The organism is Paenibacillus swuensis, assembly GCF_001644605.1.
GTDB classification, from domain to species: Bacteria; Bacillota; Bacilli; order Paenibacillales; family DY6; genus Paenibacillus_N; species Paenibacillus_N swuensis.
Genome location: NZ_CP011388.1, coordinates 2,398,035 through 2,513,377 on the forward strand (window position 1 = coordinate 2,398,035; position 115,343 = coordinate 2,513,377).

The following is a 115,343-nucleotide window of genomic DNA, read 5'->3' on the forward strand; positions in this document are numbered from 1 at the left end:
TGAAGCTGGCGGTGCGGAAGCTGCAAGCGTTGGAGCGTCAACAGAAGCAATTTATCGGTAACATCAGCCATGAGTTCAAGACGCCGCTAACCTCCATACGGGCCTATACCGACTTGATGAGCATGTATAAGGATGACCCGAAGCTAACAAATGAAGCTGTAGAGAACATCGATAAGGAAAGCTTGCGGCTGTTGGAGATGGTGGAAAAAGCGCTGCACTTGAGCGCGCTGGAGAAATATGATTTTGAGGAACAGGCGGAATCGGTGGATCTTGCCTACTTGGTGAAGGATGTGGCCGGGCGTATGCGGGGAAAAGCCGAGAAGTTCGGATTAACCTTGGAGTTGGACTTGCACCCCGCGCTCGTATGGGCGGATCGCGAAAGTCTGATGCATATCGTCGTCAACTTACTGGATAATGCGATTAAATACAATCAACCAAAGGGAAGGATTACAATTCGAATTCGGATTGTGGATGGGGAGCGTGTCGAACTGGATGTATACAACACTGGACAACCCATACCCGAAGCTTCCCGTGACTTAATATTCGAGGCCTTCTACACCGTGAATAAGGATCGGGCCCGACAGTCGGGGGGGACGGGGCTGGGGCTCTCGATTACCAAGCAGTTGGTTGAGAAACAGAACGGAACCCTTGCGCTGGTTAGCTCCTCGAGCGAAGGGACATTGTTCCGGATCGGGTTGTCTTGCGGATAGATGCTGAGTGCTAAGCCGGTTCTCCGTGTAAGTCAGAACAATACGGTAAAAGAAACCGTACGTGTATTAAACAGGTAACTTCCAAGCAGGAGGCATAGGTTATGACCAGACCAAGACCAAGACCAATTAGGGTTCAATCCATGGTATATGCGGCGGGTATCGTGAGTTTCTTAGGGCTTTCCGGCTGTAACAGCTTTGCGGATAACGCCGGGCAAGTCCGGGAACAGAAGCCGGTTCGGCAAATTGTCGAGCATGAAGGCAAGAAAATCACAGTCATTGATCAAACTGGGCGTACAACCGCTACAGGAGTGGCATTGGAGAAAATAGATGTAGTTAAGGATCGAAGAAGTATGGATTGGCTGGATGAGACCCATGTACTGATTCTCAAGCCCAATACAGCGCTTCCGCCCGTGGAGATCGAAGGGGAGAAGCGTTATTATCATAACTTGTATAGCCACAATTTGGAGGACGGTACCGAAACGATTTTGCATCAGGAAAAAGCGCAACAGGACGGCGCCGCGGTATCTCCGGACGGAAAATACGTGTTTTTTAGGAATTCAAAAGAAGATGTGGGTTTGGGCCATATCATGAACCTCGAGACGAAGCAAAGCGTTCAAACCGGTAAGAGTGAGCTTTTTTACACTGCTGGAGCTTGGATTGATCGGGAGCATGTTATATTCAGTTCATTGGAAGGTGTCATTCAACAAGCCGACCTTACAGGAAAGACGGAAACATTATTGAACACCGGTGCTGAATTCGGTTCGATCTTCAATGTATCCAGACGGGGAGACACCGTGTACTACTCTGCTTCAGAGCGGGTGTTATATGCGTATGACTTGGTTCGGAAGCAAAAAGAAGCGCTTATGGACAACGTAGTCTGGGCCATCCCTTCTCCGGACGGAAGCAGACTCGCGGTTGTGCGTCGAACGGGACAAAGCATCATGGAACTCAGTTTCTCGAACACCCAGGGAACGACGTCTAAATCGTTGGCCAAAGGCATGCAGATTTTCGGATCCAGCTGGTCTCCCGACGGGACGAAGCTCGCGTTCACAATTACCGACGAAACGGGTGAGAATAGCGGTCTTTATGTCGCTGAGGCGGATACGGGTAAGGTGACCCGGTTGGCGTTAGATGTGAAATATATCGCGGATCCGATCCAATGGAGCCCTTCCGGGAAGAGGCTGCTGGTCTCCAATTCATCCTTTCAAGAGAACCGGAATACGTTTGAAACGTATATTGTCACCTTGAAATAAGGGAGGTGCGGAGATGGCGGATATGTGCAAAATAGAGCGGTTACGACAATTGGAGGCGGAATGCTACGATGAATCCTTCTTGGCGGCTAGGTTTCTCACGATCAGGTCCATTTCTTTTCTTACAGCCAAGAAAGCAATACCGCTTAGAGAGAGAAGTAACGTTGAGAAAATGAACAAGCTTGGGGTGATGCCCCATTGGATCCAGTAGAAGTAGGAAAATCCCGCGGAAACCGTCAGAGCAATAAATAATAGGAGTAACTTGAGGTGGAGGCCGGTCCAGTTGAAATTGATTTTGGAGGCGTGGTTGATGTAAGTGACGCCCCAACGCCTTCTTTTGATGAAATAACTGATCAGGACTAACGCGGCACTGCTCAGAAGTTGGAGAATGCGAGCCGCCGCGGAGTTAAAGTCTTCGGGTCTAAGAGCAATGTCCAAATGACGATAAATGAATAATCCCATGGTTTGCATACAAATCAGACTCCCCACCCCGATACAAATCATCAAAAACCCGTAAAACAAGTGAATCTTTAGCACAATCCATAGAAACATCAATAAAACAATGGTTTGCACCAGGACATCATACGGCGCTAATGCTGGATCTGTGCGATGGATGTAAGAGAGGTAGCTCAAGATGGAGCCAATCAAGAGAACTTCCTTCACATAAGGCTTTAAATCAAATCGGAAAAAAGTCAGCATCAGCGCAAAAACAGCAAACTGCTCCAACATCGAAAATATATAAAACCATATAAAGTCCATTTAATTAGGCCACCTTGCATAAATCTAATCTTGCTAAACGGAGTCTCATTCTGTGAGGTCTCGTACAGGATTATTTTACCACAATAAGGATGCCTTGGACGAACCATTGTGAGTCTCTTTTTCCGTGATTGTGCATGAACACGTAACGTGGCCCGCCTGCTAATTTTGACGCGAGATCAACTACGGTCACATTGTAATGTTAATTTAGAACAAGAAGAGACCGCCTCGGCTTTGCCGGAGCGGTCTGTTTTCTGATTAGATGATATTTGCAACAGGAAAAATCGGAGAAAGGGAATTTATTTCATTACCTCTTCGTTTAACGCGGCAATATACGCTTCCAACCGTGCGCGAATCTGCTCCGGGCCGGTAAGCTGAAGCAGCTCGTCGGCGAGTGCCGTTGCATCGGCGGAGTTCAGCTTCGACAGAAGCGCGCGCGCGGGCAGAACGGCCGATGCGCTCATGCTAAACTCATGCAGGCCCATGCCCAGCAGGAGAGGGAGCGCCGTCAGATGGCCGGCCATCTCGCCGCACATGCCGACCCATTTGCCTTCGGCCGTTGCGGCGCGAATGACGTGGCGAATGAGGCGGAGTACCGCCGGATAGAACGGATCGCTGAGATAAGCGAGTTTCTCGTTCATCCGGTCGGCCGCCATCACATACTGCACGAGGTCGTTGGTGCCGATGGAGAAGAAGTCGACCTCCTTCGCCAGCACGTCTGCCATCAGCGCGGCGGATGGCACCTCAATCATGATGCCGACCTCAAGCTTGTCGGCATAGGGCTGGCCCGCGTCGCGCAGCTCCTGCTTGGCGATTTCGAGCTGCGCGGTTGCCTGCTGCCACTCGCCCAGCGTCGCGATCATCGGGAACATGATCTTCACGTTCCCGTGAACGCCGGCGCGGAGAATAGCCCGCAGTTGCGTGCGGAACAGGTCGTGCCGGTCCAGGCACAACCGGATGGCTCGCACGCCGAGGAACGGGTTCTCCTCCTCCGGCAGGGGCAAGTACGGCAGCTTCTTGTCGCCGCCGATATCGAGGGTGCGGATGACCACAGGCGCCTCCGCACCAAACACCTCCGCCGCCTCGCTGTAGGCGGCGTACTGCTCCTCCTCCGAGGGGAGGTCGGCCCGGTCCATGTACAGGAACTCCGTCCTGTACAGGCCGATACCCTCGGCTCCGGCCGCTTGCGCGGCGGCCGCGTCCCGCGGGCTGCCAATGTTGGCCACGAGCTCGACCTGGCGGCCGTCCCGTGTCACCGAGGGCAGCCCCAGGTACCGCCGCTCCAGCCGCTTGCGCTCGGCCAGCTCCGCCGCGCGCCGTTCGTAGCGCGCGATCGTGTCCGCGTCCGGACTGACGTGTACCACGCCGTCCGAGCCGTCCACGATCACGAGCGCGCCGTCCGGCACGCTCCGCAGCGCTTCGCCGAGACCGACGACCGCAGGGATGTCCATCGACCGCGCCATGATCGCGGAGTGGGACGTGCGGCCGCCGATCTCGGTGGCGAAGGCTGCCACCGCCTCGCGGTCCAACTGCGCTGTCTCCGACGGCGTCAAATCCGCCGCCAGCAGCACCTGCTTCAGCCCGGCACCGCCGGCGTTCGCGGAAGATCGATCCTCCTCGGAGCGGTGTTCTCCGCTCGCAGGCAACCTGTCCATCTCGGCCGGCGATATGGCCTCAGCCCCGCCAACACCAGCGTCCTCGCTAACCTGACCCGCTGCGTCAGCCCCGCTGACACTCCTCGCCAAACCCCGCGCCAAGCGCTTGCCCACATCGCGGATATCCGCCGCTCGCTCGCGAAGGTACGCGTCATCGATACTTTCGATCACAGCACAGATCTCGTCCACCGTTACTTTAAGCGCGTATTCCGCGTTCACGTGCTCTGCGCCAATTAATGCTTCGACGCCGCCTACAAACTCCTCGTCTTTCAACAGAAGCTGATGCGTCTCAAAAATCTCCGCTTCCGCCGCGCCTAATTTCTCCAGTGTCACCGCCCGAAGCGATTCCAACTCCGCCGCCGCGACGGCTACAACTTGGTTAAACCGGGCAAGCTCCCGGTCCACATCGCCCGAATCCAGTTCCACCCGGGTCGCATCAACAACCTGTTCTGCTAAGTGTTTAGCTCGTCCCATCACCACCCCGGGTGCGGCCGCGATCCCTTTGAGCTCCAACGTCACCATCTTTATACTCCGGACTCGTCGTGAGCCGCCTCCAGAATGGCGCCAATGGCCGCAACGGCTTCACCCGCTTGCTCTCCGTCGGCGATCACCTCTACAGCATCGCCGTGTTTGGCGCCCAGAGACAGCACGCCAACCAAGCTTTTCGCGCTAAATCGTTTGCCGCCCCCCGACTTCTCCAAATGAACCGTACATGGAAACGCCATCGCGGCTTCCACGACTTTCCTTGCAGGCCTTGCATGAATCCCCGACGTGTTGACTACTGTGAATGTTTGTTGCATTGTATCCTCTCCCATCTTTACCCATATCTAAGGTGCAAAAGGAAAGCCAACGCTAGGTTGGCTTCTCTCTTACATCATCATTTTCTTGGCATTCATCTTTAGCTGATTTCTGATTCCACTTTTTCCGCTTTGGAATTACATTTTCTTCTTAATCTCATCCTTCAACATCTCGGATTGTGTGCCGAAGATGACCTGCACACTGCCGCCGCCTAAGCGCATCACGCCGGCCGCGCCGAGGTTTTTGAGCGCCTGATCATTCACTTGCTTATCGTCTTTCACTTCCAGACGAAGGCGAGTAATACAAGCGTCGATCCCTTTAATATTGTCGGAACCGCCCAAGTTCACAAGAACACGGTCCGCTTTCTCCGATAACGGCGATTTGCTGTTTACAGCGGAATCTCCAGGGTTGGCAACGAGATCGTCGGTTTCCCGGCCAGGTGTCTTCAAGTTGAATTTCACAATGACGAAACGGAACAAGAAGTAGTAAACAACCGCGAACACCAGACCAATCGGAATGATCAGCAATGGATTCGTTGCCAGCGGGTAGTTTACCGCATAATCAATGAAACCGGCGGAGAAACCAAATCCGTGGTGAATATCCAAAGTATACGTGATGAAAGCGGACAAACCTGTTAACAGCGCATGAATGACATACAACGCAGGCGCTGCGAACATGAACGCGAATTCTAACGGCTCTGTAATCCCCGTCAGGAAAGAGGCGAACGCGGTACCGATGAACACGGAAGCGATCGCTTTGCGTTTCTCCGGCTTCGCCGAGTGAATGATAGCGAATGCGCCTGCCGGCAAAGCGAACATCATAATCGGGAAGAAGCCTGTCATGAACATTCCGGCCGATTTGTCGCCTGCGAAGAAGCGGTGCAAGTCGCCTTTAATGACGTTACCCGCGGCATCCGTAAAGCTGCCGATTTCGAACCAAGCAATCGCATTGATAATGTGGTGCAAGCCGAACGGAATCAGCAACCGGTTCGCAGTCATGAAGATGCCGGCGCCAACGCCGCCCATACCTACAACCCACTCACCGAATGTATTCAATCCCAATTGGATGGGGCCCCAGATCAGACCGAAGATCAGACCGACCACAACCATGGATACGGACGTGATAATAGGCACGAAACGCTTGCCGGAGAAGAAACCAAGCCAATCCGGAAGCTTGATGTTGTGGTACTTCTTATAGAAGTAAGCCGCAATCATACCGGCGATAATCCCGCCAAGAACACCCATGTTCAGCTTGGCGTCTTTGCCGACGAAATCCGCAAAGGCTACCGGCACTTTGAGCAACACTTGCACCAGCACCAAGTGAGCGATGACCGCCGCCAACGCCGCAACCGCGTCACCCGCAAGACCGATGGCCACACCTACCGCGAAGATCAACGGAAGATTGTCGAAGATCGCTCCGCCGCCCGCTGCCAGGAATGGCGCGATGTACTGGTTCAGAAAACCGCCGACACTGTCGCCCATGTTGAAATCTTTCACATAATCAATGTTACCGAAGCGCAGCAATAAGGATGCCGCTGGCAAAGTCGCTACTGGAAGCATGAGCGCTTTACCGATTTTTTGTAATAATGCTAACATGAAAACCTACCCCCCTAATTATGAATGAATTACTTCAAAACCACTTGCATGACGCCTGGATCGCCGGCGGTTACGCCTTTGAACGAAACGTCTAAACGTTCCACGATTTCCGGGTTTGCCACCACAACGGGTGTGATGATCGGGAAACCGGCGTTCTTTATATAGTCCGGATCAAACTCGATTAGCGTCTGGCCGGTTGTAACCTTTTCGTCATTGGCAACCTTGGCCGTAAAGCCTTCGCCTTTCAATTTCACCGTGTTGATGCCGATATGGAGCAACAACTGCAAGCCGGAAGCGTGTTCAATCACAACGGCGTGATGAGTTTCGATCAGGTGGGCTACGGTTCCGTCGAACGGAGCAACCAGTTTACCTTCCGAAGGAATGACCGCGAAGCCGTCTCCCATCAGTTTCTGCGCGAATGCCTCATCCGGCACTTGCTCAAGTCCTACCACTTCGCCGCTTAAGGGAGCTGCGACTTCTACTATGTTGGATACTTCCGATTTGTTGGATTTAAACAGTTTTGAAAACATGATTGGTTCCTCCTTGAACTCTTATCTCTGTCTAGGGTGTAATGGGGTGTTACGGTGTGCCGTCCGTGTGAGCGAACTCCTGAAACAAACGGTACAGATGCATCATAATGTACCCGACTTCATCCTCGGGAACGTGCATTTGGAGTCTGTCAGCCAGCATGGCTCCAATTTCCGAGGCCAGTTCATATTCCTCCCGGTAGAGCTGTTTCATTCCTTCCACAAAAGGATTCTTCACCGTCTTCTTCTGCTTTACCCGCTCAATGGCGAACCGAAGATGAATGATCAGACGGGCATAATCCAGACTGTTCTTCGGAATATGAATCGCTCTGCGGCGCTCGATAATCTCTACAATCTCTGTAATGAGCGTTGTGGACTTCACAAGCTGACCGACAGGCACATGGGCGATGGCGGAGTGCACATGATAAGCCAGAAAACCGATCTCGTCCTCCGGAATCTGAATACCGAACGTGGCGCCGATGAGTTCCGCGGCTTTGGCGGCCACCTCATACTCCTTGGGAAACAGTGTGCGGGTCTCATATAAGAAAGGGTTGTCGATATCCATCCCGTTGCGTAACCGATAGAGCGCGAAGTGAATATGACTGGGCAACGCCACATGAACGTGTTCATTTAGGTTTGCTGAAATATCCCTTTCCATCATGGAGATAATCTCCTCGGAGATGTCGAATACTTCCGGTGCGATGTCCCCGAGCAGCGTTTGAAATTGCTTCCGCTGCGCCTCGTCATCCATGCGAAACTTTTTATCAATCCGGGCGTCCTGACTGTCCAGGGTGGTTATTTTGCCGAAACCGATTCCTTTACCAAGCAGAATTAATTCACTCCCGCTGGCCGTGTCGGTCACCAGGACCGCATTATTACTCATCACCCGTTCAACACGGTATGTTGTTCCCATACTTTCTCCTCACCGCTTTACATGAATGTAAAGATCATCCGCCGACGCCGCTGCTAGAGGCAACAAAAAAGAGCCGTAAAGAAGCCTCCGAACTCGGAAACTCTTAACGGCTCATGCCTGATGGACTCAGTAACACGCCAACGTATGCTGTTGAATATCCCCATCATAACGCCGAGGCGAGGGAGAAGTCAACACCTTTTGAAACGTTTACATTTGGTGTTAGGTCCATAATTTGCCGTTAAAAATCGTGAAATTTCGGATTCCATAGCTTCTTTCGAAGATGTTCTCTCGTATTTTGCCCGAAACATGTGGAATTTCATCCTGAATCAGGGAAGTGCCTGTTCGATATTGGATGTGCAGAGCTTTCCATTTGACTACCTTAAAGTAAGTGTAATAAGATGGTCTGACGTGTATCCATATTCATAGTAGGAGGATTGTCATTTCTCATGAGCATGAGTACGAGCAAAGCAAGGATTGACGAGCTCGTCCTGCTTCGGGCGATGGCGTTCCTGGCGATTGTGCTACAGCACTGTATCGGGGAGTTTATTTATCGTCCTGAAACCTTGCCGCACGATGGAATTATGTTGGGAATGCTGTTCCATTTCACCCGATTCGGGACGCCGACATTCATATTTATTTCCGGATTGCTCTTTTTCTACAATTATTACCATAGCCTCAACTACGGTTCATTTATACGCAAAAGGGTTATGGACATCTATGTTCCGTTTGTCATATGGACGATCGTCTATTTTACACTATCACAGGGGGTTCTGTGGTTTATACAAGGCGAAAGCTGGCTTCTGTTTCTGAAGGAGCTCTTCATTCCGTCCAATGCGTATCACCTTTGGTTTATTGTGATGATCTTTCAGTTTTACTTGTTGTTCCCGATGTTTCGGGGAATTGTACGCTTCGGACAGCGGCTGTGGGAGCGACATGGAGCGGAGATGGCGGGTAAGGCCGCACTGAATACCATGATCGTCTTCGGCGTACTGTTTTTGGGATATCTATATTTATCTTATGATATTTTCCCGCGGATTCATGCATCTACTGACCAAGGTTGGCTTCAATGGCTGATTGAACATCGCATGTTATATTTCATCTCCCATGCCTTTTACTTTGTTTCGGGAGCTGTGATTGCGCTCTATTTATCGCAGTGGCGCGACTTGGTGCGTAAATCATCCGCCTGGAATCCGTTCATTTTCGCGCTATTGTACGTGTGGATGGGGTATCGTCTGTTGTCTCATTCCACGGATACGATGAATTTATATGTGTCCACCTATTTGAAACCTTCTACGTTCCTGTTGATTGTCTCGCAGATGCTGATTATGTATGGAATGAGCCTGAAGCTTGCGGAAACACGCTCCTTGCTTCAGCGCCTGTTCCGGTGGATCGGCACGTATTCGTTCGGCGGCTTTCTGGCTCATCCGTTGGCGATATGGGCATTAGCTCCGTTGACGAGGCCGGATCGATGGGTAGGTAATCATCTGGGCGTGACCGCGCTGTTTTATATTGGGGTATTGGCTTTATCGCTTGGTTTGTCCTACGGTGTATCCAAGTTGCCTTTCGGGAGCTGGATCATGGGTCCGACCGGAGCAAAGCGGGCCTTGCGCCCGGCCAAGGGAACTTCACAACCTGTGCAAGATGCGCCTGTGACCCTGAGTTGATAGTTATGCCAGGCAATGGGCACGCTTAACCTATAGGACTGATTATGGAAATGCATCTTAGAATTTACAGAAGATTGAGGTGTCTGGTTTAGTATGATGAAGAAATACGGTTTAGCGATTCAGATTGTCATTGGCTTGGTGCTTGGTATTATTGTGGGCGCTATTTTCTTTGGCAATGATCAGTTGCCCAAATATTTGGGACCCATCGGGGATATTTTCATTCGTTTGATCAAAATGATCGTCGTTCCCATCGTCATCTCCACATTGATCGTCGGGGTGGCCGGTGTAGGCGACTTTAAGAGGTTAGGCAAAATTGGCGGTAAAACCATTCTCTACTTCGAAATTGTTACAACCGTCGCGATTCTTGTCGGATTGCTGGCCGCGAATATTTTTCAACCGGGCGCGGGGATTGACCGTACCACATTAACGGAATCGGATATTTCCAAATATGTGGATACGGCCGCTGAGACGCAAAGTCACGGATTCGCGGATACGTTCGTCAACATTGTGCCGAAGAACGTGTTTGATGCGCTGGCTCGCGGCGACATGCTGGCAATCATCTTCTTCTCCGTATTATTCGGATTAGGCGTTGCGGCGATTGGGGAGAAAGGCAAGCCTGTGCTGAGCTTCTTCCAGGGCGTGGCGGAAGCGATGTTCTGGGTGACGAATCAGGTGATGAAGTTCGCGCCGTTCGGCGTATTCGCTCTGATTGGGGTAACGGTATCGACTTTCGGTCTGAGTTCGTTAATTCCGCTAGGTAAGCTGGCGATTCTTGTTTATGCGACCATGGCTTTCTTTATCCTTGTTGTGTTGGGCTTGGTTGCGCGGATGGTCGGAATTCGAATTACGAATATCTTCCGGATCTTGCGGGATGAAATTCTGCTCGCTTACTCAACGGCATCTTCAGAAACGGTATTGCCGAAGATTATTGAGAAAATGGAGAAATTCGGCTGTCCGAAGGCGGTTACTTCTTTCGTGGTGCCGACAGGCTACTCGTTTAATTTGGACGGCTCCACCTTGTATCAAGCGTTGGCTTCGGTGTTTATAGCTCAATTGTACGGTATTCACTTGTCTTGGTACGAGCAGTTGACACTGGTGTTGGTGCTGATGGTTACGTCCAAAGGGATCGCCGGCGTACCGGGTGTATCCTTCGTCGTCTTGCTGGCGACATTGGGTACGGTCGGGTTGCCGGTGGAAGGTCTGGCTCTGATTGCCGGAATCGACCGCATCCTGGACATGGCGCGTACGGTCGTGAACGTGTTCGGGAACGCGTTGGCCGCGGTTGTTATCTCCAAGTGGGAAGGCGTCTACGACCATGAGAAAGGCAAGGCTTATTTGGCTGAGTTAAAGCAAGCTTAATTGTGGGTTTCTGGAAAAGCGTCGCATAGCGGCGCTTTTTTCAATATGATAGAAAGTATTAAAATATGGGTGATAACTAGGGTTTGCACTTCTTTAGGGGTGTTACTGATACTTATTTGAGCTGGAATGCTGGGTTATCCCGAAGGCTCAGTGGTGTGATAAAAGAAGGCAATGCAGTAATTTTTGTTCTTGGGAAAAATGAGGGTTAATGTGTTTAGAGAAGGAAATATGAAATTTCAAAAAATGTTTGTCCGTGAGTCAGGCAACCTGTACATGTAAGCACATCGGTTTGCGTGAAATGAGTTGTTTATAAGTAACAGCAGGTGTATCTATGAACAGCCGAAATAACTTCGACACCGCACGGTTTGGTTTCAGTGAATAATTAATGCGATAGGATACTTCATCCAGATACGATTGTAAATGCTTGTCGCTTACTCCGTAATATCGCTCGTTTATTCTAACAGGAACAGAATCACAAATGATATTTATTGTGTCGCATGCGTTATACTTTTTGGAACCGTAATGAATAAAAGGAACTCGGACAGAACTACTTACATGAGTCTCAATGAAGTTGGAATAATCCCAATAGCTAAGCTCTTTGTTCGGATGATGCTTCGGCATAAAAACATGCTTCAGCTTGACATAGGAAACCTCACCATAGAAGTTAAGAGAAGCTCCCCCAACAAATGGCTGCTCGTTCCGGATCGTCTTAAAGCCTTTAATATGAAAATTGCACGGGTTGTACTCAGCTGAAATCACTTCGACAAGGCCTGTGAGTAGCTGCTGCGCATCTCCTTGCTGAATGGCATGGCGAAGTTTGTGTAGGATTAACCAGGCCGTCTTATACGTGACTTGAATGACAGAGGCTAATTCTACGGCGTTAATTGAAGAGGAAGGGTTAGCAATGAGAAATAAAGCTTGAAACCACTTATGAAGTAAAGTACGACTTCCTTGCATAATCGTCCCTACGAGAAGAGAAGCTTGATACTTGCAGTTGCGGCATTCATACAGAGGCAGCCGACGTGTAGTGATAATATGGGCTTCAACGCAAGCGCACCGTGGACAGCGGTAACCGTTGGGCCACTTGGCTGAGATCAGGATGGGCAGACATGAAGCCTCATCATGATACTTGCGCTTAAATTGATCGAAAGTTACTACATGAGTAGACACAATCCTCAACCCTTCCCCATTAAGAGAACATGAGTTCTGTATATGTCATATAATACCAAACAAATGTTCTTATTACAAGTGGTTTTTTGAAAAGAACGGATATTATTTTCACCTGATTCTTCGGGATAACCCAGCATTGGCGCTGAAATGCATTTAATACTTGGCAGTTGATCCAGCCTAGTGCGCGAACTCTTTAGTTTCCAACATAGCCAAGAACACGGTCGCCCATCTGAGAGGCCTTGATAGAGGTTTTTTTATTGGCTTAAAATGTACGACAGCATTCATACCAGGTCGTGACAGGAGTCTCTGTATGGGCGGGCTGGATTTTGCTAAGATGAGTGCGATTTAGGTTCCTAATCGTTTGACATGGGGGAATGAGTGAGTATGACCTGGGACAATACAAGGCACTGGCTGGATACTGACGGAAAACCGTTGCACGCGCACGGAGGCGGATTCTGGCAGGAAAACGGGTATTATTACTGGTTTGGTGAAAATCGGGAGAGACGCAATAAAGTATCCGTTTATCGTTCCCGTGACTTGGCGCAATGGGAATTCCGGAGGCATATTATCACATTGGACTCGCCGTTTGAACCTGTATATTTCCAGACGGATCCAGAGATGGATCCGCATGGAGCAGCGGCGGCGGGAACAGGCAGCGGGTGTATTGTGGAACGGCCCAAAGTGATTCGCAATCCGCTCACCGGGCGTTATGTGCTGTGGGCGCATTGGGAAAACGGGCAGGATTATACCGGCGCCCGCGCGCTTATTGCAAGCTGCGACACCATCGACGGGGAGTACGTGTACCACGGGAGCTTCAACCCGATCGGACATATGTCGCGAGACTGCACACTGTTCGTGGACGATGACGGCAGCGCATACTTCATCTCGGCGGCGCGGGACAATGCGGATTTGCATATGTACCGTCTGTCCGAGGACTATTTAAGCATTGCGGAGCACGTGAAGACGTTGTGGCCCTCCCAGTACCGGGAGGCGCCGGCCGTCATGAAGAGTGAGAATGTCTACTTTATGGTTACATCCGGCTGCACGGGATGGCCACCGAATCAGGGGACGTATGCTTACGCGGTGGGGAGCCTGCTTGGACCGTGGACATCGCAACAGAACTTGGGCGGTGTGACGACTTGGGATACGCAACCGACCTGCATTCTGCCGATCCGGGGTTCGGAGACAACGACCTATCTTTATGTCGGAGATCGTTGGGATCCCGCCGAATACGGCAATTCGGCTTATGTGATGCTGCCTCTTCGCTTTCCCACGGACACTTCGATGGAGCTCGACTGGCAGGAGCATGTAGTGCTGGATGTGGGGACGGGTGCTGCCCGGCATATGCCCAAGCATACGGATGTCGTTATAGCACGGGCTGGGCGGCAAGAAATGCTGCATCGCATGAAATGTCATGGATTGGATACCTATTTGGCGCCGGCGGAGACTTTCCCGAAATCCGGATCGAATGTTGTACAGCGCGTGCTTTCCTATGCTTCTGGCCAACTTTATTGGATCGTGGCAGTCGTGGAGGAAGAGCGAGTCGTGCTGGTGCATGCGGACAGCGGATTAGCGCTTCAGCCGGCGTCCGCTGAGGCAGAAGCGCCGGTACTGCTAGCGGAGCGCACGAATGCTTCGGAGCAACAGTGGGAGTGTATCGAGCTTGGCGGTGGATGGGCGAAGCTGGTGAACGCGCAGTCGAAGCTTGCGCTGACGTATCGGCGCGAAGAGGGCTCCGTGCTTGTCGTTACCGAGGAAGTTCCGGGCAACCAAGCCCGATGGGGCTGGGGTTCCGCTTACGGTCATCCCGACCCGCAAGCGTTCGCCGTCGTACCGGTCTATGATCGAATGCGCTCCAACTAGGCATGGCCTGCAATTTCTCGTCGCAGGCCATGGTTTTGGGCGACTGTCGATGCTGACCATGATTTTTAGATGAATTATGGATAATATCTATTCATAAACTGGAAAATCCCATATGATAGATTTAAATCTTGTGTTCAGGTTATCCATGAAGGAGAAATAATGGAATTTATTACAGATGAATTAATTGAATCTGTCGAGCGGGAGCTTCTCCCGTTACTGAAAGTGGAAAGTATACATCCGCATGAACCTGTAATTATCAAGTTCCATCCTGAAGGGTGGGAAGTGTTAGGTACGGGCAATTACGCAGCCGTGATCGCGCATAGAGACAATCCGGAGATGGTCATCAAGGTATACGCGGAGGGGCGTCCCGGCCTTGCGGATGAGGTGGAAGTGTATCGTCGGCTGGGCAATCATCCGGCGTTCTCGACATGCTACCATTCTTCGGATTCCTATTTAATTATGAAACGCATGAGAGGGATCACATTATATAATTGTGTCATTAAAGGCATTCGCATACCGCGACAGGCGATTCAGGATATCGATGAGGCATTATACTATGCCCGAAGCCGGGGGCTGTGCCCGCATGATATTCACGGCAAAAATGTGATGTTATATGAAGGACGCGGCAAGGTGCTGGATGTGTCGGACTTTCTGAAGGAGGAATATTGCCGGATGTGGGATGACCTGAAGAAGGGATATGACAAATATTATGAACCGTTTCTACACCGGTTTCCGATGCCGATTCCCGGCTTTATGATGGATTGGGTGCGGAGAGGATATCGACTATATAAGAAGCGGGATTGAGCAGCGAGGACTATTGCTGTTTAAGTTGCCGCTTGATCAGATGAATTTCTTCCTCGTTCTCGATCAACTTCTTGCGGTGGAAATCCAGCCTGTCGTTGACGCTCTGCAAACCTGCCATCAACTTGTTATCCGCTTCGATGTTTTCTATGTGAAATTGGTCCAGTTTCACGTCCAAAGCCTCCAATCGGAAATCCACACGATCCATGCGCCGATCCATGCTTTCCAAGCGCTCATCAACGGTGTCAAAACGCGAATCCATATCCCCTAATCGTGTATCCATAACTTCTAAGCGTGAATTCATAACTTCTAAGCGCGAATCCACTCCTTCTAATCGCGAATCCATTCCCTCTAAGCGCAAATTCACATCGTCTAAGCGTGAATCCATTCCCTCTAAGTGTGAATTCATTCCCTCTAAGCGTTGATTCGTATGCTCTGCTTGTTTGCGCAGTAAAGTTATTTCATAGAGCATGAGCTTCAATGTATCTTCCATGGAATTCCCTCCAATTCATTGTCTCTTAATTATACGGATTATGAATTCAAAGTCTATAGAATCGGAACAAATGTTCTCTCCAATGAACACGATGAACAAGCCTGTCAGGTTGCCTGCAGGTTTATTTGTCATTCCCATAACTGGAGCCTGTTAACACTTTGTAACTACTTCCGTAATTCTCTGCTGTACTATGAATCTATCAAGAGGGGACGGCGACTTACAGGCGGTGTTCCGGACATCTAAGCGAACGCAGAAGGTTGGGATTAAGTTATGAAGAGAAAGAGAAGAAGACGGCTGGGCATGTTGGTTTTGGCTGTAATTACAGTGTTTATGATTACTAGTTTTGCAGAGAAGAGTCCCGTATTTTCAGGAAAGAATAACGCAATCAGTGAGGACCAAGCAAAGAATCTGAACAACTCGGGCAACAACAGTATTCCGCCCCCTGTGAAACCAGCACCAGAGCCCAAGCCAGAATCGGAATCGAGTGTGGAACCAGAGAACGTAACCAAGCCTGATCCCCCCGATGCCAAGCCGGAAACCCCAACCGAAACGGAAAGCCAAGGGGAAACCGAATCCAAGCCTGTACCTGACCCGACAGACAAGTCAGAGTTAGAGAATGCCGTTATTCCCGTTAAAAAACCGGATCCCAAGCCGCCTGTGCCTGTTCATCCGCAAGTCCAAGAGGACCGCAAGAAGTTTGTAGCCCTTACCTTTGACGATGGACCTGACGGGAAATACACTTCCGCGGTTATGGATATTTTGGACGAATATAAGGTAAAAGGGACGTTCTTCGTTGTCGGACAACAGGCGATTAAATTTCCTGAAGTGATCCAACGCATGAAGAATGAGGGTCATTCCATCGGCAATCATACCTTCAGTCATGTGAATATGCCCAAACAAAGCATTGAAGAGATGAAAGAACAAATTACCAAGACCGATGAAGCCATCAAGGATGCGACGGGGGAGACTCCCACCTTGTTCCGGGCGCCTTACGGGTCTGCGAATGCTCAAGTAAAGGAAACCGTCAGCCAAATGAGCAAAACACTCGTACCCTGGAGCGTCGATACGCGGGATTGGGCCGGAACATCGGTTGCCGGCATGATGGGGCATCTGAAGAAAGAGATATCGCCTGGCGGCATTGTATTGATGCATAGTTTTGGCGGTAAGAACGGAGACCTCAACAACACGTTGCAAGCCTTACCCCTGATCATCGAATATTTGCAAAATAACGGCTATACCCTTGTAACCACCGAAGTATTGCTAGCGGCTAAGGGATAAGGACAAGCTAATTTAAGTTGACATGTTGTTATCCTGACCAAAAAATGGACTAAATATATCCCGCAATGGATTCGGTCGAAAGGATTCGTTTTATATGCCTAAATGGTGGTTTCAAAATGATATAAATATAAAGGCGGGATCAGCGTTAATTTCAGCGTCGCTGCTGCTGGGCGGATGCAACTTCATGTCGTCTCCGCTCGACCTGCTGCAAACCCCTGTATTGTCCGCGCAACAGGAAGAGATGAAGTCCGCGGTGCTGTCCTACTTGCCGGAAGGCGCGAAACTGACGTTTCCGCTAAATGACAAGAACACAGGCGCGGTTCGCAAAGCGGATTTCGACGGAGACGGGAAAGATGAGCTGATCGCCTTTTACAAGATCCCTCGCAATGACTTTGAATTGGGTATCCTTATTCTGAAAAGCACCGACGCCGGTTGGGAAGACGCGGGCTCGGTACGCGAACCCGCGGCAGAGGTTGAATATGCGGAGCTTCAAGATGTATCCGGGGACGGATTGCCAGAACTGTTAATTGGTTGGCAAGGGTCCGCCCAGTGGACGAAGGAACTGTCGGTATATGCCTGGAGCGAAGGCAAGCTCACCGAGAAAGGCAATGCATTATATAGCGCATCCGCGATAACGGATTTGGATTCTGACGGTGTTCATGAATTCTTGGCGCTGCATCATGATAAGCAATTAATGACTGCTGAAGCGAAACTTTACCGCTATCGTAACGGCTCGTTGGTTGAGGCGGATACGCTAAAGATGGACGGCACCATTAATGAGTACGGTAACGTAATGACAGGTAAAGCGAGCTCCGGGGTCAACGGTGTTTTCGTAGATGTCAGTGTCGGCGCACATTCAGCATACACTTCCCTGTTGATTCTGAGGAATGGGCGATTAACCGATGCGTTTCAGTATTTGGGCAAGCCGGCAACAGAAGCTTTTGAAGTGACGTTCAAGCCGAGTTTTCAGAAGAGCGAAGATATTAACGGGGACGGAATTATAGAAATTGTTATTCAGAGGGAAGCTCCCGGCAATGAAGACAAGGCGTACGCGAATATGACATGGATTTATGAGTGGTACCAGTGGGATGGCAAGTATGGATTAAAGAAAGTATTCGAAAACTACTATCACGTCATCTACGATTCAAACGGAATACGCGGAATGCAACTTGACATTCCGAAACGATGGGAAGGACAATATGCGATTGATGAAGAGGTGACAACGGAAGGGGACAGTATCGTAACGTTCCGTTATCTAGGCAGCCTTCCCAACGAGACCGCCGAATTATTCCGCATCCACTATATTCGAAAAACGAAGTGGTCTTCCGCGCAAGCCGAGTGGATTGCCGGGAAGGTGCCTTTCGTAGCGTTAGGCGAGGCGGGAGAAGATGTCATCATCGCCGCAACATTGCCGCAAACGGAAGCGGAACTATCTCCGAAAGAGTTGGAAGAATATGAAGCCATCCGTCCGAATGCGCAGCAATTACGCGATATGTACAAACCGTACCGAGTGGAGACGGAACAACAAGACCCGATGCATGGAGGTGTATCCGTTGAAGGTGCTGCTTCTGGAGGATGAAGAATCCATTCGCGGGTTCATTCGAATTAATTTGAAGCGTCAGGGTATGGAAGTCATTGAAGCGGACACGGGTGAGGAAGCGCTCGTAAAAGCGGGGCTTGAGGGCGATATCCAGATCGCGCTGCTGGATGTAATGCTGCCGACGATCAGCGGTTTCGAAGTATGTGAACAGCTGCGCCTCCAGTATCCCCGCATGGGCATTATTATGCTGACCGCCCGGTCGCAGGAGGCCGATAAAATCCGCGGGTTGGAGCTTGGCGCCGACGATTATGTGCATAAGCCTTTCTCTCCCGGTGAACTGGTAGCCCGTATGAAAGCCTTAAGCCGGAGAATGAACATAGAAGAAATGCCGGATCGCGAACCCGAAACGGGTCTCGGTCCCATTCGGTTTGTACCCGAAGAACGTAAACTGCTAAAGCATGAAGAGGAAATTCAACTGACACCCACTGAATACGCTATCGTCAAACTCTTATTGGAGCGGAGCAACAAAAGTGTCAGTCGCGATGACATCCTGACGGAAGTATGGGGCAGGCATTATGTCGGTGATCTGAAGATCGTGGACGTCAACATAAGAAGATTGCGTCAGAAGATTGAAGAAGACCCCTCCAATCCGGTATATATTCACACGGTCTGGGGATATGGTTACATATGGAAGAGAGACAGCCAGCCATGAGAAGTTTACGAACGCGTATTATGCTTAATTTCGGCGTCATCATCGTTGCTATCGTTCTGACCTTGAGCATCCTGTTTCTGACCGCGGTAAGGCAGTACTATTTCGGCGGCGCTCGTCAGGCTCTGGAAGAACGCGCCGAAGTTTATTCCGCCTTGTATAGTAAGTATCTCGGAAACCAGCCGCTGGTGGAGAAGTCCAGATATATCCTTGAGAATATGAATGAGGAAGAAGGCTTTACGACGACTCAGATTGTGGATCCCTCCGGTCGGCTGGTGGTGGATTCCAACGGTTTCAGCGGGGATCAGCTGCCGTTAACGGGCGACTTAGCCGCTGCGTTGAAGGGGAAGCCTCACATGTGGACAGGCGTGACGGAACTTGGCGAGGAAGTCATCGCGGTAGCCTATCCGTTGAAAGAAGCGGGACAGACCGTGGGCGCCATCCGTTACATGACGTCTATAGAGCGGTTAAATACAGCCGTTCGAAATCTGACGTGGATGACGACAGCCGTCGCGCTTACCGTCATCTTGCTCTCCATGACCGGAAGTTATTTATTGGCGGTCCGTATGATTCGTCCTGTACAGGAGCTCACGAAAGCGGCTAAGACGATGGCCCGGGGGGATTTCCGGCATCGCGCGGTCATTAGACATGAAGATGAAATCGGTCAGTTAGCTTTTTCTATGAACCATATGGCTGAAGAAATTGAGCGTAACGAGCGTCTGAAGAATGATTTCATCGCTTCCGTTTCCCATGAACTGCGTACGCCCCTCACTTCCATCCAAGGATGGAGTGAAACCCTGGCGGAAGGTGACTTGCAGGATAAAGAGGAATTGACTACAGGGTTAACCGTTATCTCGCGTGAAAGCTTGCGGTTATCGGGATTGGTTGAGGATCTGTTGGATTTCTCCAAGCTGCAGGCCCAATCCATCACGATATACAGAGAAAGGCTGGACCTCCGGCGGATGATGGATGAGATCGGACAACAATATGCGGTAAAGCGGAGCCGGGGTGGTGTGCGGCTGGAGATCGATTATGCCGAAGAGCCCCTGTGGGTTTCCGGGGACGAGAACCGGCTGCGGCAGGTGCTGATCAACGTCATGGACAATGCCATCAAATTTGCGAAGACGGAAGGAGGCTTTATTCGTCTCGAAGGAACAACCGAACACCAAGAAGTCATCTTAAAGGTCATCGATAACGGCACCGGGATTGCTCCGGGCGACTTACCGTACGTAACCCGAAAGTTCTATAAAGGGGATACCAAACGCTCCGGCAGCGGCATCGGGTTGGCGCTTTCCCAAGAGATTGTTCAGGTGCACGGGGGGGCCATGGAACTCCAGAGCCTGCTAGGCGAGGGGACCACCGTTACCATTCGATTGCCTAAAGCGCAATAACTACAGTTATTCCTCCCGCAGTTCCGCGGACGGCAGTAATTGAAACAGGTTCGAAGTTGTGTTTAACATCATGCCATAATGCCAATACCAATAACTATATAGGTACTTTAGTCCCTTTTTGATGCAAAACAGGCGATTTTGTCTGAATATTAGGCGAATTTCATAAAACTGCTATGGACAGGCTCCCCTGAATGCAATAACATAGTAAAATCGCTATTGACTATACTACTTAGAGGAGCATCAGATCCAGTTATGAAATCATCTGCAAACAAACCTACTCTTGAACTGAATAATACCAGTAAGGAAACATTCTCCTCCGCCGGGTTTATTCTGTCCGCGATCGGCAGCTCGGTCGGCTTGGGCAACATGTGGAAATTCCCATATATTACGGGGCTTTACGGCGGCGCGGCGTTCTTCCTGCTGTTCACCATTTGCTTGGTTGTGATCGGGCTTCCTATTTTGCTGGCGGAATTGACCATTGGTCGGGGAAGCCGGGGCAACGCTTCGTCCGCATTCACCATTTTGTCGGGACATAAATATTGGAGCTACTTCGGAGGGCTCGGCGTACTGGCCGCATTCGTCATTATGGCGTTCTATACTGTTGTGGCGGGTTGGACAATGCATTATGCGGTTCAATCGTTTACCGGTAAGCTGTTTTCCGGGGGCGATTTCGGCGCGCAGTTCGAGAATTTTAACGCAACACTTCAGCCTGTAGGCTGGCAAATCGTTGTCATGATTATTTCGGTATTCGTCGTGGCCAAAGGGATCTCCGGCGGTATCGAGAAATTTAACAAAGTCTTGATCCCGGGTCTGATTATCATCCTGTTAGTGTTGATGGTACGCGCTTTGTCCTTACCGGGTGCCGGAGCGGGCGTAGAGTTCTTCCTGAAGCCGGACTTCTCCAAATTAACGGTGGAATCCGCGCTGGTGGCGCTGGGACATGCGTTCTTCTCGCTTTCTTTGGGGATGGGAACCATGTTAACTTACGGGGCTTATGTGGAAAAAAGACAATCGCTCGGCACAGCCACCCTGGCTGTCGGCTTCGGCGATTTGCTGTACGCGCTGGTAGCGGGTCTGATTATCTTTCCTACCTCATTCGCGTTCGGCATCCCTTCATCCGCAGGTCCCGGGCTTGTGTTCGTTGCCTTGCCGGCGGCTTTTGACGCGATGTGGATGGGTGAGTTTTTCGGCGGCTTGTTCTTCATTCTGCTCGCGATTGCGGCGCTGACTTCCGCGATTTCGATTCTGGAAGTGCCGGTGGCCTTCGTTATGGACAAGTTCAGAACAACCCGCGCCAAGGCGGCATCCTCGGTCGGAGCTTTATGTCTTGTGTTCGGCATTCCCGCCGCGCTGTCCTTGTACGGACCGCTTAGCGGTTTTTTGCCGGGGGGCAAGAGCATCTTCGACTGGATGGATTTCCTGGGATCCTACGTACTGTTGCCGCTGGGCGGTCTGGTGGTGACTCTGTTTACGGGATATGTCTGGAAGCATGCGGGTCAGGAAGCGGGCTTAACCTCAGGTTGGTATAAGCTGTGGATGTTCCTCCTTCGTTATATTGCGCCGTTCCTGGTCATTGCTGTGTTCATTTATTCGATCTACTCCAATCTGTAGGCATGAGCCTGCGAAAATCCTTCCTCACCCGAATATGGTGTGTTGAGGGATTTTTTTGTTAAAATAAGGACAAGAAATCCAAGGGGTGTGACTTACGTGGCAGTACAACGCGAAACGAACGAAGCGATTCATTACGGGGACCCGGGTCTGACAGGCGGCATGTCCGTGCTGTCCTGGGAATTCGATGAAGCATATGGATACGAAGGAAACGATTTAGGAGCGGTATATAATCTTGACCGAACGGTATTCGGACTGTGGGCGCCGACGGCTTCGGAAGCCAAGGTTGTTCTGTTTGCGGACTGGCAAGGCGAAGCGCAGGAAGAACAGGCCATGCTGCGGGGATTGAAGGGTGAATGGAAGACGGAAATTCCGGGGGATTGGCACGGGGTTTATTATAGCTATAGGGTCAAAATAGGCGACAAATGGAACGAAGCGGTAGATCCGTATGCGCGTGCTGTCGGTATGAACGGCAATCGCGGCGTTGTCGTCGACCTCGCGTTGACGAATCCCGAAGGGTGGGGGCGCGCGGTTAAGCCTGCGTTGGCTGAAGCAGTGGACGCTGTCATCTATGAAGTGCACGTCAGAGATTTGACGATCCATCCGGAGAGCGGAGTCGCCCATAAAGGAAAGTATTTGGGCGCCGCGCAGACCGGAACGAAAGGGCCGAACGGCGTGCCTACGGGTCTCGATCACATTCGGGATCTGGGTGTAACGCATGTTCAGTTTCTGCCCATCTATGATTACAGCTATGATTCGGTGGATGAATCGCGTCTGCACGAATCCCAGTATAACTGGGGGTATGATCCGCAGAACTACAATGCGCCTGAGGGTTCTTACGCTACAGATGCCGTCGATCCTTTATGCCGGATTCGCGAGCTGAAGACGATGATTCAGGCTTGCCACGATAACGGACTGCGCGTGATTATGGATGTCGTGTACAACCATGTGTTCGATGCCTATCGAATGAATTTCACGAAGCTGGTTCCGGGTTATTACTTCCGCTACACCGATGATAACCGGCTGTCCGACGGCTCGGGCTGCGGCAATGATACGGCGTCGGAGAGGCGCATGGTGCGCAAGTTCATCGTGGATTCCGTGCTGTATTGGGCACGGGAGTACCGGATCGACGGATTCCGCTTCGACTTGATGGGGCTCCATGACGTCGATACGATGAACGCGATCCGCGCGGGGCTCGACGCGCTGGACCCGACCATCCTGATGCTGGGCGAAGGATGGCACATGGGTACGCCGCTGCCTGAAGAGATGAAGGCGAATCAGGGGAACGCCGGGCGGATGCCGCGCATCGCCCAGTTCAATGATTCGTTCCGCGATACGCTGAAGGGCAGCGTGTTTCACGGGCCGGACCCGGGCTTCGCCAGCGGCAAGCCGCATGCCGAGCACGATCTCAAGCGAGGCATCGTCGGCGGCGTGGCCCATTGGGCCGGCCTGCACTCCTTCGCGCACGAACCGAACCAGTCGGTGTCGTACGCGGAATGCCATGACAACTTGACCCTGTGGGATAAGTTGTTGCAGGCGATGCCCGGTGAGCTTGAGGAGACGTTACGGCGGTCCCACCGCCTGGTATCGTCGATCCTGCTCACCTCGCAGGGCATCCCATTCCTGCACGCGGGGCAGGAATTCATGCGCACGAAGGGCGGCGACCACAACAGTTACCGGTCTCCGACCGAGGTGAACTGGATGGACTGGCGCCGCCGTGCGGAGCGCAGCGCGGATGTGGAGCATGTGAAGCAGCTCATCGCGCTGCGCAAAGCGCATCCGGCCTTCCGCATGCCGAAGGCCGATCAGATCCGCGAGCATCTCATCTTCGAGGAGTGCTCCGCGGGCGGCGTGGCGTACACGTTGCGTGAACATGCGAACGGCGATGCGGCTAAGCATCTGTTCGTGGTGCATAACGGTACGCGCGGAGACCTCACGGCCCATGTGCCGGCGCTGGGAGCTTGGCGGCCGTTGTTCGGCGCGGAGGACATCGTCTCCTTCGGCGTCGGGAGCTCGCCGTCGGAATTGACGGTGCGCGGATTCAGCTGCGTCATCCTGGAGTGCCGGGATTAGCCGTGTAATCCACCGTGTGATTCAACATAGTCAAGAGAATAAGGAGCATGAACCGATATGGAAGAACTGAAACCATTGGCATCATTGCTGTCACGTGTATTTCGCGGCGGCGGTGACGAAGCCTTGGTACAAGCTGTATTAAGTCAAGTGCGGCGCAGCGAGCCGGACGGGATCACGAAAATAACAATCAAGCCTGTTGAGCTGAAAGGGTCACTGCATTATCAGTTTCACGCGCAGCAAGGGCCCAAAGTGCTCCATGAAAACCTGACGCCAACGGAGGCGGAAGCCAGATGTAACGAGCTGTTCCAGACGCAATTCAGACAAGCGCTCATTCGTACAACCGAGGCGGAATACCAAGTGTTGATCAGCAAAAAATTCAAAGTCAACATCAACACCAAATCCACCGCCTCGGCCAAGCCGGTCCTGACGCATAACCGCAAGAAGAATTATGTGCTGGAGGAAGGTACGCCTGTGCCGTTCCTTGTGGAACTGGGAATTATGAATGAGACGGGCAAAGTTCTTGCCGCGAAGTATGATAAGTTTCGTCAGATCAACCGCTTCCTGGAAATGATCCGCGATGTTGTGCCTAGCTTGCCTCAAGAGAAAGGTCGTACCTTGAACATTGTGGATTTCGGATGCGGCAAATCGTATTTGACGTTCGCGCTCTATTATTATTTGAAGGAAATCGAAGGACTGAACATTAACGTCATCGGCCTGGATCTGAAGGAAGATGTCATTACACATTGTTCGACGCTTGCGGAGCGTTTCGGGTATGAAGATTTACATTTTCTCGTCGGGGATATTTCTCAATATAACGGTCTGACCGAAGCGGACATGGTCGTCACGCTGCATGCCTGCGATACCGCTACCGACGCGGCCTTGGAGAAAGCGGTTCGCTGGAACGCTTCCGTCATTCTCTCGGTGCCTTGTTGTCAGCATGAATTGTTCGCGCAGGTTAGAAGCGAGGTGCTTTCTCCGATGTTGAACCACGGAATCATTAAAGAGCGTTTCGCCGCCCTGGCGACAGATTCCATTCGGGCGCAGCTGCTGGAACTGGTCGGGTACCGTACGCAAATTCTGGAGTTCATCGATATGGAGCACACACCGAAGAACCTGCTGATCCGCGCGGTCCGCGGAGAACGGACGAATACGGACAAGCTGGCTCAGAGTTATCGGGAGTTCGTTTCTTTCTTGCATGCGAAGCCTTATCTGGAGCGGGCTTTGGCGGACATATTGGAGCCGCTGTGGGCACAGCATCCCTCTAATTCATAACTACATGCGGACCTTTCCGCGCCCAAAAAGAAAAACGGAAGGCTACGAGCCCTCCGTTTTCTTTGATTTTAGGTTCCCTCGTATTGAGCGACCGATTGCTTGGCTAGCGCATCCACCGGCATTTTCAGGTAATAGTCGGCGAATTGCTTCGTTACATACAATTTATTCATATGAGCGATCGGCGCCATGTGAATCTTGAACTCCTTGTTATTGGCCTCGACCATTTTCCAGTTCGCTTTTACGCGGATAAAATATTTCAGACGTTCCGACATCAGATCGTTGTTCTCCGAGCCTTGCGACACCACTTGGAATGTTGCCTTGCCGTCCGTACCCACAACCACCGTATAGCCTAGCTTCATGGCTATTTCTCTCAGAGGAACCCATGTTGCACCGTGCATTTGCAGCGTTTTCACACCTTCATACAGCGGATCTTTCTGTGTTGTCGCCGTTCCCGCCGAAGCGGCTCCAGGCAATGCAATCGCTGCGCATACCAATGTGGTGGCCAGAGCTTTTTTCCAAACTTTCATCGTAAAATTCCTCCTCGAGTATAGGTAATTTGTAGTATAATTTTCCTGCTTGATTTCATATAACCACAGAATATGGTTTTGAATAACAGGAATTAGCAAGAAAGCCAAATAGGACCTGAAAAATTTGTCGAACCCATATATTTCTTGGCATTTTTATTAGTATATTTGTTTGAATATGCACGTTAATTTGCTATAATGATCGAGTGTTTCCGAGTGTATCAGCATAGAATACGTTTGCAGGATTTATACATTTATGTAGAGAGAACAACTGATTTAACCACATTTGGAATCGAAGCCTCCGATTAATTGACCGGTGGTATATCGCGAAGGGGTGAGTATTGGCCTATGTTCACAGCGCTTGATCTTGATTTTTCAAAAATTGAATCGTACATCCCTTTTATGTTAAAAGGAACGTTATTTACGTTGCAATTCACGTTTTTCTCTTTATTAGTTGGTCTTATATTGGGTTTGATTCTGACTTTATTTAAAATTTCGACTATTAAACCTTTAAAGTGGTTTGCCGTTGCGTACACTTCGGTGTTCCGCGGCACGCCGCTCTTGCTGCAATTGACACTCGTTTATTTTGCCACTCCGCAGTTAATAGGTATTGAAATTTCAGCCCTTGCCGCGGGGGTTATCACATTCGGGATGAACTCGGCCGCTTATGTATCTGAGACGATGCGCGGTGGGATTCTCGCCGTGGATAAAGGACAAGATGAGGCAGCGATGTCATTGGGTGTTCCTTACGCGACACGAATGCGTCATATTATATTGCCGCAGGCATTCCGTAACATTTTGCCGTCATTAGTGAACGAAGTTATTGCGCTCTTAAAGGATTCCACGCTCGTTTCGGTCATTGGTGTCATGGACTTATTGTGGAGAGCCAAGACGGTCGGTAACAAAATCTTCGTTTACTTCGAACCGCTGTTATTCGCTGGCCTTGTATACTATTTACTGGTCATGGCTTTGACGATTCTAGCCAACTTACTTGAAAGGAGATTGCGCCGCGGTGATTAACATTGAGAACTTACACAAATCGTTCGGTAAATTGGAAGTGCTGAAGGACATCTCCACCACCATTGAGAAGGGGCAGGTTGTCGCTGTCATCGGGCCTTCAGGTTCAGGTAAATCGACTTTTCTGCGTTGCATGAATTTGTTGGAGACACCCACGCAAGGACGCATTCTGATCAATGGACGCGATATCACAGCCGACCGTAAGGAAATCAACGAGATTCGCCAGAACGTCGGGATGGTCTTTCAACACTTTCACTTGTTTCCGCATATGACGGTGTTGCAGAACATGATTTTTGCGCCAATGAAAATCAAGAAGTTGTCCAAAGAGGAAGCGGTCAACAAAGCTATGGAGTTGCTGAAACGGGTCGGGCTCGCGGATAAAGCGGATGTATATCCCAACCGATTGTCGGGCGGCCAGAAGCAACGGGTGGCGATTGCTCGCGCCTTGGCGATGGAACCGGAAATGCTCCTGTTTGATGAGCCGACATCCGCTCTGGATCCCGAGATGGTGAAGGAAGTGCTGGAGGTTATGAAGGATTTGGCGTTATCGGGGATTACGATGGTCGTCGTGACGCATGAGATGGGCTTTGCGCGGGAAGTGGCGGACCGGATTTGTTTCCTGGACGGAGGACGGCTGGTGGAAGACGCCTCGCCGGAGGAGTTCTTCACTGCACCGAAAAGTGAGCGGGCAAGACAATTTTTAGAAAAAATGCTATAATCCCTGAGTGATAACATCATTGGCTTACACAGCAAGACTTACCTCAGGAGGCTGGCATTTTGAATAGATTAATGACGAATGAACATACGGACAGTAATGATCGCAAGGAAAGCAACAGAAGCGGGTTGAGGAAGTTCAAGTCGAAGATTTGGCTGATCCCTGCCTTGATGCTGGTGCTGACGGCTTGCACCGATGGCGGAGAGAACGGGAACGCTGCTAATAAACCGGGGCAAGAGAATTCGGGCAATGCCGCGAATGGCAATACAGGTACAGATAAGGGTAACGCAGGTACAGATAAGGGCGAGGATGAGAAGCCAGGTACAGATCAACCGTCAGGGGAGTCCGTGAAGGCCGATCCGCAAGGGTTGAAGGACGTTGTGACTGCGGCGACTGCCTCCAAGAGCTTCTCGCTGGCGATGGATATCCAGCAGAGCATGACGCAACAAGCTGAACTGATGCAGATGCAGTCCAACATGAAGTTGGACACAGTGAAGCAGCCTTTTGCCATGTATCAGAAGGTCGACATGAACGTCGGCGGTGATGATGAAACGAAGTTCGAAGCGTACATGAACGATTCGGAGTACTTCGCGCATGATCTGGTAACCGGGGACTGGACCAAGATGCCGAAGGAGTCTGTTGCGGAAATTAAGGGCACGTTCTCCGAGCTGCAGACCGATCCGGGCAAGGAGCTGGCTAAGCTTGAGCCGTACCTGGCCAAGATGACTGCCACGGAGCAGGACGGGAAGCTGATCTACAACCTGGCGCTGACAGGCGCAGGGCATGAGAAGCTGCTGGATGATCTCATCCGCGGCCTGGTGGGCGACCGTCCCGATGCGGATGCGATCATTAAAGCGGCGAAGGTGCAGAAGCTGGACTATGTGATTACAGCCGATAAAGCAACCAAGCTGCCGGAACAGATCAAGTTGGTGACGGACGTGGTCATGACGGTGGACGGCGGGATGATCGGCTTGAAGCAGAACATTACAGCCGATTATTCCAACTATAACGAAGCGAAGCCTGTCACAGTACCGGACGAAGGCAAGAAGAACGCGATGTTGCCGCCGACGGAGAAGGAACTGGAAGGTTTGTAGGGTGTTATCAAAGATTAGCGTAAGAAAACTACGTTATTTTCAAAATGTTTATTAATAGCGTAGAAAAGTTACGCTAATTCCAAGATTTCATGTAAATATGGCTCAAACAGCCTGATTACAGCCCGAATAACGAATAATTTCTACGTTATTTTAACAATAAAATATAATAGCGTAGTTTTTTTACGTTAAGTATGCCCGTTCAGCACAGAATCTCTAAGTAGGATGCCTACGATGCGAGTTTGTTACACAAACTTTAAGGGGATGCATCCGATGTCAGTTTACTCTGTAAACTCTAAGTGATTGCTTCCGATGCGAGTTTACTTCGTAAACTTTTAAGTGAATGCTTCCGATGCAAGTTTGTTACACAAACTTTTGAGCCTTGTCATTATGACTAGGCTTTTTGTTTGAGAAGCGATATAATATGTAGTGGTCTAAAAAAGGATATAATGAAAGTAACGATAAATTTCGAGGAGTTGTCCTATACATGGCATTGAAAGCTGGAATCGTCGGTTTACCGAACGTAGGGAAATCGACTTTATTTAACGCAATTACACAAGCTGGCGCGGAATCCGCAAACTATCCGTTTTGTACGATTGACCCGAACGTAGGGGTTGTTGAAGTACCGGATGAGCGTCTGGTGAAACTAACGGAGCTTGTGCAACCGAAAAGCGTAGTCCCAACCGCATTTGAATTCGTGGACATCGCGGGCATCGTGAAAGGCGCAAGCAAAGGCGAAGGCTTAGGCAACAAGTTTCTTGCCAACATCCGCGAGGTGGATGCGATTGTGCATGTGGTGCGTTGTTTTGAAGATGAGAATATTACGCATGTATCCGGCGGCGTGAACCCGTTGAGCGATATCGAAACGATCAATCTGGAGCTGATTCTGGCCGACTTGGATTCCGTGGAGAAGAAGATTGAGCGTTCGCGCAAAAACCTCAAAGGCGGAGACAAGAAAGTCGTGCAAGAAGTGGAAGTGCTGGAGCGTGTGAAAGAAGCGCTTTATAACGACCAGCCTGCGCGCAGCATGGAGTTGACAGATGACGAGCGTGCGTTGGTTCGCGACCTTCACCTGTTGACGTTGAAGCCGGTCCTATACGCGGCGAATGTGAGCGAAGAGGAAGCATCTGATTTTGACGGCAATCCTCTAGTACAGAAGGTTCGCGAATTCGCGGCAGCCGAGGGTGCGCAAGTCGTTCCGATTTCCGCGAAAGTGGAATCCGAAATCGCCGAGCTCGAAGGCGAAGACAAAGCGATGTTCATGGAAGAGCTGGGCATGCAGGAATCCGGTCTGGACCGTCTGATTAAAGCGGCGTACCAACTGCTTGGTCTGTACACTTACTTCACAGCGGGCGTGCAAGAAGTTCGCGCATGGACGATTCGTAAAGGCATGAAAGCACCGCAAGCAGCGGGTGTGATTCATACCGATTTTGAACGCGGATTTATTCGGGCGGAAGTGGTGTCCTATGATGATTTGGTAGCGGCGGGCTCGATGAACGTGGCTAAAGAAAGAGGGCAGGTTCGTCTGGAAGGCAAGGATTACGTCGTGAAAGACGGCGATGTTATGCACTTCAGATTTAACGTGTAATCACCCTTCGGCATATATTGTGAATTGACATGTGGAAATCATTTTGAATAAAATAAAGTATTGACCCAAAATAAATATGGAGGTGGAACGTATGTTGGATCGACTCCAATCATTGGCGGACCGTTACGAGAAACTGAGCGAACTGCTTTGTGACCCGGATGTGGCCAGTGATACGAAGAAACTTCGGGAATTATCCAAGGAACAATCCGATTTACAAGAGGCTTATGAAGCCTTTAATGAATATAGAACGGTGATGGAAGAGCTCGATGCGGCCAAGCTAATGCAAGGCGAGAAGCTGGACGACGAGATGAAAGAAATGGTCAAGATGGAAATTGATGAGTTGACGGAACGCCGCGAGACGCTTGAAGAGCAGATTAAGGTGCTTCTGATGCCTAAAGATCCGAATGACGACAAGAACGTAATCGTGGAAATTCGCGGCGCGGCCGGCGGAGACGAGGCGGCTTTATTCGCGGCCGATTTGTACCGGATGTACACGCGTTATGCAGACTTGCAGGGTTGGAAGACCGAGTTGTTGGAGGCGAATATCAGCGACTTGGGGGGGTTTAAAGAGGTTATCTTCAGCATCAACGGTAAAGGCGCCTATAGCAAAATGAAGTTCGAAAGCGGCGCTCACCGCGTTCAACGGATTCCTACGACGGAATCAGGGGGACGTATTCACACGTCAACTTCGACCGTGGCTGTCATGCCCGAAGTCGAAGCTTTGGAGATTGAAATCCATGATAAGGATATCCGCGTAGATACGTTCTGTTCCTCCGGTGCCGGCGGTCAGTCCGTTAATACTACGAAATCCGCGGTTCGTGTAACGCATATTCCTACGGGGATCGTAGCGACTTGCCAGGACGGCAAATCCCAGAACTCCAACAAGGATAAGGCTTTGCAGGTATTGCGCGCACGGATCTCCGATGTGAAAATTCAAGAAGAGCAAGCCAAGTATGCCGGCGAGCGGAAGAGCAAAGTAGGTACGGGAGATCGCTCCGAGCGGATCCGTACGTACAATTTCCCGCAAAGCCGTGTGACGGACCACCGGATCGGTTTAACGCTGCACCGTCTGGATGCCGTATTGAACGGGGATATGGAAGAGATCCTGTCTACGTTGACCATCGCGTCCCAAGCGGATCTGATGGATGAGAGGGAATAATATGCGTTTGATTTTGCGTGAAGCCTTTGTGGAGGCTTCACTTTTTTTGGAATCGGCGGGGGTGGCGGAGAGCCGCACGAACGCTGAATTGTTGCTGGGCCATCTGCTGGGAGTAGACCGCACCGGGCTGTTGGTGCGGTGGCATGAGTCGTTTCCGCCGGAGCTGACGGCGGATTGGCAAGAGCTGTTGCGCCGCAAAGCCGCTGGTGAGCCGGCGCAATATATTATCGGCAGGCAGGATTTTTACGGCCTGCCGTTCGAGGTGGAGCCGGCCGTGTTGATTCCACGGCCGGAGACAGAGCTGCTCGTCGAGCAGATGATCGAGCTTGGCCACGCTTTATGGCCGGGCGGGTCACCGCAGCTCGTCGACATCGGCACCGGCAGCGGCGCCATCCCGGTGGCGATCGCGGTCGAATGTCCGGCGTGGCGCGTGGCCACGTCGGATTTGTCGCCGGCCGCCACCGTTGTGGCGCGCCGCAATGCGGCCGCGAACGGCGTCGCGGATCGCGTGCGGTTCCTGCAGGGCGACCTGCTGGAACCGATTATCGACGCGGGGCTCGCCGTCGATATTCTCGTCAGTAATCCGCCGTACATCCCGTCGGCGGATATTCCCGCGCTGCAGCCGGAGGTGCGCGCGCATGAGCCCTTGTCGGCGCTGGATGGCGGCGATGACGGGCTGGTGTTGTACCGGCGCATGCTGGCGCAGCTGCCGGAACTGCCGGCCATGCCGCGCCTCGTGGGCTTCGAGGTCGGCATGGGCCAGGCCCGCGACGTAGCGGCGATGCTGCGCGCCGTCGCGGTGTGGGACGAGGTCCGGATCATCCCGGACCTCGCGGGCATTGAGCGGCACGTGGTTGCCGTGCGCCGCTCGCCTTGGCCAGCCTAAGGGGAGACGGTGTCTCCTAAGGCGGCTATGCGGGGTTATCCCGTTGACTCAGCGAGCAAGTATGAGCGTGAGTGCGTTAGTGAGTGATTGCTTGTGTGTGAACACTGGTCAACCACGTTGGCTCATGCTTCATCACTAAGTTTAGTATCACAACTAGTTAAGTATCTCAGCAAGTGCAAAACCCCCGATATCCCGTTGACTCAGCATGATGTTTGTTTGGCGGACAATCCTGTTGTGCGGCTACTTGCTCGAAACGTCGCTTCAGTTTGCGTTGACCGAGCCGCATTTTGTTATTAAAGGACCATGGAAGTTGAGTGGGATCCCTTCTGAATAAGTATAGTCAGTAATAACCCACCCCAGAGCCGTTAATCCAAGGGTGGGTTATTTACGTTTCATGGATTGTGAGCAATGCCAGTACTGAACATACCGAGCATGATTAATATATGGGACAAAGCGGCATCGGGATTTGTATTCATTTTTAACTTAAAAAGAACTTTTTAATAGATTCATAGATTCGCATGTTTAACTCTCTTAAATCCGGGCACAATGTTTGATAGAAACAGATCAGACGCACGCCAAGGAGAAAGGGAGTTTTCAAAAATGGTTAAACGCAGCAAAACTTCGGTTCGCTATTATATATATCTTTTGTTCGCGATGATGATGTTGGTGATGAACTGGCAGTCCGATATTACCCACGCCATGGCGGTAAGCGGGACGATTCCTCAGGAGTCGATTCGCTTGCGGATTCTTGCTAATTCGGATACCCCCGTCGATCAATGGACGAAGCGTCAGGTGAAGGATGCCGTGGTGGAGCAAATGAATCAATGGGTGACAGGTCCGACAACACTAGCAGAAGCCAGAGAAATTGTGGCCTCGCGCCTGCCGGAAATTGAGAAGGTAATAGGTGAAGAGATTCGCAAACTAGGTTTTGATTACAGCTATAAGGCGGAGCTTGCGGTGGTCGATTTTCCTACCAAAATGTACGGCAACCGCCAATACCCTGCCGGCGATTACGAAGCTTTAAGAATCACATTGGGCCAAGGCAACGGGCAAAACTGGTGGTGTGTCCTGTTCCCGCCGCTGTGCTTTGTGGATGGGGTTAGCGGGGAGAATGTCGCTGCGGCGAGCGCTGCGGAAGCTAAACCGGTTACGGTGAAGACTCAAGCAGGTACTACTACTGCGAATGCTGACGCGACAACTGCAAACACGTCTGAAACCTCTACGCTCGGAACGGAGCAACCGGAAATTCGATTCTTTTTGGTGGACCTGCTGGTGAGTATCGCGAATATGGTGCAAGGTTGGTTTGCTTAATTCTCACGGTTTTTGGGGTATGGTATACTTAAGGGAAGCCCGTGTGAACGAGGGCATGAAATGTAGACGCTAAGGAATGTTACAACTATGACGAAGTTTTGGAAGATACAGGGCTCGCTTGAGGAACACCATGTTTCCGGGCAAAATGCAGACATTAACGACAACGGCAATGACATGCTTGCTTACCAAGAAGCTGCGCAGACGTTAAGGGATGGCGGATTGGTGGCCTTCCCGACAGAAACCGTGTACGGGCTGGGCGCGGACGCCCGCTCGACGGAAGCGGTAGAGCGGATTTTCCGGGCCAAAGGCAGGCCGTCGGACAATCCGCTCATCGTGCATATCGCCGACCGCGCGCAGCTGTCGGCGTTAGCGGAGTCCATCAGCCCCCTTGCGGAGGCGCTGATGGACCGCTTTTGGCCCGGCCCGCTGACGCTGGTGCTCCCCGCGCGCGAAGGCGCGGTGTCTCCGCGGGTCACCGCGGGTTTGCGCACGGTCGCCGTGCGCATGCCGGGCCACCCGGCAGCCTTGCGGCTAATCGCCGCCGCGGGCTGCCCTGTGGCCGCTCCGAGCGCGAACCGCTCGGGACGGCCAAGCCCGACCCAAGCCGTCCACGTGCTGGACGACTTGGGCGGGAGCATCGACGGCATCCTCGATGGGGGACCGGCCGGGGTCGGCCTTGAGTCTACCGTCGTGGAACCGCTTGAGGGCCGCATCCATGTGTTGCGGCCCGGCGGGATTACCGCCGAACAGCTGCGCGAGGTGGCGGAAGTCGTGTTGCATGCATCGCTCGTCTCGGGCGATGAGCAGCAACCGGAGGCGGAGCCGGCTTATGAAGGCGAGGCGCCCGCCGGCTCTGGAACCATATCGACCCCGCCCGGAGCGGCTATACAACCGCCATTGCCCGCATCAGAGGGGCCAAAATCTCCGGGTATGAAATACCGGCACTACGCCCCTCGGGGCCAAATGATGGTTGCGGAGCCACGGGCTGGGCACGATGCTGGCGCCTTCACCGCCGCGGTGCAAGCGGCGCTGGATACAGCCAAGGCGCGCGGCGAAACAACGGGCATCCTCACGTATGAGGAGCACGCCTCGTTGTATCACGCCGATATCGTCGCTGTTTGCGGCCGGTTGGCCGAACCGGAGACGATCGCGCAAGGGCTGTACGGCGCTTTGCGGCGGTTCGACGCTGAGGGCGCCACGTACATTTTGGCCGAGACGATTCCGGCCAAAGGGATCGGCTTCGCCGTCATGAACCGGCTTTCCAAAGCCGCCGGCCATCGCAAGCTGGAGTGGTCCTAACGCCCGCTATGATGGCGACCGCCCCCCCTGATTGAAGGGGATAACCCAGCATCAGGGATGGGAACGATTGGGCCAGTCGGCACCCCCGCGCCCCCCGCCCCCCTGATTCAACGGGATAAACCCAGCATCAGACGTGGGACTACTGGGCTTGTCGACACTACCACGGCGCCCCCGCACCCCTGATTGAAGGGGATAACCCAGCATCAGAGGTGAAATACCACTGGGCTTGTCGATATGGCCGCGCCCCCTCACCCCTGATTCAACGGGATAACCCGGCATCAGAGGTGGGGCACCACTGACCTGTCGACACCACCACGGCGCCCCCACACCACTGATTGAAGGGGATAACCCAGCATCAGTAGGCGGCACGCCAATGGGCCTGTCCGCATCAACGCACCCAAGCGCACCACTGAGCGAACGGGATAAGCCAGCATCATCCGTTCAGCACCAACGCACCGACCCGCACAGTCCTGCCGCCACGAAGGACTTGTACTGTTTCCCCGGTTGTCCGCATATCTTGTCTAACAGTACAAGGTATGGAGGGAGAAACGAATGGGAGCAGAATTTTCAGCTGAACTGGGGCAATGGCTGACGATCCTCATTATGGCTGTGGCGCTCGGGATGGACGCTTTTTCACTGGGAATCGGCATTGGGCTGAAAGGCATCCGCAAGCTGGATATCCTGAAAATCAGCACGGTGATCGCCATCTTTCATATCATCATGCCTCTAACCGGCATGTTTATGGGCCAATACATGAGCTCCCTGCTCGGTGAGGTGGCCACGGCAGCCGGCGGCGGTTTGTTGCTGCTGCTGGGCGGGCATATGATCTACAGCTCGGTCCGAGGGGAAGAAACCCAGTCGTTTGATCACAGAACCTTGTGGGGCACGCTGGTTTTTGCATTGAGTGTCAGTATCGATTCGTTTTCCGTCGGGGTTTCCCTAGGTATGTTTGCCACAGATATTGTGTTAACCGTGTTATGCTTCGGGTTTTTTGGGGGCTTGATGTCGGTCATGGGGTTGTTGCTTGGAAGCCGCGTCAGCGATAAGCTGGGCGGATATGGGGAAGCTTGCGGCGGCGCCATTTTGTTTATATTCGGCATTTTATTTGTTTTGTAAATTATGATGTAAACCATCCCTATTCGGTCGCAAACTCTTGTTTTTTAGGAAAGGAGACCGCCTGAAATGAAACGGAATATCTTATTCGTATGTACCGGTAATACTTGTCGCAGTCCGATGGCGGAGGCGATTTTTCGAGATTTGGCTGTCAAAAAAGGGCTTCAAGTCGAAGTCCGCTCCGCAGGTGTCTCCGCCCTGGACGGCATGCCGATTTCCCGCAACTCGGCGCTAGTTCTGCAAGAGCGTCAATTATCGGACCGGTTCTCTTCTAATAGCATCTCGCGCGAGTGGATCGAGTGGGCGGATCTGATCCTCACCATGACCGCAAGTCACAAGCGCACACTCATTCAAATGCATCCTTACGCCGTGGACAAAACGCATACGCTGAACGAATACACGCAAGACGGCGGTGCGGAACTGGACAACCTTACAGCCTTGGAGAGCTTGTACTCCGAGCTTCAATTGAAAAAATCATTGGGACAACCGATCTCTCGTGAGGAGAAAGATCGCGTCCGTGATCTGGAACGAAGCATCCCCGATTTTGACATTGTGGACCCGTTCGGCGGTTCGCTGGATATCTATCGGCGTTGCGCAGAAGAAATTGAGCGGGCGCTGAAGAAGCTTGCAGAGCGCCTCTAGACTAAAAACCCAATTGATTTCAGATAAGGGATCAAGTATACTTAACTCCATAGAAATGGAACCCCGGTGTAACTGGCGACGAGGTGGATGAAACCACGGTGGAGCATCGGGTCATACGGCCGGTCGCCTGGGCAAAGAGCATCGCATGCGTGTATTCGCATGTGCTGCTCTTTTTTTCTTTCTCCGACGGGGTATAATAGAGGGAGCTTGTTTATTGCTTTTTTTGCACATCACCCGACTATTAGGAGGCATTTCATATGAATATTGCTATTGGATCCGATCATGCAGGCGTACGTTTGAAAGGCGGCTTAATCACATTTGTGGAGTCTCTCGGCCACACGGTTACGGATATGGGCTACAATTCTACAGATTCCGTCGACTATCCGGATTACGCGATTCCGGTTTGTGATAAGGTCATTTCCGGCGAGGCGGACAAAGGAATCTTGATTTGCGGCACGGGCATAGGGATGTCCATTACGGCTAACAAAATGCCTGGGATCCGTTGCGCTTTGGTCCACGATACGTTCTCAGCCAAAGCTACCCGCGAACATAATGACACGAACGTTCTCGCTCTCGGTGAACGTGTAATCGGGCCGGGACTGGCAGAGGAAATTATCCGGGTCTGGCTGGAAACGGAATTCTCGCAAGGTGAGCGCCATCAGAACCGCATTCGTAAAATTACCGAAATTGAGGATAAGTACACCCTACATCCTTAATAGAGGAGGCGTAACGTATGAGTGACTCAACGCATAACCCGCAAGGGTATGCCGACAACTTGAGAAACATCGCAGGGAATGTGGAGCGGCTGTTTCTGGAGTTGGCGGAAGCGGGGAATATCCGCCCGGGTCAGATTATCGTCCTGGGCACAAGCACCAGCGAGGTGCTGGGGCAGCGCATCGGCACGTCGGGGACGACGGATGCGGCGAGGGAAATCTTCGCGGGTATGGCGCGGGCGAGGGAAGCCATCGGCTTCACCCCCGCGATCCAATGCTGCGAGCACTTGAATCGCGCGCTGGTGGTGGAGCGCGCGCTGCTGGACCGGTTCCCGGAACTCGACGAGGTCGCCGCGGTTCCGGTCCCGAAGGCAGGCGGGTCGATGGCGGCTTACGCTTACCGCCAACTCCGGGACGCCTGCCTGGTGGAGTCGATCGCCGCGCATGCGGGCATCGACATCGGGGACACGCTCATCGGCATGCATTTGCGCCGAGTCGCGGTCCCGGTGCGGCCGGGTATTCGCAGCATCGGTCACGCGCACGTGACCATGGCCGTCACTCGGCCTAAGCTGATCGGCGGCGCGCGCGCGGTATACGCGCCGCCGGAGACCGAGTCCGTGCGCACCGACACGTGTGAGTAAGATTTTTTCATTATATAGTTTCAACATACATTGGGGAGGAATTTAACATGGAACACCTACGTAACGCAGACCCTGAAATTGTAAGAGCCATGAACCTGGAATTGAAACGTCAACGCAACAACATCGAGCTGATCGCTTCGGAGAACATCGTGTCTTCCGCGGTGATGGAAGCGATGGGTACCGTGCTGACCAACAAATATGCGGAAGGGTACCCGAACAAACGCTACTACGGCGGCTGCGAGCATGTCGATATCGTTGAAGATATCGCGAGAGACCGTGCCAAAGAACTATTCGGCGCGGAGCACGCGAACGTTCAGCCTCACTCGGGCGCGCAAGCGAACATGGCGGTTTACCTGGCAGCATTGCAGCCTGGCGACACCGTTTTGGGTATGAACCTGGCGCACGGCGGACATTTGACGCACGGAAGTCCCGTTAACGCGTCCGGTATCCTGTACAACTTTGTCGCTTACGGCGTAGATCCGGAGACGTTCACGATTAATTACGACGAGGTTCGCAAACTGGCGTTCAAACATAAACCTAGAATGATCGTGGCCGGCGCCAGCGCTTACCCGCGCACCATCGACTTCAAAACCCTCAGCGAGATCGCCAACGACGTAGGCGCGCTGTTCATGGTGGATATGGCGCATATCGCGGGTCTGGTGGCGGCGGGCCTTCATCCGAACCCGGTGCCATACGCACACTTTGTGACAACGACTACGCACAAAACGCTTCGCGGACCCCGCGGCGGCATGATCCTCTGCCGTAAAGCCTGGGCGCAAGCGATCGATAAGGCGGTATTCCCGGGTTCTCAGGGCGGACCGTTAATGCACGTGATCGCTTCCAAAGCGGTGGCTTTCGGCGAGGCGCTTCAGCCTTCGTTCAAGACTTACGCCGAACAAGTTGTGAAGAACGCTAAAGTATTAGCGGACACGTTGACGGCGGAAGGCCTGAACATCGTTTCCGGCGGCACCGATAACCACCTGATGCTGATCGATACGCGCAACCTGAACATTACAGGTAAGGACGCGGAGCATGTGTTGGATGAAGTAGGCATTACAGCGAACAAAAACGCGATTCCGTTTGACCCGACATCTCCTTTTGTAACCAGCGGTATTCGGGTAGGTACGCCTGCTTGTACTTCCCGCGGCATGGACGAAGCGGCCATGAAAGAAATCGGCCAAATCATTGCTATGACGCTGAAGAATCCGAAAGATGAAGCAACATTGGAGAAAGCTCGCGGTCTGGTTTCCGCGCTTACGGCGAAGTTCCCAATCTACGATGGCTTGGAATATTAATTATTCGCATAATAATATAGCAAACATGAAGAAAACCGACCCGCTGGGGTCGGTTTTTGGTTTATCACGGGTTCTCCTACTTCAAACCCTTCTCCACACTTGCCCGCACAATCGCAAAGAACCATTTCTCAGGCAGAAACTTCCTAAGCGGCAACAGCCAAGGAGCAGGACTCCCCACAGCATATCGCAGTCGTGCAGAACCATCCGTAGCCGCTTTAAAGATCATCTCCGCGACCACCTCGGGCCGCACACCGTTCGCGCCGGATTGCTGCATCACCGCGGAAACGGCCTTCACATAGGGCTGATACTCCGCCAACGCCTCGTTATTAATAAAATCCTGAGAACGGGAATAGAAGTCCGTTTTAATAACGCCCGGCTCAATAATCTTCACATTGATACCCAATGGCTTCAGCTCATAATGCAACGACTCCGAGAATCCTTCCAAAGCCCACTTCGATCCATGATAGAGACTGTACAAAGGGAAGGTGACCTTGCCGCCGACGGAGGTAACATTAATAATCGTACCGGCGCGATGCTCGCGGAAGTGAGGCAAAATCGCCTGTATTACGCTCATCGTACCAAATACATTCGTCTCGTACTGGCGGCGGATCTGCTCCGGTGTGGAGGCTTCGAATACGCCAACCGCGCCATAGCCGGCGTTATTCAGCACGGCATCGATGCGTCCAAAATCCCGAATAGCTCCAGCTAACGCATCCTTCACGCTCTCCTCATTCGTTACATCGAGCGTATAAAGCTTAAGCGAGGCACTTTCGTTCAGCCCGCTATTCTCGGGGTTACGCATCGTGGCTGCCACATTCCAGTTGTTGCGGACGAAGTGGTCCATCGTAGCCTTGCCGATTCCTGCGGATGCGCCTGTAATTAGAATTGTTTTTCTCATAATATATGTTCTCCTTTAGATTTATTAAGATTGTATGTTTAAACATATGAACGCAAAGTTCAAAAAAATATTGTTCTTTCTCGATAGACAGCATCTCTCTCTTTAAAAACTCTCTTTACAACAGGTTGTCTCGACCGTGTGAATCAGTGCCTTGAGTTGCGCCACCGCCGGATCTAGTGATAAGGAGTAATAACGCTGCAATCCCTTTTGTTCCACTTCAACCAACCGATTTTCCAGCAAAATCTTCAAATGATGAGATATCGCCGGCCTGGATAAAGTAGCAAATTCCGTAATTTCATTCACCGTCAGCCTGTCATGTTCCGCCAACAGCAGAATAATATCTTGTCGGGCAGTATCGCTCAACGCTTGAAATAAAGGAATGCAGGAGCGGAAAGTATCCATGGCTTGTTGTCCCATTGTGTCAGCTCCTCGAACGCGTTATGTTCATATGTTTAAACATATTAAAACAAATTTCGGCTGGTAAGTCAACACCAAACACTTCTAAATTTAACATACTTTAGAGGATAGCCGCGGCCGCATCTGATATAATGACAGTATTACGCTTCGGGGGTGTATTTCATGACGACAGTGGTATTGATTGTACTTGGACTCCTATTTTTTAGCATCATTCTGACCGTGGTTCTGCGTTCACAGCCATCAAGCTCAAAGCTCGATTACCAAGCAGAGATTCCCGCGCACTTGGGCGTTTCTGAAGATCAGCCGGTGTATGCGGTGGTGCTGCATCTGGAAGCGGCATTGCCTTCCGAATATGCGGATGCCGTTAAACTGCGCGTCCTCACAGAGCATCCGCACATGAGCGAAGCCGAGTTTGCATGGAAATGGTTTGAGCTTAAGCGATATTTTGTGATGTGCGCGGTGCTGGATGAAGTTCCGATGTATAGCGTGGCTGTCGATGAAATTTGGCATGAGATGCTGATGTTTACCCGTGAATACAACGCGTTCGGCGAGATGTTTATAGGCCGCGCCATTCATCATGCCCCGCATCTGCCGAAGTCGAACGCTTCAACCAAGGCTGCATCCGATTCAGCAGCACATCCTGCATTCGACCCTGCGTCCCAAGCTGCATCCCATGCGATAACCGACGAAAGAGCCTGGTTTGACTGGCATTACGGCCAATTGTTCCCTCCGGCTCCTTACAGCGCTTATCTGTGGGGCAGTTTCTACAGAACGCCTCTTTCCCATCAAAGGATCGACCGTCTGCGCGATGCGCCGGAAGCCGACCTGGTCGAAGACTTCTACAATAAATCCGCCTACGAATCCTCGTATGAAAATCGAGAGGTAATTCACGATTTGATTCAACATTTTAAAGCACAAGTGGACACCGCCGAGAGCAGATTAAGAACGAATGACCGTCCTTCCAAGGAAGATGCCAGCTTCAGCACGATGTTACCCGCGACAATGCTCTATGTATCCATGGACGATCCGGCCGACTATAGTCGTACGATGGACAGTTTAATGCAGCAGGACCGAAACCATGCGCACAACTCCGGATGCTCCGCAACGATGTATTCCTGCTCAAGCGTCAGCGGAAGCAAATCCGGCGGGCACGACAGCCACCATAACGACGGTCATAACGGAACTTCGTCCTGCTCTTCCTCATCATCGTGTTCCTCCTCGTCCGGCTCTTCGGGTTGCGGAGGCGGTGGAGATTAAGTCTGCTGCGGTAGTGTAGGATGAATTTTACTCTTTTGGCAAAACCTAACCCTGTTCCACATTCCTGCCCTTACTGATACGGGGTGCACTCCAACAGGGTCAGTGATATAATAGGTAGGATTTAGACTTACATACCGCAGGAGGTTACCGTTTCTATGGGCAAATTGTTTATTTGCGACCATCCGCTGATTCAGCATAAACTAACGTTTATCCGTGATGAGAAGACCAATACGAAAGACTTTAGGGAGCTTGTTGACGAAGTGGCGACACTGATGGCTTACGAGATTACCCGTGAAATTAAGCTGGAAGAAGTGACGATCCGAACACCGGTTTCCGATGCCAAATGCAAGATTATCTCGGGCCGCATGCTGGGTTTGGTGCCTATTTTGCGCGCGGGTTTAGGTATGGTTGACGGTATTCTGCAATTGATTCCGGGCGCCAAAGTAGGGCATGTCGGTTTGTACCGCGATCCCGAAACGTTGCTGCCGGTGGAGTACTACGTGAAGCTTCCGACAGATGTGCAGGAGCGTGAACTGATCGTTATTGATCCGATGCTGGCAACAGGCGGTTCCGCGATTATGGCCATTGATGCGCTGAAGAAGAGGGGCTGCGCCCAAATTAAGCTGATGTGTCTCATCGCGGCGCCGGAAGGTGTCAAGGCGGTGCAGGAAGCGCATCCTGAAATCGATATTTATGTTGCGGCCGTAGATGATTATCTGAACGATCACGGTTACATTATCCCGGGCTTGGGTGATGCGGGCGATCGTCTTTTTGGCACGAAATAATACTGAACTGGGCGGGGGAAACCATATGGGCAAAATCAAAGTCATGACGGTGTTCGGGGTGCGTCCCGAAGCTATTAAGATGGCGCCGTTAATTCTTGAATTACAGAAATATCCGGAGCAGATTGAATCGATCGTCTGTGTTACCGCACAGCATCGCCAAATGCTGGATCAGGTGTTGGAGGTGTTCAACATCACGCCAAACTATGATCTGGATGTGATGAAGGACCGCCAGACACTGAATGAGATTACCATCCGTGTATTGCAAGGCCTGGAGCCGGTTATGGCGGAAGCCAAGCCGGATATTGTGCTTGTTCACGGCGATACCCTGACTACGTTCTTGGCGAGTTACGCCGCTTTCCTGCAGCAGATCAAAGTGGGTCATGTGGAAGCTGGATTGCGTACTTGGAACAAGCTCTCTCCTTACCCGGAAGAAATGAACCGTCAATTAACGGGTGTCATTGCGGATCTTCACTTCGCGCCGACGGATTGGTCCGCCGGCAACTTGCGCAAGGAGAACAAGAACGAGGAGCATGTCTATGTCACCGGCAATACCGTGACCGATGTATTCCAGTACACAGTGAAACCGGACTTCACTCATCCTGTATTGGAGTGGGCTGAAGGAAAGCGCTTGATCTTGATGACGGCACACCGCCGGGAAGCTCAGGGCGAGCCGCATCGTCAAATTTTCCGCGCCGTGAAACGTCTTGCCGACGAATTTGAAGATATCGCCATCGTGTATCCGGTTCATCCGAGCCCGGCTGTGAAGGAACCTGCTCAGGAAATATTGGGCGGACATCCCCGTATTAAGCTGATTGACCCGTTGGATGTGGTGGATCTGCACAATTTCTATCCGCACACACATATGATCTTAACGGATTCCGGCGGACTGCAGGAAGAAGCGCCTTCGTACGGCGTGCCGGTACTGGTTTTACGCGATACGACCGAACGTCCGGAGGGCATCGATGCCGGCACGTTGGAGCTGGTGGGTACCGAGGAAGAAGCGGTATTCTCGCGGGCACACGCCTTGTTAACGGATTCGACACTGTATGACAAGATGAGCCAAGCAGCCAACCCTTACGGGGACGGACAAGCTTCGGTTCGAATTGTACAAGCCATCCTCCATCACTTCGGTTTGCAGGATACGCGTCCGGAAGCGTTCACGCAACGTTCATGAATTGCTTGCGACAGCACAGCATACAGTAGTACTGTAGGGTTTACCAATTGCGAAAGTGTAGACGTATCAAGGGCTTAAGCAATTTTGTTCACTAAATGTTTGAATTTATATCAATTGACAAACAGAGTCCTACTTAGATATGATAAACGAGGATTGTAAACGATTTTTTGAAGCCTTCTCAATACTGCGAACGGGAATTGATTCGATGAAAGAACCAAATTCAAGCCAATCTCCATGGCGGGCGATCTCGCTCGTGTCCCTGATCGGCGCCGATTTAGTCGTTTGTGTTTTGATAGGCTTTTTTCTTGGGAAGTATGTAAGCGATTTGATGGGCGATATGCCGATCTTTATCGCTGCAGGCGTTATTCTCGGATTAGCCGTAGGAATCCTCAGCATCGTATACATTCTAAAGCGTTTTACGGAGGATCCGAATGGATGAATTAGCGGGCCGTCTCAAGACGGTGTTTCGCGTAGCGCTTCTGTTTTTGTCGCTTTGCCTGATCGTGTGGATTGTGTATCCACCGCTGCGGGGATATGCGGCAGGTTTAATCCTCGGAACGGCGGCCTCGCTCGGCAACATGTATTACCTCTCGGTGAAAGTAAGACAAGCCTCGGAGTATGCGGTTGCAGGCGTGAAGAAGCGGTTTAATCTTGGGTTTCTGACGAGGGCTGCGATTGCGGTGCTTGCCGTAATGCTCGCTATGCGAGTGGGCGACGTGGAATTGTTCGGCGTCATTCTCGGTTTGTTGTTCTGGCAGGTAGCTATTGTGCTCTCCGGGATTTTCGGCAGCATGAGAAGATAACATTACATATTCCATGGAAAGGGGTGAAAACAAATAAAATGCATGAAGCTCCGATAATCAAATTATTTGGATGGTTCCGTCTGGACCTGTCCGTTGCGATTACCCTTTTAGTTACTTGCGCAATCGTATTCATAATCGCTCGTCTAGCTACACGGAACCTGTCGGTGACGAACCCGTCACGTATGCAGAACTTCCTGGAGTGGGCTGTGGATTTCGTGCGCGGGATTGTATCAAGTACCATGGATATGAAGAAAGGCAAGGTATTCGTTTCTCTGGGCCTTACGCTGATTATGTTTATTTTTGTCGCGAATATGCTCGGTTTACCGTTGACTTTCGTAACAGCGCATGATCATCAGGCCAAATTCCTCGGCATGGAGATTTCTCCTGAGGTGTTTGAGAAGTATGAAGCCGAATCTCACGGCGCTGAAGGTGAAGAAGGCGGCCATGGCCACCATGGACCTGAATTCGCTTGGTGGAAATCGCCTACAGCGGACGCTTCCGTAGCGATGGGATTATCCTTAATCGTCTTCCTGCTGGTGCACTATCTGGGGATGACGCGGAACACCAAATCTTACTTTAAGCACTATCTGGAACCGTTTCCTGTGTTCCTGCCGATTCACCTTGTCGAGAAAGTGGCGAACCTGCTGACACTCGGTATGCGTCTGTTCGGTAACCTGTTCGCGGGTGAGGTGTTGATTGCCACGCTTCTGGGTGCCGGTATTTACGGGATCCCGGCGTTGGTTGTATGGCAAGGTTTCTCCGTCTTCGTTGGTTCCATTCAGGCATTCGTCTTCGTCATGCTGACGATGGTTTACCTGGCACAGTCGCTTGAATCTCACGATGATCATCATTAAGACCGGTAACAACCTCATTTTATTAACTGAAATGGGCAGCAAATAAATTTAAATTATACTTATTTTAAGGGAGGATATTCTATAATGGAATTTCTAGCAGCAGCTATCGCAATTGGCCTTGGTGCACTTGGCGCAGGTTTGGGTAACGGTTTGATCGTAAGTAAGACAGTTGAAGGTATCGCTCGTCAACCAGAACTTAAAGGACCTCTACAAACAACAATGTTTATCGGGGTAGGTTTGGTCGAGGCGATTCCGATTATCACAGTAGTAATGGCGTTCTTGTTCTACGGAGCTGCCGAGTAATACGTACACACGGCGCGGGAGGCCTGTGCCTTCCACGCCTTCATTTTGCTTACAAGTCATATACACATGATTGATTATAGAAGCCTTCCAGAAGGGAGTGACCTGATTTGACTATAGTTTGGGAATCGTCATTAATCGCGATCGTATCGTTTGCGATTCTGTATTTCTTATTGCATAAATACGCTTTCGGTCCGTTGTTCAGCATTATGGAGAAGCGCAGAGAGCACGTCCTGGGCGAAATGCAGGAAGCCGAGAAGAACCGTGCGGAGAGCGCGAAGCTGATGGAAGAGCAGAAAGCGGCTATTCAAGAAGCTCGCAAAGAAGCTTACGGTATTATCGAGCAATCCCGTGCGACAAGCACGAAGCAAGCGGACGAGATTATTCGTACGGCTAAAGAAGAAGCGGCGAAGTTGAAAGACGATGCTGTGAAAGATATCGACAGCGAGAAGAACAAAGCGATCGCCGCATTGCGCGGTGAAGTGGGCGGCTTGTCCGTGAAGATCGCATCGAAAATTCTTGAGAAGCAAGTGGATGAGAAAGCTCAAGAGCAATTGGTTGACCAATACCTTAATAAGGTAGGAGGCAACGTATGAGCCGCGAATCCATAGTCGCTAAGAGATACGCAAGAGCCTTGTTCGAACTGGCCCATGAGAAGGGGCAGGGAGCACAAACCGAGCGTGAACTGAAATTGGTCGTGGAAACGATTGATTCGGATAAAGAATTGCAAGCGTTCCTGAAACATCCGGGCGTACCTGCCGAGGCTAAGACTTCTCTGTTAGAGAAGGCATTTGCCGGGCAAGTATCGGAGCAAGTGATGGGTACGCTGCGTTTGCTGATGGACAAAGGCCGGGAATCGCTTCCCGCGGCTCTGTACACAGCTTACGTTAAGATCGCCGGCGAGAAGCTGGATCTGGCCGACGCTGTGGTTACATCCGCGTTCCCTCTAACAGAGGAAGAACAGCGCGAGGTTTCCGAGAAGTTCAGCCGTATCACCGGCAAGACCATTCGTATTGAAAATGTAATCGACAAGAGCTTAATCGGCGGCATTCAAGTTCGCATCGGCGATCGCCTTTACGACGGAAGCCTGTCCGGCAAGCTGGCTCGCTTGGAACAATCTTTGAAGCAAGCTCAAGCACTGTAGATAGGGGTGAAGAAAATTGAGTATCAGACCTGAAGAAATCAGCTCTTTGATTAAGCAGCAGATTGATCAATATAAATCGGAAATGCAAGTTTACGACGTAGGTACCGTTATTCAAGTTGGTGACGGTATTGCTCGCGTTCACGGTCTGGCCAACGCCATGTCCGGTGAGTTGCTTGAATTTTCTAACGGCGTTGTAGGTATGGCGCTTAACCTTGAAGAAGACAACGTGGGTGTCGTTATCCTCGGCCCTTACACGGAAATCCGCGAAGGCGACCAAGTGAAACGCACAGGCCGCATCATGGAAGTTCCTGTAGGCGAAGCTCTTCTTGGCCGCGTAGTGAACGCATTGGGTTTGCCGGTTGACGGCAAAGGCCCGATCGCTACTACAGCGTTCCGTCCCGTAGAATCCCCTGCACCAGGCGTAATCGAGCGTAAATCCGTTCATGAGCCGATGCAAACAGGTATTAAAGCGATTGACGCGATGGTGCCGATTGGCCGCGGACAACGTGAGTTGATCATCGGTGACCGTCAAACCGGTAAAACCGCAATCGCGATCGACACGATCATTAACCAAAAAGGTAATGGCGTGAAATGTATCTACGTTGCGATCGGTCAGAAACAATCCACGGTTGCGAACGTAGTGGAAACGCTTCGTCGTAACGGCGCTTTGGATTACACAATCGTTGTTACAGCTTCCGCTTCCGAGCCTGCTCCGCTTCAATTCCTAGCGCCATACTCCGGTGCGGCAATGGGTGAGTACTTCATGTACAAGGGCGAGCACGTTCTGATCATCTATGATGATTTGACGAAGCAAGCCGCGGCTTACCGTGAGCTTTCCTTGCTTCTGAAGCGTCCTCCGGGCCGTGAAGCCTATCCGGGCGACGTGTTCTACTTGCATTCCCGTTTGCTTGAGCGCGCGGCGAAACTGAGCGAAGAGCATGGCGGCGGTTCGATGACTGCATTGCCGTTCATCGAGACTCAAGCTTCCGACGTTTCCGCATACATCCCGACGAACGTAATCTCCATTACGGACGGACAGATCTTCCTGGAAGCGGACTTGTTCTATGCAGGTCAACGTCCGGCGATCAACGTAGGTATCTCCGTATCCCGTGTAGGGGGTTCCGCACAGATTAAGGCGATGAAGAAAGTTGCCGGTACGCTGCGTTTGGACCTTGCACAATACCGTGAGCTTGCCGCGTTCGCACAGTTCGGATCCGACTTGGATAAATCGACTCAAGCTCGTCTGAACCGTGGTGCCCGCACGATGGAAATCCTGAAACAAGGTGTGAATCAACCTTTGCCGGTTGAGAAGCAAGTTATTTCCATCTACACGGCGATTAAAGGCTTCCTTGATGAAATTCCGGTTGGCGATGTTGGCCGCTTCGAGAAAGAATTCCTTTCTTACATCGATGCGAACAACGCTGAAGTTCTTCAATCGATCCGCGACACGAAAGACTTGACTGCGGATAACGAGAAGGCGCTTGTAGCTGCCATCGAGAAATTCAAAAAAGGCTTCGCAACAGGAGTTTAACATGAATTAAACGGGTTTGACTTCGGTCAAACCCTAACGGATATATAGAAGTAAAGGCAGGTGAAGAGCATGGCCAAAGGAATGCGCGACATTAAACGCCAAATCAAAAGTATTCAAAACACGCGCCAAATTACGAAAGCGATGGAGATGGTTGCCGCAGCCAAACTGAGAAAGTCTCAGGAAGCCGCTGAAGCCGCACGTCCTTATGCTGAAAAGCTGAAGGAAGTTGTTGCAAGCATCGCAGCAGGCACCAAAGGTGTGAAGCACCCGATGCTGGAGTCCCGCGAAATCAAGAAGACCGGATATTTAATTATCACTTCGGACCGCGGTTTAGCAGGGGGCTATAACGCCAACGTCATCCGTAAGGTAATGACAACCATTCGCGCCAATCACAAGTCCAGCAGCGAGTACGCGCTGTTCGTGATCGGACGTAAAGGCCGCGATTACTTTAAGCGCAGAGACATGGCTATTATTGAAGAAGTAACAGGCTTAAGCGACGCTCCTGTCTTCTCCGATATCAAGTCGATTGCCTCCGCGGCAGTAGGTAACTTTGAGAACGGAACGTATGATGAATTGTACATCGTGTACAACGAATTCGTGAACGCTCTGACTCAAATTCCGGTCATGACCCGACTGCTTCCTCTGGAAGAAGTTACGGCGGCATCCGGAACCGCTGCTTATGAATACGAACCTTCTGCGGAAGGCGTCCTTGAGGTATTGCTGCCGAAATACGCGGAAACGCTGATTTTCAGTGCTCTTCTTGACGCTAAAGCAAGTGAGTTCGGTGCGAAGATGACGGCGATGGGCAGCGCGACGAAGAACGCGACGAAGATGATTAACCAATACACGTTGATCTATAACCGCGCGCGTCAAGCCGCCATCACCCAAGAAATTTCCGAGATCGTGGCCGGAGCGAACGCTCAGAACTAAGCCACATTCCCATAGTAAACACAAAGGTTTAAGGAGGTTAAGCTAATGAATAAAGGGCGCGTTGTAGTCGTCACGGGACCGGTTGTCGACGTTGAATTCGAACGTGGAAACCTGCCTGAAATTTATAATGCCATCAAGATTGAACGCAAAGCGCAAACTCCGGGCGAGAAAGACATCTCCCTGATTGCGGAAGTTGCGGTTCACTTAGGCGATAACCTTGTTCGTTGCGTAGCGATGTCCACCACGGACGGTCTGGTTCGCGGAACAGAAGCGCTTGACCTTGGATCCCCGATTTCCGTTCCTGTTGGCGCGCCTACACTAGGCCGTATCTTTAACGTTCTGGGTGAGCCGATTGATAACGCGGGTGACGTTGTATCCACACAAAGCATGCCGATCCACAGACAAGCACCTGCTTTCGACGAGCTTTCCACGCAAGCGGAGATCCTTGAGACAGGCATTAAAGTTATCGACCTTCTGGCTCCTTACGCCAAGGGCGGTAAAATCGGTCTGTTCGGCGGTGCCGGCGTAGGTAAAACGGTAACGATTCAAGAACTGATCAACAACATCGCGCAAGAGCACGGCGGTATCTCCGTATTCGCGGGTGTTGGCGAGAGAACACGTGAAGGAAATGACTTGTACCATGAGATGAAAGATTCCGGCGTTATCAACAAGACGGCGATGATCTTCGGTCAGATGAACGAGCCGCCGGGCGCGCGTCTTCGCGTAGCTTTGACGGGTCTTACAATGGCAGAATACTTCCGTGACCAAGAAGGTAAAGACGTACTTCTGTTCATCGATAACATCTTCCGCTTTACTCAAGCGGGTTCTGAAGTATCCGCTTTGCTGGGCCGCATGCCGTCCGCGGTAGGTTACCAACCTACGCTTGCTACGGAGATGGGTCAATTGCAAGAGCGTATCACTTCCACGAAGAAGGGTTCCGTTACTTCCATTCAAGCGATCTACGTTCCTGCCGATGACTATACGGATCCGGCTCCGGCAACGACGTTCGCTCACTTGGACGCAACAACGAACCTGGAGCGTAAAATTTCCGAGCTTGGTATCTTCCCTGCGGTAGATCCGCTCGCATCTTCATCCCGTATCCTTGCGCCTGATGTTGTCGGCGAAGAGCATTATAACGTAGCCCAAGGCGTTAAGCGTCTGTTGCAGCGTTATAAAGAACTTCAAGACATCATCGCCATCCTGGGTATGGATGAGTTGTCCGAGGAAGATAAACTGACGGTGCAACGCGCGCGTAAAGTGCAGCGTTTCTTGTCCCAACCGTTCCACGTTGCCGAGCAGTTTACAGGTCTTAAAGGTAAATACGTACCGGTTAAAGAAACAGTACGCAGCTTCAAAGAAATCCTTGAAGGCAAGCATGACGAATTGCCGGAAGCGGCTTTCATGTACGTGGGCACAATTGAAGAAGCTGTCGAGAAAGCCAAAACCGTTTAATATACGATCGTATTAGTTCGCTAATACTCTATCGATATTTCTCCGGAATGATACGAGCTGCCCGTCTAACTTCAGGCGGCAGCCGTTTCACCTTGATGCGTTTCTTAGGAGGAAAAGCATGAGCACATTACTGTTAGAAATTGTCACGCCTGAGCGTAAAGTTTACGCTGAGCAAGTGGACATGGTCGTGGTGAACGGTGTGGAAGGCCAGCTGGGCATCCTGCCGAATCATATTCCGATGGTAACGCCTCTGAAGATCGCGCCTGTAAAGGTAAAGAAGGGCAATACCGAGGAAGTGATCGCCGTCGGCGGCGGCTTCGTTGAAGTCCGCAAAGATAAGGTGGTTATTCTGGCGGAAAGCGCGGAACTGCCTGCGAATATCGACATCGAACGTGCGCGGGCTGCCAAAGAGCGCGCTGAACAGCGCCTTACAGGCAAGCACAAAGATGTGGATCTACGCCGTGCGGAACTGTCGCTCCAAAGAGCAATCAACCGGATTAACATTCTTAATAAGTAACATGAGAGAGCATGGGCTAACGCCTGTGCTCTTTTTTTGCATTCATATCTGAAATCGCTCAATTTTCACACACTTGGCAATAGACGGAAATCAAACCCTTTTGTTATAATGTAAGGGGTTTTATTACCAAATCACATTTTATTTATAAGTAATTTCTATAAATCAACGGAGGGCGATGTCGGGCAATGTACTCGAACCATTATGTGATTTTGGCCATATTTATCGGACTGTCTGTGCTGCTACCGGTTGTTGCCTTATCCGTGGGGCGCCTATTGCGCCCGAACAAACCTACCGAGGCGAAGCAGTCCACTTATGAAAGCGGTAACGAACCTGTCGGGGACAGCCATATCCGGTTTAATATCCGCTACTATCTGTTTGCATTGATGTTCGTCATTTTTGACATTGAGACGGTCTTCCTTTATCCGTGGGCTGTCGCTTACAATCAATTGGGTCTGTTTGCGCTAGTGGAGATGTTTATTTTCGTAATCATGCTGGGTGTGGCTTTCCTGTATGCCTGGAAGAAGAAGGTGCTGAAGTGGAATTCAATCTAGAATCAATTTCACCTGAGGATCGCGAAGAACTGGAACGCAACGTGTTCTTTGTCACATTAGAGCAGCTTAAAGCCTGGGCCCGAAGTAACTCCCTGTGGCCGATGACGTTCGGACTCGCCTGTTGTGCAATTGAGATGATGGGCACGGGCGCTTCCCACTATGATCTGGACCGCTTCGGCGTCATGTTCCGTACCTCGCCGCGGCAATCCGATGTGATGATTGTAGCCGGTACGGTAACGAAGAAGATGGGTCCGTTGTTAAAGCGGCTCTATGACCAGATGCCCGAGCCGAAATGGGTAATTGCTATGGGTTCTTGCGCTACGGCAGGCGGTCCTTACATTAAATCCTATGCGGTAATTAAAGGCGTGGATCAGATCGTCCCGGTCGATGTCTATATTCCCGGATGCCCGCCTAATCCAGCCGCTTTAATCTACGGAATCAACAAGCTGCAAGAGAAAATACGCTACGAAGCCAAGACAGGGAAGAGGGTGACGGGCCGATGAGCGAGGTCGATAACAAGAATACCCCCGACATCATGGATTCCGCTCCGAACCCCGATAAAGAAGCTAAAGCCGCGGCGGCTGCTGAAGCCCGTGCCGCACGCGCCGCCGCCAGAGCGAAAGCATCGGAAGAGGAAACGCCTGCCGAGCCCAAACCTCCTTCACCCAATCAACCTCTGCTGGATCAACTGGCGGCCTTAATCCGGGCAGAGGTGGCACCGGGCGCGGTGGAGGAAGCTCATATCAACGAACTGGATCGTCATATCCCAACCTTAACGATCCATTCCGCCTTTTGGTACGAAACAGCCGAGCTTCTTAAATTCCATCCATCCTTGCAATTAACTTATCTGCGCAACCTATCCGGGGTGGATCATGAAACCCATCTGGAAGCCGTATATCACCTGATCTCCCTTGAGCATAAGCAGGATTATTGCTTTAAAGTAAGAACGGACCGGGAACAGCCATCTATTCCTTCGGTTACACCAATCTGGAGTACAGCGAACTGGAATGAAAGGGAGATCTACGACCTGCTCGGGATACAATTTCCCGGCCACCCGGATCTGCGCAGAATTATGATGTCCGATGACTGGGTGGGTCACCCGCTACGCAAAGATTATGAGCCGCTAGATCCGGAGGTGTAATCGCAGCTTGATACGTACAGAAGAATTGCTATTGAACGTCGGCCCCCAACATCCGAGCACACACGGTGTATTCCGGATTGTCGTTCAGCTTGACGGTGAGATCATCACAGCGGCCGACCCGGTCATGGGCTATCTGCACAGGGGAACGGAGAAGCTAGCCGAGAACTTGAGTTATACACAGATTATTCCGTATACGGATCGAATGGATTATGTGTCCGCCATGACGAACAATTATGTTCTGGTTCATGCAGTAGAGACGTTGATGGGTCTGGAAATCCCGGAACGAGCCGAGTACATGCGGTTGATCGTGATGGAATTGCAAAGGATCGCCAGCCACCTCGTCTGGTGGGGAACCTACTTGTTGGATATCGGGGCAATGAGCCCGTTCTTGTTCGCCTTTCGAGACAGGGAGATCATCATAGACTTGTTCAATGAACTCTGCGGGGCCCGGTTAACCTACAACTACATGCGTGTAGGCGGCGTGAAATGGGACGCGCCTGAAGGATGGCTCGAGAAGGTGAGGGACTTTATCCCTTACATGCGGGAGAAGCTGGAAGAATACAACAACCTGGTCAGCGGCAACGAGATTTTTCTGGCCCGGATCAAGGGAGTTGGCGCCTATGACGCGCAGACAGCCATTGATTACGGCTTGAGCGGAGCGAATCTTCGCTGCACCGGTGTGAAATGGGATGTGCGGAAGGACCAGCCTTACAGCATTTACGATCGGTTTGAATTCGACGTGCCGACAGGCGTCAACGGAGATTGCTACGACCGCTACCTCATCCGGCTGGAAGAGGTTCGTCAAAGCCTGCGCATTCTGGAGCAAGCGCTGGAGCAGATGCCTTCTTCAGGCGAGACGATGGGGAAAGTCCCGCGTGTCGTCCGCCCGCCCGCAGGAGAAGTCTATGCGCGCATTGAATCTCCCAGAGGGGAGATCGGCTGTCATATCGTCTCCAGGGGCAAGCAAGAGCCTTACAGGCTCAAGTTCCGCCGTCCCTCCTTCGTAAACCTGCAAATTCTGCCCAAGCTGCTGGTCGGTGAGACGATGACGAATTTAATTACCATTCTGGGCGGGATTGATATCGTCGTAGGCGAGGTGGACTGCTGATGATGAACGAGTTGCTACAGGGGCCGATGACATGGACGGTTTTCCTGCAATTGTTCCTGCTTAGCGCGTGCATGCTGGGTATAGTGCTCTTCTTTGTAACCTACGCCATCTATTTTGAACGCAAAATTCTGGGTTGGATGCAATTCCGCATTGGACCCAACCGTGTAGGCCCGCTCGGGCTGTTACAGTCGGTGGCCGATATCGCCAAACTCTTGATGAAAGAAGACACCGTGCCCAAGAAAGCGGACCGGTTCCTGTTCACGATCGCCCCGGCCATCGCGTTCATTCCGTCCTTCTCAATACTGGCTACGATACCGTATACGGAGACGCTTCATTTTGCTAATCTGGATGCGGGTGTACTCTATTATGTGGCGCTTTCGGGAATTTCAACAATCGGGATTGTAATTGCGGGCTGGGCGTCCAACAATAAATACTCCCTGCTCGGAGGCATGCGTTCCGCGGCCCAAATGATCAGCTACGAGGTCCCGCTGGTTATCTCAGTTACGGGTGTGATAATGCTGAGCGGCAGTATGAACCTGATGACCGTCGTTCAGCAGCAAGGCGATAACTTCTGGCAATGGAATGTGCTGCCGCAAATTATAGGCTTCGCTGTATTCGTGGTCGCCGGCATTTCCGAGCTGAACCGGACGCCGTTCGACCTGCCGGAGGCGGAATCCGAGCTTGTCGCGGGTTACCATGTCGAGTACAGCGGCTTTCGCTTCGCCTTCTTCATGTTGGCCGAGTACGTCTACGTATTCGCCATATCCGCACTGACGACGCTGTTGTTTCTGGGCGGATGGCAGGCGCCGCTCGCTTTCCTGGATTTCATCCCCGGGCTGATCTGGTTCCTGCTCAAATTCGCGGCTATCGTCTTTTTCCTGATCTGGCTGCGCGGCACTTTACCGAGAATTCGAGTCGATCAGCTGATGAGCATGGGGTGGAAGGTTCTTCTGCCGCTGTCCTTGCTGAATATTTTTGTAACGGCCGTATATATGGAATTGTTCATCAAATAGACGAACGGGAAGTGTTGAGATGAAGGGTATTATGAAAGGCATGGGCGTCACATTCAAAGCCATGACCCAGAAGAAAGTCACACACATGTACCCTGACGTGCCGCTGCAGATGCCGGACCGGTTCCGGGGTATTCAATATTTTGATCCGGAGAAATGTATCGTCTGCAATCAATGTGCGCGAATATGTCCGACCGATTGTATCACCTTGACAGGAAAAGCGAATCCCGACCCCGAGAAGAAGGGCAAGGTCATTGACACGTATGATATTAATTTTGAAATATGCATCTTATGCGATCTGTGCACTGAGGTATGTCCGACAGAGGCGATTGTAATGACGAATAACTTCGAGTTAAGCGCGTACAGCCGGGATGATCTGTTCAAAAATATGGCGTGGCTCAGCGAAAACGATCAGTTCATCCGTAAGGAGAATAATTCAGCGCTCCCGAAGGGAGGGGCCAAGTCAACATGATGTCCGGCGAATTTATGGTCTTTACGTTCATCGCGGTTTGCGTGATTACAGGTGCGGTGCTGATGGTCAGCTTGGATAAAGTCGTACACTCGGTGGTCGCATTGGCGTTTACCTTTATCGGGTTGGCGGGTTTGTATCTGCTGCTTTCCGCGGAGTTTGTGGCGTTTGTGCAAATCCTGATCTATGCCGGAGCGATTACGATTCTGATGATCTTTGGCATTATGATGACGAAGCATAGCGAAGACGGCAAGGAACCGCACCGTCCGTGGCATCAAGCGCTGCTGTTCATCGGAGTTGTCGCGCTGTTCGGCATCTTGTTCTTCGCGATTCGGGATGCTGTATTTCCGGCAAGCGAGGCGCTTCAGGCAGGAGAAGATCATGTGCTCGAGATCGGCAAGCTTCTTTATACGGAGCAAGTGCTGCCGTTCGAATTGGTGTCGGTGCTGCTGACAGTAGCGTTCATCGGGGCGATTGTTCTGGCCAAAAGGGAGGAGGAGTAACATGACCGGTATGCTTGCCTCCTACCTCATCCTGGCTGCTGTATTGTTCTGCCTGGGGCTATACGGGGCGTTATCCAAGTCCAATGCCGTCATCGTTCTGCTTTCGGTGGAATTAATGTTGAACGCCGTAAACCTGAACCTGATCGCCTTTGCCAAATACGGTGTCGGTCCGTCGCTCACGGGGCAGATCTTCTCTTTATTCACGATGGCTGTGGCCGCCGCGGAGGTTGCCGTGGGCATAGCCATTCTTATCGCGCTGTATCGCCGCAAAGGCACGGTGGATGTGACGGAAATGGACGAAATGAAGCATTGAAGCATCGAAGCGTCGAAGCATTAAGAAGCACTACTTAGGAGGAAACTCATGTCTTACTCCCAAACCGCCTGGATCATTCCTTTGCTGCCCCTGGTCTCTTTCACCTTGCTATTAGCTTTCGGCAGGCAAATGAAGGAAGCGGGCGCCTGGATCAGCACACTCTTGACCGGCATGTCCTTTGTATGGGCTGTCCTCACGCTGGTTGCGCGTTTAGGCAAGCCGGTTAGTGATTACGCATGGTCGTATAACTGGCTGCAGCTGGAGGATACGGCGCTCAGCATGGGCTACGAACTCACGAATCTCAACAGCTGGATGATGGTGGTCGTAACCTTTGTCAGCTTGCTGGTAAATCTGTATTCCAAAGGATATATGCATGGCGATGAACGCATTACGGTGTTCTACGGCTATGTATCCCTGTTCACCTTTTCAATGCTCGGACTGGTGCTTTCCCAGAATTTATTGCAGCTATACGTGTTCTGGGAGCTTGTCGGCGTCTGTTCATTCTTGTTGGTGGGGTTCTGGTTCTTCAAGCCGGAAGCGAAAGCTGCGGCCAAGAAAGCCTTCATCGTCACTCGGATCGGCGACGTGGGATTATTTCTGGCGATACTGATTCTCTTCTGGCAGATGCCCGGACATGCGCTGGATTTCACCTCTATACATAACGCTTTCACAGGTAATGAAATCACACCGGGCTGGACCACGCTGATTGCGATTCTGATCTTTATCGGCGCCATCGGCAAATCAGGCCAATTCCCGCTCCATACCTGGCTGCCCGATGCGATGGAAGGACCGACGCCGATCTCGGCGCTGATCCACGCGGCGACCATGGTTGCGGCCGGCGTATACTTGATCGTGCGAACCTACGACATCTTTGCCGCATCTCCGGATGCGCTCTTGGTTGTCGCACTCGTCGGCGCGTTCACAGCCGTATTTGCCGCCACGATCGGCATGGCGCAGCACGACATCAAGCGCATTCTGGCTTATTCCACCGTCAGTCAGCTGGGATATATGATGATGGCGCTTGGGCTGGGCTCCGTATCGGCGGGCATGTTCCATCTGACGACACACGCCTTTTTTAAAGCGCTGCTGTTCCTCGGCGCAGGTTCGGTCATTCACGCGTTACACCGTCAGGATATCCGCGAAATGGGCGGTCTTGCATCCAAAATGAAGATCACGGCGGTCACCTTCGCCATTGGGGCTTTGGCGCTTTCCGGCATCCCGCCGTTTTCGGGCTTCTGGTCCAAGGACGCCATCCTGACTGTGGCTTATGAAGAGAATAAGTTACTGTTCGGGATCGGGTTAATTACAGCCTTCTTTACCGCATTCTACATGGCGCGGTTGTACTTCCTGGTGTTCGGCGGCAAGAGGAGCGGGCCAACCCGGAACGGACACCAAGAACATGTGCATGAATCGCCTCCTGTCATGACTTTGCCGCTGATCCTGCTTGCTGTTCCCGCGGTTCTGGCTGGCTTCCTCTCCACGCCGTGGAACGGTTGGTTCGGCGAATGGCTGACCGGTCTGCCTGCGGAAGAACACGCGAATCTGATCGTGATGGTTCTGTCGGCATTAGCAGGCATCGGCGGGATCATACTTGGGTATCTGATGTATGAGAAAGGCAGCGTTCCCGCAGATATCGTGTCTCGCCAAGTCCCTTGGTTAGCACGCTTAACGGAGCGGAAGTACTATATCGACGAGCTGTATGACCGCATAATCGTCGCGCCGCTTCGCGGGTTGGGGCATGTATTGCAGGTACTGGACGATGTTGTGATTGGCGGCATCGTTCGCATGAGTGCCAGAGCCGCTGTGGGACTTGGTCGAAACGGCGTCAAGCTGCAGAACGGCCAGGTGCAGACCTACGGTCTGGTCAGTTTACTGGGGTTTGTCCTCTTCGTGATCTTGCTAGTAGGAAGGAGGTATGGGTAGATGCTGAATCAAGCGTGGCCGCTGTTATCCCTCATTACATTCTCGCCGCTGATCGGCATCCTCCTGATAGCCTTCCTGTCGCAAACGAAGGGCAAATGGATTCGGATCATCGCCGTTTCCGCCGCCGCGCTTCCTTTGTTGGGATCCGCCTGGCTGTACGGTCATTTCAGTCATATAGCCGAGGGGCCTCAATTTATGGAGTCCTATGCGTTCCTGCAAATCCCGTTGAGTCAGGAATCGGAGATGCTGAGTCAGTACACGTCGTACTTTTACCAGTTTAACTATACGATGGCGGTGGATGGTCTATCCCTGCCGCTGGTGTTTCTGACTTCACTCATTGCCTTTATGGCGGTCATGGCCTCCCTGACAATCCGCAAGCGCTTGAAGTCCTTTTATATCCTCTTTCTGTTGTTGGAGATCGGGATGCTCGGGGTATTCATGGCTCGGGATCTGATTCTGTTCTTCCTCTTCTTTGAGATCACGCTTGTGGCGATGTTTTTCCTGGTCGGCATATGGGGCTATGTCCATCGGGAAAAAGCCGCAAATCAGTTTCTGATTTACAACGGGATTGGCTCAGCCGTCATGCTTCTGGCATTTATTCTTTTAATTACGACGGCAGGCTTTACGATGAACCAAGTCAATGATACGACCGCGAGCATCTCCTATAGCGGGGACATCGGAACGATTATGGAGCATCTTAGAGACCCTCAGGCACCGGTCAATCAAGATCCGGGGGATCAGGGCGCGGGCGCGGTGCCTTTCTTTTTGTCTGAGGGGATGCGGGGGATGATCTTCTTCTTGCTGTTGATCGCTTTCGGCATTAAACTGCCGGTGTTCCCGTTCCACACTTGGATGTTGAAAGTTCATACGGAAGCGCCGACATCCATTGTCATGATTCACTCGGGCATTCTGCTGAAAATGGGAGCTTACGGTCTGATACGGTTTGGGGCCGGATTTTTCCCGGATCAAGCGGAACGTTGGGCGTGGGTGATTGCGGGGCTCGGGGTCATTAATATTCTGTACGGAGCAGTCCTTGCATTAGTCCAAAATGAATTCAAACTGCTCCTCGCCTACTCCAGTATCAGTCATATGGGCATCGTGCTCCTGGGAATCGCCGCGATGAATCCCGTTGGGCTTCAGGGCGCGGTCTATCAGATGATATCCCATGGCTTGATATCCGCACTGCTCTTCCTGATTGTAGGCAGCATCTATGAGCGTACACAAACAACGGAGTTAGATCGGCTTGGCGGGCTGGCCGCCAATCTTCCTTTCATCTCCGGCATCTTGCTTTTCGCGGGGCTGGCGTCGATTGGGTTGCCGGGACTTTCCGGATTTATCGGGGAGTTGCTGTCGTTCATCGGGTTGTTTAAATCCATGCCTGTTCTCACCGCGGTGGGAACGCTGGGGATCATTCTGGGGGCCGTTTATATGCTGCGGGGCGTGCTGAGTATTACGTACGGTACTTCTCTGTTTGCGGAGCGCGATCTGCGTGACGCCCGGTTCATGGAAGCTTTGCCTATGGTCACCTTGGTGGCATTCATTCTGCTGCTGGGTATTTATCCATCCCTTATTACCGAACCCATGCAGCAAACCTTCGGTCCGTTGCTCCACGCGGCGGCTGCGAAGATAGGAGGTTAGCGAAAGTGGATACGCTGCAGTCTGTTCCGAACTTATCATTCACCGACCTGACTAACATGCAGTACTTAGTGCCCGAATTGGTTATTGTTATCATGATGTTTGTTCTTATTGTGCTGGACTTACTCCTTCCCAAATCCGTGCACCGGTCGATCATCGGCTGGTTGACGGTGGCGGCACTCATTACCGCGGCCGGGTTTGTTGTCCGCGATCTGGGATGGGGCGCAAGCGAACCGATTACGTTCATTCGGAATACGTACCGTATCGATGATTTTGCCAACTTGTTCAAAATAATTTTCCTGAGCTCTGCCGCACTGATTGTGTTCATGAGTCTGGGTTCGGTTTCCGATGAGGAAATTCCGCAGCAAGCGGAAATGTATTATCTGTTTCTTCCGGCCACCCTGGGTGCGATGGTTGTTGCTTCCTCCGGCGACTTGATTACGCTATTCATCGGGTTGGAGTTGATGAGTGTTACGACATATATTCTGGTCGGCATTCGTAAGAGCCGCATGCAATCAACGGAGGGCGCGTTTAAATACGTTGTACTAAGCGGGATTTCCTCGGCATTCTTGCTGTATGGGATGTCCTTTCTGTACGGAATGACGGGGACAACGGATCTCGCTCTGCTAAGACAAGGCTTGATGGCGGGCTTTGAACAATTTGATTTGTTGATTTATATCAGCTTCTTTCTCATGTTGGTCGGGATTGCTTTCAAAATCGCCGCGGCCCCGTTCCACACTTGGGCCGCCGATGTGTACCAGGGAGCGCCGATTCCTGTTGCCGCGTTTCTGGCGGTCGTCTCCAAGGGGGCGGGCATCGCGTTGCTTTACCGATTAATCTATAATGTTTTCTATGGTGTGGGTTCCGAGGCGGTGCTGTTTCATGACGATGTTTTTCTGGCGCTGTCTGTACTTGCGGCTGCCGCGATGATCTTCGGGAACACACTGGCTTTGAGACAGCGCAATACGAAGAGGCTGTTGGCCTTCTCAGGCATTGCGAACAGCGGGTATTTGCTTGTGCCGATCAGTTTGCCGTTTACGATCGTTCATTTCGATGTTTTCTCTGAAGGTATGTATTATCTGATTGCGTATGCGCTGATGAATATCGGAGCCTTCGCTGTGATAACAGCAGTGAATAAAGCCTCGGGACATGAAGAGCTCAGCGGCTTTGCTGGACTGTACTACCGTGCCCCTTCAACCGCATTGGCAATGGTGGCCTTGGTATTGTCTTTGGCCGGATTACCTCTCACGGGCGGTTTTATGGGTAAACTCTATATCCTGCTTGGCACCATGTCGACACATCAGTACTGGCTCGGTGCCGTGATGATCCTGACCAGTGTAATTTCATACTATTACTATTTCGGCATCATTCGCCAAATGTTCATGCGTTCCGGGCCGGAAGCCGTGCTGATTATGGCTATGCCGCTGCGGCTCACGATTTGGTTCTGCGCCGCGGGCTCGGTTATACTGGGCTTTTTTCCAGGGCGGATTATAGACGGTATCCGTCAGCTATTCAGTATAAGCTCGGATCTATTGTTCAAAATCAGTACTTAAGTACGAGGTGAGCTACATGAAAATAATCGCCCTATATGCGGGAGGACCCCGTATTACCCATACAAAGACAACGGAGTTACACTCCGGGATCTCTAAGCAAACAACATCCCGGCTGCAAGTAACCAAAGAAACGATTCAAGGTGACGGGGTAGCGCTTACCGCCTATCATGGAGGGCCAGACCGTGTAGTATGTTTCTATTCCCGGGAGCATTACGGAACATGGGAAGCGGAGTATGGAAAGCAGATGCAGGCACCGGGCGTCGGCGAGAACCTGCTAACCGAGGGAATGCTTGAATCGGATGTCTGTATCGGAGATGTGTACCAGATCGGCAACACTATGCTGCAAGTGACGCAGGGACGGGTTCCTTGTGACACGATATCCAAATACAATGAGATGCCTAACTTGCATTTGCGATTCGCGGAAACCGGCTGGACGGGATACTTTATGAGGGTGCTGAGCGAAGGGGAGATTACTTTGGAATCCCGGGTAACACTTTTGGAGAGGAATCCGAATGCCTGTTCCGTGTTGGAGGCGAATCGAATCTTTTTTCATGAGAAGAAGAATGCGGATTCCATGCAAAGGCTTCTCTGTTCTAATGGTTTGGCCAAGGTTTGGCAAGATCGAATAGAGGAACGTTTGCTGGAATTATAACAAAAACCATGCGATGTAAACCAATATATCCAGAAGAGCAGGCCAAAAAGGTTCTGCTCTTTCACATTTTACTGAAAAAATGCAAGAAATGGGACTTTTGACTCCTTTCCATGAAGCGGAAAGCATCTTATCATTTTCAAGGGGAGTTTTCATTCGACAGATTCCCCGGGAAATAGACAAAGATGGGACAAATAGTCCCATTGATTATTTCTTGCCTGATTCAGATGCCATAGTCCGGTTTAAAATTAGAATGGAAAAAGGCACCACCACTCCTTCTCACGAAGGTCCTTAGTCCTTGACCGGATGATGGAGACCATAATTTAGGGTGATTAGATTCAAACGTTTCGCACCTCCGTTGATTTATGAGATAATATTCACAAAGTCTACGGCAGGAGTGTGAAATAGAATGGATCCTTCAACACCAACAACTCTGGTATCATCAATTGGGTTGAGCGGCGTAATCAATATCACGGTTGTGTTGGTATGTATTATTTTGGCATGGTGGTCGCTGCAGAAGTTTCGGTTTGATGTATTGATGCGGGAACCCCGCAGTCCGCAAGGAAAAGTGTTGCACGTATTTCTGTCCGTCGTCATCGGCTATCAGGTGGCTAAGTTTATTTTTGACTATGTGATCTGGGCGAGAATGATGAAATATATCGCAATTTGACGACAGAATATGGAATAAGCCTTCTTCGTAATGCGAACAATGAATAACAACCGTACCAAACGGGGGTCGGCTTACGAACGTTATTAGAGTGACTGTCATGGGATTGCCACAATATAACGCTTGTACGCGGGCCTGAAGCGAGGTACACTCGAGAGTGGAGCTTAAGTTATGACTACAAAATTAGACATATTTCATCAGAATATGCGCGGAGGGAACCAAGCATGAGTAAATTTATCGTCCGCGGCGGAAAACGTCTGACCGGAACCGTTAAAGTAAGTGGAGCCAAGAACTCCGTACTTCCGATCATTGCTGCCTCGATCTTAGGAGAAGAGGGAGTCAGCGTTATCCACGATGCCCCCCCACTTGACGATGTATTGACAATTAATCAGTTACTTGAAACGTTAGGAATCACAATTGAATATGCCAATGAAACGATTCGCGTTCATGCCAATCGTGAAATAAAGACAGAAGCTTCTTATGAGCTTGTTCGCAAAATGAGAGCCTCATTCTTAGTCATGGGTCCTCTCCTTGCCCGTCAAGGACATGCAAGAATCGCTTTGCCTGGCGGATGCGCGATCGGCACAAGACCGATTGACCAGCATTTGAAGGGTTTTGAAGCGCTGGGTGCCGAAATCGGTCTGGGTCAAGGTTACATTGAAGCCAAAGTCAACGGCCGCTTGAAAGGCGCTAAGATTTATCTGGATTTCGCGAGTGTCGGAGCGACCCAGAATATTATGATGGCCGCTACATTGGCTCAAGGCACTACGACTATTGAGAATGCCGCTAAAGAACCGGAAATTGTGGATCTGGCGAATTACCTCAATGCGATGGGCGCTGTCGTACGCGGAGCAGGAACAGGCGTGATCCGGATCGAAGGTGTCGAGAAGCTTCGCGGCGCGAACCACACCGTCATTCCGGACCGTGTCGAAGCGGGAACGTATATGATCGCCGGAGCCATCACAGGCGGAGATATCTACGTGGAAGGCGCAATTGCCGATCACCTGACACCTGTCATTGCCAAGATGGAAGAAATGGGAGTAACGGTCATTCCGGATGAGAATGGGATTCGGGTGTTAGCAGATCGTCCGTTGCGCGCGGTAGACGTTAAGACTCTTCCGTACCCGGGCTTCCCGACGGATATGCAATCCCAGATGATGGCGTTGCTTATGGTATCCGAAGGAACCAGCATTATGACGGAGACGGTATTCGAGAACCGGTACATGCACGTGCCTGAGTTCGAGAATATGCGCGGATCCATCAAAGTGGACGGCAGAACCGCGATTGTCAGCGGAGGCACGAAACTGGTCGGAGCCAAAGTGGTGGCAACCGACTTGCGCGCCGGCGCGGCCTTGATCCTTGCGGGTCTTGTAGCGGACGGCGAAACCGAAGTTGGCGGCACGCATCATATTGACCGGGGCTACGTGAACCTGGCCTACAAGTTCAAGCAACTTGGCGCGGACGTAAACCGGATTGAACCGGAACGGAACTATCAAGAAGAAGCACCGATGTACGCTGAAGTTCAATCTTCTTTAGCATAATACGAATTTATTCAGCCGGTCCCTTGGGGACCGGTTTTTCTCTATTCCTCGAAAGTGAAGTTTCCATAAGCGGATTCTATACCTCAGGTCCTGTAAGGAACTCCAGAGGCCTTATTTAGACTAATAACGATTCACTGCCACTTTAACGAACCCCAGACACTCTATTTAACTACATTACTTGAATTCTCTCGGCTTTTTGACACAATAGCACCTCCTCAGTTCCTTACAACTGAAACGTTACGAAAATTGATCGTTTAGCGTCATCTGAGTTCGTTAAACTTTTGTGGCAAAAACTATGGCTATATAAATTAGATTTTTTGGACAATCTCCGTGAAGAGGTCATTTCTTCAGCGATTCTATCATAAGTTAAGGTACAACTCTTAAATCTGATAGTCTGCGCCGCTGCGCCACGGAGGATCATGGATGAAGAATAGACTTTACAAACGATCAACTTACGCCCAAGGCTTTCGTCCCCGGACCGCGTTTTCCTTGCGAAAGTACAAGCTTGCCCTGTTGGCCGCCGTGTGGCTCGCTTCCGGGATGACCGTAATCGTTGGGCTGCCTTGGATTCTAGTACAGCAACAAGAGAGGCTGGAACCCTCTGGAACCACATCGAATCAGACGACGAATGTACCTAAGACGGCGAAACCGACTACACTTGAACCCACAGTCCCTGTCTATCTCACCGAGCAAAAAAAAATCGCCGAACTTCCGCTAGAGACATACATCGAGGGCGTGGTTGCCGCGGAGATGCCGGTTGCTTTTGAAATGGAAGCTTTGAAAGCTCAGGCGATCGCCGCCCGCACTTATATTGTAAGAAGGGTAAGAGCGGGGGATCATTCAGGCGTACCTGTGAAAGAGGCGATCGTGACCGATAAGGTCAATCATCAAGCCTACAAAACAGATGAAGATCTCCGCCGGCAATGGGGACTTGCCTATGAACGCAATCAAGAGAAAATTCGACAAGCCGTAGAGGAAACGGCAGGGGAGATCATCCTCTACAAGGGGCAGCCCATACATGCTCTGTACTTTTCTACAAGCAACGGTTATACCGAGAATGCGGAGGATTATTGGGGCGCTCCGGTGGCCTACCTGAAGAGCGTCCCGAGCCCCTGGGATACAGCGATTTCTCCCAAATATAAAGAAACAGTCGTGATGGATTACCGAACCTTTTTGCGCAAACTGGGTATAGGGAATGTATCTGCACTCAGCACCAAGAGTCCATTCATTAGAGTGTTAGAGCGGACAGAAGGTCGCCGCATCGCGAAAATTCGCATCGGTAGTCAGATTCTCACAGGCAAGGAAGTGCGAGAGAAACTGGATTTGCGATCCTCTCAATTCATCTGGACCATCAAAGGAACTCAGATTGAAATCACCACATTCGGATATGGTCACGGCGTGGGGATGAGTCAATGGGGTGCGAACGGCTTGGCCAAAATGGGGAAAAGTGCGAATGAGATCCTAACAACCTATTACAGCGGGGTTGAAATCAGGTCTCTATGAATTTCAATAAAAATTCTATCACCTCACGTATAAAAGAGATTCTCGTGGCAACAATGGTTGTTGAGGTGATAGAAATGAACAATGACAAAAACAAAGATTTACTGCAAGACGAAGCTCCTAAAACCAACGAAGGAGCCGTAGTACAAGCTTCAAGATGGAACAAGCTAGCGGCAAAGAAATGGATATTCCCAGCGACGTACATGGCAGCGGCGGCAATTATTCTAACGTTAATGTGGGTCTACCAGGGCGGAGACAACAAGTCTCTTACGAAAGACGACCTGGGGATTACACAGACGGAAGGAAAGATTGACGAAGAAGGCAATGCTGTTCCCGTAACCGCCGTGGCTGAACCGTTAGGGTATCCTGTCGCAGATCCGACAGCGCTGGAAGTTAAGAAGCCTTTCTATGAACAAGATGCTTCAGCTGAAGTAAAGCAAGCGGCCGTAGTAGAGTACGATGATACGTACACGTTACATATGGGCGTAGATTACTCCGCGGCAGACGACAAACCGTTTGATGTGCTGGCTGCGCTGACAGGTAAAGTGACTCGCTCCGAGAAACACCCGTTGTTAGGTCACTTGGTTGAAATTACGTCGGAAGGCGGCTTGAAAACCGTTTACCAAAGTTTGTCGGACGTAACCGTTAAAGCGGAACAACAAGTGAAAAAGGGCGATGTCATCGCCAAGGCGGGACGCAATGAACTGGAGAAGGACCTAGGCGTTCATGTCCATTTCGAAGTGCGCGAGAACGATAAAGCCGTGAATCCGGACACTTTGTTTGAAGCCAAACAGGAAAACGAAGATCAATAATATTTCCCGCGAAATAACCGGTGAAATATAGGTTAGAAGCAGGCAGGCCAAGGGCCGGTCTGCTTTTTTTTGACCCCGATAAATGCTGCTAAGGCCGCTCGTCCCAAAAATAATTCGCTGTAAAAAGGCTTGTCAGGCTTGGAAACAAAGAATATAACGTTATGCCCCTCATATAATGTACCAATCTATCTTCGAGTTAGGGAGGCGAGGGGCGTGCACGATTACATCAAGGAACGGACCATTAAGATCGGTCGTTGTATTGTGGAAACGAAGAACACGGTTCGAACGATTGCGAAAGAATTTGGGGTTTCCAAGAGCACGGTTCACAAAGACCTGACGGAAAGACTCCCGGAAATCAACCCGGATCTGGCTAACCAGGTCAAGACCATCCTCGAATATCACAAATCCATACGTCATCTTCGCGGCGGCGAAGCCACCAAAATCAAGTATAAGAAGACGACACCAAAGAAGAAAGAGGCGGTATTTGCCCGGACATAACCCCTTGAATTGGTATAGTTTTCCCGCGCCCTGCATGATTTTTCATGAAAAAGTTAAATTTAAATTAAAGGATTTTTAACTTTTACAGCGAATAGACCTATAATTATATATTCAGCACCACGGGTCTCTTTTTGAGGGAATTAGGGAGGATTACAAGCGGTATGTTCAGCAAAGACATCGGGATTGATCTGGGAACGGCTAATGTTTTAATTCATGTTAAAGGCAAAGGTGTCGTGTTGGATGAACCGTCCGTAGTCGCCATTGAAAGCGATACGAAACGCGTGCTCGCCGTTGGTGACGAAGCCCGCCGTATGGTGGGCCGTACGCCCGGCAACATTGTGGCGATCCGTCCGCTTCGGGACGGCGTCATTGCCGATTTCGAAATTACGGAAATGATGCTTAAGCATTTCATTAACCGGGTTGGCGGGAAGCGGTGGTACAGCCATCCGCGCATTCTGATCTGCGCCCCGACGGATATTACATCGGTTGAGCAGAAGGCGATTCGCGAGGCCGCGGAACGAAGCGGCGCAAGGGAAGTGTTCATGGAAGAAGAGCCTAAAGCGGCGGCCATCGGGGCCGGCATGGACATCTTCCAGCCGAGCGGCAATATGGTGGTGGATATTGGCGGAGGAACGACGGATGTAGCCGTGTTATCCATGGGCGACGTCGTCACCTCCTCTTCTATTAAAGTGGCGGGGGACAAGTTCGACGCGGCCATTACAAGATATATCAAGAATAAATATAAATTGTTGATCGGTGAGCGGACTTCGGAAGAAATCAAAATCCGGATCGGCTCTGTATACGGCAGCGGACAAGAGAATCAGATGGATATTCGGGGAAGGGACATGGTGACGGGATTGCCCATCACGGTTACGATCCACTCCGGCGAGATCCGCGAGGCGTTGTCCGACCCGGTGGCGATGATTGTCGCAGCCGCGAAATCCGTTCTTGAACGCACACCGCCGGAGCTGTCAGCGGATATTATCGATCGTGGCGTCATTGTAACAGGCGGAGGCGCGCTGTTGCACGGCCTGGATCAATTAATGTCGGACGAGCTCCGGGTGCCTGTGCTGATTGCCGAGGATCCGATGCATTGCGTGGTCAAGGGGACCGGCGTTATGCTTGATAACCTCGACAAGATGAGCAAGCGTAAACTCAGCTAAACTTTGTCAGAAGGCATACCGATATTATAGATAAAGATATACGAGGATCGGGGAAACCCGGTCTTGGTTTCGCTTAAGGAGGTATCTTTCATGTTAAGAGGACTTTACACCGCGGCCGCGGGTATGATCGCACAGCAACGCAGGCATGATACGGTTACGAATAATATAGCTAATGTGAATACACCCGGATTTAAACAGGATCAAGCCGTGAACCGGTCTTTCCCTGAGATGTTGATTGCTCTTACCGGCGGAGATGCGAATCCGGCATCGCCCAAGATCGGTCGCCTGAATAGCGGCGTATTGGCGGAAGAGCCTGTCACGCTGCACTTGCAAGGGGATTTACAAGAAACCAGGAATGCGGGTGATTTCGCGCTCGTTTCAAATATACAGGTAGACGGCATGAACTTTGACGCCGGAGGTAAATTTGTAAGTCCGGACGGACAAGTTTCATACCAGCCGCAGGCTTACTTCACCGTGCAGAATGCCGATGGCGAACTTAGGTATACGCGTAACGGGAAGTTTGTTGTCGGCAACGGCGGCGAGCTTCTGACCACAGACGGCTCCCGTGTGCTTGGAGCGAACGGTCAGCCGATTCAACTGGATCGTCCGTTAACGGATTACAGAGTGATGGAGAACGGTCAATTCGCGGATGCTCGTACAGGAGATGCCTTTGCGCAGCAACTGTTGATTTCGCGAGTTGAGAACCCGTATGACTTGGTGCGCGAAGGCGATGGAAACTTCCGTTTAACAGGTGATGCGCAGGCGGCGGCTCTCGCCCAAGGGGATCAAGTCCAGCTTCGTCAAGGCTTTGTGGAGCGCTCGAATGTGGACGCCGCCACGGCGATGGTTGACCTGATGACAGCGCAACGCGCTTATGAAGCCAATCAGAAGATGATTCAGTATTACGATCGCAGCATGGAGAAGGCCGTCACGGAAATCGGCCGCGTCTAAGCTAGAGTGAAGCAGGAGGACATAAGATGAACCGATCGATGATCACAGCCGGGATTTCCATGCAGGGTCTGCAACAGAAGCTGGATTTGATGGCGAATAACATTGCGAATGTAAATACAGTAGGATATAAGAAACAGGAAGCATCCTTTCAGGATGTCCTGACGAATACGATACAACAACAGCCTAAATTCAACGCTCCGGGCAGGTTATCTCCATTAGGATACACTCAAGGATGGGGCTCTTATCTTGCGAACATCCAGACGAACTATACGCAAGGACCTTTGAAAGAATCGGGAAGCCCTCTGGACTTTGCCATCCAAGGGGATGCCTTGTTTGAGGTCGGTGTGGCCGAGACGGATGAGAACGGGACAGCGGCTTTACGCACTGCGTATACCCGCGGCGGCAATTTTCAACTGACGACGTTGCCGAATCAGCCCGGAAGCTTTCTGAGTACGCAAGACGGATATATGGTAATGGGTGTGCAGGCAGGCAGAGTTCAGCCCATCCGAATACCGGAAGGTCATGGCTTTGCGGTTGATGCCGAAGGAAATATTACAACTACCAATTTGAACATCCCAGGCGCAAGACCTGTGGCTGCCGGGCGAATTCAGCTGGTTCAGGCCACACAGCCGGAGATGCTGCAGAACATCGGCAACAATCTGTACGGTCTGAAGGACGGCGCCGCGGCGAGTGCCGTAACCCCGCTAGTGCTGAACGCCAACAACCCAAGACCCGGACAACCTGCGATCCGTCAAGGCTTCCTGGAGCAATCGAATGTGGACTTGGCGGACGAGATGAGTGAATTAATGGTTGTGCAACGGGCATTTCAATTGAATTCGCGGGCTTTAAGCTCAAGCGATTCGATGGCGGGTTTAGCGAACAATCTTCGCGGTTAATGAAGAGAAGTGAGGGCGATACCTATGAATGACCAACAGAACCAATCGAAGTCGGGTAAGCCCAAGTGGTTGCGTGTGGTACTGCGTATTTCACGTTTCCTGCTAGTCCCTGTTCTGGGTGTGCTCGCACTCCTGACAGGTTTATTGGCCGGCTTTGTCTATATCGGAGGACAGCCTATGTCCGAAGCTTTGCAGTGGAACACATGGCGGCATGTGTTTGATCTGGTATTCAAAGCAACATAACTCCCTTAGGGGAGTTTTATTTATGACGTGGGTCGATGTATAATGGATGGGACGAGTATGGATTCGATTGTGAAAAAAGAGTTTATCCACGCGTGTCTCACCGTGAATAAACTCTCTTATATGAACCTTCACTGCTGCAGGCCATGAAGGACATATGTAGTTTTCAACAAGCTGAGAAAATTATGCAAACAAATTGGCGGTGGGCATCAGCTTACGCCCGAATGAGAGGTAATGGCCATGACGATGCTTGATATTAAACAGATTCAAGAAATTATTCCTCACCGCTATCCATTTTTATTAATTGACCGAATTCTTGAAGTGGAAGACGGCAAACGGGCCGTAGGTCTCAAAAATGTAACGATGAACGAACCCTTCTTTGAGGGGCACTTCCCGAATTATCCGGTTATGCCCGGGGTACTAATCCTGGAGGCTCTGGCGCAAGTCGGCGCCGTGGCTATACTTAAACTAGAAGAGAACCGAGGCAAACTGGGCATGTTCGCGGGCGTGGACAATTTCCGTTGGCGCGGGCAGGTTGTGCCCGGGGATACGCTGATCCTTGAAGTTACGATGACCCGTCTGAAAGGGCCGATCGGCAAGGCGCAAGGCATCGCCAAGGTCGGCGATACCGTTGTGGCCGAAGGAGAGCTCATGTTTGCCCTGGTTGATCCCAAAAAAAATAGAGACAATGGAAGAGAGGAACCTTCATGACTCAAACGACTCGTAAGGCTTCAGAAATTTTCACGCAATGGTTGCAAGATGAACTTATCGATGAGACGACCAAAGAGGAACTTCGCTCCATTGAAGGACAGGACAAGGAAGTGGAGGACCGCTTCTACAAAGATCTGGCATTCGGTACCGGCGGCCTTCGCGGTGTGGTGGGAGCCGGAACGAACCGCATGAACGTCTATACTGTCGGACGCGCGACACAAGGCTTTGCCGAATACTTAACCGAACGTCACCCTGACGGTGCCTCGGCGGTCATTGCATACGATTCCAGAAAATTCTCACCCGAATTCTCTTTGGAAGCAGCCTTGGTTCTGGCCGGTAACGGCGTGAAGACCTATGTGTTTGAATCCTTGAGACCGACACCGGAATTATCGTTTGCCGTGCGGGAACTGAAAGCTTCCGCCGGTATCGTGGTTACGGCAAGTCATAACCCTCCTGAATATAACGGCTACAAGGTCTATGGCGAAGACGGATGCCAATTGGTACCTGAATTCGCGGAACAGGTTATTTCCCGAATTAACAGCATTGATTCCCTGAACCGCATCGCAAAGCTTACTCGCGAAGAAGCGGAGAGCCAAGGCTTGCTGGTTTGGATCGGCGCTGATGTGGACAAACGTTACATTGATACGATTACAGCGGTCAGCCGGAATAAAGAGTTAATCCAACAACGTATGGGATCCGATTTCTCCATCGTGTTCTCTCCGTTACACGGAGCAGGCAATGAATCGGTACGTGCCGCGCTTAGCGAAATCGGCTTTAAGAACGTGCATGTGGTAGCTGAGCAAGAGCGGCCTGACGGCAATTTCAGCACCGTCAAATCGCCGAATCCGGAAGAGCGCGAAGCTTTCACGCTGGCGATTCAACTGGCGGAGAAGGTGGATGCCGACATTATTATCGGCACAGACCCGGACTGTGACCGGATGGGCGCTGTGGTGAAGAACCCGAAGGGGGAATACTTCGTATTATCCGGTAATCAATCGGGAGCGATTATGGTCCACTACTTGCTGAATTCATTGAAAGAACGCAATGAAATGCCGGCGAACGGTGTTGTCATCAAGACGATCGTCACCAGTGAGATGGGAGCGACTATTGCTCAGCATCACGGTGCTTCTGTCATCAACACGCTAACGGGATTCAAATATATCGGCGAGAAAATGACGGAGTTCGAAGCGACGAAACAATATGAATTCCTGTTCGGCTATGAAGAAAGCTACGGATACCTAGCCGGTACATACGCGAGAGATAAAGACGCGGTCATTGCTTCGATGTTGATTTGCGAGGCGGCAGCGTACTACAAAGCACAAGGAAAAACACTCTATGACGTGTTGCAAGAGCTGTATGAGCAATTCGGTTACTTCCTGGAAAGCCTGGAATCCAGAACGCTCAAGGGAAAAGACGGCGTAGAGCAAATCAACGCGATCATGAGTGACTGGCGGAATAACGCGCCTTCCGAAATTGGAGGCATTGCGGTTACGGAAGTTCTTGATTACGAACTGGGCTTAGATGAGCTGCCGAAAGAGAATGTCTTGAAATACAAGCTGGCGGACGGATCATGGTTTTGCTTACGTCCTTCAGGTACGGAACCGAAAATTAAAGTGTATTTCGCGGTACAAGGTCATACCGGCGAGGAAGCGGCCGCTCGGCTCAGCAGCTTAACGGCCGCGGTTATGTCCCGTGTAGACGGATAAAGATAAATAGAAAACCTCTTCGAAATCATGATTTCGAAGAGGTTTCACAATTTAGACGGGAGTGAGAGGGAATTGCTTCGTACCTTACTGGGGTGGAACGATAAGTTCGAGAAAGTGTTATGGATACTGGTGATCTTGGGGATTGTGGCATCGTTGCCGATCGCTTATCAACGGGTACAGACCGAACGTTCCTCCAAGAATGTGGAGATGGTGTTCGATTACAGAGATTTAGCGGATATGGCGGCTGTTAAGCTGAATCCTCAAGCTTACATTCAGGAACATCTGAAGAACTTGAAAGACGCGGGATTCACCTCCATGGCCGTTTACGACAGCAGCTTGGGTGAGTTGAGAAACAGCAGGCGCTTGCAGCTGTTTAATACAGCGGATTATGCCGCATTGACGGGAACCGCTTTGGCTCAAGATCGCAACCACACGTATTTGCTGTTCGCGAATCAGGAGTCGGCTGAGAAATTGAAGCCGATTATTACGGCCGCTTTTGCACGGATTGAAGCAGGGGTTGAGGATTGGAATTGGAAGGGTCAGCAAGGGCTGGTGCTTCAATTGCCGTTCGAAGAATCGGTTATGCAAACCTTTGATCCGGATCCGTTTGCCTTGCAGAATATTTCGGAAGCGGGTTTTGACATTGTTGCCCGGATCTCCGACCGTCGCAGTAACTTAACAAAGGAAGATATCGATCATATTCTTGGGGTTTACCGCAATTACGGGACCCGCTGGATTATTTTCGACGGTACATCCGTAACGGGGTTCTCAAATGAGGCTGATCAACGCACTCTAAGTTATATGGGTGAAGCCTTGAAGAAGAACGGTATGGGCATCGCGGCGATCGAGATGTTGAAGAAACCGATTGAAGGCTTTAGCAAGCTAGCATATGCAATTGATTATGATGTCGTTCGATTGAATTCCCTCTCGGATACCGATGCTTGGAAATCGCCATCCGTCCTGTCCGACCGTCAACAACTGGCTGTCAAAGACCGGAATATTCGGATGTTGTATTATAATGCGGAAGTCGTGAGAAATTATGACAAAGGGGTTATCAAAGACCCTATGGAAAACCTGTACCTGAGCTTGAAAGGCGACAACGGCGTGTTCGCTCGGATTCAGGACGCCGGTTATTCCTTCGGTACAGCCGAACCTTTTGATTATGTACATTCCGATTGGCAGCGTTACTTGAAACTCTTGGTCATCACAGGCGGGGTTGCGTTCATTACTCTTCTCATCGCCTTGTTCTTACCTGTACTCAGCATCCCGGTATTTGTGGTGGGAATGATTGGAGCGGCCGGACTAACCGTTGTATCGCCGGAACTGCTTAGCAAGGCATTGGCATTGGGCGTCAGTATCGCGGCGCCGTCCGTCGCGGTCATTCTAGCGGTCCGCACCATTCAGAACATGACAGAAGATCAAGGCGTTCTGTCCCGCTGGACTAAGGCGGTAACGTTATTCCTGAGAACAGCCATCATTTCCTTAATGGCGGTGCCGTTTATCATCGCTTTGCTTAATGCGCCGAAATACATGCTGGTGCTGGATCAATTCCGTGGTGTGAGTCTGCTGCATGCGGCGCCGATTGCTTTGGTCGCAGTCTATATCGTACTGTTCACCTCAGGCTCTTTAATGAGTACGTTGCGTACCTTACTGAATAAACAAATTACCGTATTGTGGGTTGTCCTGGCCGGAATCCTGGGTGTTGCGGGAATGTATTACTTATCGCGTACGGGAAATGAAGGCTCGGCTTCTTCGATTGAATTGCTGTTCCGTTCGGTGCTGGAGAATACATTCGGCGTGCGCCCGCGGACCAAAGAGTTCATGCTTGCACACCCGATTTTCATCCTGGCTGCTTATGTTGCCATCCGCGGTGTTAAATATCGCAGCGCCATGTATCTGTTTATCTTTGCGGTTATCGGGCAGCTGTCCATGGTGGATACGTTCGCGCATTTGCATTCACCGATTCATATTTCAGTGATCCGGGTTCTATTGGGTATCGGGATAGGTATCATTCTTAGTGTGATTTATGTTGCGGCCTGGGAAATTCTTGTAAGGGGTTGGAAGCGTTGGGCTCCTCAGTTCAAAAGTTAGTCATATCCGGCTACTACGGATTTAACAATAGCGGCGATGAAGCCGTGTTGAAATCCATTCTGCTCGCACTTGAAGAGGAAGGGGAGAGACAAGGCGTCCGCATAGAGCCGATTGTGTTATCGGTTAACCCGCCGTTGACCGAGAAGCTTTACGGTGTCCGCGCGGTTCACCGCATGCGGTTCGCCGAAGTAAGACAAGCCGTGCGTGAGAGCGACGGCTTGATCAGCGGCGGCGGGAGTTTGCTGCAGGATGCCACGGGATTGAAGTCGATTCCGTACTATCTCGCGATTGTAAAGATCGCGCAATGGTACGGCAAGCCGACCTTCATTTACTCCCAGGGCATCGGCCCGGTCAACCGCCGCGCGTTCTACCCGCTGATCCGGCACGTCTTCAGCCGGGCCAGCTACATCTCGGTCCGCGACGACGAGTCGCGCGACCTGCTGCGGCAGATCGGCGTCGCGCCGGACGGGATCGGGGTCGTCCCCGATCCCGTCATGGCGATGCCGTTGCCGCAGGCCGCGGAGTCGCCGCGGCCCGAAGCCGCAGGCGCCCCCGCAACCGACCGCCCCGTGATCGGGGTGTCGGTGCGGTTCTGGAACAAGGACCGGTCGGATCTCGACCGCCTTGTTCAGGGGCTTGCAGCTGCAGCGGCGGAGCGCGCGGTCCGCTTTCACTTCCTTCCGTTCCATCTGCCTTCGGACGAAGCCGCTTCGGTGTACGTGATGGAACGTCTGCGCACGGCCGCCGCCGGCTCGGATATCGAGCTTAGCCTCTACGGCGGCTCGGAAGACCCGCAGGCGATGCTGGCCGAGGTCAGCCGCTGCGACTTGCTGATCGGCATGCGTCTGCACTCGCTGATCTATGCCGCGGGACAAGCCGTGCCGGTCATGGGCATTACATATGATCCGAAGATTGATCATTTCATGAACCGGCTCGGGATGAAGTCCGCGGCGACGACCGAGCGGATGGATCCGCAAGCCTTCGCGCAAGAGGCCGTCTCTTTGATCGACGGCAAGGCCGACTGGGTCCGCGCGAAATCGGACCTGATCCGTCAGCTGAAAGCCGATGCGGTCAAGCCCGCGCAACAAATTGTTAGCTTTTACGTTAAATAGGTTAAAGGATGGTAACAGTGAATTTGAACTCCGCTCCGAATGCGGAAGATCGGGTTTCGATTTTCGGCGTTCCGTTTTCCAAAATGAATATGCAACAAACCGTGAATCACCTGACGGACCGGATCCTCTCCCGTCAAGTGACTCAGGTCATTACGGCGAATCCGATCATGGTCATGTCGGCGCTGGAATCGCCTGAGTACATGGCGATGATGAAGCGCGCCGAACTTGTCGTGCCGGACGGTACGGGCGTCGTGTGGGCGGCTAAGCATGTCGGCAATCCTGTGGCCGAACGCGTGCCGGGCTTTGAACTTCTTCATCACCTGCTTCGGGTGGGAGAATCCCAAGGCTGGAAGGTGTACCTGCTCGGATCTTCTCCGGAGATTGTGCGGGAAACGTATGACAGACTGCGTGCCCAGTTCCCCAAAGTATCCTTTGTCGGATACAGGGACGGCTTCTTCGGCGCTTCGGAAGATGCCGAGGTCATCCGCGCAATCCGTGAAACCAATCCGGATTTGTTATTTGTGGCGAGAGGCGCGGACACGCAAGAGCCTTGGATCGCTCGTTACAAGCAGGAACTGAACGTTCCGTTAATTATGGGTGTCGGCGGCAGCTTTGACGTCATCTCGGGGAAAACCAAGCGCGCCCCCGCAGCTTTCCAGAAGCTTCATCTCGAATGGTTCTACCGTTTATTGAAGGAACCCACCCGTTACAAACGAATGCTGGCGTTACCGAAATTCGCGGTAAAAGTGCTGCGGGACAAAGAAAACGTGCAAAAAGGTTAGAATTCTCATCCAAAATTAATGTAGTTTATGAAAAATGAATGAAAATTAAGGTGGAAGTTCTGGGTTAATGGGAGTATAATTTGGGACGGTATACATTATGGACAATTTGGGGGAAACCATGACTTACATCTACTTGCTTGGTTTTGCTGCCGCGTTAGCCTTATCTTTCATCTTTACGCCTCTCGTGAAGATGTTCGCGTTCAAGGTCAACGCTGTCGACCGGCCTAACCACAGAAAAGTACACACGCGCATCATGCCGCGACTTGGGGGACTTGCGATTTTCGCAGCTTTTGCCGGAACGTACTTTATCCTGTCTCCTTGGTTACATCTGGACAAACACAATTTAAACCTAATACACGGCTTACTAGCCGGCGGTACCATTATTGTTATTATTGGTGCGCTGGATGATAGATTCGAATTATCGGCTAAAGTGAAATTGTTGGGCCAGATCATTGCGGCTTGCGTAGTCGTCTTTGGCTTTGGGATTAAAGTGAATTTCTATAACGTGCCTTTCGGGGACCCGATGATGCCGATTCAAGATTGGATTGCCATTCCGCTCACGATTTTCTGGATCGTCGGTGTGACGAATGCCATCAATCTGATTGACGGGCTCGACGGTTTGGCAGCGGGCGTATCTGGCATCGCTACGGCGACCATCCTGGTGCTTGCTCTATTCATGGTCAACGGCGGAACGGTAATCTTGATCAGTTCCCTGTTACTGGGCAGCATTATTGGATTCCTGTTCTTTAATTTTCATCCGGCGAAGATCTTTATGGGCGATTCCGGATCGCTGTTTCTGGGTTTCAGTCTTGCGACCTTATCCATCATGGGCTTTAAGCAAGCAACCCTCGTTTCGTTTATTATCCCGCTGTTCATCATCGGCGTGCCGCTGTCGGATACATTCTTCGCGATCGTTCGCCGTTGGGTGAATAACAAGCCGATTTTTGCTCCGGACAAAGGTCATTTGCATCATTGCCTGCAGCAACTGGGCTTCAGCCATCGCAAGACCGTTCTGATGATCTACGGCGTGGCGTTATTCTTCGGAACAACGGCGGTCGTTCTGTCTCAGGTATCCCAGATTGCGAACTGGGTGACGGTTCTCGTGATCGCGGCAACCATCGTCGTGCTGCAACTGGGTGCGGAAGTGATCGGGATTGTGGATCGCTCGCGCAGACCGCTGCTCTCCGTATTGCAACGGCTGCGTATGAAGACGGAAACCGATACGAATTCCAAGTAAACTTGCACTCATACGTATATTACAGAAGCTTCGTCCATCTGGACGGAGCTTTTTTCCATTTCAAAATAAGCTAAACAATTCACAGGGAGAAGACGATATAAACAATAGAAGTAGGTCGTCAGAACCTGATGATTTACCACAACGAGAGTGTCTTTTGGAGGAAACTATGCGTACTAAATCCCTGATCATAATGGCGTTAACGCTTCTATTCTATGTGCTGATGGCCTCGTATGCAGGGGCGGCGGGATCCGTGCTGAAGCTGAAGCCGGGCAAGATAACGGCGGTGAATCCGAAGAGCAAGTCTGTCACGGTCGCTTTCACGGCTAAGGAACGTCAAACCTATACTGTAAGCTCGCGCACCCGCTTGCTTGTGAACGGGGTGGCCGTTCCATTTAACGTGTTTCGCACAGGGATGAATGTTCAAGTTTCCTTGCGGGATGGACAATTTACGCAGTTGCAAGGATTCACCAGACAGGAGAAAGCGGTCATTCCTAAAGCTTCCAAGTACCGGAACGGAACCGTAACCGCGGTGGAAGGAAATCGGGTATGGGTGCAACGATCGTTTGGCGAGATTGAGGATTACCAAGTGGTGTCCAGTACGGCTGTTTTGAAGAATGGGAAACGTGCGGATTTAGCTGCTTTATATGCGGGAGACCGGGTCAAGCTGTTACTGAACGACATCCGTTCCAAAAACTTGGCGCAATTAGAAATCCAGACTCAATCCGTGGAACTGAGCAATGTCTACAAAGGCAAGCTCCAGAACTTTGACAAGCTCAATAATACGATAACGCTCACCCATGTGGAGGTATTGTCCGATGGGATGTGGAAGACGTTCAAACCTCTTCTTACATTAGATGTGGATGTGGAACAATCCGCTTATAACGGATTCACCAAGGTGCCTTGGACGGAAATCAATACTTATGCGGATCAGCCGGTCTATATGGCAACACGAATGCAGATGAGTCGCGAGCAGGTTACAAAGATGTTGATTCAGTCGGCTTTTGAACAGATCTACACGGACCGGGTTTCCCAGACGAACTTTAATACAGATACCTTCACTTTGATCGGCAGTCAGCATTTCACCGTGCATCCGGGAACTTTGTTAATCCGTAACGGCCGTCTGGTTGATCAATACAGCATTCGAAATGCGGCTCACGCTTATGTTTCGGCGGCGGATGCCAATCAGGGCTTTTATCCGATGGCCAACATTATTCAGATCCAGAATGAGGGTTTGGAGCAAGAGCGGCATATGCAAGACGGCATGTACTGGGGGACGTTGGATACGTTGGTTGAAGGACGCCTGTTCCTGAAAGACTTTATTGCTCTCGAGAATCACGAGTGGGAGTTTCAACACGGCGGCACGCAAGAGCTATTTTATGATATGGACACAAGAATTTACGATCTGACGAAGAACCTCTCCGTTGAGCCTGAGGAGTTTGACCGTCAGAATTACGCCATTGATGATACAAGCAGTGCGGCCAACTACACGAAAGATTGGTACGGGTACATGTATGTCAGGGATCAGCGGATCGTTAGCATTGCGGTTAAGCAGAGCGTGGACGCGTATCATCAGTTCAAGACGAATTCGGCCAAAGTGGTTTCGGTGACAGGCAACAGCATGAATGTGGAGAATGTGCGGGAATGGAACAACACCCGCGATAGCTGGCTTACCGTCAGTCAAGTGCTGAACAAGATCGATGCGGACAAAGCGATTATCATGAAAGACGGAAGAAAAGCAAGTCTGAGCGACATTCAGCCAGGCAGCAATATTTACACTGTTCGGAACGGCAGCTCCGCCGTGTTCATACTCATCACGTAACAACAACAGGAAGGGAGGGAATGCATTGTTTTCGCGCACAAAAACAGGTCAGAAGCTACTGATAGCCGGGTTGTTGCTGGCACTGGGATGGCCGGTGACCGGATCCGCCTCTCCGCCGGATTACGCCGGTGGTGTCAATAACGAGTATAAATATGAAGAAGTTGTATTTTTGAGCGGAGAGCCCATAACCTTTTCCGGCAAAATGACCCGATCCGAGAAAACAGCCAAAGGCGTTACCACGATAGGATATTCGTTTGCTTTAATTTCCGTGGACCCGAACCACAAAGGGAAACTTAGCCGCAAGCAAACCTTCGTCACAACCGAAACGCTGCGGCCGGATAAGGGGCAGACCACAACCAATACGCTGCTTTCCAGAGGGTATAAGGAAGATATCGAAATCTCGGGTCGGAAGTACACGCTGGCTGATTACCAATTCTCCAAGTCGGATGTGATCGACAATCGTCCTGTGAGCGACTATTACTCCGGTAACCTCGCCGGCAAAAAAGTGTACATAGCGAACAAGGGAAAGACCGATGAAGAGGAAATAACGGTAACGCTAAGCGGGGGAGATGTCGGATTCAAGAATTTCTGGGGCTCCGCGGAATCTCAGGTGATTAACCAGACCATTGCGGCGAAGAAATGGAACGGGACCGTGAAATCCACAACCTCGGACAGTGTCACGAAAAAGCTGATTTATCAGGATAATATTGCGAATCATACAAGCTTTGACGGCGGGTATATGCGGGTTATGAACGGGGAAATGGCTTCCCGGTATGAGTACAACATGCCTGTGAACGATCCAGCGACAGGGGGGCCTTCGGCTGCGAATCGCAACATTGGCGAAATTCGCTTGATTCAAGAGCGCGTTCCGGGGATCGAAAGGTTGATTGTTCCGAAGTTCAGGGATACGCAGAATCATTGGGCGCAAGAGTCGATTGAGAAGTTGTATTCATTGGATATTCTGACGGAGAAGACAGAGATCTATGCTCCGAACATCGCCATGAACCGTTATGATTTTACCGTGGCCGTCATGAAGGCTGCTGATACGCGCGTGCTTGCCAAAGGGAAAGAACAAGCATCGGTATCAGGAAACTTGTTGTTTCGCGATTTGAGCGTCAAGGATGCCAATTATAAATATATGTTGAGCGCAAGTAGTAAGGGGATCGTATCCGGCGTTACACCGAATCTCTTTAGCCCAAACAGTCCTCTTACGAGAGCGCAAGCTGTATCCATTCTGATCCGGGCATTAGGATTGGAGACACAGGCGCCGAAGACGGCATACACAACTTCGTTTGAGGATGATCGCTTCATTCCATATTGGGCCAAGGATGCGGTATATGCCGCTCAAGAGGTGGGCTTGATCATCGGGGCAAGCGATAACCGATTTAAACCGAATGATGTCATGACCCGTGCGGATGCGGCAGTGATGCTGGCCCGGTTTCTGGAGTTTATCGAGAAAGATCTGAAGACGGATTACACCGACAACATCGTATTATACTAGCCAAAATGACAGGAGTGATTAGCATGAAAGAATGGAATCGCATCGGTTTGCGGACCAGATGGGTGGGAGCGGCGTTAAGTCTGCAGTTGGTGACCATGGCCGTCATTCCGGTCGCCTCGGCCGCCGCGTTCAAAGATACGAAAGGCAACTTTGCCGAAAGCGCGATTGATGCTCTGCATCAGCAGGGAGTGATCAGCGGATTTGCCAACGGAACGTTCAAGCCTAATCAGTCGATTACGAGGGTGGAATTTTTCACATTGTTGAACAAAGTGATGGGGTATACGAATGCGGATACGCCGATGTTCGCGGATGTGAGCTCTAAATCGTGGTTTTATGAGCAAGTGGGCATTGCGGTGGGCTCTGGGTATATTCAAGGGGAATATCAGGACGGCGGCAAGTTGAGTCCCACCATACCGATTACAAGACAAGAAGTGGCCAGTATGCTGGCGAAGTCGCTTAAATTGCCTTTAGATAATAACGCTGCAGTCAAGCTTCCATATAAAGATAGCGCGCAAGTAAACAGCTGGCGTAAATCCGCGGTTCAATCCGTGGTTAGCGCACAGCTGATGGCGGGGATGCCGGACCGTACGTTCCGACCGGCGGAAGCTGTGAGCCGTGCACAAGTAGCCGCCATTTTGAAACGGGTCGTTGACAATTATATGGGCGGCACATCCGCGGGTTCAAGCGGCGGTAACAGCAGTAACGGCGGCGGGTCCGCGCTTACATACAAGCCGCTGAACCCGATTACGCTAAACCTTAACGCATCAGCCGCTCAATTCTTGCCAACGTATGTGGATGCTGTACTGGGGACTTCCGTAAGCAAAGTAGCTGTTACTTGGCCAAGCATCCCGACGAACGAAATCGGCAAATTCACTTACGAAGGTACGCTGAGCGGATCTACATACAAACCGAAGCTCATTGTGTTTGTCGTTGATCCGTCGGCTGCCGGCAATGGCGGGAATACAGGCACGCCGGGAACAGGCACGGGGACAACCTCGCCGCCGATCACGATTAACGGTCCTGCTTTAAGCGATGTCAAGATCAGCTTCAGTTCGCTGTTCTCTACCATTATCGTTCGTTCCAACGATAAAGTGACCTCCGTTATGGCGGGCAGCGACGTTATGCATTATGAGGGCGGAAATTCCTTCAGTCTGGCAACGGCCGGATTAAAGTTGGGGCAGAAGATCACCATTAAAGCGCTGGATATTCAAGGTAAAGTGATTGAACAGAAGGATTACATCGTACAATCCACAACGAATGGAAATTAAGGGGGAGTAGTTCAATGTTTACACAAAACATGTTTGACAATATGAAGAAGGCTGTAATCGGTTCGGCTTTTCTGGTAACGGTGACGGTGGCGTCCTTGGTTGGGGCTCCGTCTACGGCTGATGCTTATCAACCTACGCCATTGGAAAATAGTTTTTACCCGGAAAACAACGAGTCAGGCGTACCTTCCCAATTGCCCTATGTCAGAGTAAGCTTTAACAGTAATCCAGGCGAAATTATCGGTGCGCATACGCCGGCAACCATTTCGATTGATAAATTGGATGGAGCTGCGGAGCAACAAGCTAAAATCCAGGTCATTGAAATGTCTACGAACACACCTGTCCATGCTATGCTTGCTAGTACGGATGTAAACGGTGACGGAGTTCTGGATCCGGAGTTGATTGTAACAGGAAATACGCTTGCCATTAAAGTAAATCCCTTTGATGCAACAAAAGCGGTCAACGATCCGAACAATAAGAATCGGTTAAAGCCGGGTGAATCTTATCAAGTTATTATCCCGCAAGGAAGTATTGTCCATAAAACAGGCGATACCTCCAAAGACAATAACAAAGCTATTAGTTGGACATTTACGGTTGAGCGCAAGCCTACGCCAGCGAACTTTAGCTTTCAACCAGGAAATCAAACCTTTAAATTTACTCCCGGCATCGTAAATACGGGTCTTCCGAATAACGTGCATGCCCATGGAGTAGGATACCGCAAGACGCTGGTCCTTGAATTTCAGAACGGTGTTAAGCCTAATGTTCCGGAGAATACAATCGTTATATCAGGTAACGAGCTGAGCCCGTCCGCAACACCTCATAATCCGACAACTATTACTAAACAAGACGTTACATCATCTAACACTTTAAACGTGACGATGCCTGTCGGGAATCCGCTAAGAGCTAACCATTTGTACACTGTATCCATAAGTAATACCTTGACGGACGAAGATGCAAGTATCGTTAAGTATTTCAATATAAAGCCTACAACACCAAGTCCGGTTCAAGTGAAAGCTCCGGGTACTAAGACTGTTGCTCAGTATAAATCTGAGGTGGTGGCCTACGCCGAACAGGTTAGACGTTATGCTTTCAATGCCATATATCCGTATTTCATGACGACCGACGCCAAAGTAATCGGAGCGGGTAACGAAGCGGCTAAACTGGCTTCATTAGCCATAAACACGTCCAGAAATATTTCATTAGACACAACCACCGCCACGGCGGCACTTTTACACACAACCTATGCGGAACCGTTATATCAAGCAATAGAAGCAGCAACAACGGGGTTTGACGCAGTAGTCAACGCCAACTATTCTTATGCACCTGCTTCAACGCAAAGTGATCTAATCAGTACAGCCGCTACCAATAAGTATCCTTTAAAGAATGACCCAATCTTTATCCGATTCTCTACGTTTCGTGATTTTAAGCAAACGCTAGTTGATCCTGCAACCGCCACAGTACAGAACATTAACAACACGATCCTTTCCATTGAACCTCCGCGAAGGGTTGGCGTCGTTATTCCAAAGAGTTATATCAAGAGCATTCAGACACTACACTATGTTCAAGGGCTTGTACCTAGTTCCCAAGGCAATAACTTAACGAATATTGATATAGCCGCGGATTCGGATGTTGATAAAGTGATCATTACCTCTAACAGAGGTGTCCGGGTATTGAATTCCAAAGTTAACAATGTATGGACAGCCGGTTATGCCGGACTTGAGGCGGACGGACTTAACGAGGTTAGAATACAGGCTTACGATAAATACGGACAAATTCTTGAAGAACGTAATTTTAAATTGGCTGTTGACGGAACAGATCCGTTGAAAGAAGATTATCTCCCGAAAGAAAGTAAGGTGCTTGGGAAAACTTACAGCCTTCATGAACTCATGGAAGACCCTAAGTTATTCTCTGAAGTGTTGCTTCACTTCCCGGTAAGCAAACTAAACGAGCTAGGCATTTTCCTTCCATATACACCATAAACACCAAGCCGTGCAGCTTAAGTTGCGCGGCTTGTCTATGAGTTGCCATATATTAAATTTTGTTTTCACAGAGCTTTTGAGATACAATAGAGGCATTACTTACTTAATTTACAAATATACACACAAAAGGTGATTATAATGAAGAAAATTTACTCCAATGCACAGAGAGAATATTTAGCTGCCAAAGAGCTGTTCGAGAAAACAAGCAAAGTGATGGAAGCCAAAATTCAGAACATTACCTTAATACGTGAAATTCAACAGAACGAAATGGAGAAGCTCGTCCTTGAAACCGGTTTTCATGGCGCGTTCCAATCTTTGACTGATGCGGAGAATGCTTTAATTGACTGGTCTCACATCGCCATTAGGGAAGAGAAAGAATACAAGGAGAATGTAGAGCACTTTCAGAACATGTACGCCAACCTCCACACCAATCCCCAGGCAAGAGCGACAATCATTGATCTGGCCATGAAATTAAAATAAGTCTAACAACCGTCCTCCTGATTCGGGGGGCGGCTTTTTTGTTTATATTTTTTATGGAAATGTGTTTTAAATTGGTAAAACTTACAGCATGACGGATGTGGAAACTGAGGATATAATTAGCATTGTAGGTCAGATATACATAATATGCAGACACAAGAAATGCAAGATTCAACATTTTTCGCTAAGGTTTTAAAATAATTTTTAAATAAGCGCAACTTTTTAATAAAGCCTGCGTTTATATATGTGAAACTTAAACAGAAGCCGCTTTGGTTAAACGGGATGGATATATTTCTCAAAATATGTCTTTACGCTATAGATGCGCCGTTGTATAATGTTTAAGGTAGTTTCACAGTTTCTAGCATGCTCTTTTTTAGTATGTTTACTAGTTTCTGTGGCGTACATAGTCGCAGACATCATTTATATTAATCACGCTCTAACTCTGGAAAGGGGGTGCACTCACTATGAGTAATACGAGCTTTCTAAATGAAGACAAAGAAAACAATGTGCAACACAATAGAGGAGGAGAAAAAAAGGTTATGAAGAAAATTGTATCCGTAGCACTATCCACAGCAATGGCGTTCTCTATGTTCGCAAGCGTGGTATCCGGTGCCGAACTAACAACAACTGAGAAATTCGAAGCATTGAAAGCAAAAGGTATTTTGAGCGGTGTTGACGCATCGGGTAACGCGGGTCTAAGCAACTCCCTTACACGTGCTGAGCTTGCTAAAATCCTAGTATCCCTGAAAGGTTTGACTCCAGTAACGGGAGCTTCCACTTTCAAAGACGTTAAAGCAGGTGTATGGTCCACTCCTTACATCAACGCAGCTAGCAAAGCTGGCCTGGTGGCTGGTACTTCCGCAACTACTTTCGCTCCAACAGCTAAAGTAACAGTTGAGCAAGTAGCTCGCGTATTGGTTGTAGCTCTAGGCATCGACCACCCAGCTTCCCCTGACACAAACGCTTCCGCTTGGGCGAAAGAGTATGTTGCAGCAGCTGTTAAATCCGGACTTATTTCTTCCACAGCTAACTTCAAAGGTATCGCTCTTCGCAGCGTAATCGTTGATGCTACTTACACAGCATGGATGGCTTCCCAAGGACCGCAAGTTGTTTCCGGTTCTGTGAAGGCAGTAGATGCTAACAACATCGAAGTTACTTTCTCCGACGATGCTAAAGCACAAGCGTTCAAGCTTGATAAAGCTCTAGTAGTAGGCGCTAACGAAGTAACTGTTACTTACAAAGGCAAAGAGTACAAAGTAACTGTACAATACGATGCTCTTGCAGTATCTTCGATCGCTCAATCCGGCGCTAAGAAAATCACTGTAAACTTCAACAAAGCCGTTTCCGAAACAGAAAAAGCAGCTTTGACTTACGATGTGAAGAACGGTCTTGTTCCTTACACTGTAACTCCTAAGTTCGCTGACGATAACAAATCCGTTGTATTGACAGCTACTTTCTTGCCAGCTGGCGACTACACGGTAACAGTTAAAGGCTTCGAAGCTAAAACTGTTAAAGTAGAAGAAGAGAAAGTTGCTAAGGTAGAAATCGGCGCAACTTCCATCCAAAAAACGGATGGTCAAGATCTGAAAATTAAAGCTCTTAACCAATTCAATGAAGAAGTATCAACTTCCCTGAACACTACTGTTTTCAATGCAACTAAAGGTAACGCAATTACAGCTAACGTTTCCGGAACTTACGATCTTAAGTCCGATGACGTAGCTAAAGTTGACGACAGCATCATCATCACTGTGTTGCACCCGTCCACTGGTCTTTCCGCTTCCAAGACTCTTAAAGTGGTAGCTGGCAGCTCCGCAACTGTAATTCAATTGAGCACTGTTGCTCCATTGAAAGACAAAACTCGTATCTCCACTAACGAAAAAGGACTTGTACTTCCTTACAAATTAGCTGACCAATACGGCCAAGACATCAAATTGCCTTTGACTTCAGCAATCAGCCCGAACGGTAGCGGATTGTTCTCCATCGGCGGTATCAACTTCGTAGTTAACGATGCAACTGCTGTTAAGAACTTCGCAGTAGACAAAGACGGCGTGTTGACTTTCGAAACTGGCACAACTGCAACAACTGTAGTTCTGACAGCAGTTAACAACAGCACTGGTGCATCTGCTACTACAACTTTCAAAGTTGAAGGATCTGCAACAGTTAAATCTCTTGACCTTAGCAACCCAGGTGTACTTGCGGTTTCCGGTGAAGAAATCAAGATCCCTTATGTAGCAGTTGACACATACGGCGCTCCTACAGATCTTAAGACTCTTGATCTTTCTAAAGTATTGGTACCAGTTAGCAATAACAGTCAGCTTAAATTTGCTGAAGGTTACCCTAAATTAAACGCTAAAGGCGAACTTGTATTCAAGTTTACTGGCGGTGCAGGTTCTAACACGAACGTATATGCTTACATCGGTGGAGTACTTGTTGATACATTAACTCTAGATGTTAAAGCTGCAGCAACTCCAGTGAAAATCCACGGAATTAAAGATGTTGCAACAGCATACGCAGTTGGCGCATCTAACGATTTCGATGCAGACAACATCACTTACGTTGACAACTATGGCCGCGTAAATGGCGTAGCAGCTGGCGTATACAGCATCACTAGCAGCGACAACGGTATTGTTTCCACTGGTGGTAACAAACTGACTGCAGTAGCAGCTGGTACAGCAAAAATCACTGTAGCTCTGAACGACGTTGCTAACTCCAAATACGAGTTTGATGTAACTGTTGTTAAGAACGAAGATGTGAAAACATTCGCAGTTAAAGCTGTTCCAACATTGTTCGCTGACAAAGCTGACGATGCTTACACTGGCGACTACAGCAAAACAGTAACGCTTGTAGGTAAAACTGCAAACGGAACTGAAGTTGCAATCGTACAAAGCTCCTTCTTGGCTTCCCTGACTACTTCCGATGAGTCCATCGTGACTGTTAACGGTACTAAAGTATGGGGTAAAAAAGCAGGAACAGCTACTGTTACAGCTTACAACGAGTCCGGTGCTAAAGTTGCTGACACTACAGTAACAGTATCCGATGCAGCTCCAGTAGCAAGTGCAGTAACACTTAACGAAACTGAGTACAAAGTAGGTCTTGGCGGTACTGTAACAGCTACGAAAGAAGTGAAAGACCAATACGGTGTTGTAATCACACCATCTGGCACATTCTCCTCTTCCGATACTAAAGTTGCAACTGTATCTCAAGCTGGTGTTATCTCTGGTAAAGAGAAAGGTACTTCCACTTTGACTTACAGAACTTCTAACGGTACTACTGCAACTGCAACAATCGTTGTTGAGTAATTCATTACTCTCCAACTAAGAACAAGGTGAGGATTTTCCTCGCCTTGTTTTTTTATTCCCTGCAACTTTCTTCCATCCATCCCGTCTAACTAAGTAACAACCTATATTCCATTCGGGAGGAACCATTGCATGTACAGAAGGACGAATACCACCATCGCGATCGCACTAGGAACGCTGCTTCTTGTTCCGAGTTTAACAGACCCCATTCTAGCGGCCACGCCTACGAAAGCTACGGCTAAACCAGTAGTGAAACCAACAACTACGAGCACAATCCCTCCTATTGCCCTGACAGCCAAGAGTTACGTTTCTATGAAAGAAGCTCAGATTCTCGCTACCGATAAAGGGAATGTGTTCACATATACAATCTCCGTATTCAATAGAGATGCAAGAGAACTGCAATGGATCAATTATTGGACCAAGCTGAAATCCAAGGCAGGCAACAACTACACGGCCAAGCTGGTTTCAACGGATAAAGAAAAGACCAAGATCGCGCCCCAAAGCTCTGAAAACTTCACGTTCCATGCGATTGTCGGCCCCACCACGAAGCTGTCTGACCTGATGGTGGAATTCATTCAGTGGGATTTCAGCGCGGCTAACTATGAAAAGCGAAGAGGCATCTTTAAGTTCCCTGTGAACTATAGCGTAACCACCCCTATTAACAAAACAAAAGTTGTACTCGCCAATAACACTAAGCTGAATACAGCCGTTGAGAAAATGAGTGTCTCCAAGGACGGAAATTACTTTGCGGTCGACATCACTTATGCGCTTGAGAATATCGGCTATCGGAATCTCACGTTACCTGCCTATGAGCTTTCTCTAAGAACGAACACTGGCGTGTTGTACCCTGTACAAACAGAAGAGCTGAAAGATCTTTCCATTCAACCAAGGGATAAGAAGAGAGTTCATCTCAAGGCTTCCGTCCCCATCAAGAACTCCACGAAAAACCTGCAGCTCGTAGTAACGCAGACCGATGAAACGGACAAAATCACGTTGCCCGTAGCTTCTTATTGGCTTCCTGAGCCAACTACGGCTAATTTGTTCGCGGAACCGAATCAACAACGAGCTTTTGTGGCAGGCACCACAACATTGACCACCAAAGTGAAGAAGTTATTTATCACCCAGACGGATCGAAATCAATCGGTCTCAGTCTATTTTGACATGCTGAACAGCGGAACTAACGCCTATGAGTTACCGGCATATGAGTATATTCTGCAAACCAGGAACGGGCTCCAATACCCTCTCACAGCGGCGAATGCAACGGAGAAAATGGTTGTTAATCCTGCAGATCACAAGGAACTACAGCTAAACGCGAATATCTCCAAAACGGTAGACTTGGCTGGTGCATCGCTATTGCTGAAGTCAGCTAAGAACGATAAGGGAGTAAATTTCGTAATCGCAGGTTACAAACTCCCACAATCCTCGCAGAATGAAGTTGCCATCAACACCGAATTAGCCTATGAAGCGGATACGCGAAAGTACGGTTTCACCTTAAACGCTCTGCAAAGACTTCCGCTAGGCAACGAAGATGTAGTAGCTGCGGAATTCACGATAACCAATCACGATACACGGCCGTTGTCTGTTCCAACATTGTCGGCTCACTATATACTGGATGGCGTGAAGTTGGATGAAACAAAGACCAAAGTAATCAAGCTGGATCAAATCGTGGAAATCGGTCCGAAGGATTCCGCCAAGGTTATCGTCCACACGAAAATCCCTTACTCGTCAGTGGGTTCGAATGTGAAAGTGGCTCTTTTTGAGAAAGAGAATGAAGAAGCCAAAACGGGAAAACTCATCGGACAGTTCAAGTCTAGCGGATTTACGGAGATTCCGGTCGTTGCCAAAGGCCAGACACTGACAACTGAAACCATCGGAAAGAGAGCCAACTATACCGTTGTGGATACGAAGAGGTATGCAGGAAACACGAACGACTTGATTTATATGAATCTAATGGTCGAGAACTTAGAAAAGCGGTCCGTTGAATTGAACAAAATGACGGGTTTCCTGCGCCTGGCGAACAATGAGATGTTACCGATCAGTCTTTCGGATTACAAAACCCAGATCACACCGAACGGTAAAGTATTAATTTCTGCATGGGCTAACGTTCCGAAGACGCTGCAACAGAGTCCTACCTTGATCTTGGCGAATAATGTTGCGGGTACCGGGGAAGGCGCGGTGGATGCTCTAATTCAAGCGAACGGGTTTGCCGCGGATCTGACGAGTGCGCCGACGTTAAATACTTCATTGAAAGATATGACGATAGAACCGTATAAGTTTTCTTTGAGCAAGTTCAATACCTATCTCTCGGTTACCAATATGGCTGCGGACGGGATTAAGCTGGATTTCATCTATGACCTGGAGAAAAAATCAGAGTACGAGGGTGTCGCGGAGTCGCATCAGCTTCTGTTTGAACTCGAGGATCAGGGGTTCGATAAATTTACATTCAGCAAAAAAGTGGCGCTGGGGAAACCGGATGATACGGGCACAACTCCTGGCGGAAACGCTAACGAGACCTATTTGGAAGTGGGCAAAGGCTTAACCAAGACCATCGTCTTGAACGATCCGGAGATCCTCAATAAGATCCAGAAGTATGAAGAAATCAAGATTAATATCTATGACGTCTATCAGAATCACAAAAGTCTGGTGGCTAGCAAAATGCTGCGGTGGTACACTGTGGAGTAGGAACTCTATCAAACTACTAAATCAATCTAAGTCATGAAGAGGAGGAACTATGAACAAAATTGCTAAAGTCACTTACAGTTTCGTGCTTATGGGGGCACTCCTTACTGCGGGCTCCATCATGTATATTAATGCGGACGGTAACGCTCCGGCCACGCAACCCGGATCCGCTAATGACCCGGTGGTAACCAAGAGCTATGTGGATGAGCAAGTCGCGAGTTTGGTGAAAGCCGAACTGGCCAAGTTAAACGGGACTACCCCGCCAACCACGCCTACGAAGCCGGATCAAGGGAAACCGGATGAAGGGGCCCCTTCCGCGGCGATGAAACCTGTTACCGTTCGACCAGGTCAAACGATTATCGGTTCAGAAGGCACGGAATTCGTAGTAAGGGCAGGTAAAGGGACGGCCTATACAGAAGACGGCGGAGGCCTCTCGGATTTGACAAGCGCGAAGGACATCGGTAAGGGCTTATCCGTAGGCAGCAACCATTATGTTGTGGCTCCCCGCGCAGGCCGCGGCATCACGTCGGATCCGAAGAGTAAGGTCAGCTTAATCGTGCTTGTGCGCGGCGGATATACGATCAAGTAGGGATATTTTGCTCAAACTAACAACATCTTATACGGCTTGACGGGCGTCAAACGGAACACCCTATACCTACATCATCCACATCATTCATAAGGAGCTGAAGGTTATGGGTAAAGGTCAATCCGGGCGCCGTCAAATCGTCCCTGAAAGCCACGAAGCACTGGATTTAATGAAGTACGAAATTGCAGCGGAAATGGGTTTGCCTGTAGGGAAACAAACGTTAACTTCAGCGGATGTTGAATTTGCCGCAGAACTGGGAAGCATCCCTTCGAGCAGCCTCACATCCACTAAAGAAGATTATTGGGGTAACCTCACATCGCGTGATTCCGGAGCGGTCGGCGGCGAAATGACCAGGCGTTTAATTCGGAAGGCGGAGGACTCCATCTTGGGCATTTTGTAAGAGTTGTAAACCTGTAAATTATTTGACAGCAGTCGACATTTTGTTTAAAATAGACGAGACGAAGGTCATTAACAACCTTTTCCACCCGGGAAAGGTCGTTTTTTTGTGTAGGCTAATGGTGAAATCTACATAATATATCTATAGGAGGTCGATAGTTGTGACATTACAAAGCGGTCGACGTTTATTTACTTCTGAATCCGTAACAGAAGGACATCCGGATAAAATTTGTGACCAAATTTCGGATGCGGTATTAGATGCTTTCTTGGCGAATGATCCTAACGCGCGTGTAGCGTGCGAAGTTTCTGTAGCTACTGGTTTGGTTCTGGTAATCGGTGAAATTAGCACGAAATCAGAATACGTGGATATCCCGGCGATTGTTCGTCAAACCGTTAAAGACATCGGTTATACGCGCGCGAAATACGGTTTTGATTCCAATACAATGGCAGTACTGACTTCCCTGAACGAGCAATCCGCGGACATCGCGCAAGGCGTGAACGCGGCTTTGGAAGAGCGTGACGGTAAAGACATGGAGAAAGAATCTGAAGCCATCGGCGCGGGCGACCAAGGTCTGATGTTCGGATTCGCGGCGAACGAGACGGAAGAATTAATGCCGCTGCCAATCGCGCTTGCTCACCGTCTGTCCAGACGTCTGGCTGAAGTGCGCAAGAACGGTACGCTGGAATACCTGCGTCCCGACGGCAAGACACAAGTAACGGTTGAATACGACGGCGACAAGCCGGTTCGTGTGGACACCATTGTTATTTCTACGCAACATGCGGAAGAAGCAACGTTGGAACAGATTCAACGCGACATTAAAGAGCATGTCATCAACCCGGTAGTACCGGACAATCTGTTGGATGATGCAACGAAATACTTCATCAACCCGACAGGCCGTTTCGTTATCGGCGGACCTCAAGGCGACGCGGGTCTGACAGGCCGTAAGATCATCGTGGATACTTACGGCGGTTATGCGCGTCACGGCGGCGGCGCATTCTCCGGTAAGGATCCTACGAAAGTGGACCGTTCCGCAGCTTATGCAGCTCGCTATGTGGCTAAGAACATCGTTGCCGCGGGTCTTGCGAATAAATGTGAAATCCAGTTAGCCTATGCCATTGGCGTAGCGCAGCCGGTTTCCATTTCCGTAGATACGTACGGCACAGGTACAGTAAGCGAAGAGAAGCTGGTTGAAGTGATCCGCAACAACTTCGATCTTCGTCCTGCGGGCATCATCAAGATGCTGGACCTTCGTCGTCCAATCTATGCCCAAACCGCGGCTTATGGACACTTTGGCCGTACCGACATCGACCTTCCGTGGGAACGTGTTGATAAAGCGGACAAGTTGAAAGCAGACGCATTGGCATAATACAGATTCATATTAGGAGCTCCTGCTTACAGGGGCTCTTTTTGTTGTTAAATCTATCCTATTTCTATCATAATTCTGTCGAAAATTAGAAAATAATATGGAATTTCGTAACTTTTCCCCGCAAATAGAGTCTATATTACGAATGGTAATACTAGACACTAGAGTTGGGAGCGAACACAATGAACACGGAAAGCAAGAATCATCGCGCGAAATCTATGAAAACTACTATATCTACTGCCAAGAGGGCAGCCCTGTTCACCTTGTCCGCATTGCTGCTGGCGCAGCCTTTATTGCCGATACATAACGTTCTGGCGGACGGAGTTACGGAGCAGCTGGTGACCAAAGCCGCCTCCGCTTCCTCGACAGTTCTGTTGTCAGAGGAGCCGATTACGTCAGGAGCAACACTCCAAAAATATCAATTCTCCACCGTGCGCAGCGGGAAGAAAGCCGTCGCCATCGGAAATGTGATAAAGGTAGATTTGGATAATCCCTACGTCAAGCTGGATGTGATGACGGGCACGAAGAACAAGTTTACTACGTTGAATTCCGTATCGAACATGGCCAAAGAAACCGGAGCCGTCGCAGGCGTGAACGGCGATTACTTTAACACGGCAGGTCCTTACGTCCCGCTGGGGGGACAAGTCTATTCCGGGCAAGTGATGGCGACGCCGTCCTATCTGGAAGGGATGTACGGATTCGCGCTTACGGCGACGAATCGTCCGGTTATCGATATTTTTACATTCAGCGGAAAAGTTACGGCACAGGACGGCTCAATGTTCAAGCTGGCAGGCGTGAACAAGGCTCCTTACTATCACAGCAATCCCAAAGTACATAGTCATGCGAATGCATTGCATATCTACACCAGTGACTGGACGAATGTAAACCGCGCCAACGACGGGGCGACCAAGCCTCTTGAAGTGTTGGTAGAGGACAACTTTGTGAAACAGATATCAGAGAAAACGTTACCGATTACACCGCCGGAAAACGGTTATATTTTGCGCGCCAACGGTACGGCTGCCGACTATGTAAGAGCTCATTTGCATTTAGGCGAGAAGGTGACATCCACCTATTCCTTGCAAACGACGAATCCGAACCAACCTGTGGATATGACCGGGGTGAAGACTTTGATCGGGGGCCATACCATTCTGGTCAATGCGGGACAACCCGCGGCTTTCTCCCGTGATGTGAGCAGCATCAGCCCGAATTCCTACCGTTCCAGAACGGCATTGGGTTATTCCAAGGACGGCAAATACGCGTATATCATCACTTCCGATGCCAAAGGCGGCAGCGCCGGGATGAACTTGAAAGAGTTGCAGCAGTTCATGATTAAAGTCGGTGTATGGAAAGGTCTGAACCTGGACGGCGGCGGTTCCACAACGATGGTATCCAGGCCGCTGGGCGAGTTTAACGCTGTATTGGCCAACACGCCGGAGAACGGCTCCCAACGCAGAATCGTGAACGGTTTCGGTGTGTTTTCCTTAGCTCCGCAAGGCGCTGTGAAGGGTATTGCCGTGCAGGGTGAGACGAATCTATTAATTAATGAGCAAGCGGAATACAAGATGAAAGCCTATGATCAATTCTACAACCCGGTGGATGTCAGCAGCATGCCGGCTAATTGGTCCGCATCTTCGCCGATCGGCGCTTTTGCCGGAAATACATTCGTAGCCTCAAAGCCGGGTAAAGCGACCTTAACGGTAGCTTCCGGTACAGCTAAGAAATCGCTGGAAGTCAACGTCATAGGCCGCGACCAGCTTCACCAGATGAAAGTAGATCAAGCGAATCCCGTATTGTTAGCGGGCGCATCGTATAAGTTGCCTGTGTTAATGACAACGGTGGAAGGTAAAACGCGCACGATGCCGGCCGCGTCGGTGAAATGGGAGCTCGTGGGCTTCCAAGGCCGTGTGGAAGACGGAACGATTTACGTGGACAGTGTGAACGAGAATACGCCGGGGTACGCTATTGCCCGTTATGACGGCTTCAGTACGCTTGTACCGTTCGCATCCGCGGAACAGAAGCTGTGGAACGATTTCGACACGAATCCCGCTAGCGTAAGCTTCAGCGCTTCTCAGCCGGAGATCACGGGCAGCGCGGCTGTTGTAACGGGACTTCCGGGCGGTAACGCCTCCGGTCTATTGAATCTGACCTATGATTTCACGAATGGGACAGGCACCAAGGCGGCGTATGCGGATTTCGCCGGGGGAGCGGGTTATCCTGTGGAAGGTCAGCCCAAAGCGATGAAGATGGATGTGCTGGGCGATAACAGCCTGAACTGGCTTCGTGCGGAAGTGACGGATGCCAAGGGCGTCAAGCAATTAGTAACGATCGCTAAAGCGGTGGATTGGTCCGGGTGGAAGACGCTTTCCATCGACCTGTCCTCTTATAAATTAAGCTACCCTGTAACTTTCAAGAGAATCTATGTCGCAAGTCTGGAAGAAGCGCAGGACGAGCGCGCTTTGGTCGGGGACATCTCGATCGATAATATTCAGTTCCAATATGACTCTTCCGCGCCGGGACAAGGCGAAGCGAATTCCATGACATTAACCTTGAATAACAAAGCCTATTATGTGAATGGGGTCAAAAAAGCGTTGGATCAAGCGCCGAAAGCTGTAGCCGGCGTGACTTACATCCCGGTGAAATTCGTGACCGACGCGCTGGGCGGAAGCACGACTTACAACACGGCTGCTAAACAAGTATCTATTATGCGGGGGAACCGTCTGATGGAGCTTTGGTTTAACGACAAGGATTATGTATTGAACGGCGTTCGCGGAACAGCCGCTTCTTCGCCGGTAGCGATGGGCGGCCGCACGATGATCCCGCTTCGGCTGGTATCCGAGAAGCTGGGGTTGAAAGTAATCTGGGAGCCTAAGACCCAATCCGTTACAATCGAGTAGTAATATTCATCCTGTAGTAGGAATCACGAGCGTATGGTAAATATGGTATGATAGAGGATATTGGTTGAGAGAATAGGAGAATTGTCGGTGGAACTTCAAGTAAATGCTATTGATAAAGTCATCAAAAACGCCATCGAAGTGATGGAGAGCAGTAAGTATCAGGTGTTTGAAATATGTGAAGCCGCCCGTCAAGAATTCGAAAATCTTGAAAAAGAATTAGTAGATATCCTCGAACAAACCACACAAACGATTCTTAGAGTAGATCAGCTGGAAGTGGATTACCGTAAGGCAAGAGTGCGCTTATCCGAGGTCAGCCGCGACTTCCAGCGATTTAAAGAACAAGATATCAAGATCGCTTATGAATTGGCTACCAAGCTGCAACTGGATCTAACCATGATGCGGGAGAAGGAAACGCAGCTCAAGACGCGGAGAGACGAGCTGAAATTGCGGATTCGGAACATCGAACGATCTATTGAGCGCGCGGAAGTCATCGGTTCGCAGATGAATGTAGTGCTGGAGTACTTATCGGGTGACCTGAATCAGGTTACCCGTATTATAGAGTCTGCCAAAAACAGGCAGATCTTAGGCCTGAAAATCATACTTGCGCAGGAGGAAGAGCGTAAACGTATCGCACGGGAGATCCATGACGGTCCTGCACAGTCCATGGCAAACATAGTGCTGAGGACCGAAATTGCCGAAAGAATGATCGGGAAGCAGGAATTCGAAATGGTTCGTGTCGAATTAGGAGACTTGAAGTCACAAGTTCGCGACGGCCTGGAGGAGATCCGCAAAATTATATTCAATCTCCGTCCGATGGCGTTAGACGACTTGGGACTCATTCCGACGCTGCGCAAATATGTTCAGGACTATGAGGAGAAGACACTTATCCGGACCCGGTTCGATATGATCGGGAAAGAAGCGCGTCTGCCATCCGCTATGGAAGTGGCCATTTACAGATTGGTGCAAGAAGCGTTCACTAACGGTTTCAAACATGCCAGCGCTTCTTTCATTTCTCTGGAAGTGACATTTCAATTACATATGGTTAAAATCGTCATTCAAGACAACGGTGTTGGATTTAATACAGACAAATTCGAGGTATCAGCTGCGGGCTCCCATTATGGCTTGATTGGCATGCGGGAGAGGGTTGAACTGTTGGAGGGAAGAATGGAGCTTCAGTCCGCACAAAATGCGGGAACGAAAATCACGATGCTCATTCCTGTTAGCGGCGATAATCGAAAGGAGTAAAAGGATGGATTACAGAACAACACAGAACGGCGACAAAGAGAAAGTGAAAATCGTGATTGCGGACGATCATCAACTGTTTCGTGAAGGATTGAAACGGATTTTAAATATGGAGGACGACTTGGAGGTTATCGGGGAATGCGGCGATGGCATACAAGTCATCGAATTCTGCAATAACCAGAAGCCGGATGTCGTGCTTATGGATATCAACATGCCGATTGAGAACGGGGTCGTTGCGACGGAGCGATTACGCGAAATTTTCCCCGACATCAAGGTGTTGATCCTATCCATTCATGATGATGAAAGCTACGTATTCGAAACCCTTCGTAAAGGGGCAACGGGCTATCTGCTCAAAGATATGGAAGCGGAGGCACTCATCAACGCGATACGCTCCGTAGCGATGGGTCATGCTTATATTCATCCGAAGGTTACAGGGAAACTGATAAACCAGCTGCGCAGAATGACCTATCTGGATGAGAAAGGGATCGCATCCGGCGGAGAATCCCAACTGAAAGAAGCTGGGGTAGGCGTTAAATACGTACCGAACGAGAATAGCCCGCTGACACGTCGCGAGGCGGAGGTTTTGCGTCTCATGGCGGAAGGCAAGAGTAACAAGATGATCGGTGAATATCTGTATATCAGCGAGAAAACCGTAAAGAATCATGTCAGCTCAATTTTGCAAAAGATGGAAGTAGACGACCGCACACAAGCGGTAATCAATTCGATCAAGAACGGCTGGGTTACTTTATAAGGACTAGGGATAAATCATCCCGGTAAAGTGTCCCGTAAGTTATCCGTGGAATAGAGGAACCTTGAAAACCCTTTCAGCATATGATGTTGTAAAGGGAGGTGGCCTCCATGGTTCTGCTATTCTGGATCCTGGGCATCTACGGGATATGCGCCCTCTTGGTGCATGCATTTTATCGCAATATGTCCAAAACCGTGAAACCGAAAAAACATTACATCATCATCACTTATAATAATCAGCAGCAACTCGAATGGGTTATGGGATCCTTGTTTCTGTGCTCGCTGTTAAAGGGAGAAGAAATCAAGGTTACGATAAGGGATGAAGGGTCGACGGACGATACGGTTCCGATCGCATGGCGTCTGGCGGCGAAGCGTTTCGGCGGCCTTACGGTGGAAGAGGCGTCGACAACGGCATCCATTAGCGAGGTTCACTCGGCGGACGAAGAAGTCATCGTTGTGGATGTGAATCAAGCGGGAGAGCTGGCGAAGCTGCCTTTGGTTTATTAGGTTGGTTTGGGAAGGCTTAGTGCAGGTAAAACACTTATAAGCATTACCGAGTGAAGCACACCCGGTTCATGGAGACATGAGCTTGGTGTGCTTTTTGTTGTGTTTAGGGGACAGAAGCAAATATATGAACTGGATTGGGTGATAGGGATGAAGGTTACTTTGTATTGCAGAACAGGCGGTAATGGGGAAGTGCAGGCCTATGTTTCATTGGATATGGCGGTGGATGAAGTTTTTTGGTACGGAGAAGAAGGTGTTTTAGCTGTTGTTGAACCGGAACTCCCTTTAGGTTTCGCCTTGTATGTATTGCAAAGAATGGAGGAGAAGGCGGATTTCAGAGGGGTGGAGGGATGGTTCGAATTTGTGTGTATTTGTATGTCTGAGGTACAGGGTGCGTTAACCAAACAAAGGGGAGGGGGCGAGGGCCGGGCGGGAGACACGATGCGCCTGGTAAAGCGGTCGGCGCTCGCTACAGCGCCGCTACCGGACCTGGCCGATGCGCGCCGGATGGCGGCGGCGCTGCAAGGCCGATCGCTGCTGCCCGAAGAGGCGCAGCAGCTCTGGCAGGCCAGCGGCCTCAGCGACGACGCGCTGAGCCGCTGGCGCAGCTACGCGCAACTCGCCCTGCTGGCAGGGGAGTTGCGCGTCAGCAGCGGGGTCGCCCTCAGCGAAGCTGGGCGATCCCGCTGGAAGCGCAGGCGGCGCGAGCTCGCCTGCGCGCGGTGCGGCACGGGCGGCGGCGGGCTCTACGCCGGCCCGTGCGCGGCCTGCGGCAGCGGCTGCGTGTATTGCGAGGCCTGTCTGACGATGGGCCGAAGCAAGTTCTGTTCGCCGCTGCTGCAGGCGGTTCCCGCGAGAGCTCCGGGAGCGGGACTTCCGGCGGTGCGGCCGACGGCCCCTTTAGCGGGCCGGCCGGGAGCATCGCCGTCCGCTGCGCCGGACCTCTCGCGGTGGGGGCTCAGCCCCGCGCAGACGGAAGCCTCCTCCGCGGGGATCGCCTTCTTGGCGCGGCCTGTTCCCGCCGCCCCGCCGCACCTGCTGCAGCGTATGCTAAGCGCAATCCCTTTTCTGCGCTCAGCTACAGTTGCACCCGCACCCGCACTTGCACCCGCACCCGCACTTGCACCCGCATCCGCATCCGCACCCGCACCCGTTCGCACGCATGCACCAACCGTTTCACTCACTCACCCTCCAACACCTACCGGTTTACCTGCACCTATCAGCCAACCCGCCTCACGCGGTTCTATCACATCCGCTCATTCGGCACGTCCTGGGTCAGTCGCCGCCATGAACACGCACACCACTCCATCGCCCCCAACCCAATCAGGCTTCCTGATCTGGGCCGTCACCGGCGCCGGCAAAACCGAGATGATCTTCCCCCTGATCGACCACGTCCTAACCACTGGCGGCACCATCTGTCTTACAACGCCAAGACGGGACGTGGTCCTGGAGCTGCAACCCCGGATTCGCAAAGCCTTTCCCGAGCGCCGCCTCGTAACCCTCTATGGAGGAAGCGAGCAGCGATGGGAGGAAGGCGATATCGTACTCGCTACGACACATCAGTTGTTGCGGTTTAAGCATGCTTTTGACGTGGTGATTATCGATGAGCTGGACGCGTTCCCCTTTCACAACAATCCCATGCTGGAATTCGCCGCGCGCAACGTTTGCAGGGAGGACGGGAAGTTCATCTTCCTCTCCGCCACACCCCCGCCACACCTGCAAAAACTCGTCCGCAGCGGCCGCATGCCCCATATCCGCGTTCCGGTACGCTATCATCGCCATCCCCTTCCCGTCCCGCGGCGAATGCAGATCCCGAAACTAAACCGGTGGATAAACGGACAAACACTCCCCCGCAAGCTCACATCCGCACTCCAGCAATCCTTGGACCGGGGGGCGCAAATTTTTCTTTTTGTTCCCAAAATCAGATGGATTCCCCAAGTATTATTGCTGTTAAAACAACGGTTTCCGGACCATCGCATCGAGGGGACCTCCTCCAAAGACGATGAACGAGCCGCCAAAGTACAACATTTTCGCGATGCCGCAATCCGAATTCTAGTGACGACCACAATTTTGGAAAGGGGTGTGACGGTGCCGAAGACGGATGTGTTTATTTTGGATGCGGATGATGCGCTCTTTGATGAGGCCGCTTTAGTGCAAATGTCGGGTCGCGCAGGACGTTCCGCCGCGGATCCGGCCGGTCACGTGTATTTTTTCTCGGCGGATCATAATGGACAGCAGGCAGCGGCGATCAAGCAAATTCGCGCCATGAATCAGTTGGCAGCACGCAAAGGTTATTTACGGGAGGGATCTCATGTTTAGCTCGGAGCATCAAGGCAGAATCAAGTCTGCTCTATCCAATCTTTTGTCACAACTAAACAGCTGGCTGTCACCGGATTCGTTCTCTTGTGTAAGTTGCGGCGGGCGATCGACCCAGTTGTCTTCAGCTGGTTTATGCTCCCCCTGCAATCGTACGTTCCCGTGGATATTGGAGGCGCTGTGTGAGGTTTGCGGGCGATATGAGCGTTGTTATGATTGCGAGCGGCGGGAGCGGACTTATTTTGCCATGAACCGTAGTGTTGTGGTGTACGATGCCGCCATGAAAAACCTGCTCGCACTCTATAAATATCGGGGGCAGGAGCGGTTGCAGGCTTTGTTTGTGGAAATGCTCAGCGGCGCTTATGATCATTTTCAGATGTCGGTGGATGTCATTACGTTCACCCCTCTGAGCTCGACCAGGCTGGCGGAGCGGGGGTTTAATCAGGCGGAACAGCTGGCGCGGGGGCTGGGGGCGGCGAAAGGTATCCCGGTAGTGCCCCTATTGGCGCGAATCAAGCATACGGAGAAACAAAGCTTCAAAACCCGCAAAGAACGTCTGGGCACCCTGGAACACGTATTTTCATTTCAAAAAGACCCCGATTTCACCCCGCGCGAGGGATTAAGAGTCTTGATTGTGGATGATGTGTACACGACGGGAAGCACGTTGAATGAATGCGCGAAGGTGATTCGGGAGGGGATGTGGGCGGAGATTTACGGACTTACTTGGGCGAGGTAAATATTTTGTAGAAAAATGTAGCAAATAATCGATGAAAATCTTCAGCAGATCGGGTAAGATTGAGAGGAGGAATCAGACGAACGGGGGAACCAGGATGAGCTTGAATGTGGCGAATTGCCCAAAATGCGGCCGAGTTTATGCGAAAAATTTCAGGGACATATGCCCTAATTGTTATAAGGAAGTGGAGTTGCAGTATGAGAAATGCGTGAAGTATTTGCGGGAATATCGTAAATGCACTTTATCAGAACTCAACGAGGCCACAGGGGTTTCCGTGCACCAGATCGCCAAGTTCATCCGAGAGGGCCGTATTTCGCTTACGCAGGCGCCGAACCTGGCATTTCCTTGTGAAATTTGCGGAACGGATATTCAAACGGGGACGATTTGCGAGGGGTGCCGGAAGAAGCTGCTTACCGATGTAAACAACATGAATGCGTCGGAGCAACTTAAGTCCCAGCCCAACAGCAAGAACGGTTACGGTTACAAAATAGGCGACTAGGACCTGCTATATTCTCTGTGAGGTTTGTCCTATAATTGAATAGGGTATACATTTTTATGTATCAATAGCCGATAATACTATTAATGATTATCGGTTATTTTCTATTTGGAGAGGTGATGAGATCATGAAAATTAACGACACGCAGCGCATCGGCGCGATGAACAACTATAGAAAGAACAACCAGCAGCAAGCCGAAGTAACAGGCAAGAAACAGAAGAAGGATGAAATCCAGATATCCGCGGAGGCGCAGGAATTGTTGACGCAACAGACGCAAGGCGAGGACCCGATCCGCGCCGAAAAGTTGAATGAGCTGAAGCAGAGTGTGGCTTCGGGCACCTACAGTGTGGATCCGAGGAAGCTGGCGGAGAAGTTGTTCCCTTACATCAAGTAAAACTATCATTATGAGAATAGACAGGTGAGCGGGCATGTCCATGCAGGCAGTAACGGAAGCGATGGAGTCGTTGAACGACCTCTATCTGGAGATGATTGATCTTGGCGGTCAGAAGAGGGAGTTCATTGTGCATAATGACGTGGACGGCTTAAGCCGGGTCATGAACAGGGAATCCAAGCTTATGAAGCGTTCGACGGAAGTAGAACAGGAGCGGTTGATGGCTGTAGCCGGGTATCTTAAAGAGAAGAATCTCCGTCTTCCTAGCTCCATAACGATGACGGAGCTGACTCGAGTTGTGTTTAACTTAGAGGATAAGGAACGTTTGGCGATTACTCACAATCAATTGCTTGAGACCATAGTTAAGATGAAGGAAATCAATGAGCTTAATCAACAGTTAATTGAACAATCATTAGATTTTATTGATTTGTCTCTAGATTTATTGACAGGTCCCGTTTATGACAGTCCAGTATACAGCAGACCGAATCAAACTTTAAATGAAAGCAATAGATATGCTTTTTTTGATAGAAAAGCTTAGGAGGTCAACATGAGATCTACATTTCATTTGTTGGAGACAAGCAAGCGAAGTTTGTTTGCTCACCAAACATCCCTTAGTACAACAGGACATAATATTGCCAATGCCAACACAGCTGGATATTCGCGCCAAGTTGCTAATTTAGTTCATAGTCGACCAATTGAAGTTCCTGGTATGCAACGCTCCAACACGCCCGGACAGCTTGGCACAGGAGTTGAGGTAAGTTACATTCGCAGAATACGTGAAGGTTTTCTGGATGACCAGTTCCGTAATGAGAACAAGTCCTATGGATCTTGGAGCATCCAAAGTGATACTCTGCAAAAGTTAGAAACGATCATGAATGAACCGACGGATAGCGGAATTCGGACATTGATGGATAACTTCTGGAAATCATGGTCAGACTTGAGCAAGAACCCGGAGAGTAAATCGGGTAGGGTTATCGTAAAGGAGAATGCCATCGCTTTGGCAGATGCATTTAATGCGACTAACATTCAGCTTACGGCTCTTCAGAATGACTTAACGGATAGTATTCATATCAAAGCAGATGAGATTAACTCAATTACTTCGTCCATTGCCAATCTTAACTTACAGATACGTAAAGTTGAGAGTTTGGGAGATAACGCGAATGATCTGAGAGACCAAAGGGATAATTTAACGGATGAGTTGTCCAAAATAGTAAATATTCGTTCTGTTGAGGTAGATCCGGACGGATACAATATTCAGATGGGCGGAGTTATATTAGTTGAAGCGGACACTTCCTTGCAAGTTACAGGGGAGTCGTTAGAACAGGCACACGCTTCAGGAGAGCTAACAAGCGGTGAAGTATACGGGATGATTGAGTCCAGAGATCGTATTGTTAATGCTTATATACAGGAATTAAATACGCTAGCGGATACCATTGCCAATGGTGAAATTGAAGTAGTTATCCCTGCGGGTTCCGTACTGCCTGGAGGCGGAGGTGTGGTAACTACAGATACGACTATGAAAGTCTTAGGAATTAACGGACTTCACAAGTTAGGTTACGCTTCAACAAGTCCTTTGGAGGTAGGAAGTGACTTTTTTACTTTTAATAAAGGTGGAGTTGGAGCTTCTGCGAATATTGGGTTTAATCCATATCTTATGGCCAATCCCGATAAAATTGCAGCATCTATGAGAACGATGAATGGACCTGGCGGAGAAATCGTAGTAAATGGTAATAACACGCTCGCACTACTTATGACTCAATTAAAAGATACTAAATTTAGTTTCTCAGGTAATAGCGGCGGACCAGGTATTACAGGGACAATAGACGATTTCTTTCGAGCCGTTGTCGGTAAGCTTGGCGTAGAAACTAAAGAGGCTAATAGACAAGTTGATAATCAAATGGCAATACTAGATCAAGTGGATTCGCGAAAGCAATCCGTTAGCGGGGTATCCCTTGATGAAGAAATGTCAAATCTCGTAAAGTTTCAGCATGCCTATAGCGCAGCTGCACGAGTGATGACCACGTTTGATGAAATGTTAGACAAAGTAATCAACGGAATGGGTATTGTAGGTAGATAAGTAGTACTCGGGAGGGTCGAATAATGTCGGTTCGAATAACGCAAAACATGATAAGCACTCAGCTTAATAGGAATTTAAATAACAACATGCGCAAGACAGAATTATATCAGGAGCAACTATCAACAGGGCGAAAGTTAAATAAACCTTCTGATGATCCCGTAGGTACACTTTATTCTCTTAGGTATCGGAGTAATATTAATGCCAATGAAGAATACAAGAACAATCTGGATCAAACGCAGTCTTGGCTTAACTTTACAGATTCTATGACCGGCCAAACTACAGATGTCTATCATAGACTTAGGGAGTTAGTAACTCAAGCTTCCAATGGAACGAATCCGCAGTCCGCTATGGATGCAATTAAGAGCGAAGTTGTCGAACTGAAAAAGCAACTAGTTAGTATAGGAAACAGTAAGTTAAGAGATAATTACGTGTTTAATGGTCAGTTAACCGATATTGAACCCTATTCAGCAACTAATCCCGCAAACGATTCAACGGACCCTTATTCCATATCTTACGATTTAGGTCTAGGTGTTCGAATTCCAGTAAATATAACAGGCAACGCAGTGTTTGGAGAAGCGAATGCGGCAGACAATATTTTTAAGATTGTTGATGATATGACGACCTTCTTAGATACTAAAAATCATACTGCGCTAAGCGGATTAATTAACCCTTTGGATGCTCGGCTTGGGAAAATGCTCAATGTGCGGGCTGAAATTGGCGCAAAGGTGAATAGAACGGAATTTATAAGCAATAGGTTAGATGATTTAGGTTTAAATTTAGTGGATCTACAGTCGAAAGTTGAAGATGCGGATATGGCGGAGACCATTATGAAACAAAAGATGAACGAAAGTGTCTACCAAGCTTCTTTAGCAACCGGAGCCAAGATTATTATGCCTACACTAGTCGACTTCTTACGCTAGGGGTTGTGAAATATGCAACTTCCAGCTATTCAAATTAGGCAACAGTATGGTCGTCTTGGTATGGAGTCCGAGAGAGCTTTTGTGGAGATGAAGCAAGAAAGAGCAACTCAAGACTTTGATATTCAACCTGCAGAAATAACCATTGAATCTCCTCGTGGCGAACTCCATATTGATCAATCTAGGGCCTGGGAAGCATTAAACGGTGGTGTAATCGAAAGTTTCAATCATCGAATTTATAGTAACAATAAACAGTTAGCATTAGACGGCATTGCTAACATCGTTAGTAAAGGTAATCGTATGGCGGCTATTCATCTTAGAACCAATGTTATTGCAGATTTAGGTTTCGAAAGTTATTTCGAAGACTATTATATGAATATATTTGGTGAAGCCTCTTATGATAACATAGATATTCATTACACTGCTCATAAACCAGTTATTAATTATAACCCTGGGGTCACGGATACACAGACGATTGCTAACAAGGCGGAATTCTCCTATGTTTCGGGAAAGTTGAACATCTATATGTTACAGTTTCCCTCAATTGAAATTATCCCCCCGAATTTAGATATGAGAATGTAATAAGATATAATGACTATAGACGGTTTCTCTATAGTCTTTTTTGCTTTGTATTTTTTAATAGAGAGGATGCTGCTTAGCATGAAATTACAAACCAGAACCATGGGCGAGATTGAAATTAAGGAAGAAGACATTATTACATTTGGTACAGGAATACCTGGATTCGAAGAGTACAGTAAATATATAATTGTTACACCTGATACCTCTATTCCGTTTAACTACTTACAAAGCGTAGAGGATAGTAATTTATCGTTTATAGTCACAGATCCTTTTGTGTTCTATCCTAGCTATGATATCAATATCCCAGATGAAGTATTGGAAGAATTGAGGATTGAAAAGCCGGAACATGTTGCGGTATATTCCATCGTGACCATTAAAAACTCCTTAAATCAAGCAACCCTGAATTTACTTGCGCCTATTGCGCTGAACATCACAAATAAATGTGCGAAGCAGGTTATTCTAACCGATACCAAGTACAGAACGAAGCATTCTATATTTAATAGTGAATCGGGGGCGTAGAGAATGCTGGTACTGAGCAGGAAAAAGGGCGAGTCTATTATCATCGGAGATCAGATTGAAGTTACTATTCTTAGTGTGGAAGGCGATGCTATTAAGCTTGGAATAAATGCCCCTAAACATATAGAGATATTCCGAAAAGAGCTGTACGATGCGATTCTAACCGAGAATAAAGAAGCTATTGGAAATACACTAGATGTAGAAATCTTACAGCAAATTTTATCTGTTGAAAAAGAGAGGGAAACACAGGGTTAAGGTATGAAATAAGAGATAATATACGGTTATGTCGTAAAAACAAGTAAATTCGAGTGAATATAACTCTACATTCCTTCTCATTGCATTGCGATAAATATAATATAAGCTGGTTAGGGGCGGCCGACCCAATAACCAGTAATAATTTTCCACATGGATGTGGAAATAACTTACCTTCAGGGAGGAAGAATTACAATGAGAATTAACCACAATATTTCCGCATTGAACACGCACCGCCAGCTTTCTTTCAACAACCTTAACTCTTCGAAATCGATGGAGAAATTGTCTTCCGGTTTCCGCATCAACCGTTCCGCTGATGATGCAGCAGGTCTTTCCATCTCCGAGAAAATGAGAGGCCAAATCCGCGGTATGGAGCAAGCTTCCCGTAACTCCCAAGACGGTATTTCCTTGATTCAGACGGCTGAGGGTGCAATGGCTACTGTTTCCGACATGCTAGTTCGTGTACGTGAACTTGCAACGCAAGCGGCTAACGGTACTTACAGCGCAACTGAAGACTTGGCTCGTATTCAAGAGGAAGTAACTGAGATTGCTAAACAAATCACTAACGTTAAAGACAACACGAAATTCAACGGAATTAAGTTGCTTGACGGTTCCAAAGACGTTCAACTTCATATCGGTCAAGAGTCCACTCAAACATTAACACTTACTCTTTCTGCTGTAACTAACAACTTGGCAGCTGTAGATACTGCGGTAACTGCTTACAACTTAGGCACACAAGCAGGCGCTGTTACTGCATTGGCAAACGTTGAAACTCGAATCAACGCAGTAAGTGCTGCTCGTTCATACCTTGGAGCTAACCAAAACCGTCTTGAGCACACAATCAACAACTTGGATACTACGGCTGAGAACCTTCAAGCAGCTGAATCCCGTATCCGTGATGTAGATATGGCTAAAGAAATGATGAACTTCACTAAGAACAACATCCTTACTCAAGCTGCACAATCCATGCTTGCACAAGCTAACCAACAACCTCAAGGCGTTCTTCAATTGCTTCGTTAATACGAGGTTGCTTCGAGAAGGACTCGGGAACCCCCGAGTCTTTCTTTTTTTATAACCATACACCACGAAGGAGCGGTTTGATATGAACAAATTAGCGAATAAACTTGAAGCGAGTTATATGGAACAGTTCTCTTGTACCGGAGGGGCATGTGAGGATACTTGCTGTCAAGGCTGGAAAATTTATATCGACCGTCCGACCTACAAGAAATATAAGAATATTAAAGATGCTGAATTGGGGCCCATGTTGGATGAGGCTGTTAAGCGTCAGAAGAAAGATGCGAACGATAATCGGTATGCCTATATTCAGTTGGATGAGCAAGGGTTCTGCCCGTTGTTAACTGAAGAGAAGTTATGCTCACTTCATAAGCAGTTAGGCGAAAGTTACTTATCGACGGTCTGCAGTAAATATCCTAAGATCTGGAACTCTGTAGATGGAACATTGGAAGTTTCGGGGGTTGTTTCCTGTCCTGAGATTGCTAGAGGTGTGTTATTAAATCCGAATTACCTTGAATTTAATGCAGGCATCCATTCATTTGAACAATTTAACAAGAACATGATTGCAAACGGAATTAATACAACTGCCAACCATGACTCCGGCAATCTAACACCGCTGTTCTGGCCATTGCGAACTTTCGCCATTCAGGTACTTCAGAATAGATCTTACAGTATCAATGATCGGTTGATTATGCTGGGCATGTTCTTCTTTGAATGTTCAGAGTTGGTTCGTGACAATCGTTCTGATACGATTGATGAATTAATCGCAAACTACACCCATGTCATTGATTCTGGTGACTTGCGTGAAACCTTATCGGAAATTCCAACGGTCTCTTCCATTCAGGTTGAGTTTTTAAGACTGTTGACTGAGATTTTAATTCAGAACAAGAGCGCACGCTATGAACAATGCTTTACAGAATTTAAAGCAGGCATCGGCATGGATGCTGCGTTTGATCTCGATCAAATAACAGTTAAATATGAATCAGCGTATAATGATTACTATGTACCCTTTTTTAATGAGAGAGAGTATATCTATGAGAACTACCTAGTAAACTTCGTGTTTAGCAAGCTGTTTCCGTTTAATGAGAAGGACTTGTATGATAGTTATCTAATGATGATCATTCATTATTCTCTAATTAAGATGAACTTGATTGGCATGTCCGGATATCATAAGAGGCTTGATGAAGAATTGGTTATTAAACTCTTCCAATCGTTCTCTAGGAATTTTGAACACAGCCAATCGTCATTGACATCCCTAATGAAAATTGTTCATAGTGTGGGCTATACACAGATGTCCCAACTTATGATTTTAATAAAAAACTAACTAATTTAAAAGATTTACATGTACATTTTACAAAAAATAATACCGATATTATTTATATAAGATTCTATTAGGGAGAGGGAGATTTCATTGGTCACTAACATTAATTCAGGCGCGCTGACACCACTAAACGGTGTTTCTGTTAATCCCGTAACGATTCGTCATACAGAGCAACCCTCGAGAAAGCAAGGAAGCGTGGAATTAGATTTATTTAATTCTACCCGTGAAGTGGAAGTTGCCGAAATTCAGGGAAAGAGTATCTCAATTGGAGAGAAGAACTTTATTCAAGCGATAGACAGAGCCATTAAGGCCATTGAAGGGCCTTACTTAACAGCTGAATATTCTGTTCATGACAAGACCAATCAAATTATGGTGAAAATTCTTAACAGAGACACCGGCGAAGTCATTCGAGAGCTACCTCCTGAGAAAGCGTTAGACCGATTAGTGTATCTGCTTGAATCTGCAGGATTAGTTATAGATGAGAAGAGATAAATTCAAGAATATATAAGCACAACAAGGAGGAGATGTTATGAGAATCACCGGAATGTCTTCAGGCATGGATATTGATTCCATTGTTAAGGATTTAATGAAAGCACATCGAGTGCCAATTGATCGGTTAGGTCAGAAGAAACAAGTACTGGAATGGCAACGCGAAGAATATAGACAGATGAATTCAAAGCTTGTCGATTTTCGTAACAATAAACTGTTTAACTACAGCTTGAACAGCTCCATCGACACGAAGAAAGCGACAGTAACGGGTGAAACGGCTGCACTTACAGCGGCAAGTACGAAATCAGCCGTTGAAGGCTCGTTAACCATTCGAGTCAATGAATTGGCGAAGAGCGGTTCTGTAGTATCCAATGGTGCAGGTATAGATCCTACCGCGTCCACAACGGCAACGCTGCAGAACTTAATTGACAACGGGAAGATGGCTGATTTCTCAGGTTCCATCACCGTTAATGGTGCGCCAATTACAATTGACAAGGCGACAGATACAATCAATTCACTACTGTCGAAGATAAATACGAATGCTGCAGCGAAAGCCTCTGCATTTTATGACACCGCCACAGGTAAACTGTCCATCACATCCAAAGAAACAGGAAAAATCAACGGGACTGGTGAAGTAACGCTGAGCGGCGCATTATTAACTTCTTCGTTCAACATGACAAATGTAACTCTCGGAGATGATGCCCAACTTGAAATTAACGGCATTGCGACAACACGTTCCAGTAATATCTTCTCTATTAATGGAGTAGAGGTCACGCTTAAAGCCAAGACTGTTGCAGACCCGACGGAAATCAAAGTGTCCAAAGACGTGGATGCCATCGTTAATACCATTAAGTCATTCATTAACGATTATAATGACTTGCTATCGACAATGAGCGACAAGGTGAAAGAAGAACGGAATAGGAATGTATTGCCTCTTACGAAAGAGCAGAGAGACGACATGAAGGAAGATGAAGTCACAAGATGGGAATCCAAAGCGAAGAGCGGACTTCTCCGGAATGAGGCGCTGCTAACTAAGACGATTAATGATGTTAGGGCGAGTACGAACAAACCTGTCACCATTGGCGCAGAGACCGTCACATTAGGTATGCTTGGCATTGAAACAGGCAAATATTTTGAGAACGGCAAACTGTACTTAAAAGATGAGAACAAATTGAGGGAAATGCTGGAGGACAACCCAACAAAGGTGATGAGTTTCTTCACGCAACAAAGCGGTTCCGTAAGTTCCAAAGGTCTGTTTGAAAGAATGCGGGATGATATTCAAATTTCGTTGAACGCGATCTCTTCTAAAGCGGGTACGTCTGCTTTCACGAGCTCATTGACGCAGCCATTCAGTTCAGAGAGCATGATCGGTAAAGATCTCAAGCAACTTACGGACCAGATGATTCAGAAGGATTCTAAGTTGAGTGACCTGGAGAATAATTACTATAAGAAATTCAATGCCATGGAGCAAGCAATGAACAAATACCAATCGCAATCCGCTTACTTAGCAAATGCACTTGGATGATTCGTGATTTGAGGAGGAGAGTCTCGTGTTAAGCCAACAAATGAGAAACACATATACGCAGAATACTACTTTAACATCGACTCCAAATCAGCTTTTACTCATGCTATATGATGGAGCAATACGTTTCTGTAAACTGGGGATTGAAGGCATTGAATCTAATAACTATGAACTAGCAAATACCAACTTGTGTAAAGCTCAGGCCATAATCTATGAGTTTATTTCATCATTGGATATGAAACAGCCGGTGTCCAAGGACTTATTGGTTATGTATGAATACATTATTCATCTGCTTGTTCAAGGGAATGTTAAGAAAGACCTCATCTTGATTACTGAAGCGTTAGGCTACATTGAAGAGTTAAGGGAGACATGGGCAGAAGCTTCAAGGCTGGCAGGAAGCATGAAACCCTCTAACCATTATGTATAGTTGGATGGAACAACTCGAAACCATGACGATGGCATTGGTTCATCAGATTGAGCACTCAACCGAGGAAGACATTGTGGCCTTCGTTCAACAACGTGAAGAACACATCGACCTGTTAAAGAACGGAACGGTCAATCAAGCTCAGTTACAAGAAATGAGAGACCAACTGAGCAAGTTGCTGGCGTACGATGAGATCATTCTGGGTCGTATGAACGAGTTCAAAATATCTGCTGAACTGGGAATGCACAAAACAAGCACAGCCAGAAAACAAAAGTCTGCTTATGAGAGTACAATTCTTTACGATAGTCTGTTATTCGACACAAAAAAATAAATATTGACAGACTTGTAATGGGGTTATAATATTGTACTGGGTATAATTTCCTAAACTAAATACTGGCAAACTTGCAGAAATGCAAGGACGCAAAGCCATTGGGTCTTCCGTAGTAGGTATATAGTAACAACTGCTATCAGATCGCCAGGTTGCAAATCTTTCATTATCTAAAAATGGAGCATTAGCAATGTCTAATGGCTCCATTTTATTATTTAATAGGAGGAGTTTCGATGAGAACAACAGGCAAGTGGTTTAACGTGTTTTTATGCTTTCTTTTCGTACTGTCCACACTGAGCTTCTCTCAACAGACCGAAGCGGCAGCGGATTATGTCAATGTGAACAAGTCAGTGAATCCCACTCAAATTACAACTGAGGGTGAAGCTGAAGTTACATTACAGATACAAGGTACTCCACCTGTTAATGTCATTATGCCTAGTGATGTTATTCTTATCATCGACCGCTCCGGTAGTATGAGAGGTCAGAAGATGAGCGACGCAATTAAATCAGCGAAAGAATTTGTTGATCTTGTAGATTTAACAAAGCACCAAGTCGGTATAGTTGATTTCAGCTCAGACACTAAGGCTCTACCACTGACAACAGATGCTGTACAATTGAAAAGCTACATCAACGGACTCGCAGCGAACGGATCTACAGCAACGGGTGATTCCATTGATAAAGCCATGGAAATGCTTGCAAACCATAGACCCGAAGCTCAGCCTGTTATCGTTCTTATGACAGATGGAGATGCGACTGTTCCTACGGTCAATCCATACCAGTATGCCAAAGATAAAGCGTTGTTGGCAAAAGAAGCGGGTATTGTATTTTATACGATTGCATTGCTAGACACTAATGCGGATCCGACTACCAGCGGTCCGAACATCCTATTGAAAGAAATGGCGACAACATCTTCACATCATCATTTCGTACTTGGATCTGTAGGATTGTCCGATATCTACAAAGCGATTGTTCGTGAGATCGGTATGGCAAGTGCCTACAACATTGTCGTTTCGGATCTCGTCGCACCTGAATTCGAGATTGTTCCTGACTCTTACAAAGATAATATACCTCAGCCTACTGTAGTCGGAAATCAATTGCAGTGGAACTTCCTTGAATTGAAAAACAGCCTTCTAACGTTCAAATACAAGATTAGACCTAAAGATAAGAATAAAGCAGGCACTTATTACACTTCAGATTTAACTTCTAAATTAGAATATAATGACTATGCCGGCGCAAAGCGGATGAAATTTCTACCTGCGGTTCAACTGAGTGTTAAGTTCCCGGCACCGGTAATTACCTCTGTAGAAGCTAATGAAGGCGCACCGGAAGGCGGCAATACAATTACATTGAATGGTACTAATTTCCGTCAAGGTGCGACCGTAACCTTCGGTGGAACGCGTGCAACGAGCGAGCAATTCGTCAGCTCAACCGAGGTGAAAGTTGTCGTGCCTCAAGGTGCACAAGGTTCAGTAGAAATAAAATTAACTAATCCTGATAACCAAATTGCACTAAGTAATTACAAATACAAAGCAACGCCGGTGGTGACTTCCATTGACCCGGCAACCGGGCCTTTCAAAGGCGAAAACCTTGTTGCAATTAACGGTAAGTATTTTATGCCTGGGGCCAAAGTCACGCTAGGTGATAAATCTGCAGCTATTGTCCTGGTACATCCGAGTGTAATTAAAGTTACTGCTCCTCAAGCTGCTGCAGCAGGTCCGGTCAATGTTACTGTTGAGAACCCTGACGGTAGCAAAGTAGTTGTAGCCAATGGATATACCTATGAAGAAGAAATAATTGAGAAGCTTGAAATTACAGCTGTTTCACCTAACAAAGGATTGGTAAGCGGCGGAGATTACGTAGTCATTGACGGTAAGAAATTCGTTCCTTCAACTAAAGTATATTTCGGCACCACGGCTGTATCGGTGGGGACGTTCTTCTCTGAGACTAAAATCAGAGTAACAGCACCTGCGGCTACAACTGCCGGATTAGTCGATATTACCGTAGAGAACACCGACGGTAGAAGAGCGGTACTTGTGGGCGGGTATACGTATGAACCGCTTCCGGCAGCACCTGCACCTCAAATCACCAGAATTACGCCTAATACCGGAGAATCAACAGGCGGGACTACGGTTATCGTAGACGGAGCTAATTTTACGACACAATCCAAAGTATTCTTTGGTAGTGTTGAAGGCGTTAGTGTAACTTATTTCTCCCCAACAAGACTTAGAGCCTATGCACCGGCAGGCACTGTCGGAGCTGTTGATATTAAAGTCGTGAATAAAGATCTGCAAGAAGCAGTGGTAACAGGTGGATATACTTACGTTGCGCCGGCCATGGCACCTGCTCCTACCGTTACTTCCTTGACACCGAACAGCGCACCTTTGAATGGCGGAACTATAGTACTTGTATATGGTACAAATTTCGTTAGTGGTGCAAAGGTTTACTATGGAAGTACGCAAGCACAAGTCAACAATGTCATTAGCACGCGTATAACATCCGTTTTGCCACAAACGGCTGCACCCGGTCAAGTCAATGTTAGAGTCGTCAATCCGGACGGACAGGAGTTCATACTGACCAATGGGTTCACCTACACAGAGCTCTTGCCAACAATTACGGCTACAACGCCGAACAAAGGGCCTCTTGAGGGTGGAACATTTGTAATCATCGACGGAACGAATTTCGATAGAAACATCCGAGTTAACTTCAATGGCGTCAATGTTCCCGTAACATACTTTAGCGATACGCGTATCCGGGTAACCTCTCCAAGCAGTGTCGTAGCAGGTCCCGTAACGTTCACATTGACGAATCCGACCGGTTCGCAAGTCTCCGGTACATTTACTTATGAGAACCCGGTACTGCCTAGTCCGGTCATTACAAGACTGAACAGCACAAGTGGACCGTTATCGGGCGGGAGTTTCCTAATAATCGATGGATCCAATTATACAACTAGTTCTAAAGTGTATATGAATGGCGTGC

At 49.7% G+C, this 115,343-nt stretch carries 109 protein-coding genes and 2 riboswitches (2 of these 111 cut by a window edge); of the genes, 97 read left to right on the forward strand and 12 right to left on the reverse strand.

The genetic code is table 11. From position 1 onward, the window contains the following. Together SY83_RS10470 and SY83_RS10475 are read left to right on the forward strand one after the other, a co-directional pair. Window positions 1-710, forward strand: partial view of a sensor histidine kinase gene (locus tag SY83_RS10470; protein ID WP_231891414.1) — the final stretch only. The gene continues 736 nt to the left of window position 1, outside the view; only the last 710 of its 1,446 coding nucleotides appear in the window; its start codon lies beyond the left edge, outside the window; its stop codon occupies window positions 708-710. A 101-nt stretch (window positions 711-811) separates the two neighbouring features. Then, window positions 812-1,963, forward strand: a complete 1,152-nt coding sequence (locus SY83_RS10475) for a TolB-like translocation protein (RefSeq protein WP_068606271.1) — start codon at window positions 812-814, stop codon at window positions 1,961-1,963. 63 nt (window positions 1,964-2,026) lie between these two features. On the opposite strand, the gene SY83_RS10480 is transcribed toward SY83_RS10475, so the two are convergent. The 6 genes from SY83_RS10480 to SY83_RS10505 form a co-directional block, all read right to left on the reverse strand. After that, window positions 2,027-2,719, reverse strand: coding sequence for a hypothetical protein (locus SY83_RS10480; protein WP_068606273.1), 693 nt, complete (start codon window positions 2,717-2,719; stop codon window positions 2,027-2,029). Window positions 2,720-3,015: 296 nt separating this feature from the next. Beyond that, window positions 3,016-4,893 carry a phosphoenolpyruvate--protein phosphotransferase gene (gene ptsP / locus SY83_RS10485; RefSeq protein ID WP_068606276.1) on the reverse strand — a complete coding sequence of 626 codons (1,878 nt, stop codon included), beginning with the start codon at window positions 4,891-4,893 and terminating at the stop codon, window positions 3,016-3,018. Window positions 4,894-4,895: 2 nt separating this feature from the next. After that, entirely contained in the window at window positions 4,896-5,171 is a 276-nt protein-coding gene (locus tag SY83_RS10490) for an HPr family phosphocarrier protein (RefSeq protein ID WP_068606277.1), read from the reverse strand. Window positions 5,172-5,306: 135 nt separating this feature from the next. Then, a complete protein-coding gene (nagE, locus tag SY83_RS10495; RefSeq protein ID WP_068606278.1) occupies window positions 5,307-6,764 on the reverse strand; it encodes an N-acetylglucosamine-specific PTS transporter subunit IIBC in 1,458 nt (485 codons plus the stop codon). Between the two features lie 29 nt (window positions 6,765-6,793). Further along, window positions 6,794-7,294 carry a PTS sugar transporter subunit IIA gene (locus tag SY83_RS10500; protein ID WP_068606280.1) on the reverse strand — a complete coding sequence of 167 codons (501 nt, stop codon included), beginning with the start codon at window positions 7,292-7,294 and terminating at the stop codon, window positions 6,794-6,796. A gap of 49 nt (window positions 7,295-7,343) precedes the next feature. Further along, entirely contained in the window at window positions 7,344-8,204 is an 861-nt protein-coding gene (locus SY83_RS10505; protein ID WP_068606282.1) for a PRD domain-containing protein, read from the reverse strand. A gap of 452 nt (window positions 8,205-8,656) precedes the next feature. Here SY83_RS10505 and SY83_RS10510 point away from each other — a divergent pair, with 452 nt between their 5' ends. Next, window positions 8,657-9,868 carry an acyltransferase gene (locus tag SY83_RS10510; RefSeq protein WP_197480018.1) on the forward strand — a complete coding sequence of 404 codons (1,212 nt, stop codon included), beginning with the start codon at window positions 8,657-8,659 and terminating at the stop codon, window positions 9,866-9,868. A gap of 96 nt (window positions 9,869-9,964) precedes the next feature. After that, complete coding sequence (locus SY83_RS10515) at window positions 9,965-11,227, forward strand: cation:dicarboxylate symporter family transporter (RefSeq protein ID WP_068611040.1); 1,263 nt, start codon at window positions 9,965-9,967, stop codon at window positions 11,225-11,227. 258 nt (window positions 11,228-11,485) lie between these two features. On the opposite strand, the gene SY83_RS10520 is transcribed toward SY83_RS10515, so the two are convergent. Then, window positions 11,486-12,397 carry a transposase gene (locus SY83_RS10520; RefSeq protein ID WP_197480019.1) on the reverse strand — a complete coding sequence of 304 codons (912 nt, stop codon included), beginning with the start codon at window positions 12,395-12,397 and terminating at the stop codon, window positions 11,486-11,488. A 384-nt stretch (window positions 12,398-12,781) separates the two neighbouring features. On the opposite strand from SY83_RS10520, the gene SY83_RS10525 reads away from it, so the two are divergent. Together SY83_RS10525 and SY83_RS10530 are read left to right on the forward strand one after the other, a co-directional pair. Beyond that, window positions 12,782-14,260: a family 43 glycosylhydrolase gene (locus SY83_RS10525; protein ID WP_068606288.1), complete on the forward strand. Its 1,479-nt coding sequence runs from the start codon at window positions 12,782-12,784 to the stop codon at window positions 14,258-14,260. 159 nt (window positions 14,261-14,419) lie between these two features. Beyond that, on the forward strand, window positions 14,420-15,064 hold the full coding sequence (locus tag SY83_RS10530; protein ID WP_068606290.1) for a serine/threonine-protein kinase: 645 nt from the start codon (window positions 14,420-14,422) through the stop codon (window positions 15,062-15,064). A 10-nt stretch (window positions 15,065-15,074) separates the two neighbouring features. On the opposite strand, the gene SY83_RS10535 is transcribed toward SY83_RS10530, so the two are convergent. Then, window positions 15,075-15,554: a coiled-coil domain-containing protein gene (locus SY83_RS10535; RefSeq protein ID WP_068606292.1), complete on the reverse strand. Its 480-nt coding sequence runs from the start codon at window positions 15,552-15,554 to the stop codon at window positions 15,075-15,077. Between the two features lie 309 nt (window positions 15,555-15,863). Here SY83_RS10535 and SY83_RS22710 point away from each other — a divergent pair, with 309 nt between their 5' ends. The 7 genes from SY83_RS22710 to SY83_RS10570 all read left to right on the forward strand — a co-directional run bounded on the left by SY83_RS22710 (window position 15,864) and on the right by SY83_RS10570 (window position 25,425). Beyond that, a complete protein-coding gene (locus SY83_RS22710; protein ID WP_197480020.1) occupies window positions 15,864-16,832 on the forward strand; it encodes a polysaccharide deacetylase family protein in 969 nt (322 codons plus the stop codon). Window positions 16,833-16,926: 94 nt separating this feature from the next. Further along, window positions 16,927-18,411, forward strand: coding sequence for a hypothetical protein (locus tag SY83_RS10545; protein ID WP_068606298.1), 1,485 nt, complete (start codon window positions 16,927-16,929; stop codon window positions 18,409-18,411). Then, the gene (locus SY83_RS10550) at window positions 18,386-19,084 is read left to right on the forward strand and encodes a response regulator transcription factor (protein WP_068606300.1); all 699 of its coding nucleotides are present in this window, start codon (window positions 18,386-18,388) and stop codon (window positions 19,082-19,084) included. Before SY83_RS10545 ends, SY83_RS10550 begins: the two co-directional genes overlap by 26 nt. After that, on the forward strand, window positions 19,081-20,472 hold the full coding sequence (locus SY83_RS10555) for a sensor histidine kinase (RefSeq protein ID WP_068606301.1): 1,392 nt from the start codon (window positions 19,081-19,083) through the stop codon (window positions 20,470-20,472). The genes SY83_RS10550 and SY83_RS10555 overlap by 4 nt, the downstream gene beginning before the upstream one ends. A gap of 252 nt (window positions 20,473-20,724) precedes the next feature. After that, the gene (locus SY83_RS10560) at window positions 20,725-22,083 is read left to right on the forward strand and encodes a sodium-dependent transporter (RefSeq protein WP_068606303.1); all 1,359 of its coding nucleotides are present in this window, start codon (window positions 20,725-20,727) and stop codon (window positions 22,081-22,083) included. A gap of 96 nt (window positions 22,084-22,179) precedes the next feature. Further along, window positions 22,180-24,153: a type I pullulanase gene (gene pulA, locus SY83_RS10565; RefSeq protein WP_068606305.1), complete on the forward strand. Its 1,974-nt coding sequence runs from the start codon at window positions 22,180-22,182 to the stop codon at window positions 24,151-24,153. A gap of 57 nt (window positions 24,154-24,210) precedes the next feature. After that, window positions 24,211-25,425, forward strand: a complete 1,215-nt coding sequence (locus tag SY83_RS10570) for a class I SAM-dependent methyltransferase (RefSeq protein WP_068606308.1) — start codon at window positions 24,211-24,213, stop codon at window positions 25,423-25,425. Between the two features lie 68 nt (window positions 25,426-25,493). On the opposite strand, the gene SY83_RS10575 is transcribed toward SY83_RS10570, so the two are convergent. Further along, window positions 25,494-25,952: a stalk domain-containing protein gene (locus tag SY83_RS10575; RefSeq protein WP_068606310.1), complete on the reverse strand. Its 459-nt coding sequence runs from the start codon at window positions 25,950-25,952 to the stop codon at window positions 25,494-25,496. A gap of 345 nt (window positions 25,953-26,297) precedes the next feature. On the opposite strand from SY83_RS10575, the gene SY83_RS10580 reads away from it, so the two are divergent. The 13 genes from SY83_RS10580 (at window position 26,298) to glyA (ending at window position 39,419) form a co-directional block, all read left to right on the forward strand. Beyond that, window positions 26,298-26,969 (forward strand): amino acid ABC transporter permease, encoded by a 672-nt coding sequence (locus SY83_RS10580; RefSeq protein ID WP_068606312.1) that lies wholly within the window; start codon window positions 26,298-26,300, stop codon window positions 26,967-26,969. Continuing rightward, window positions 26,962-27,684 carry an amino acid ABC transporter ATP-binding protein gene (locus tag SY83_RS10585; protein WP_068606313.1) on the forward strand — a complete coding sequence of 241 codons (723 nt, stop codon included), beginning with the start codon at window positions 26,962-26,964 and terminating at the stop codon, window positions 27,682-27,684. The genes SY83_RS10580 and SY83_RS10585 overlap by 8 nt, the downstream gene beginning before the upstream one ends. Window positions 27,685-27,743: 59 nt before the next feature. Continuing rightward, entirely contained in the window at window positions 27,744-28,775 is a 1,032-nt protein-coding gene (locus SY83_RS10590; RefSeq protein WP_068606315.1) for a DUF6612 family protein, read from the forward strand. Between the two features lie 484 nt (window positions 28,776-29,259). Beyond that, window positions 29,260-30,360 (forward strand): redox-regulated ATPase YchF, encoded by a 1,101-nt coding sequence (ychF, locus tag SY83_RS10595; RefSeq protein WP_068606317.1) that lies wholly within the window; start codon window positions 29,260-29,262, stop codon window positions 30,358-30,360. A 91-nt stretch (window positions 30,361-30,451) separates the two neighbouring features. Beyond that, complete coding sequence (gene prfA, locus SY83_RS10600; RefSeq protein ID WP_068606319.1) at window positions 30,452-31,519, forward strand: peptide chain release factor 1; 1,068 nt, start codon at window positions 30,452-30,454, stop codon at window positions 31,517-31,519. A 1-nt stretch (window position 31,520) separates the two neighbouring features. Beyond that, a complete protein-coding gene (gene prmC / locus SY83_RS10605; protein ID WP_082882464.1) occupies window positions 31,521-32,405 on the forward strand; it encodes a peptide chain release factor N(5)-glutamine methyltransferase in 885 nt (294 codons plus the stop codon). A gap of 600 nt (window positions 32,406-33,005) precedes the next feature. Continuing rightward, a complete protein-coding gene (gene spoIIR / locus SY83_RS10610) occupies window positions 33,006-33,716 on the forward strand; it encodes a stage II sporulation protein R (RefSeq protein WP_068606323.1) in 711 nt (236 codons plus the stop codon). An 87-nt stretch (window positions 33,717-33,803) separates the two neighbouring features. Beyond that, a complete protein-coding gene (locus tag SY83_RS10615; RefSeq protein ID WP_082882465.1) occupies window positions 33,804-35,015 on the forward strand; it encodes an L-threonylcarbamoyladenylate synthase in 1,212 nt (403 codons plus the stop codon). Window positions 35,016-35,567: 552 nt separating this feature from the next. Next, complete coding sequence (locus tag SY83_RS10620) at window positions 35,568-36,131, forward strand: manganese efflux pump MntP (protein WP_068606325.1); 564 nt, start codon at window positions 35,568-35,570, stop codon at window positions 36,129-36,131. 66 nt (window positions 36,132-36,197) lie between these two features. Further along, complete coding sequence (locus tag SY83_RS10625) at window positions 36,198-36,770, forward strand: low molecular weight protein arginine phosphatase (RefSeq protein ID WP_068606327.1); 573 nt, start codon at window positions 36,198-36,200, stop codon at window positions 36,768-36,770. Window positions 36,771-36,828: 58 nt separating this feature from the next. Next, window positions 36,829-36,910, forward strand: a riboswitch (ZMP/ZTP riboswitch). A 117-nt stretch (window positions 36,911-37,027) separates the two neighbouring features. Continuing rightward, complete coding sequence (rpiB, locus tag SY83_RS10630; RefSeq protein WP_068606329.1) at window positions 37,028-37,486, forward strand: ribose 5-phosphate isomerase B; 459 nt, start codon at window positions 37,028-37,030, stop codon at window positions 37,484-37,486. Window positions 37,487-37,503: 17 nt separating this feature from the next. Then, complete coding sequence (locus SY83_RS10635; protein ID WP_082882466.1) at window positions 37,504-38,124, forward strand: TIGR01440 family protein; 621 nt, start codon at window positions 37,504-37,506, stop codon at window positions 38,122-38,124. Between the two features lie 47 nt (window positions 38,125-38,171). Beyond that, a complete protein-coding gene (gene glyA / locus SY83_RS10640) occupies window positions 38,172-39,419 on the forward strand; it encodes a serine hydroxymethyltransferase (RefSeq protein WP_068606331.1) in 1,248 nt (415 codons plus the stop codon). Between the two features lie 76 nt (window positions 39,420-39,495). On the opposite strand, the gene SY83_RS10645 is transcribed toward glyA, so the two are convergent. Together SY83_RS10645 and SY83_RS10650 are read right to left on the reverse strand one after the other, a co-directional pair. Beyond that, entirely contained in the window at window positions 39,496-40,317 is an 822-nt protein-coding gene (locus tag SY83_RS10645; RefSeq protein WP_068606332.1) for an SDR family oxidoreductase, read from the reverse strand. Between the two features lie 102 nt (window positions 40,318-40,419). Continuing rightward, window positions 40,420-40,734, reverse strand: a complete 315-nt coding sequence (locus tag SY83_RS10650) for an ArsR/SmtB family transcription factor (protein ID WP_068606334.1) — start codon at window positions 40,732-40,734, stop codon at window positions 40,420-40,422. 162 nt (window positions 40,735-40,896) lie between these two features. Between SY83_RS10650 and SY83_RS10655 the strand changes: the two genes are divergently transcribed. The 54 genes from SY83_RS10655 (at window position 40,897) to SY83_RS10920 (ending at window position 98,995) form a co-directional block, all read left to right on the forward strand. Next, window positions 40,897-41,991 carry a glycine-rich domain-containing protein gene (locus SY83_RS10655; RefSeq protein ID WP_068606336.1) on the forward strand — a complete coding sequence of 365 codons (1,095 nt, stop codon included), beginning with the start codon at window positions 40,897-40,899 and terminating at the stop codon, window positions 41,989-41,991. Between the two features lie 155 nt (window positions 41,992-42,146). Next, window positions 42,147-42,776, forward strand: a complete 630-nt coding sequence (gene upp, locus SY83_RS10660) for a uracil phosphoribosyltransferase (RefSeq protein ID WP_068606340.1) — start codon at window positions 42,147-42,149, stop codon at window positions 42,774-42,776. Between the two features lie 25 nt (window positions 42,777-42,801). Further along, window positions 42,802-43,950, forward strand: a complete 1,149-nt coding sequence (gene wecB, locus SY83_RS10665) for a non-hydrolyzing UDP-N-acetylglucosamine 2-epimerase (protein ID WP_068606342.1) — start codon at window positions 42,802-42,804, stop codon at window positions 43,948-43,950. A gap of 205 nt (window positions 43,951-44,155) precedes the next feature. Next, a complete protein-coding gene (locus tag SY83_RS10670; protein ID WP_068611044.1) occupies window positions 44,156-44,389 on the forward strand; it encodes an AtpZ/AtpI family protein in 234 nt (77 codons plus the stop codon). Continuing rightward, the gene (locus SY83_RS10675; protein ID WP_068606344.1) at window positions 44,382-44,753 is read left to right on the forward strand and encodes an ATP synthase subunit I; all 372 of its coding nucleotides are present in this window, start codon (window positions 44,382-44,384) and stop codon (window positions 44,751-44,753) included. Before SY83_RS10670 ends, SY83_RS10675 begins: the two co-directional genes overlap by 8 nt. A 38-nt stretch (window positions 44,754-44,791) precedes the next feature. Then, on the forward strand, window positions 44,792-45,607 hold the full coding sequence (gene atpB, locus SY83_RS10680; protein ID WP_068606346.1) for a F0F1 ATP synthase subunit A: 816 nt from the start codon (window positions 44,792-44,794) through the stop codon (window positions 45,605-45,607). A gap of 84 nt (window positions 45,608-45,691) precedes the next feature. Beyond that, window positions 45,692-45,910 (forward strand): F0F1 ATP synthase subunit C, encoded by a 219-nt coding sequence (gene atpE / locus SY83_RS10685; protein ID WP_068606348.1) that lies wholly within the window; start codon window positions 45,692-45,694, stop codon window positions 45,908-45,910. A gap of 107 nt (window positions 45,911-46,017) precedes the next feature. Continuing rightward, window positions 46,018-46,503, forward strand: a complete 486-nt coding sequence (gene atpF / locus SY83_RS10690) for a F0F1 ATP synthase subunit B (RefSeq protein ID WP_068606350.1) — start codon at window positions 46,018-46,020, stop codon at window positions 46,501-46,503. Further along, window positions 46,500-47,051: a F0F1 ATP synthase subunit delta gene (locus SY83_RS10695; protein WP_068606352.1), complete on the forward strand. Its 552-nt coding sequence runs from the start codon at window positions 46,500-46,502 to the stop codon at window positions 47,049-47,051. The genes atpF and SY83_RS10695 overlap by 4 nt, the downstream gene beginning before the upstream one ends. Before the next feature lie 16 nt (window positions 47,052-47,067). Then, complete coding sequence (gene atpA / locus SY83_RS10700; protein ID WP_068606354.1) at window positions 47,068-48,582, forward strand: F0F1 ATP synthase subunit alpha; 1,515 nt, start codon at window positions 47,068-47,070, stop codon at window positions 48,580-48,582. A gap of 69 nt (window positions 48,583-48,651) precedes the next feature. Further along, window positions 48,652-49,512: an ATP synthase F1 subunit gamma gene (gene atpG, locus SY83_RS10705; protein WP_068606356.1), complete on the forward strand. Its 861-nt coding sequence runs from the start codon at window positions 48,652-48,654 to the stop codon at window positions 49,510-49,512. 45 nt (window positions 49,513-49,557) lie between these two features. Continuing rightward, window positions 49,558-50,964: a F0F1 ATP synthase subunit beta gene (gene atpD, locus SY83_RS10710; RefSeq protein ID WP_068606358.1), complete on the forward strand. Its 1,407-nt coding sequence runs from the start codon at window positions 49,558-49,560 to the stop codon at window positions 50,962-50,964. A gap of 118 nt (window positions 50,965-51,082) precedes the next feature. Continuing rightward, complete coding sequence (locus SY83_RS10715; protein WP_068606359.1) at window positions 51,083-51,481, forward strand: F0F1 ATP synthase subunit epsilon; 399 nt, start codon at window positions 51,083-51,085, stop codon at window positions 51,479-51,481. A 185-nt stretch (window positions 51,482-51,666) separates the two neighbouring features. Further along, a complete protein-coding gene (locus tag SY83_RS10720) occupies window positions 51,667-52,032 on the forward strand; it encodes an NADH-quinone oxidoreductase subunit A (protein ID WP_068606361.1) in 366 nt (121 codons plus the stop codon). After that, the gene (locus SY83_RS10725; RefSeq protein ID WP_068606363.1) at window positions 52,017-52,535 is read left to right on the forward strand and encodes a NuoB/complex I 20 kDa subunit family protein; all 519 of its coding nucleotides are present in this window, start codon (window positions 52,017-52,019) and stop codon (window positions 52,533-52,535) included. Before SY83_RS10720 ends, SY83_RS10725 begins: the two co-directional genes overlap by 16 nt. Next, complete coding sequence (locus SY83_RS10730) at window positions 52,532-53,173, forward strand: NADH-quinone oxidoreductase subunit C (RefSeq protein WP_082882468.1); 642 nt, start codon at window positions 52,532-52,534, stop codon at window positions 53,171-53,173. Before SY83_RS10725 ends, SY83_RS10730 begins: the two co-directional genes overlap by 4 nt. A 7-nt stretch (window positions 53,174-53,180) precedes the next feature. Continuing rightward, the gene (locus SY83_RS10735) at window positions 53,181-54,281 is read left to right on the forward strand and encodes an NADH-quinone oxidoreductase subunit D (protein ID WP_068606365.1); all 1,101 of its coding nucleotides are present in this window, start codon (window positions 53,181-53,183) and stop codon (window positions 54,279-54,281) included. 2 nt (window positions 54,282-54,283) lie between these two features. Further along, on the forward strand, window positions 54,284-55,294 hold the full coding sequence (gene nuoH / locus SY83_RS10740; protein ID WP_068611046.1) for an NADH-quinone oxidoreductase subunit NuoH: 1,011 nt from the start codon (window positions 54,284-54,286) through the stop codon (window positions 55,292-55,294). A 19-nt stretch (window positions 55,295-55,313) separates the two neighbouring features. Next, window positions 55,314-55,763 carry an NADH-quinone oxidoreductase subunit NuoI gene (gene nuoI / locus SY83_RS10745; protein ID WP_068606367.1) on the forward strand — a complete coding sequence of 150 codons (450 nt, stop codon included), beginning with the start codon at window positions 55,314-55,316 and terminating at the stop codon, window positions 55,761-55,763. Beyond that, window positions 55,760-56,263: an NADH-quinone oxidoreductase subunit J gene (locus SY83_RS10750; RefSeq protein ID WP_068606369.1), complete on the forward strand. Its 504-nt coding sequence runs from the start codon at window positions 55,760-55,762 to the stop codon at window positions 56,261-56,263. Before nuoI ends, SY83_RS10750 begins: the two co-directional genes overlap by 4 nt. 1 nt (window position 56,264) lies before the next feature. Next, window positions 56,265-56,576, forward strand: a complete 312-nt coding sequence (nuoK, locus tag SY83_RS10755) for an NADH-quinone oxidoreductase subunit NuoK (RefSeq protein ID WP_068606371.1) — start codon at window positions 56,265-56,267, stop codon at window positions 56,574-56,576. 48 nt (window positions 56,577-56,624) lie between these two features. Continuing rightward, window positions 56,625-58,499: an NADH-quinone oxidoreductase subunit L gene (gene nuoL / locus SY83_RS10760; RefSeq protein WP_068606373.1), complete on the forward strand. Its 1,875-nt coding sequence runs from the start codon at window positions 56,625-56,627 to the stop codon at window positions 58,497-58,499. Further along, window positions 58,500-60,137, forward strand: a complete 1,638-nt coding sequence (locus SY83_RS10765; RefSeq protein WP_068606375.1) for a complex I subunit 4 family protein — start codon at window positions 58,500-58,502, stop codon at window positions 60,135-60,137. A 5-nt stretch (window positions 60,138-60,142) separates the two neighbouring features. After that, entirely contained in the window at window positions 60,143-61,687 is a 1,545-nt protein-coding gene (locus tag SY83_RS10770; protein ID WP_407944618.1) for an NADH-quinone oxidoreductase subunit N, read from the forward strand. 16 nt (window positions 61,688-61,703) lie between these two features. Continuing rightward, complete coding sequence (locus SY83_RS10775) at window positions 61,704-62,339, forward strand: MOSC domain-containing protein (protein WP_068606377.1); 636 nt, start codon at window positions 61,704-61,706, stop codon at window positions 62,337-62,339. Between the two features lie 406 nt (window positions 62,340-62,745). Further along, entirely contained in the window at window positions 62,746-63,006 is a 261-nt protein-coding gene (locus tag SY83_RS10780; protein ID WP_068606379.1) for a DUF1146 family protein, read from the forward strand. Window positions 63,007-63,227: 221 nt separating this feature from the next. Continuing rightward, window positions 63,228-64,544, forward strand: coding sequence for a UDP-N-acetylglucosamine 1-carboxyvinyltransferase (murA, locus tag SY83_RS10785; protein ID WP_068606381.1), 1,317 nt, complete (start codon window positions 63,228-63,230; stop codon window positions 64,542-64,544). 423 nt (window positions 64,545-64,967) lie between these two features. After that, the gene (spoIID, locus tag SY83_RS10790) at window positions 64,968-66,047 is read left to right on the forward strand and encodes a stage II sporulation protein D (protein ID WP_068606384.1); all 1,080 of its coding nucleotides are present in this window, start codon (window positions 64,968-64,970) and stop codon (window positions 66,045-66,047) included. A gap of 74 nt (window positions 66,048-66,121) precedes the next feature. Beyond that, the gene (locus tag SY83_RS10795) at window positions 66,122-66,856 is read left to right on the forward strand and encodes a M23 family metallopeptidase (protein WP_068611048.1); all 735 of its coding nucleotides are present in this window, start codon (window positions 66,122-66,124) and stop codon (window positions 66,854-66,856) included. A 213-nt stretch (window positions 66,857-67,069) separates the two neighbouring features. Beyond that, entirely contained in the window at window positions 67,070-67,354 is a 285-nt protein-coding gene (gene spoIIID / locus SY83_RS10800) for a sporulation transcriptional regulator SpoIIID (RefSeq protein ID WP_068606386.1), read from the forward strand. Window positions 67,355-67,515: 161 nt separating this feature from the next. Continuing rightward, window positions 67,516-68,517 (forward strand): rod shape-determining protein, encoded by a 1,002-nt coding sequence (gene mreB / locus SY83_RS10805; RefSeq protein ID WP_068606388.1) that lies wholly within the window; start codon window positions 67,516-67,518, stop codon window positions 68,515-68,517. Between the two features lie 90 nt (window positions 68,518-68,607). After that, window positions 68,608-69,468 (forward strand): flagellar hook-basal body protein, encoded by an 861-nt coding sequence (locus SY83_RS10810; RefSeq protein ID WP_068606390.1) that lies wholly within the window; start codon window positions 68,608-68,610, stop codon window positions 69,466-69,468. 26 nt (window positions 69,469-69,494) lie between these two features. Continuing rightward, entirely contained in the window at window positions 69,495-70,364 is an 870-nt protein-coding gene (locus SY83_RS10815) for a flagellar hook-basal body protein (RefSeq protein WP_068606392.1), read from the forward strand. A 24-nt stretch (window positions 70,365-70,388) separates the two neighbouring features. Beyond that, window positions 70,389-70,607: a DNA-directed RNA polymerase subunit beta gene (locus SY83_RS10820; protein ID WP_068606394.1), complete on the forward strand. Its 219-nt coding sequence runs from the start codon at window positions 70,389-70,391 to the stop codon at window positions 70,605-70,607. A gap of 243 nt (window positions 70,608-70,850) precedes the next feature. After that, a complete protein-coding gene (fabZ, locus tag SY83_RS10825) occupies window positions 70,851-71,315 on the forward strand; it encodes a 3-hydroxyacyl-ACP dehydratase FabZ (RefSeq protein WP_068611049.1) in 465 nt (154 codons plus the stop codon). Further along, on the forward strand, window positions 71,312-73,021 hold the full coding sequence (locus SY83_RS10830) for a phospho-sugar mutase (RefSeq protein ID WP_068606396.1): 1,710 nt from the start codon (window positions 71,312-71,314) through the stop codon (window positions 73,019-73,021). Before fabZ ends, SY83_RS10830 begins: the two co-directional genes overlap by 4 nt. Window positions 73,022-73,093: 72 nt before the next feature. Beyond that, window positions 73,094-75,112: a DUF5693 family protein gene (locus tag SY83_RS10835; protein ID WP_068606398.1), complete on the forward strand. Its 2,019-nt coding sequence runs from the start codon at window positions 73,094-73,096 to the stop codon at window positions 75,110-75,112. Continuing rightward, a complete protein-coding gene (gene csaB / locus SY83_RS10840) occupies window positions 75,079-76,224 on the forward strand; it encodes a polysaccharide pyruvyl transferase CsaB (RefSeq protein WP_331710002.1) in 1,146 nt (381 codons plus the stop codon). The genes SY83_RS10835 and csaB overlap by 34 nt, the downstream gene beginning before the upstream one ends. Before the next feature lie 83 nt (window positions 76,225-76,307). Next, on the forward strand, window positions 76,308-77,006 hold the full coding sequence (locus SY83_RS10845; RefSeq protein ID WP_407944629.1) for a WecB/TagA/CpsF family glycosyltransferase: 699 nt from the start codon (window positions 76,308-76,310) through the stop codon (window positions 77,004-77,006). 118 nt (window positions 77,007-77,124) lie between these two features. Next, window positions 77,125-78,243 carry an MraY family glycosyltransferase gene (locus SY83_RS10850; RefSeq protein ID WP_068606403.1) on the forward strand — a complete coding sequence of 373 codons (1,119 nt, stop codon included), beginning with the start codon at window positions 77,125-77,127 and terminating at the stop codon, window positions 78,241-78,243. A gap of 166 nt (window positions 78,244-78,409) precedes the next feature. After that, window positions 78,410-80,062, forward strand: coding sequence for a hypothetical protein (locus SY83_RS10855; protein WP_068606405.1), 1,653 nt, complete (start codon window positions 78,410-78,412; stop codon window positions 80,060-80,062). A gap of 25 nt (window positions 80,063-80,087) precedes the next feature. Then, window positions 80,088-81,563, forward strand: coding sequence for an S-layer homology domain-containing protein (locus SY83_RS10860; protein WP_068606407.1), 1,476 nt, complete (start codon window positions 80,088-80,090; stop codon window positions 81,561-81,563). A gap of 23 nt (window positions 81,564-81,586) precedes the next feature. Continuing rightward, a complete protein-coding gene (locus SY83_RS10865; protein ID WP_068606409.1) occupies window positions 81,587-82,831 on the forward strand; it encodes an S-layer homology domain-containing protein in 1,245 nt (414 codons plus the stop codon). Window positions 82,832-82,845: 14 nt separating this feature from the next. After that, the gene (locus SY83_RS10870; protein WP_068606411.1) at window positions 82,846-84,807 is read left to right on the forward strand and encodes a hypothetical protein; all 1,962 of its coding nucleotides are present in this window, start codon (window positions 82,846-82,848) and stop codon (window positions 84,805-84,807) included. A 138-nt stretch (window positions 84,808-84,945) separates the two neighbouring features. After that, the gene (locus tag SY83_RS10875; RefSeq protein ID WP_068606413.1) at window positions 84,946-85,287 is read left to right on the forward strand and encodes a hypothetical protein; all 342 of its coding nucleotides are present in this window, start codon (window positions 84,946-84,948) and stop codon (window positions 85,285-85,287) included. Window positions 85,288-85,748: 461 nt separating this feature from the next. After that, a complete protein-coding gene (locus tag SY83_RS10880) occupies window positions 85,749-88,583 on the forward strand; it encodes an S-layer homology domain-containing protein (protein WP_068606415.1) in 2,835 nt (944 codons plus the stop codon). Between the two features lie 129 nt (window positions 88,584-88,712). Then, window positions 88,713-91,262, forward strand: a complete 2,550-nt coding sequence (locus SY83_RS10885) for a hypothetical protein (RefSeq protein ID WP_068606418.1) — start codon at window positions 88,713-88,715, stop codon at window positions 91,260-91,262. Window positions 91,263-91,311: 49 nt separating this feature from the next. After that, on the forward strand, window positions 91,312-91,848 hold the full coding sequence (locus SY83_RS10890) for a hypothetical protein (protein WP_068606419.1): 537 nt from the start codon (window positions 91,312-91,314) through the stop codon (window positions 91,846-91,848). 103 nt (window positions 91,849-91,951) lie between these two features. Then, window positions 91,952-92,245 (forward strand): alpha/beta-type small acid-soluble spore protein, encoded by a 294-nt coding sequence (locus SY83_RS10895; RefSeq protein WP_068606422.1) that lies wholly within the window; start codon window positions 91,952-91,954, stop codon window positions 92,243-92,245. 157 nt (window positions 92,246-92,402) lie between these two features. Then, complete coding sequence (gene metK, locus SY83_RS10900) at window positions 92,403-93,608, forward strand: methionine adenosyltransferase (protein ID WP_068606423.1); 1,206 nt, start codon at window positions 92,403-92,405, stop codon at window positions 93,606-93,608. Between the two features lie 179 nt (window positions 93,609-93,787). After that, complete coding sequence (locus SY83_RS10905) at window positions 93,788-96,499, forward strand: stalk domain-containing protein (protein WP_068606425.1); 2,712 nt, start codon at window positions 93,788-93,790, stop codon at window positions 96,497-96,499. Window positions 96,500-96,586: 87 nt separating this feature from the next. Beyond that, on the forward strand, window positions 96,587-97,744 hold the full coding sequence (locus tag SY83_RS10910; RefSeq protein WP_068606426.1) for a sensor histidine kinase: 1,158 nt from the start codon (window positions 96,587-96,589) through the stop codon (window positions 97,742-97,744). A gap of 4 nt (window positions 97,745-97,748) precedes the next feature. After that, window positions 97,749-98,492, forward strand: coding sequence for a response regulator (locus SY83_RS10915; protein WP_068606428.1), 744 nt, complete (start codon window positions 97,749-97,751; stop codon window positions 98,490-98,492). Window positions 98,493-98,599: 107 nt separating this feature from the next. After that, on the forward strand, window positions 98,600-98,995 hold the full coding sequence (locus tag SY83_RS10920) for a hypothetical protein (RefSeq protein WP_068606430.1): 396 nt from the start codon (window positions 98,600-98,602) through the stop codon (window positions 98,993-98,995). 743 nt (window positions 98,996-99,738) lie between these two features. On the opposite strand, the gene SY83_RS23535 is transcribed toward SY83_RS10920, so the two are convergent. After that, window positions 99,739-100,176 (reverse strand): hypothetical protein, encoded by a 438-nt coding sequence (locus tag SY83_RS23535; protein ID WP_231891415.1) that lies wholly within the window; start codon window positions 100,174-100,176, stop codon window positions 99,739-99,741. Window positions 100,177-100,279: 103 nt separating this feature from the next. Here SY83_RS23535 and SY83_RS23540 point away from each other — a divergent pair, with 103 nt between their 5' ends. From SY83_RS23540 to SY83_RS11005, 17 genes are all read left to right on the forward strand, one after another. Further along, window positions 100,280-101,311, forward strand: coding sequence for a DEAD/DEAH box helicase (locus SY83_RS23540; protein WP_231891416.1), 1,032 nt, complete (start codon window positions 100,280-100,282; stop codon window positions 101,309-101,311). Further along, a complete protein-coding gene (locus SY83_RS10930) occupies window positions 101,304-102,044 on the forward strand; it encodes a ComFC family protein (RefSeq protein WP_068606434.1) in 741 nt (246 codons plus the stop codon). The genes SY83_RS23540 and SY83_RS10930 overlap by 8 nt, the downstream gene beginning before the upstream one ends. Before the next feature lie 94 nt (window positions 102,045-102,138). Beyond that, the gene (locus SY83_RS10935; RefSeq protein WP_231891417.1) at window positions 102,139-102,540 is read left to right on the forward strand and encodes a TIGR03826 family flagellar region protein; all 402 of its coding nucleotides are present in this window, start codon (window positions 102,139-102,141) and stop codon (window positions 102,538-102,540) included. A 124-nt stretch (window positions 102,541-102,664) separates the two neighbouring features. Next, window positions 102,665-102,931: a flagellar biosynthesis anti-sigma factor FlgM gene (flgM, locus tag SY83_RS10940; RefSeq protein WP_068606436.1), complete on the forward strand. Its 267-nt coding sequence runs from the start codon at window positions 102,665-102,667 to the stop codon at window positions 102,929-102,931. 34 nt (window positions 102,932-102,965) lie between these two features. Beyond that, window positions 102,966-103,466, forward strand: coding sequence for a flagellar protein FlgN (locus SY83_RS10945; RefSeq protein WP_068606438.1), 501 nt, complete (start codon window positions 102,966-102,968; stop codon window positions 103,464-103,466). A 9-nt stretch (window positions 103,467-103,475) separates the two neighbouring features. Further along, entirely contained in the window at window positions 103,476-105,005 is a 1,530-nt protein-coding gene (flgK, locus tag SY83_RS10950) for a flagellar hook-associated protein FlgK (protein WP_068606440.1), read from the forward strand. 23 nt (window positions 105,006-105,028) lie between these two features. Then, the gene (gene flgL, locus SY83_RS10955; RefSeq protein ID WP_068606442.1) at window positions 105,029-105,925 is read left to right on the forward strand and encodes a flagellar hook-associated protein FlgL; all 897 of its coding nucleotides are present in this window, start codon (window positions 105,029-105,031) and stop codon (window positions 105,923-105,925) included. Between the two features lie 12 nt (window positions 105,926-105,937). Next, on the forward strand, window positions 105,938-106,504 hold the full coding sequence (locus SY83_RS10960; RefSeq protein ID WP_082882471.1) for a DUF6470 family protein: 567 nt from the start codon (window positions 105,938-105,940) through the stop codon (window positions 106,502-106,504). 78 nt (window positions 106,505-106,582) lie between these two features. Beyond that, complete coding sequence (gene fliW / locus SY83_RS10965; protein WP_068606444.1) at window positions 106,583-107,020, forward strand: flagellar assembly protein FliW; 438 nt, start codon at window positions 106,583-106,585, stop codon at window positions 107,018-107,020. A gap of 3 nt (window positions 107,021-107,023) precedes the next feature. Beyond that, window positions 107,024-107,272 carry a carbon storage regulator CsrA gene (gene csrA, locus SY83_RS10970; protein ID WP_068606446.1) on the forward strand — a complete coding sequence of 83 codons (249 nt, stop codon included), beginning with the start codon at window positions 107,024-107,026 and terminating at the stop codon, window positions 107,270-107,272. 192 nt (window positions 107,273-107,464) lie between these two features. Beyond that, window positions 107,465-108,289, forward strand: coding sequence for a flagellin N-terminal helical domain-containing protein (locus SY83_RS10975; protein WP_068606448.1), 825 nt, complete (start codon window positions 107,465-107,467; stop codon window positions 108,287-108,289). Between the two features lie 82 nt (window positions 108,290-108,371). Continuing rightward, complete coding sequence (fliB, locus tag SY83_RS10980; RefSeq protein WP_068606450.1) at window positions 108,372-109,607, forward strand: flagellin lysine-N-methylase; 1,236 nt, start codon at window positions 108,372-108,374, stop codon at window positions 109,605-109,607. Window positions 109,608-109,694: 87 nt separating this feature from the next. Beyond that, a complete protein-coding gene (locus tag SY83_RS10985; RefSeq protein ID WP_231891144.1) occupies window positions 109,695-110,096 on the forward strand; it encodes a flagellar protein FlaG in 402 nt (133 codons plus the stop codon). A gap of 37 nt (window positions 110,097-110,133) precedes the next feature. Continuing rightward, on the forward strand, window positions 110,134-111,618 hold the full coding sequence (gene fliD / locus SY83_RS10990) for a flagellar filament capping protein FliD (protein WP_068606451.1): 1,485 nt from the start codon (window positions 110,134-110,136) through the stop codon (window positions 111,616-111,618). A gap of 25 nt (window positions 111,619-111,643) precedes the next feature. Next, window positions 111,644-112,042 (forward strand): flagellar export chaperone FliS, encoded by a 399-nt coding sequence (gene fliS / locus SY83_RS10995; RefSeq protein WP_231891154.1) that lies wholly within the window; start codon window positions 111,644-111,646, stop codon window positions 112,040-112,042. Between the two features lie 4 nt (window positions 112,043-112,046). After that, the gene (locus SY83_RS11000) at window positions 112,047-112,370 is read left to right on the forward strand and encodes a hypothetical protein (RefSeq protein ID WP_157279839.1); all 324 of its coding nucleotides are present in this window, start codon (window positions 112,047-112,049) and stop codon (window positions 112,368-112,370) included. Window positions 112,371-112,424: 54 nt separating this feature from the next. Next, window positions 112,425-112,527, forward strand: a riboswitch (cyclic di-GMP riboswitch). A 73-nt stretch (window positions 112,528-112,600) separates the two neighbouring features. Beyond that, window positions 112,601-115,343, forward strand: partial view of an IPT/TIG domain-containing protein gene (locus SY83_RS11005; RefSeq protein WP_068606455.1) — the 5' portion only. The gene runs 137 nt beyond the window's last position; 2,743 of the gene's 2,880 nt are visible here — the first part of the coding sequence; it begins with the start codon at window positions 112,601-112,603; its stop codon lies beyond the right edge, outside the window.

Coding starts and splice junctions, on each gene's coding strand:
- SY83_RS10720 (WP_068606361.1), top strand. CDS start 51,667: ATGTACTCGAACCATTATGTGATTTTGGCCATATTTATCGGACTGTCT.
- SY83_RS10505 (WP_068606282.1), bottom strand. CDS start 8,204: ATGGGAACAACATACCGTGTTGAACGGGTGATGAGTAATAATGCGGTC.
- SY83_RS10875 (WP_068606413.1), top strand. CDS start 84,946: ATGAAGAAAATTTACTCCAATGCACAGAGAGAATATTTAGCTGCCAAA.
- SY83_RS10870 (WP_068606411.1), top strand. CDS start 82,846: ATGTTTACACAAAACATGTTTGACAATATGAAGAAGGCTGTAATCGGT.
- SY83_RS10480 (WP_068606273.1), bottom strand. CDS start 2,719: ATGGACTTTATATGGTTTTATATATTTTCGATGTTGGAGCAGTTTGCT.
- SY83_RS10545 (WP_068606298.1), top strand. CDS start 16,927: ATGCCTAAATGGTGGTTTCAAAATGATATAAATATAAAGGCGGGATCA.
- glyA (WP_068606331.1), top strand. CDS start 38,172: ATGGAACACCTACGTAACGCAGACCCTGAAATTGTAAGAGCCATGAAC.
- csrA (WP_068606446.1), top strand. CDS start 107,024: ATGCTGGTACTGAGCAGGAAAAAGGGCGAGTCTATTATCATCGGAGAT.
- SY83_RS10855 (WP_068606405.1), top strand. CDS start 78,410: ATGCGTACTAAATCCCTGATCATAATGGCGTTAACGCTTCTATTCTAT.
- SY83_RS10510 (WP_197480018.1), top strand. CDS start 8,657: ATGAGTACGAGCAAAGCAAGGATTGACGAGCTCGTCCTGCTTCGGGCG.
- ychF (WP_068606317.1), top strand. CDS start 29,260: ATGGCATTGAAAGCTGGAATCGTCGGTTTACCGAACGTAGGGAAATCG.
- nuoK (WP_068606371.1), top strand. CDS start 56,265: ATGACCGGTATGCTTGCCTCCTACCTCATCCTGGCTGCTGTATTGTTC.
- SY83_RS10615 (WP_082882465.1), top strand. CDS start 33,804: ATGACGAAGTTTTGGAAGATACAGGGCTCGCTTGAGGAACACCATGTT.
- atpE (WP_068606348.1), top strand. CDS start 45,692: ATGGAATTTCTAGCAGCAGCTATCGCAATTGGCCTTGGTGCACTTGGC.
- spoIIR (WP_068606323.1), top strand. CDS start 33,006: ATGGTTAAACGCAGCAAAACTTCGGTTCGCTATTATATATATCTTTTG.
- SY83_RS10620 (WP_068606325.1), top strand. CDS start 35,568: ATGGGAGCAGAATTTTCAGCTGAACTGGGGCAATGGCTGACGATCCTC.
- SY83_RS10560 (WP_068606303.1), top strand. CDS start 20,725: ATGAAATCATCTGCAAACAAACCTACTCTTGAACTGAATAATACCAGT.
- SY83_RS10645 (WP_068606332.1), bottom strand. CDS start 40,317: ATGAGAAAAACAATTCTAATTACAGGCGCATCCGCAGGAATCGGCAAG.
- SY83_RS10935 (WP_231891417.1), top strand. CDS start 102,139: ATGAGCTTGAATGTGGCGAATTGCCCAAAATGCGGCCGAGTTTATGCG.
- nuoL (WP_068606373.1), top strand. CDS start 56,625: ATGTCTTACTCCCAAACCGCCTGGATCATTCCTTTGCTGCCCCTGGTC.
- SY83_RS10750 (WP_068606369.1), top strand. CDS start 55,760: ATGATGTCCGGCGAATTTATGGTCTTTACGTTCATCGCGGTTTGCGTG.
- SY83_RS10490 (WP_068606277.1), bottom strand. CDS start 5,171: ATGCAACAAACATTCACAGTAGTCAACACGTCGGGGATTCATGCAAGG.
- SY83_RS10775 (WP_068606377.1), top strand. CDS start 61,704: ATGAAAATAATCGCCCTATATGCGGGAGGACCCCGTATTACCCATACA.
- SY83_RS10730 (WP_082882468.1), top strand. CDS start 52,532: ATGAGCGAGGTCGATAACAAGAATACCCCCGACATCATGGATTCCGCT.
- SY83_RS10575 (WP_068606310.1), bottom strand. CDS start 25,952: ATGAAAGTTTGGAAAAAAGCTCTGGCCACCACATTGGTATGCGCAGCG.
- SY83_RS10945 (WP_068606438.1), top strand. CDS start 102,966: ATGTCCATGCAGGCAGTAACGGAAGCGATGGAGTCGTTGAACGACCTC.
- SY83_RS10865 (WP_068606409.1), top strand. CDS start 81,587: ATGAAAGAATGGAATCGCATCGGTTTGCGGACCAGATGGGTGGGAGCG.
- SY83_RS10500 (WP_068606280.1), bottom strand. CDS start 7,294: ATGTTTTCAAAACTGTTTAAATCCAACAAATCGGAAGTATCCAACATA.
- nuoI (WP_068606367.1), top strand. CDS start 55,314: ATGAAGGGTATTATGAAAGGCATGGGCGTCACATTCAAAGCCATGACC.
- SY83_RS10675 (WP_068606344.1), top strand. CDS start 44,382: ATGGATGAATTAGCGGGCCGTCTCAAGACGGTGTTTCGCGTAGCGCTT.
- SY83_RS10975 (WP_068606448.1), top strand. CDS start 107,465: ATGAGAATTAACCACAATATTTCCGCATTGAACACGCACCGCCAGCTT.
- SY83_RS10890 (WP_068606419.1), top strand. CDS start 91,312: ATGAACAAAATTGCTAAAGTCACTTACAGTTTCGTGCTTATGGGGGCA.
- mreB (WP_068606388.1), top strand. CDS start 67,516: ATGTTCAGCAAAGACATCGGGATTGATCTGGGAACGGCTAATGTTTTA.
- atpG (WP_068606356.1), top strand. CDS start 48,652: ATGGCCAAAGGAATGCGCGACATTAAACGCCAAATCAAAAGTATTCAA.
- SY83_RS10810 (WP_068606390.1), top strand. CDS start 68,608: ATGTTAAGAGGACTTTACACCGCGGCCGCGGGTATGATCGCACAGCAA.
- SY83_RS10815 (WP_068606392.1), top strand. CDS start 69,495: ATGAACCGATCGATGATCACAGCCGGGATTTCCATGCAGGGTCTGCAA.
- SY83_RS10695 (WP_068606352.1), top strand. CDS start 46,500: ATGAGCCGCGAATCCATAGTCGCTAAGAGATACGCAAGAGCCTTGTTC.
- SY83_RS11000 (WP_157279839.1), top strand. CDS start 112,047: ATGGAACAACTCGAAACCATGACGATGGCATTGGTTCATCAGATTGAG.
- SY83_RS10820 (WP_068606394.1), top strand. CDS start 70,389: ATGAATGACCAACAGAACCAATCGAAGTCGGGTAAGCCCAAGTGGTTG.
- SY83_RS10920 (WP_068606430.1), top strand. CDS start 98,600: ATGGTTCTGCTATTCTGGATCCTGGGCATCTACGGGATATGCGCCCTC.
- SY83_RS10635 (WP_082882466.1), top strand. CDS start 37,504: ATGAGTGACTCAACGCATAACCCGCAAGGGTATGCCGACAACTTGAGA.
- fliD (WP_068606451.1), top strand. CDS start 110,134: ATGAGAATCACCGGAATGTCTTCAGGCATGGATATTGATTCCATTGTT.
- SY83_RS10850 (WP_068606403.1), top strand. CDS start 77,125: ATGACTTACATCTACTTGCTTGGTTTTGCTGCCGCGTTAGCCTTATCT.
- fabZ (WP_068611049.1), top strand. CDS start 70,851: ATGCTTGATATTAAACAGATTCAAGAAATTATTCCTCACCGCTATCCA.
- SY83_RS10830 (WP_068606396.1), top strand. CDS start 71,312: ATGACTCAAACGACTCGTAAGGCTTCAGAAATTTTCACGCAATGGTTG.
- SY83_RS10530 (WP_068606290.1), top strand. CDS start 14,420: ATGGAATTTATTACAGATGAATTAATTGAATCTGTCGAGCGGGAGCTT.
- nagE (WP_068606278.1), bottom strand. CDS start 6,764: ATGTTAGCATTATTACAAAAAATCGGTAAAGCGCTCATGCTTCCAGTA.
- prfA (WP_068606319.1), top strand. CDS start 30,452: ATGTTGGATCGACTCCAATCATTGGCGGACCGTTACGAGAAACTGAGC.
- SY83_RS10655 (WP_068606336.1), top strand. CDS start 40,897: ATGACGACAGTGGTATTGATTGTACTTGGACTCCTATTTTTTAGCATC.
- fliW (WP_068606444.1), top strand. CDS start 106,583: ATGAAATTACAAACCAGAACCATGGGCGAGATTGAAATTAAGGAAGAA.
- SY83_RS10475 (WP_068606271.1), top strand. CDS start 812: ATGACCAGACCAAGACCAAGACCAATTAGGGTTCAATCCATGGTATAT.
- SY83_RS10880 (WP_068606415.1), top strand. CDS start 85,749: ATGAGTAATACGAGCTTTCTAAATGAAGACAAAGAAAACAATGTGCAA.
- SY83_RS10795 (WP_068611048.1), top strand. CDS start 66,122: ATGAACAATGACAAAAACAAAGATTTACTGCAAGACGAAGCTCCTAAA.
- SY83_RS10845 (WP_407944629.1), top strand. CDS start 76,308: ATGAATATGCAACAAACCGTGAATCACCTGACGGACCGGATCCTCTCC.
- SY83_RS10570 (WP_068606308.1), top strand. CDS start 24,211: ATGGAAGAACTGAAACCATTGGCATCATTGCTGTCACGTGTATTTCGC.
- SY83_RS10580 (WP_068606312.1), top strand. CDS start 26,298: ATGTTCACAGCGCTTGATCTTGATTTTTCAAAAATTGAATCGTACATC.
- flgK (WP_068606440.1), top strand. CDS start 103,476: ATGAGATCTACATTTCATTTGTTGGAGACAAGCAAGCGAAGTTTGTTT.
- ptsP (WP_068606276.1), bottom strand. CDS start 4,893: ATGGTGACGTTGGAGCTCAAAGGGATCGCGGCCGCACCCGGGGTGGTG.
- SY83_RS10670 (WP_068611044.1), top strand. CDS start 44,156: ATGAAAGAACCAAATTCAAGCCAATCTCCATGGCGGGCGATCTCGCTC.
- SY83_RS10885 (WP_068606418.1), top strand. CDS start 88,713: ATGTACAGAAGGACGAATACCACCATCGCGATCGCACTAGGAACGCTG.
- SY83_RS10625 (WP_068606327.1), top strand. CDS start 36,198: ATGAAACGGAATATCTTATTCGTATGTACCGGTAATACTTGTCGCAGT.
- SY83_RS10515 (WP_068611040.1), top strand. CDS start 9,965: ATGAAGAAATACGGTTTAGCGATTCAGATTGTCATTGGCTTGGTGCTT.
- SY83_RS23540 (WP_231891416.1), top strand. CDS start 100,280: ATGAACACGCACACCACTCCATCGCCCCCAACCCAATCAGGCTTCCTG.
- flgL (WP_068606442.1), top strand. CDS start 105,029: ATGTCGGTTCGAATAACGCAAAACATGATAAGCACTCAGCTTAATAGG.
- SY83_RS10930 (WP_068606434.1), top strand. CDS start 101,304: ATGTTTAGCTCGGAGCATCAAGGCAGAATCAAGTCTGCTCTATCCAAT.
- flgM (WP_068606436.1), top strand. CDS start 102,665: ATGAAAATTAACGACACGCAGCGCATCGGCGCGATGAACAACTATAGA.
- SY83_RS10960 (WP_082882471.1), top strand. CDS start 105,938: ATGCAACTTCCAGCTATTCAAATTAGGCAACAGTATGGTCGTCTTGGT.
- fliB (WP_068606450.1), top strand. CDS start 108,372: ATGAACAAATTAGCGAATAAACTTGAAGCGAGTTATATGGAACAGTTC.
- SY83_RS10525 (WP_068606288.1), top strand. CDS start 12,782: ATGACCTGGGACAATACAAGGCACTGGCTGGATACTGACGGAAAACCG.
- spoIID (WP_068606384.1), top strand. CDS start 64,968: ATGAAGAATAGACTTTACAAACGATCAACTTACGCCCAAGGCTTTCGT.
- SY83_RS10650 (WP_068606334.1), bottom strand. CDS start 40,734: ATGGGACAACAAGCCATGGATACTTTCCGCTCCTGCATTCCTTTATTT.
- atpD (WP_068606358.1), top strand. CDS start 49,558: ATGAATAAAGGGCGCGTTGTAGTCGTCACGGGACCGGTTGTCGACGTT.
- SY83_RS10555 (WP_068606301.1), top strand. CDS start 19,081: ATGAGAAGTTTACGAACGCGTATTATGCTTAATTTCGGCGTCATCATC.
- nuoH (WP_068611046.1), top strand. CDS start 54,284: ATGAACGAGTTGCTACAGGGGCCGATGACATGGACGGTTTTCCTGCAA.
- rpiB (WP_068606329.1), top strand. CDS start 37,028: ATGAATATTGCTATTGGATCCGATCATGCAGGCGTACGTTTGAAAGGC.
- wecB (WP_068606342.1), top strand. CDS start 42,802: ATGGGCAAAATCAAAGTCATGACGGTGTTCGGGGTGCGTCCCGAAGCT.
- murA (WP_068606381.1), top strand. CDS start 63,228: ATGAGTAAATTTATCGTCCGCGGCGGAAAACGTCTGACCGGAACCGTT.
- SY83_RS10915 (WP_068606428.1), top strand. CDS start 97,749: ATGGATTACAGAACAACACAGAACGGCGACAAAGAGAAAGTGAAAATC.
- SY83_RS10780 (WP_068606379.1), top strand. CDS start 62,746: ATGGATCCTTCAACACCAACAACTCTGGTATCATCAATTGGGTTGAGC.
- SY83_RS10895 (WP_068606422.1), top strand. CDS start 91,952: ATGGGTAAAGGTCAATCCGGGCGCCGTCAAATCGTCCCTGAAAGCCAC.
- upp (WP_068606340.1), top strand. CDS start 42,147: ATGGGCAAATTGTTTATTTGCGACCATCCGCTGATTCAGCATAAACTA.
- SY83_RS10765 (WP_068606375.1), top strand. CDS start 58,500: ATGCTGAATCAAGCGTGGCCGCTGTTATCCCTCATTACATTCTCGCCG.
- SY83_RS10715 (WP_068606359.1), top strand. CDS start 51,083: ATGAGCACATTACTGTTAGAAATTGTCACGCCTGAGCGTAAAGTTTAC.
- prmC (WP_082882464.1), top strand. CDS start 31,521: ATGCGTTTGATTTTGCGTGAAGCCTTTGTGGAGGCTTCACTTTTTTTG.
- SY83_RS10535 (WP_068606292.1), bottom strand. CDS start 15,554: ATGGAAGATACATTGAAGCTCATGCTCTATGAAATAACTTTACTGCGC.
- SY83_RS10905 (WP_068606425.1), top strand. CDS start 93,788: ATGAACACGGAAAGCAAGAATCATCGCGCGAAATCTATGAAAACTACT.
- atpB (WP_068606346.1), top strand. CDS start 44,792: ATGCATGAAGCTCCGATAATCAAATTATTTGGATGGTTCCGTCTGGAC.